We start from the raw sequence: 115,343 nt of genomic DNA on the forward strand, positions 1-115,343 counted from the left end.
GCCATACGCGTGACTGGAACCCGGTCGGTGAGGTGTGGTTAAACCCGCCGAAGGAACATGCCGCAGCGCCTCAAGAATTGAATCACGCGGCATGAAGAAAACGGACATCATTGTTGACAAACACCGGTTCAGACGAAGAGCGAATTCTAACTGATTAGGATATGCGCACTGGCTGGAACACCTGGGCCTGGGTGCCACACCAGCGGAAAATTCTAACTGATTAGGATATGCGCACTGGCTGGAACAGCGGCGGTTGCGCGTTGAATGGAGGCAATATTCTAACTGATTAGGATATGCGCACTGGCTGGAACGGCCTTGGCCTGTAGCTCAGACTTCAGAACATTCTAACTGATTAGGATATGCGCACTGGCTGGAACCTGGATGGTGATTGCGATATGCGCTCCCAGATTCTAACTGATTAGGATATGCGCACTGGCTGGAACTATGGACGCACGGCCCCGCGCCAAGGGGGGATTCTAACTGATTAGGATATGCGCACTGGCTGGAACCGCCGGTCAGCCGAACGCCTGGCCTGGTGCATTCTAACTGATTAGGATATGCGCACTGGCTGGAACTGCACCACGAAGCCATTGCCGATCTGGACAATTCTAACTGATTAGGATATGCGCACTGGCTGGAACTTCCACAAACAACTCAATTGGCCGCTCTTTATTCTAACTGATTAGGATATGCGCACTGGCTGGAACAATGGTGTAGAAGGCACGCTTGCGCAGATCATTCTAACTGATTAGGATATGCGCACTGGCTGGAACTTGATGGCTGGCCTAGAGTGCTACGCGAATATTCTAACTGATTAGGATATGCGCACTGGCTGGAACTTGGGCGGCGTATTCAGGTCAGTGATGTACATTCTAACTGATTAGGATATGCGCACTGGCTGGAACCTGAATGGCATACTGCCGTTCTCGGGCCTGATTCTAACTGATTAGGATATGCGCACTGGCTGGAACCGGCGGCCTACCCTGGCATTAGCGACCCGAATTCTAACTGATTAGGATATGCGCACTGGCTGGAACTTCCAGCTTCCCGTTCTTCGCGGATCTACGATTCTAACTGATTAGGATATGCGCACTGGCTGGAACGGGCGGGGCCAGCGCCTTTTTACGGCCAAAATTCTAACTGATTAGGATATGCGCACTGGCTGGAACCACCGTTTTGTGTGCATCACGGACATGGATATTCTAACTGATTAGGATATGCGCACTGGCTGGAACCCGCGCGAAGTGCGCCCTAGCTGCCGATAGATTCTAACTGATTAGGATATGCGCACTGGCTGGAACTAGAAATCGACATGCCAGAGGCCGTTACGTATTCTAACTGATTAGGATATGCGCACTGGCTGGAACGAACCACGCCGTTGGCCGACTTAATCCCATATTCTAACTGATTAGGATATGCGCACTGGCTGGAACCAGATTGGACTCGCCGTCGATCAGGTATGTATTCTAACTGATTAGGATATGCGCACTGGCTGGAACACGGATGGCAAGCGCAAAAAAGCCCGCTCGATTCTAACTGATTAGGATATGCGCACTGGCTGGAACGTCTCCGGTGCGCTCCATTTCGGCCGTAAGATTCTAACTGATTAGGATATGCGCACTGGCTGGAACTAGCGTCTTGCATTCTTTTGCAACTACTACATTCTAACTGATTAGGATATGCGCACTGGCTGGAACATTACGAGTGGTGTAGATCAGTTCCATGAGATTCTAACTGATTAGGATATGCGCACTGGCTGGAACGGCAATAACATGCGGGTAATCGCCAGCGTTATTCTAACTGATTAGGATATGCGCACTGGCTGGAACTGTTGCGCCACTCGGTCAACGAACGGCATAATTCTAACTGATTAGGATATGCGCACTGGCTGGAACTGATCCAGCAATTCATCATCGGTCGGTCGTATTCTAACTGATTAGGATATGCGCACTGGCTGGAACTACAGTGTCCACATCACCATTGGCTGTGAAATTCTAACTGATTAGGATATGCGCACTGGCTGGAACTACGCTTAGGGTGTTGCGACCACGGTCCTTATTCTAACTGATTAGGATATGCGCACTGGCTGGAACTCTGCTGCGCGCCATCCGGCTGATGCAAAAATTCTAACTGATTAGGATATGCGCACTGGCTGGAACTTCGTCATCAATCGAGACGGTGACCGTGGAATTCTAACTGATTAGGATATGCGCACTGGCTGGAACCTGAAAGGAGTGCTGTCATGAGCGAAGTCAATTCTAACTGATTAGGATATGCGCACTGGCTGGAACTCAGGCCGTAGGCGGCGCCACCGGTGAAGGATTCTAACTGATTAGGATATGCGCACTGGCTGGAACTAAGCTATCCATCTGGCATGAGGAGAGGTTATTCTAACTGATTAGGATATGCGCACTGGCTGGAACGTAGGACACCCACGGTGCACCGTCAGCGGTATTCTAACTGATTAGGATATGCGCACTGGCTGGAACAACAAAGCTGATCAAGCACAAGAAATCATGATTCTAACTGATTAGGATATGCGCACTGGCTGGAACACGCCCGATACCGTAAGCTCCCCCGTCAAGTAGACATTGGCTGATAGAGATTCGGAGCATAGGTTGGCCGAGGCATGAACTGCACCGGCGGGACGCCGCCCAACGATTCGTGCGGACGGTATTCGTTGTAATCAACTAGCCACTGATTGGTGATTGCCTGTACCTGTTCCAGGTTTGCAAACAAATGAGCATCGAGCACTTCGGTTCGGTAAGTTCGATTGAAGCGCTCGATAAAAGCATTCTGGTTGGGTTTTCCGGGCTGGATATAGCGTATTGCAATGCCTTTGCGCGCAGCCCATTCTGTGAATGCCTCAGAAATTAGTTTCGGCCCATTGTCCAGGCGTATGGCATCTGGCGCGCCGTAATACTCAACTAAGCGACTCAGAACCCGGATCAGCCGTGCTGATGGAATCGATGTACCGATTCCGATGGCCAGACATTCTCGGTTCGCTTCGTCAATCACGTTCAGCGTGCGGAACCGGCGACCACAGTAAAGCGCATCGTGCATAAAGTCCAATGCCCAGCAACGGTTAGGTTCGGTCGCCAGATCCAATGGCTGGCGCGGCCGATCCGGCAAACGTTTCCTAGTTCGTCGAGGCAAGTTCAAACCCATGTCGCAATACACCCGATGGACGCGTTTCTTGTTCCAGCCGCGGCCATCAAGCCGTAGCCGGGTATAGCACTTCCAGAACCCCCAGCGCCCGTGCTTCGCCACGATCGCGTTGAGTTCATCAATGACCTCAGCATCCCGTTCAGATGCCGGTATTGGCCTTTTGTAGTACGCCGCCCGCGACAGGCCAGCAATCCGACAGGCGCGTGTAATCGAGAGTTTGGACTGCACCAACTGTTCGACCACGTCGCGCCTGGCTGACGGCGTCAGGATTTTCGATTTAGAACATCCTTGATCGCTGCGTTTTCTAGTGCCAGATCGGCATACATGCGTTTGAGACGGGCATTTTCGGCCTCCAGCTCACGCAATCTCTGCAGCTCCGAGACCTCGACGCCGGAATACTTGCTCTTCCAGTTGTAATACGTCGCTGCACTGATGCCGTGTTTGCGGCACAGTTCGGCAACCGGCAAACCGGCTTCGCCTTCCTTTAACACCGCCACAATCTGGCTTTCTGTAAATCTGCTCTTCTTCAAGGGAGTCTCCATATCCGGGAGGCTCCGAAATTCTACCGACTAACGTCTACTCACAGGGGGAGCTTACGCTACCATACCCGATTGACATACTTGGCAGATCACCCGCATAGTATGCATACATACAATATTCAAACGGGTATTTATGTCATTGCATCTTTACCCATAACATCAGGAGACAAATATGTTGAACAAGTTCAGGCCCCGTCGTTCGGTTTTAATGGCGATGGGGGCACTGGCGCTGTCCGCCGCTTTGCCGCTGCAGGCGCAGGATGTCGGCGACTGGCCGAACAAACCCATACATCTCATCGTGCCTTATGCTCCGGGTGGGGCAACGGATGTCACGGCACGCATTGTTTCGCACCGGTTGGGCGAAAGGCTGGGGCAATCTGTGGTGGTGGAGAACCGCGGTGGGGCAAACGGTACGATCGGCACATCGGCCGTCGCGCGTGCCAAGCCTGATGGCTATACGCTGCTGTTAAATACCGCAGGCGCTCAAACGCTGAGCCCTTTGTTGTATGACACGGCAGATTACGATGGGCTGGATAGCTTTGAGCCCGTCAGCCTGATCGCTCGCCTAAGTTTTGTGTTGGTCACTCACCCCTCCGTGCCAGCGAATACCGTGCAGGAACTCGTGAGCCTGATCAAGAAGACTCCGAACGATTTTTCGATTTCGTCAGGCAGCGCCATCATGGGCCTGATGAACGAGCATTTCAAAAGCATTATCGGTGCGCCGGAAGTGGTCAATGCGCAATACCGGGGCACGGGTCCACAGCTCACAGCGGTAGTGAGTGGCGAGGTTCAAATGACATTCGACCCGTTTCATGGCATGGCCATGATTGAAGCGGGCCGTGTAAAGCCGTTGGCGGTGTTGTCCGACAAGCGCTCTTCAGTACTGCCCGATGTTCCCACGATGAAGGAAGCCGGTATTGAAGGCATGGACTTCACTTCCTGGGCCGCATTGCTGGCGCCCAAGGGCACGCCGCAGCCCATCGTTGATAAACTGTACACTGAACTGAAGGCTGTTCTGGAAATGCCCGAAGTGCGGGAGCAACTGGAAAATATCGACTACGAAGTGGTGGGCAGCACCCCGCAGGAATTGGCCGAAACAATTAAAAATGACACCGCGCGGTGGGCGGAAATTATCAAGACCAGCCCATACAAGCCGTCCTGATCTGACATACCGTCGCGACGGCAGGTGTTTTACCGCTTACGGCAGTGGCAGGCGCTTTTTAAACGCCAGCAACTGCCGTTTTCTGTATGCGCCAGGAGCGCTACCCGTCCATTGGCGAAAGGCCCGGTTGAAGGCAGCAGGGTCTTCAAACCCTAGCTTGCTGCCAATCTGCGCCACGGGTTGTGAGGTCTTATTCAGCAGCTCAATGGCCAGGTCGCGCCTGAGCTTGTCCTTGGTCTGTTGAAAGGTTGTTCCTTCTTCCGACAAGCGTCGCGCCAGTGTGCGCGGCGAGGTATGCAGAGCATGGGCGACTTCGGTAACAGTTAGGGGTTGATCCAGCCGGTCTTTCAGAAAATCCCGGAGCTGGTGCGTATGGGGCCGGTTGGTATCGGAGAAATAGAACCAGTCCATCGGGGCATTGCGTATGAACAGCCCAAGAGAGGTCTGATCCTGCCGAATGGGTTCGCTCAGGTAGGCCGGGTCCATATATAAGGCGGTGACGGGTTCGTTGAAATAAACGGGCCCCGGGTAAAGGTGCTCGTATTCGGCCGCATGGGCGGGCTCGGCGAACGTGAAACCAATCCGCACAAAGGGGATTTTTCTTGCGATCAGCCACGATGTGACCCCCTGCATCAGCATGAGCATGAGTTCCAGTGCCAGAACACGTGTTTCCCCCAGATTTTTCTTTTCGTGCAAGGCGATGCGTACCAGCCCTTCCGCTGTACGGCTGATCTCAAACTGCACGTCGTCGTTCACCAGCCGGAAAAAATTGCGAAACCGGTTCAGAGCAATGCTGAGCTGCGATGCGTCGAGCATAATCATGCACAAATACTTTAGCGTGCCGTTGCGCAAAGGCCGTGAAAACAGGCCCACGGTTTCATCATCCATTCTGATGGCAATCAGGCGGTACAGCAGCGCAAAGCTTTCCATGGTGGTGCGGGACCCTTCAAGCTGAAGCAACTGGGGTGATAGGCCGGCCTGGGGGATGCTGCGCGGGTCAAAACCGGGCGATTTTGAGGCGCTGGCCAGCAGTGCGTTAGCGAAGCGCGCTGAGATGCTTTGGGCTTGATGAGACATGGCGGGCTTGTATGGATGGTGATGACGGGTGAGGTGGTTTAGTCTTTTTGATTGCTTAGGAAAGGAGTTGATTGAAGTTTAAGAAGAATGGCAGGATCTGCATATTTTTAGTCGCAGTCTGTCATTTTTGATCTTGGTCTCTTATCCTAGAATGATATTCAAATATAGATTCGGCCAAGCCTGATAGGTACTTTCACTAGTGGTAATGTATCTTGTTTATCGGGTACTGGTTGGCATAGAAAGCAAAATAATAGCGGGCAGGTCGTAGAGGCCTTATGCACCGAGGAGACAAACATGGACTCACCCAAACCTGAGCCCATACTGGCGCTTAGCGACATTACGCTGGCATTTGGCGGCGTGCGTGCTTTGAACTCAGTGGGGTTCGAGGTCGCGCCCAATACGATTACTACCGTAATCGGCCCGAATGGCGCCGGTAAAACATCACTTTTCAATACGATTTCCGGTTTCTATACCCCGCAATCGGGTTCGATCCGCTTTGAAGGGCAGGACATCACGCGGGTCGCGCCTCCAGAGCGTGCCAGGCTGGGCCTAGCGCGCAGCTTTCAGAATATTGCGTTATTCCGCGGTATGACTGTTCTGGACAACATCAAGCTGGGGCGTCATGCGCATTTGCGTACCAACGTGCTGGATGCTCTGTTCTACATGGGGCGGGCGCGGCGTGAAGAGCTCGAACTGCGTCGTGAAGTCGAAGAGCGCATCATCGACCTGCTGGAAATCGACCATATCCGTCACCATCCGGTAGCCGCCTTGCCCTATGGCTTGCAGAAGCGGGTGGAAATGGCACGCGCGCTGGCCATCCAGCCCAAGGTTCTGATGCTTGACGAACCCGTGGCGGGCATGAACCGTGAAGAAACCGAAGACATGGCGCGTTTTATTCTGGATGTCCGGGAAGAATGGGGCATCACAGTGCTGATGGTCGAGCACGACATGGGCATGGTGATGGATCTCTCCGATCACGTGGTGGTACTGAACTTTGGCCAAGTCATTGCCAGTGGCACCGCCAGCGAAGTGCAGGCCAACCCTGAAGTCATACGCGCTTACCTGGGGTCTGGCGACATCTCTGATTTACGCAAGAAATTGCGTCATGAAGCCGTTGCGGGAGTGTGATCGGCATGGATATGGATTGGTTGTTTTTTGCGGAAATCACCCTGGCAGGGCTGGGCGCGGGTGGTTTGTATGCGCTCACTGGGCTGGCCTTTGTCATCATTTACAAAAGCACCGGGGTCGTAAACCTCGCCATTGGCGAAATGTTAATGCTGGGCGCCTACTTGTGCTTCGGCTTGGCCACGGGAATGGGCTTACCAATCTGGGTGGCCATTGCATTGGCGATTGTTGGTAGCGGCCTGGCCGGTGGGGTGATCGAACGCATTGCGATTCGTCCCATGTTGGGCGAATCGCCGATCTCTGTGTTCATGGTCACCGTGGGCCTGGCTTCTGTGTTGATCGGCGTGGTCGAGCTGATCTGGACGGCTGACCCTCGGCGCATGCCCAACATCGTTCCAGACACAGCCATTTTTATTGGTGAAGCCTTTGTTTCATCCAAAGTCTTTTACGGCTTCATCGTTACTGTTGTTCTGATCAGCATTGTGTTGCTTGTGTTCCGTTACTGGCGCGGCGGCGTGGCTTTGCGTGCTACTGCCTCCGATCAGCCCGCCGCCTATTCCATGGGGATAAACGTGCCCCGTGTGTTTTCGCTGTCGTGGGTGGTGGCGGCCATGATTGCCGCGGTTGCGGGGGTGATTGTCGGCTCCATCGGTGGCATATCTCCGGCCATGGGTATTTTCGGGTTGTCCGTGCTGGTGGTGGTCATTGTCGGCGGGCTCGATAGCGTGCTTGGGGCCTTGGTGGCCGGCATGGCCATCGGGCTGATCGAAGCCTGGGCCAGTGGTTTTCTGGGAGGCGAATACAAAATTGTCGCCACATTCATTGTTCTGATCGTGGTACTGATGATCCGTCCCTACGGGTTGTTTGGCACACGCGAAATCGAGAGGCTGTAATGCGCATCGGTACGGCTAAATATACCTATCAGCATGACGAGGCACTGTTCGACAGTCGTACGCAGTACGCCTGGCTGGCAATCCTGGCGTGTGCGTTGGTGGCGTTTCCTTTCCTAGCCAATGAATACTGGCTTTATCTGGCCTGCTTGGTCGCCATCAATATTGGCAGTGCAACCGGGCTCAACATTCTTACCGGCTACACCGGGTTGGTCAGCCTTGGGCAGGCGGCGTTCATGGGGCTGGGGGCGTATACCGTAGCCGTTCTTGAGGGTTCGCTGGGCTTGCCGGTGCTGGTCAATCTGCTGGCGGGCGGTGCGGTGGCCATGTTGGGCGGCTTCATCGTGGGGATTCCTTCCTTGCGGGTCAAGGGGCTGTATCTGGCTATTGCCACCATTGCCGCGTCCATGATTCTGCATTTTGTATTTTCTAACTGGACATCGGTAACCGGCGGCACTGCGGGCCTCACCGTGGCGCCCGCGCGCTTTTTCGGCATTGACCTTGACACTGCGTTCCGCTTTTACTGGATGGTGGTTCCCATCACCATTCTGATGCTTCTGGGGGCTGCCAATCTGTTCCGCACCCGCATTGGCAGGGCGTTCATCGCCATTCGCGACCGCGATATTTCTGCCGAGGTGCTTGGCATTCCTTTGCTGCGTTACAAGCTGCTGTCCTTTGGTATTTCCTCGTTTTACGCCGGGGTGGCGGGCGGCTTGTGGGCGTACTTCTTCCGCAGCATCACACCGGAAAGCTTTCCGCTCACCATGTCCATCTTCTTCCTCACGGCCATTATCGTGGGCGGAATGGGTACCTTGTTGGGCAGCATCCTTGGGGCTACGTTCATCACCATGGTGCCCGAAGCATTGAAACTCATAGTGGGCTGGCTGCCGATTTCGGCTGATGCCACCCTGATTCTTTCACCCGTGCGAACCATTGTGTTTGGTTTGCTGATTATCGGGTTTCTGATTTTTGAACCGTTGGGTCTGCAGGAAATCTGGCGTCGAACGCAGCGGTTCTTCCATTTGTGGCCATTCAGGTCATAAATATAAAAACCAGGAGACAACATGAAACTGAAAACGATGAAGCATTGGCTGGCGGGTACGGTCATGGCAGGTTTGCTGGGTACTGCCGCCATGACCCATGCCGCCGAAAAAGAAATTGTGATTGGCGGCTCGATCCCCATGAGCGGTGTGTTTGCCTTTGCAGGCATTGGTATCCACGCAGGCATTCAGGATTACGTGAAAATTGTGAATGACGCTGGTGGGATAGAAGGGCATATGCTGCGCTATGTGCCCGAAGACAGTGGCTACAAGGTGGACGTTTCCGTTGCCGCTTTTAAGAAGATCACTAGCCAAAACGATGTCAATTTTTACTATGGGGATTCCACCGGTTTCAGCAAGACGATCAACCCGGAGTTGAATCGGGCTAATAGTATTTTGATGTCGGGAGCTTCCTTCGCCACCGAGCTTAACGACCCTGAGAAATTCCCCTTCCAGTTCATTCCCGGCCCTGACTACACCGAGATGTTCGGCATCATGCTGCGCTACATCGCTCAAGAAAAGCCGGGCGCAAAGGTTGCGTTCATTTACTCCGATACGGAATTCGGCCGTGACCCGATCGACGAAAGCCGCAAGGTTGCGGAAGATCTTGGCCTGAGTGTGCCGCTGGAAATCATGACGCCGCCGGGTAGCGTTGATGTCTCTACAGAAATCGCCAAGCTGCGCCGCGCACGCCCTGATTACGCCATTTTCCATGGCTACATCCTTGGCCCCATTCCAGAGTTCATCGGTCAGGCCCGCACCATGGGCATGGACACTCAGTTCATGGGCACCTTCTGGACAATGGACAACTCCACCGTCATGCAAATGAAGGACGTCGCAGATGGCTTCATGGGCGTCATGCCTTATCGCTACTACTACGATGATTCTGCTCCCGCGCCCATGCTGGAGAAAATCCGCGAAATGCGTCCTGAGTATCAGAACGTTCCGTATATCCAGGGCTTTTTGTCCGCCATGCTGTATGCCGAAACCGCGCGCCGCACTCTGGCAGCTGGCAAGCCTCTGACGGCAGAAAATATGAAGGCCGCCCTGAACACCATCGAAAACTTTGATACAGGCGGCCTGATTGGCGTGCCAATCACGATTCGCGGCAACTCCATTCCGGTGGGCCGTATCTATCGGGCAGATGTAAGTGCCGGAAAAATGGTGCCTGCGTCTGATTGGATCGTTCTGGAGTAAAGCATGACAGCGGCCGCCACAGTTCTCGAACTGAACAATATCGAGGTTTTCTATAACAAGAGCGTCCAGGTGCTGCGCGGCCTGTCGTTAAAGGTGCAGCAGGGTCAGATCGTGGCCCTGCTGGGCTCCAACGGCGCAGGCAAAAGCACAACCCTGAAAGCCATTTCCGCATTGCTGGAACTTGAAGACGGCGAACTCACCGATGGCGTGATCAGCTTTGAAAGCCGGGATATCAAGGCGCACAAGCCTCATGATCTCGTGCGAGCCGGGCTGTTCCACATTATGGAAGGGCGTCGTGTCTTTGAAGACCTCACTGTCGAGGAAAACTTGGTGGCCGCGACATACGCGTTGAGCGGACGCTCGGGCGTAAAGCCGGATTTCGATCTCGTGTATGAGTATTTTCCGCGTCTGCATGAACGGCGCGGCAGTTTGGCCGGTTATCTGTCTGGCGGCGAACAGCAGATGCTGGCCATTGGGCGAGCTTTGATCGCCCGACCCAAACTGATTCTGCTCGATGAGCCCTCCCTTGGGCTGGCACCTTTACTGGTCGAGGATATTTTCCAGATCATTGCCCGCATCAATGCCGAACAAGGCGTGTCCATGCTGTTGGTGGAACAGAATGCCTCGGTTGCTCTGGCTGTCGCGCATTATGGCTACATCATGGAAATGGGAAAAATCGTTACCGATGGGCCTGCGGACTATTTGGCTGAAGACCCGGATGTGCGGGAGTTCTACCTCGGCGTAGGGGGAAGCGGCGAGACCAAGAGTTTCCGTCAAATCAAACATTACAAGCGTCGTAAGCGGTGGCTGTCCTGATATGAGCAACTTTTCGATTTCTGATCTGACCTTGCCGCAGATGTTGCGCGAGCGCGCACGCATGCACCCGCAGAAGGTGGCTTTGCACCAGAAAGACTATGGCATCTGGCAGCCGATTACCTGGCAGGATTATTTTCAACGCTCGGGTTGGTTTGGTCTGGGCCTGCGTTCACTGGGAATGGAACCCGGCGCTCATGTGGGCATTATTTCCGAGAACCGCGCTGAGTGGGTGTTGGCCCAGATGGGCTGCGGCCTTGTAGGCGCGGTGGCCGTGGGGGTGTATCCAACTAGCCCGGCGCCCGAAGTCTCTTACGTGCTGGCTCACGCCGATGTGGAAATCGTTGTGTGTGAAGACCAGGAACAAGCGGACAAGGTTGCCGAATCCCTGGATGAGCTGCCTCGGGTCAAGCATATTGTCATCATTGAAAAAGATGGTTTTCGCAATACCGACCCGCGGATTGCTGACCGTGCTATGACCTTCGATGAAGTGGAAGCAGCGGGGCGCGAATACGAAGCACAGCATAGCGGGCTGATTGAGGGCGTGCTGTCGCAACAAACCATGGATGACATCGCCCTGATGATCTACACGTCGGGATCCACGGGCAAGCCCAAGGGGGCGATGATCAGCTATCGCAATATCCATGGGGTATCTCCGGGGATTATCGACAGGTTGGAACTCACCGAAAACTCCAGCCACCTCTCTTACTTGCCGCTGTGTCACGTAGCGGAGCAAATGCTGACGACTTTCGCCCCCATCTATTTAGGGTCGGTGGTGAACTTTGGCGAATCCATACGCACGGTGCAGGAAGACTTGCGCGAAATCGCACCTTCATTATTTCTGGGCGTGCCGCGTATTTGGGAAAAACTACATTCTTCCATCATGATTAAGATCAGCGAAACGGGGCCATTCCGCCGTTGGCTGTTTAACCGTGCATTGGCTGCGTGCGAGCCTTTTGCTTACAAGCCCAAGGAAAAACGTAGTTTTACAGAATCCCTGACTTTCACTTTTTGGTATTGGGTGATTCTGCGTGCTTTGCACAATTACACAGGCTTGCGTCGCTGCCATGTGGCGCTGACTGGCGCCGCGCCGGTGCCGCCTGCCGTGGTGAGGTTTTTTCGTGTCATTGGTGTGCCGCTTGTAGAGGTTTACGGGCTGACCGAATCCACCGGCATGATTACCGGGCAGTCCCTGGACGACCCGCATCCCACATCAGTCGGTACTGTCACGAAAGGGGTGGAGTACCAAGTGGATGCCAACACGGGAGAACTACTTATACGCGGGCCCATGGTCTTTGCCGGTTACTACAAAAACCCCGAGGCCACTGCAGAAACTATCCGGGACGGCTGGCTTTACACGGGTGACGTTGTGGCCGAGCGCAATGGCCAGCTCTACATTGTTGACCGCATGAAAGACATCATGATTACGGCGGGGGGCAAAAATATTACGCCGTCTGAGATCGAGAACATCATGAAGGGCAGCCCCTACATCAAGGAATGCATTGTGGTGGCCGACGGGCGTCGCTTTGTCTCCGCCTTGATTCAGATTGATTTCGAAACCGTAGGCAAATGGGCGGAAAGCAAACGCATTGCGTTCACACATTTCCGTTCGCTTGTGGAAAATCCCGCCGTCAATGAGCTGATTCAGAACGAGGTGGCTGCCGGTAATGCTGCACTTGCACCGGTGGCCAACATCAGGCGCTTTCATCTCCTGACCAAGGAGCTGGACCACGACGACGGCGAAGTTACCGCAACCATGAAAGTAAAGCGCAGCAGTATTTATAAAACCTATGCGGTTGAAATTGATGCGCTCTATGCCTGAGTGAACACACTATGACAAACCAGAAAACGGGCGAACCGGTGCTGCTAAGTATCAAGGACGGTGTCGCCATCCTGACCTTGAATAACGCTTCACAACGGAACAGTGTTAATGCACCTATGGCGGCGGCACTGAACCAGCGACTTGATGAGGTTGAAGCGGCTCGCGCCACGCTGAAGGGGTTGCTACTGGTCGCGGAAGGGGAGCACTTCTGTGTGGGCGGGGATATTCGTTACTTTGAAGCACTGCTGGGTCAGCCCGAGGCTATGCGGTCGGGGTTGGGTGCATTGATTTCCGACCTCAATCGGGCTGTGGCGCGTATTGATGCGCTCCCGTTTCCTGTGATTGCGCTGGTGCAGGGCGCGGCAGCCGGTGCGGGCTTATCACTGGCGCTGGCCAGCGATATTGTCATCGCCACGGATGATGCGCGCTTTGTCATGGCCTATAGCGGCTTAGGGGCGACGCCTGATGGCGGCGGCTCTTGGAGTCTGCCGCGTCGCGTCGGCCAACAATTGGCTTTGTATATGTATTTATTCAATGATCCTCTGGATGCGGAGCAAGCGCGGGCCGCCGGCCTGGTGGCTAAGGTTGTGAGTCGTTCCGCGTTGCAGGAAACCACGCAGACATTGGCGCAACGCCTTGCCCAGGGCTCGCGCCCCGCACAGAACGCGGGTAAAGCGCTGATACGCCGTGGCATGCAGACAAGCCTTGAGTCTGCGTTGCAGAACGAAAAATCACAGTTTCTAGAGCTCGCCACGCAGAGTGATTTCGACGAGGGAGTGAAAGCCTTCGGGCAAAAGCGTCCGCCTCATTTCACACTGTAAGCAAAACTGAACCATTTTATTTTTATGTGTGCTGAGTGCTCAGGCATTCGGCAGGGACGGCTGCCGCCCTGAACAAAGGCCAAGCCAAGAAAGGAAGAGCTATGCAGTTTCAATTGAATGAAGAGCAGCGCCAGATTCAGGCTCTGGCCGAGCAGTTCTCCAGAAATGAAATTCAGCCACGCGCTGCGGCGGCAGATCGCGCGGCTGCGTTTCCCATGGAGGTACAAGAGCAAGCCGTAGCATTGGGGCTGGTGAATACCACATTGCCCGAATCGCTGGGCGGCCAGGGCTTGGGCAGCCTGGAGTTAGTGTTGATTACCGAGGCTTTGTGCCGCGGGTGTCTGGGCATTGGTACGGCACTGTGTATTAATGCCCTGGCATCTGAGCCCATTCTGATTGCGGGCAATGATGCGCAGAAAGAAGAGTATTTGGGGCGTATTGCTCAGGGCGCGCTGGCCAGTTTTGCCCTGACCGAGCCTGCTGCAGGGTCGGACGTGGCAGGCATCCGCACCCGCGCCGAACGAGTGGCCGGAGGTTATCGCTTGTCGGGCGGGAAAATCTGGATTTCCAACGCCACGCTGGCGGAATTTTTTGTGGTGTTCGCCAAGACCGACCCGGATCTTGGCTACAAAGGCATGACAGCCTTTATCGTGCCGGCGGACAGCCCGGGTCTGACTGTGGGCGAACCCCTGTCCAAGCTAGGCCAGAAAGCAGCCCCTACGGCAGAGGTGTTCTTTGACCAAGTCTTTGTGCCGGATTCACTGCGACTGGGGGAAGAGGGCAGCGGTTTTACCTTGGCCATGAAGGTGTTCGACCGCTCCCGCCCCATGGTGGCGGCGTTTGGTGTGGGGTTGATCCAGCGCTGCATGGATGAGGCGCTGGCTTATGCCAGCCAGCGTGAATCCATGGGCAAGACCTTGATGGGGCATCAGGCCATCGCTCACCGTTTGGCAGATATGCGGGTACGGCTGGAAGCCGCTCGCCTGCTGGCCTATCAGGCAGCTTGGCGCCTCGACAACGGCCAGACCAACACCATTGAGGCCTCGATGGCAAAACTGTATGCCGCGGATGCCGCCATGTGGGCGGCAACCGAAACCGTACAGATATTCGGCGGCATGGGCTATTCCACAGAATACCCGGCTGAAAAACTGTTTCGTGATGCAAAGGTACTACAGATCTACGAAGGCACATCGGAAATCCAGCGCAATATCATTGCGCGCGAACTGAGCATATAAGGAAGAGACATGGTTACGCTTGCCTTGAATCAGCCCGTCATCATTGACGCCATTCGTACCCCTTTTGGCCGTCGCGGCGGCGTTTTGCGGGAATATCGTCCGGATGCCTTACTAGCAACCGTGTTACAGCAACTCATGCAGCGTAACCCTGTGGCGGGGGAACGTGTGGGTGACGTTCTGGCAGGTTGTGTCAGCCAGGCAGGCGAACAGGGCGCCAACATCAGTCGTCAGGCCTTGCTGCTGGCGGGCCTGCCGGAAACGGTTCCCGGCGTCACCATGAACCGTATGTGCGGCTCCAGCCAGCATGCGGTACACACGGCGTCCCAGGCAGTGGGGGTGGGGGATATGGATTTCGCCATTGCCTGCGGGGTGGAAAGCATGAGTCGCGTCCCCATGTTTCTCGACCTCACTCTAGGCAAACATGATTTCACCGGTTTCGATAATCTGCATCCCGACCTGGTGCGTCGCTTCGATATTCCTCACCAGGTGGAAAGTGCTGAGCGCATTGCAGAGCACTGGAAGCTGAGTCGTTCCGAGCTGGATGATTACGCAGTAGAAAGCCACCGGCGTGCCGAGGCCGCGCGCGCAGCAGGGCTGCATACAGAAATTATTCCCGTGGACGGTGTCAATAAAGAGGGCGGGCCGGTCAGCGTAACGGCTGACGAAGGTATTCGGGCCGTGATTGACCGCGAACGCATGGAACAGATGGCCCCGGTTTTCAGGCCGGCATCGGAAGGCGTGGTGACAGCGGCGAATGCCAGCCAGATGTCTGATGGCGCGGCGGCTGTATTGGTAGGGAACTACGGCCAGGTGCGTGATTCAGGCATGAATGCCCAAGCGTATTTCCGTTCTCGCGTGGTGACGGGGTCTGACCCCATTATGCAATTGACGGGAATTATTCCCGCCGCGCGGCTTGCTCTGCAGAAAGCCGGCTTGTCGATTCAGGACATGGACTGGATCGAGGTCAACGAAGCTTTTGCTAGTGTCGCATTGTGCTTTCAGCGTGAGTTCGACCCTGATATGGAAAAGTTCAACCCCTGGGGTGGGGCGATTGCGCATGGCCACCCGCTGGGCGCAACCGGTGCAGGTTTAATGGCGAAAATGCTGGCTGGCCTGCGTCAGGTGGATGGCCAGTTCGGCTTGCAGGTGATGTGCATTGGCCATGGCATGGCAACAGCAACTGTCATTGAAAGGTTGTAAAAACCGCTTCAGTTAATCTATAGGCTTGTTTCACTCTGCCGACAGGCAGTTAACCAAGCCTATATTTCATGCTCCCTATCAATACCTTTAAAAAGGCCCTGCAGGCGGGCCAACCTCAGATCGGTGTCTGGTCCACCATTCCCTCCCCTTATGTTTCCGAGCTTGTCGGTGGGGCAGGGTTTGACTGGGTGCTGCTGGACACCGAACATACCCCAACCGATGTGCCTTTGGTGATGTCGCAGCTACAAGCACTGGCCGCGGCACAACCTGCGCCGGGGCGGCCGGCTTCCCATGCGGTGGTTCGACCCGCCTGGAACGATATCGTGCTGATCAAGCGCTATCTCGATCTGGGTGTACAGACCTTGTTGCTGCCTTTTGTACAGAACGCCCAAGAGGCGACCGAGGCGGTGCGTGCCATCCGCTATGCACCACAAGGCTTGCGCGGCATGGGGGGCTCAACGCGTGCCTCCAACTTTGGGCGCACACACGACTACGTCCAGCGCGCGGCTGATGAACTTTGCCTTTTGGTGCAAGTGGAGACCGCTGAGGCCTTGGATAACTTGGAAGCGATTGCTGCAGTAGATGGCGTGGATGGCATTTTCATCGGCCCGGCCGACCTTTCCGCCAGCTTAGGCTATCCCGGCCAGCCCGGTCATCCCACCGTGACACAGGTCATCAACGACACGATTGGCCGCATCCGCGCGTGCGGTAAAGCGCCGGGTATTCTCATGCTGAATGAATCGCGGGCGCGGGAATGCCTGGAGCTGGGGGCGCAGTTTGTCGCAGTCGCTTTGGATACGGTGTTGTTGCGCGACAGCGTGGATGCCATCGCTGCCCGTTTCTGCGGCAGCCACCAAGAGTCTGGCGCCCCCAGTACATACTGAAATCGCTGCGGTTTCTTTAACCGCGAAGTCACAGGAGCAAGATGATGAAAAGAGCATTGGGTCGTTCAGGGCTGAGTATTGCGCCTCTGGTGTTCGGGGCGAATGTTTTCGGTTGGACGGCGGACAAGCAGCGTTCTTTTGAGCTGCTGGATCGTTTCGTCGAGGCGGGCTTCGATGCCATTGATACGGCCGATATGTATTCAACCTGGGTGCCGGGCAATCAAGGCGGCGAATCTGAAACCATTATTGGTGAATGGATGAAGAATCGTGACTGCCGCAACCGTATTGTTTTGATCACCAAGGTTGGAATGGAAATGCCCGCCGGAAAAGGGCTTTCTGCCGCCTGGATAGAGCGAGCAGTGGAAGATTCCCTACGTCGTTTGCAGACGGATCGGATCGACCTGTATTTTTCCCACCTCTTCGATGCCGATGTGCCGGTGGAAGAAACCCTGCAGGCATATGATCGTTTGATCGCTGCCGGCAAGGTACGCGCCATCGGGGCATCCAACCACACCGCTGAGCAACTGGAAAGAGCGTTGAATGCTGCCCAGACCGAGGGTTTGCCTCGCTATGAAGTGTTGCAGCCTGAATACAATCTGTACGATCGTGACAGCTATGAAGGGCCTTTGCGCGAGCTGGCAATCCAAAAAGGCCTGGGAGTCATTACCTACTACAGTTTGGCCAGCGGCTTCTTGAGTGGCAAGTATCGTAGCAAGGCGGATCTGGATAAAAGCCCTCGCGGGGCGAGCATTGCGAAGTATTTCGATGCACGTGGCGAGCGTGTGCTGGCGGTGCTGGATGATGTCGCAGCCGCGCACCGGGCGACGCCGGCAGAAGTGGCGTTGGCGTGGTTGATGGCCCGTGAAGGCGTCACGGCGCCGATTGCCAGTGCCACTCAACTCGACCAGCTAGAAAGCCTGATTCGCTCGACTCAACTCGTTTTGTCGGACGATGAAATGCAAGCCCTGCACGAGGTGGGCGCAGCCTAGCAGGCGTATCAGGTTTCTACCCGCCTCCTGGCGCATGGCCGTCAGAAGCGTGTTTTTTCAAAAGCTTCCGCCAAGTAGTCGATCATGACCCGGACTTTGGCGGGAGGCCGCCGGTCGGGCGGGTAGAGGACATGAATACCGCCCAACTCCATGGGTGGGTGGTCGAGTTCCAGTTCGGTGAGCAGCCCGGCTTTTAATGCCTCGTCGACAATGAAGCGCGGCTGGTAAATAATGCCTTGCCCTTGAATGGCAGCAGCCAGCAGGGCATCGCCATTATTTGCGATGAAATTACCTTCTACCGCGACGGAATGTTCTCCGTGTACGCCGAAGTGCCATTTCTTCGAACTCTGCATGTTCGATAAGGTGTAGCTCAGGCAGTTGTGCTGGGTGAGGTCGGCGATGCGGCGCGGCATGCCACGCTCGTCCAGGTACTGCGGGGCGGCACAGACCAGCATGCTGCAGTTTCCCAGTCGCCGCGCTTGCAGGGGGCTGTCCGCCAGTCGACCCACACGGATGGCGAGGTCCCAGTTCCCAGCGACAAGGTCGACCGAGATGTCGCTTAAGCCCAATTCTGTAATGACTTCGGGATGCCGTCGGCTGAACTCTGGAATCAGGGGTGCAATGTGACGGGCGCCGAAAGACAGCGGCACACTCATACGCAGCAACCCTGACGCTTTGACGCGTTGCGAGGCGGCAGCGGCTTCTGCCTCGTCGATATCGGCGAGGATACGCTGACAAGCGTCCAGGTAATTGTTACCTATTTCCGTGAGAGTCAGGCGGCGAGTGCTGCGATGAAATAGCTTGACGCCAAGCCGGGCTTCCAGCGCATTCACATGTTTGGTCGCCATAGCGGGTGACATGCCCAGCTGGCGTGCAGCGCCCGACAGGCTGCCTGCAACAGCGGCGCGTACAAACACGCGCATACTGGTCACTCTATCCATGCTGATTTACTACTATTAGTACGAAGTGTGTAACGATTTTAAGGGGTTCACTATCTAATAGCATTGACTCATACTTTAAACATCAAGATTTAAGGAGTCTAGTGATGACCACCTTTACACCTGACACAGCTGGAACCGGTAAGGGCCGCATGCCCACTTTATACATTCCCCACGGCGCCGGCCCGTGCTTTTTCATGGACTGGAACCCAGCGCATGCCTGGGACAATATGGCGGCTTTTTTGAAAGGAATAGAAGCCTCCTTGCCGCAAAAGCCGAAAGCCATTGTGCTGGTGTCCGGGCATTGGCTGGAGCCGCATTTCAGTGTGACTGGCCACCCACGGCCCGAGCTGATTTATGACTACTACGGCTTCCCTGCTCACACTTATGAGCTTAAGTATCCGGCGCCGGGAGCGCCCGACCTAGCAGCTGAACTTGTCGATTTGCTGGGGCAGCAGAAGCTGTCGGCTGCCGTGGATGAAGCGCGCGGTTTTGACCACGGCGTGTTCATTCCCATGAAACTGATGTTTCCTGCTGCGGACATCCCGGTGATTCAACTGTCACTGCGTAACGATCTTGACCCAGGTGCGCATCTGGACGCAGGGCGCGCCATCGCCGCGTTGCGAGATCAGGGCGTGCTCATTGTTGGCAGTGGCATGAGTTTCCACAATATGCGTGGCTATGGGGATACAAGGTATACACCTTTATCAGCAGAGTTTGACGCTTGGCTGACCACGGCGGTGGAAAGTGAACCTGAGCAAAGGTACGCCTTGCTGCAGAACTGGACGCAAGCGCCTCATGCGCGTGATTGTCATCCGCCTCGTGCAGAAGAGCATCTGCTGCCGCTGATGGTGGTCGCAGGCGCGGCCGGCGCAGACTCAGGCCGCAAAGTGTATTCAGAAGAAATCATGAAAACCACGATCTCGGCGTTTCGCTTTGAGTGAAGTGGGCTTCACATTTCAATAAGGATAGGAATTTAACCGATGAAAATTGATCTTTCTGGGAAAAACGCCATTGTTACCGGTTCGACGGGTGGTATCGGCTTAGCGATTGCGAGCGGCTTGGCCAACGCGGGGGCGACGGTCACACTGGTGGGGCGCCAACAGCGCAGCGTGGATGCCGCACTAGCCAAGCTACGTGAAGCAACAGGCAGCGGTGCCGCTCACGGCGTGGTGGCCGATGTTGGGACTATGGAAGGCTGTCAGGCGTTGATTGCTGCGCAACCTCAAGCGGACATTCTTATCAACAACCTTGGGATCTACGGCGCGCGCGAGTTTTTCGATATCGACGATGCGTTGTGGGAAGAATTCTTTCAGGTCAACATCATGAGCGGGGTGCGTCTGGCCCGCCATTATGCGCAAGGCATGCGTGAGCGTGGCTGGGGCCGGATTCAATTCATTTCAAGTGAATCGGCGTTGAATATTCCCACCGAAATGGTGCACTACGGGGTCAGTAAATCGGCGCTGCAAGGGCTGTCTCGTGGGCTGGCCAAGGTACTGGCCGGCACAGGCGTAACAGTCAACTCCATTCTTCCCGGCCCCACTCGCACAGAAGGCGCGGTGCAAATGATGAGTGACTTAGCCGCCGAAAGAGGCGTTACCCAGCAAGAAATGGAAGCGCTATTCCTGAAGGAAAATCGCCCCTCCACGCTGCTAGGCCGTTTTGCCAGCCCGGAAGAAGTGGCGAATTTGTGTGTCTATGCAGCCTCTGCACAAGCGAGCGCGACGACGGGCGCCGCCCTGAGAGTCGAAGGCGGCATTGTAGAAAGCATTATGTGACGCGATTTTGGTTATATTTCGGCAGCGATGCTGAAATTATTCGCCGAGGTCTCATTTAGAACTCTCGGCGGATGGCTCAGGTGAGGCTTGCCATCCAATGGCAATAATGATGTCTTAAAATGAAATATTAAGTTACTGGAGCTAAGCATGACCAACGACTCGCCCGAACGTTACGGCAGTATTTCTAGAATTTTCCACTGGGGTATGGCCATACTGCTAGTGTGGCAAGGGATGAAGTTCTTCGACCGCATCAACGATGGCGAACACTGGGTGGGCCAGACGCTGGTGCCGTTCCATGGGGGTATTGGTTCGGTGCTGCTTCTGCTGGTGGTGCTGCGCATCCTCTGGGCTCTGTCGCAACGGCGTAACCGGCCCGTGCAAGACCCAGCGACAGCGTTTCTCGTCAAGGTGGCACGTCCTGCTTTACGCAGGCATGCTGCTGATGCCGCTCACTGGGGTTATGTACCTGGTGGGCAGAGGCTTTGGCTGGAAGCCCTTTGGTATTGAATTGATTGCTGGCGGCCCGGAAATCCCCTGGATGGCCAGTGTAGGCGGCACCTTGCATTCACCCATCGCTTGGTTGCTGCTTATTATGGTGGTGGGCCACGTGGGCATTGCCTTGTTTCACAAGTTCGTGAAAAAGGACGATGTCCTGAGTCGCATGCTGTAATGCCACTCGGTCCTTGCCAGCGAGTCAGCCTGGCAAGGGCCTAAGATGTGCATCCCCCACCCATTTGGCCGGCCAAGCGCCGGATTCCACCATTTCCTGGATCACTTCCAGTATCAGTTGGACGACTGCAGAGCTAGCCACAGAACTGGGTCGGGTTGTATTAATGGCGCAGACTACGCGGCGCGACATGCGCCGATCGTCGATTTCGGTAGTGCGCAAACGGCCTTGAGCGACTTCTTCGGCTACCGATCCCAAGGGCAGAATGGTGTGGCCAATACCGGCTTCCACCGCCCGCTTCACGCTATTGAGCGATTCGATTTCCGCCACCACATTCAATTCCAGATTTTGCAGGGCGCAAGCGTCTTCAATGATGCGCCGCAGCCCGTGTTCCAGCCCCGGAAGCACTAATGGCGAGCGGGCGAGTTCCTGCATGGAAACGTTTTGCGGCAAGTCGTGCCGGGCGCTGGAGACAAGCACCAGTTGGTCGTCCAGCAAAGGTTGCTTGGAAAGCCCCGGTTCACTGGCATCATCGTAAAGCAGCGCCAAGTCTAGCCTGCCGGACTGCAGGCGTTCCCGTAGAAACCCGCTATAGGCTTCCACCACTTTTAGTTTGACTTGCGGCAACTGTTTCCGGCAGGCGCTGAGAATGGGCATGGTGGCCGCCAGCGCTACGGTGGTGGTCAGCCCCAGGGCGACCTCGCCGCTAGGGACTGTTGTGGATTGGCGCACGGCTTGGCGTGCGCGTTCGGCATCGGCCAGTACAACGCGGGCGTGCTCCAAGAACACCTTGCCGGCTTCGGTAGGGGTGACGCCGCGACTGGAGCGATCGAGCAGGCGCGCACCCAAGTCGTGTTCCAGTGCGGCAATCTGCTGGCCCAGCGCAGGTTGGGCCACATGCATGCGGCCAGAGGCCTTGAGCAGGCTTCCTGCTTCGCAAGCGGCGACAAAATAACGAAGTTGCCGAAGTTCCATGGTGGGTTGCTATATGTTTTATATCTAACGGATAGGTTGAATAAGTATTTCACAAATATCAAAGGAGTTTGCACAATAACGCCATCAAGGAGAACACCATGTACAACCAAACAGACGAATTTCAGGATATCCGTGACGCAGTGCGTCAGCTTTGCAGCCATTACCCCGATGAGTATTTCCGTAAGAAGGGTGAAGAGAGAGCCTATCCCGAGGAATTCGTAGACGCTTTGATGGAAGCCGGCTGGTTGTCCGCCATGATTCCTGAAGAGTATGGCGGCACGGGCCTGGGTCTGACTGCGGCTTCCGTCATCATGGAAGAGATTAACCGCTCCGGCGGTGATGCCAGTGCCGTGCATGGCCAGATGTACAACATGGGCACCCTGCTGCGTAGCGGCAGCAAAGAGCAGAAGGACAAATATCTTCCTGCTATTGCCGCCGGTAAATTGCGTATTCAGTCCATGGCGGTTACCGAGCCTACCACGGGTACCGACACTACCAAACTGAAAACCACCGCTGTTAAGAAAGGCGACCGTTACGTGGTGAACGGCCAGAAGGTCTGGATTTCGCGTGTGCAGCATTCCGACCTGATGATTCTGCTGGCTCGCACCACCCCGTTGGCCGAGGTCAAGAAGAAGTCCGAAGGCATGTCGATCTTTATCGTTGACCTGCACGAAGCCATTGGCAACGGCCTGACCGTCCGCCCGATTCCCAACCTCGTGAATCAGGAAACCAACGAGCTGTTCTTCGAAAACCTGGAAATCCCGGAAGAGAACCTGATTGGCGAAGAAGGCAGGGGCTTCAAATACATTCTGGAAGGCCTGAACGCTGAGCGTACGCTGATTGCTGCCGAATGTATTGGCGACGGCTACTGGTTTATCGACCGCGCCACCAAGTACGCCAACGAGCGTGTGGTGTTTGATCGCCCCATCGGCAAGAACCAGGGCGTGCAGTTCCCCATCGCGGATGCTTTCATCGAAGTCGAAGCTGCCAACCTCATGCGTTTTGAAGCCGCCCGCCGCTTTGATGCGCACGAAAACTGCGGTGCGCAAGCCAACATGGCTAAGTACCTGGCAGCCAAGGCCAGCTGGGAAGCGGCTAACGTCTGCTTGCAGACACACGGCGGTTTCGGCTTTGCCAACGAGTACGACGTCGAGCGCAAGTTCCGCGAAACGCGTCTGTATCAGGTTGCGCCGATTTCCACTAACCTGATCTACTCCTACATCGCCGAGCACGTGCTTGGCCTGCCACGTTCATTCTAAGAAATACGCTATGTCTCGTCCTCTCGACGGCATTACCGTCATTACGCTTGAGCATGCTATTGCAGCGCCATTCTGCACCCGCCAGCTGGCGGATCTCGGTGCGCGGGTGATCAAGGTTGAGCGTCCGGGTACAGGCGACTTTGCCCGGGGCTACGATGAGCGGGTGCAAGGGATGTCCTCGCACTTTGTCTGGACCAACCGATCTAAGGAAAGCCTGACGCTCGACGTCAAAAACCCGGAAGCCAAAAAGGTGCTGGCCAAGTTGCTTGAAGAAGCGGATGTGCTGGTGCAAAACCTGGCTCCCGGCGCGGCTGCGCGGCTGGGCTTGTCTTTTGAAGAGTTGCACCCCAAGCACCCGGGCCTCATCGTGTGCGATATTTCCGGCTATGGCGACGATGGCCCCTACCGCGATAAAAAAGCTTACGACCTGCTGATTCAAAGCGAATCAGGCTTTCTATCGGTGACGGGCACCAAGGATGAACCCGCCAAGGCGGGTTGCTCGATTGCCGATATCTCGGCGGGCATGTATGCCTACAGCAGCATTCTTGCCGCACTGGTGAAACGCGGCAAGACCGGTAAAGGCACACGTATTGATGTGTCTATGCTGGAAAGCATGGTGGAATGGATGGGGTTCCCGATGTACTACGCTTTCGAAGGGGCGACACCGCCTCCGCGAGCGGGTGCGGCTCACGCCACCATTTACCCCTATGGCCCGTTCCCTGCAGGCGATGGCGCTTCCATCATGCTGGGCCTGCAAAACGAGCGCGAGTGGGCATCGTTCTGCAAAAGCGTGTTGCAACGCCCTGAGCTGTTGGAGGATGAACGCTTCACCTCCAACTCGCGCAGGGTGGAGAACCGCGAAGCCTTACGCGCCATCATCGTGGAATCGTTTGCTGATCTGACTGCCGATCAAGTCTTGCAGCGGCTTGATGATGCGCCTATCGCTAATGCGCGAGTCAACGACATGCACGATGTCTGGAATCACCCGCAACTGAAGGCACGCAACCGTTGGACGGAAATCACCACCCCCAGCGGCACGGTTCCTGCACTGCTGCCTCCGGGCACCAGCAACGACTTTACCCCGCGCATGGACGGTGTGCCGGGGCTGGGTCAGCACACCGAGGCCATTTTGCAAGAACTGGGTTGGTCGCCCGATGCCATCGCTGCCTTGCGTAGCGAAGGCGCAATCTAAGCACGCGCTCAGCTTTCTTGCTGCACAGCACTTTCGGGGACGCCGCCGCAGGCGTTACCTGAAAGTGCTGTTTTTCGTTTAAGGGTGCTGGGCTCTTGACCTTCCCATCATGGAAAGGTTTATTCTCAAGGCTCGCTGACAACTCGACCCACTTCCAGGAGCCGACCATGACGTCCGGGCAAAGCGCCACCCCCGCTCACTTCGCTGAGTCTGTATCCATTCCCATAGAAGGCATGACCTGCGCTTCTTGCGTGGGCCGTGTCGAAGCCGCTTTGCGTAAAGTGGAAGGCGTGGGGGAAGTGGTGGTCAACCTCGCCACAGAACGGGCCGATTTGCAGGTTGCCCCCGGCACCCGCCGTCAGCTGCTGATTGATGCCATAGAGAAAACAGGCTTTGATGTGCCCGCCAGTACGGTGGAGCTGGATATTGAGGGCATGACTTGCGCTTCTTGCGTTGGCAGAGTGGAAGCCGCCCTGCGCAAGGTAGAAGGGGTAAGCGATGTCACAGTCAACCTCACTACGGAACGAGCAACCGTTCATGGTGTAGCGGATTCCGCCACGCTCGTGGCTGCGGTGGAGAAGACAGGGTTCGACGCTAAGCCGGTCGATGCCACGGCGAGCACGGATATGCTCGATGTTGTGGCTAAGAAGGATGTCGAGCGGGGGGAGCTGAAACGCGATTTCTTTCTGGCGCTGGCGTTGGCCTTGCCGGTGTTTATTCTGGAAATGGGTTCCCATATGGTGCCGGGCGTTCACGCTCTCATTGAGCGCACCATCGGCGTGCAAACCAGTTGGCTGCTGCAGTTCGTCCTCACCACCTTGGTGTTGATATTCCCAGGGCGCCGTTTCTACCAGAAGGGGTTGCCCGCCTTGTTCCGCCTGGCACCGGATATGAACTCCCTGGTGGCCGTGGGTACGCTGGCGGCCTATGGCTATTCTTTGGTCGCCACCTTTGCACCCGGTTTATTGCCGGCCGGCACGGTGAATGTCTACTACGAGGCCGCTGCCGTCATCGTCGCCCTGATTCTACTTGGCCGGTTTCTTGAAGCGCGCGCCAAGGGCCGCACCTCAGCCGCGATTCAGCGTCTGGTGGGTTTGCAGGCCAAGACAGCCCGGGTCAGGCGTGATGGCGCTGTCGTGGAAATTCCTATCGCGGATGTTGTGGCGGGCGATCTGATCGATGTGCGGCCAGGGGAGCGTGTACCCGTCGATGGCGAAGTCACGGAAGGCGAAAGCTATGTCGATGAATCCATGATTTCGGGTGAACCGGTGCCGGTGGCCAAGGCGGCAGGGGCCGAAGTGGTGGGAGGCACGGTGAATCAGACGGGTGCTTTTACCTTCCGTGCGACGGCGGTCGGCGGCCAGACGGTGCTGGCGCAGATCATCCGCATGGTGGAACAGGCGCAAGGTTCCAAGCTGCCGATTCAGGCCATGGTGGACAAGGTCACCATGTGGTTTGTGCCGGCCGTGATGCTGGCCGCTTTGCTGACATTTCTGGTGTGGCTGATATGGGGCCCCAGCCCGGCGCTGACATTTGCGCTGGTGAACGCGGTATCGGTGTTAATTATCGCCTGCCCATGCGCCATGGGGCTGGCCACGCCGACATCCATTATGGTGGGTACGGGGCGCGCTGCGGAAATGGGCGTATTGTTTCGTAAGGGCGAAGCGCTGCAACGTTTGCGTGACGCACAAGTGGTGGCGGTGGACAAAACCGGTACGCTGACTGAAGGCCGCCCTGAGCTCACCGATCTCGACGTAACGCAAGGGTTTGAACGTGCCGAAGTTCTAGCACGTATTGCTGCGGTAGAAGCGCGTTCCGAGCACCCCATTGCCCGTGCGATTGTGCAGGCCGCCCAGTCCGAAGGCTTGGAAATCCCTGAAGTCATCGACTTCGAATCCATCACGGGTTTTGGCGTACGGGCGCAGGTGCAGGGTGAACGCATTGAAGTCGGCGCTGACCGCTATATGCGAGAACTGGGGCTGGATGTCTCGCCTTTTGCTTCAACGGCGCACCGCTTGGGTGAGGAAGGGAAGTCGCCGTTGTATGCTGCCATTGGCGGGCGGTTGGCGGCTATCGTGGCAGTGGCAGACCCCATCAAGGAAAGCACGCCGGCTGCCATCGCTGCCTTGCACGCTCTTGGCCTGAAGGTAGCCATGATTACCGGCGATAACCAGCGCACGGCGCAGGCCATCGCCAAGCGGCTGGGCATTGACGAAGTCGTGGCAGAAGTTTTGCCAGGCGGCAAGGTGGATGCGGTGCGCCGATTGCGGGGTGAGCATGGTGCAGTGGCCTTTGTGGGTGATGGCATTAACGATGCGCCCGCCCTGGCAGAATCCGACGTAGGGTTGGCCATTGGAACCGGAACGGATATCGCCATCGAGGCTGCCGATGTGGTGCTGATGTCCGGCAACCTGCAAGGTGTGCCCAACGCCATCGCGCTGTCGCGTGCCACCATTGGTAATATCCGCCAGAACCTGTTTTGGGCCTTTGTGTACAACACAGCGCTGATTCCAGTGGCAGCAGGGGTGCTTTATCCAGCGTGGGGCGTGCTGCTTTCACCTATTTTTGCGGCCGGTGCCATGGCGCTTTCCAGCGTATTTGTACTGGGCAATGCATTACGGCTGCGTCGCTTTGAAACGCAAGGGGCAGCATGATGAATATTGGGCAAGCCGCCAAGGCTACCGGCGTTTCGGCCAAGATGATCCGCTATTACGAGGATATTGGCCTGATCCCGCCTGTTGCGCGCACCTCGTCGGGCTATCGCACCTATTCCAATAGTGATTTGCATCGGCTGAATTTTGTGCGCCAGGCGCGTGACCTGGGGTTCTCAGTCAAGGAAATTGGCGATCTGCTGAGTTTGTGGAGCGATCGTTCGCGCCATAGCGCTGATGTGAAGCGCATTGCGCAAAAACATATCAGTGAACTGCGCCAAAAAATTGCGGAACTTAATGAGATGGTAGAGAGCCTGCAAACGCTGGTGGATTGCTGCGCGGGCGATGACAGGCCTGAGTGCCCAATTCTAGAGCGGTTGGAGCGACCAGACGGCGGGGAGGCCGCGCCACACCATTGTGCGGGTGGCTGAGTCGCGTTGGTAGGTGGTTTACTTATTTTGTAGCCACCAAGCAATAAAAAATGCCGCTCATTCAAACCGATGAGCGGCATTGGCAATTTTTAGGTGAGGCGCCTGCTGGGTAGCTTAGGCCGCCTTGGGTGGGAAACCCGCCTCGGTCAGCGCTGCTTCGATCTGTTCGCGGCTTGCGCTGGTGTTGACTTCTACCTTGCGGGAAGGTGGGTCAGCGTTAATTTCCGCCTGAGGGTCAACTGACTGAATGGCCTTAGTGACGCCGCGAACGCAGCCGCCGCAAACCATGTCTTCAAGGTGAAACTGCATGTTGTGCTCCTGAGAGAGGGAAATGCCCACAGAATAAACCTTCCTACTATGGCAAGGTCAAGTTATTGCTGGGGCGCTGGCGCGGGCCGGGCCAGGCGGGCAATCAGGGCGGTGACGACGATGGCGAAGATGAGCCGCGCCCAGAGTATCGCGCCTAAATCGGCGCCCATTAGCAGGATGAGCAAGGTGTCTTCAATCACACTGTGGCACAGGCCTAAAAATGCCATGGTCAGGAAGATGTCACGGCGTGAAAGCTGGCCTGTGCGCGCTTCACGAATCAGCAGCCCCGCGCCGATACTGATGCCAAGTGTGAAGCCAATAATGGTGACATTGCTGGCTTCACGACCGATGCCTATAAAACGCAGCAGGGGCGACAGCAATCGGTGCATCAGCCGCTCGATTCCGAGTGCTTTGAGCACACGTAACAACGCCATAAGCGCCAGAATAATAAAGAAGATCGTAACCAGCGCTTTGAGCTGGCTGATGGCCCAGGCTGCGAGCGAAGGGTCGGAGGCATCAGGGCGCCACAACATGATGGCGGGTTCCTGCAGGCTGTGGGTGGTGGAATAATAAAAATGTAGCAGGCTGCCTAGCGTGAGTGCGCCGCCCAGTCGGATGAGCAAAGTGGCTGCCCAGGGGACGCCGGTGGCCTTGGCCACGGCCCCTTCCACGGGGAGAGAGTGGGCGACAAGAATCATGGTGCCCAATACGCTTACCTGTGCAACTGAGAGGGGCGCGTTAAGGCTCAGGTCTGCAAAAATGGCCAGCCCGGTGTAGATGCTGGTCAGCATGGCGGCAGCCCAAACGATGCCCACTTCGGCCGGCAACCCCACCAGACGCATGACGGGTTCCAGAACCCCGGCTAGTAGCTGGGTGCCTCCCACCATGTCCAGCCCTTTCACAATAATCAGGGCGGGCACCATCAGCCGAATCAGCATGAAGTAGGCCGAAAAGGCATCATGAAAGAACCGCTTGATGGGGGCGGCTGTTATAGCGAAACGGGACACAGGCGTGGGGGAGCAGAAAGCATTCAGTGGCAGCGCGACAGGCAGGCTGCCGCGCCGGCTGGGTTTTCAGCGTTCAGCTTCTGTGGGAACGCTTAGATTGAAGTATAGCTGCGATCCCCGAATATGGCGGAACCGATGCGTACTTCGGTCGACCCTTCGGCAATGGCAAGATCATAGTCACCGCTCATGCCCATGGAGAGGCGCTCAAGGCTGATGCCTGGCAGGGCTTTCTCGCGCATGGTATCGCGCAGTTCGCGCAGGCGTCGGAAGCAGGCGCGTACCGCATCGCGGTCGGGGTCGTTCACGGCCATAGTCATCAAACCTTGCACGCGCAGGCTGGGCGCTTCGCGGGCAAGGAACGCCAGAAAATCTTCCAGTTCAACGGGGTCCAGGCCAAACTTGCTGGGTTCGGTGGATGTTTTGACCTGTACTAATGCATCTAGGCTGCGGCCTTCCAACTGTAGCCGCCGCTCCAGAGCCTGGGCGAGTTCGGGGCGATCCAGAGACTGAATTTCATGCGCGTAGCGAGCAATGTCGCGTGCCTTGTTGGTTTGCAGGTGCCCAATCATCACCCATTGGGCGCCAGAGCCAGCCAGTTCCTTGGATTTATCCCGAATATCCTGAGCTTTGTTTTCGCCAAAACGCTGCATTCCTGCTGCCATGGCTTCCTGCACTGCGTCGGTGCCAAAGGTTTTGCTGACAGGCAAAAGTGTCACGCTGCCTGCGGGCCGGCCGGCAGCAAGGGTCAGCGCTTCAATGCGTTCTTTTACCTGAGCAAGGCGGGTGGAAATCGAGCTGGGTGAAGTCATGATGCAGTTTCGGCGCCTTGTGCGCCCGAGGGTGTGTTCAGGGTGTCCTTAATGCTGGCGACGATTTCATAAGAACGCAGCCGGGCCTGATGTTCAAACATATTAGTGGTGATGATGAGCTCATCGGCGCCGGTGCGAGCAATGAACTGGCGCATTGTGTGGCTGACGGTCGTCGCATTGCCAATGGCGGTGCACGACAATACGGTGTCAAGCATGGCGCGCGCGGAGGGGCTCAGAGAGGCAGTGTAGTCGGGCACGGGCGGCGGCAGTTGGATCGGCTGGCCGGTGCGCAGGCTGACAAACGATTGTTGCCACGAAGAAGCCAGAAAATGGGCGTCGTCATCGGAGTCTGCGGCAAAAACGTTGTAGCCCAGCATGACGTAGGGCTCTGCCAAGTGTTCGGAAGGGCGGAAGTTGTTGCGGTAGGTCTCGATGGCTTGCATCAACATTTGCGGGGCAAAATGCGAAGCAAAGGAATAGGGCAGGCCCAGGTAGGCTGCCAGTTGTGCGCCGAACAAGCTGGAACCCAGTATCCAGAATTCCGGGGACAAGCCCTTGCCGGGCACTGCCGTAACGGGCAGACGTGAATTCGGCGAGAAATACTCCATCAGCTCAAGTACGTCTTGAGGGAAGGCTTCTGGATCGGTGTCCAGGTGGCGACGCAAGGCTCGCGCGACCACTTGGTCGGAACCAGGGGCACGGCCCAGGCCCAAATCGATGCGCCCTGGGTAAAGAGATTCCAGCGTCCCGAATTGCTCGGCGATGATGAGAGGCGAATGGTTGGGCAGCATAATGCCGCCCGCGCCGACTCGTATGGTCGATGTACCACCGGCAATATGGCCGATCAGCACCGACGTGGCCGCGCTGGCAATGCCGGGCATGCCGTGATGTTCCGCCAGCCAGAAGCGCTTAAAGCCCAAGGCCTCCACGTGGCGAGCTAATGACAGGCTGTTGCGAAAGGAAGTCGCCGCATCGCTGCCTTGTGCGATGGGCGCAAGGTCGAGAACAGAAAGTGTAGTCATGCCAAGATAGTACAACGCGGGCCGCGATTCGCGAACGAGGATTGGTGCTTCCCAGGAAGGGGGCCGGAGTCACTGGAAGTTGCGGTAGGTGCGTCCCACCCGTGCGCCCACCACCATCTCCGTCACCCAGCTCACAAGTATCGAGGTGTAGGCCTGTTGGCAGGCTTTATCGGTCAGGCCGTGGTCGGCATTGTCAATCACGCGATGCGTAAGAGAATGCGAATTCTGGAAGGCCGCGCGATAACTCATGATGGTGGCATGCGGCACCAAGTGGTCGTTTTCCGATTCCACCAAAAGCACATCGCCACGAAACTGCAGGCAGGCCCTGAGCGCCCGGTTACTGGTGGCCGGCACAAAACGGCTGCGGTACTGCGCTAGGTCTTTGCGGTCCAGCCGGCGTTTGGGTGTGTCCCATTGTTCGTCCCGGTAGAGGGACGGCACCCTTAACGACAGCCACTGTACGGGGCGCAAAGTGGTGAGAATGGTTGAAAGGTAAGCGCCGTAACTGGTGCCGACGACGGCGATCGCGCGGGTGTCGATGGCGGGATGGCGGTGGAGGCAATCGTAAGCACTCAGTAAATCTCTGAGGTTATCTTCTCTGGTAACAGTCTGCTGACGTTCTGAGTTTTTAATATGGCCTCTCAGGTCGAAGGTCAGGCAGACACAACCCAAGCCGGCGATCCCGCGGGCGCGGTCCAGGTCACGTTCCTGGCTGCCGCCCCAACCGTGGACGAAGAGGACGCCCGGCACTTTATGGCCTGGCGCCAGAAAAGTGCCCGCCATACGCTCTTCATCAACAAGAATTTCAACCCGGTCACTGCTGGTTCCCATAAGCTTCCACCAATACGTATTTTCTGATCAAGCCAAGATCAGGGTCTTCTCCTGCATAGGTCTCAATGGCGTGCGCTGGAATGACGGCATCCGGGCCGAAAACCTCCAGTGTTTCCGCCCACAGGCTTTGGCATTGTGGGTCGGCTGAAAAAACTTCCAAGGCGGCAATTTCCGCCCGGCTGGCGCCGCCAATCCGCCAGGATTGCTCTAGCACCCCCATGCGCTGGACGCCTTCGGTGTCCACCCCCGCAGCCACGTCATAGTTGCGGCGTGAGGCAAAAAATTCAGGAAAACATTCGTCAGCTGCCGCATCGTAGTGGGCGGCAAGAGCGGCGGCTCGGCGGCAGATATCGTCTAGCGGCAGGTCGTGCAATGCAGCGAACCCGCCTCGCGTGCAGTGCAGGCGCGAGCCGCCGTAAACCGCTTCGCCTGAATTGTCCTGAGTCAGGCGCTGGGTGCCCACGTAGCTGACTGTCAGGCCCGGCAGGCGTACTTGGCCAACGCTGTAAGTGGTCACGTCGTTTAAGTGAGTTTCTAAAACCAGGCCACAGCTTTTCAGGGTGGCCTCATTGTGTTGAGCCAATGCCTCAGTCAGTTGGCTGGCATTACTGACCACTAGTTGGCCGCGCCCCGCCTTGGCGTGCACAGGCTTTATGCGAATGGCGCCGTTAAGTCGCAACAGGTTTTCAGCGGCTTGACGCGCATCGTCATGAGAAAACACCGTGAAACCCGGCAGCGTAACGGCATCGACATGTTTGCTAAAGGTGTTCGACCAACCTTCGGGGCGCATGGCATTCGGGCTAACCAAGCCATGAGTAATTGCTTTCGTCGCGATAAAGGTGTGGGGTGTGTAGCCCCCGAACAGATCCATGTCACTGGCAATGCTCAGCGCGTTTTTCAGCGCGGGCGCCATGATGGTACAGGAAGGCACAACGTAGCAACGTGTGCCGGCATGGCGAGCGTTGTCGAAGGTGCCATCAAAAGGTATGTCCATCATATCGGCTAGCCGCAGCGCGATATCGCGCTGAATCAGCGCTTCGTGTTCGGGGAGATCGCTTCGCGCATCAAATAAAACGACTGCATCGTGTTGGCGAAGTGCAGGGAGGCCGTTCATTATGGTCGGTACCTTCGATTTGATAGTCGTCGGAGCTCGCCCCGCAAGCGGGGGGAGCTCCGTGGCTGAGGTCAAATTAGCGGTCGGTCTTGACTTCTGGCAGAGCTTTCAGCTGTTCCTTGGTGTAGCCGGACAGCAGAATTCGGTCATCACGGCGCTCGAACCTGTCGTAAGGCACGGCGACATCTTTGCTACCCATGCCAAGAAAGCCACCAGCGCCAACCAATAAGTACATGGTCTGACCATCAGACGTGATTACGAGGTCATTGACATCGCCGATTTTTTCGTCGTTTTCATTGAAGACGCTTTTACCAATCAGGTCGTCCTTGGCGCTCCAACCAGTAATGGCTTCGGTAGTGGCTGTAGACGAGTCGGTTCGGGTCTCCATGCCGGGCGCATTCGCGCCGGTTGTCGTGCTGCTGGTTGCTCCGGTAGCCGAGCTTCCCGTTGTGCCAGTCGTAGAACTACCTGTTGCTCCAGTCGTGGAATGGCCTGTCGCTCCAGTTGTAGAACTACCCGTGGCGCCCTGATTGGCGGTCGCAGCGGTACCCGAGCCTGCTGCGTTGGTGCCGTCTGGGCCGACGCCGGTTCCGGGTTCAGGCACTGGGTTTGTCGTCGGTGCGTTGCCATCGGCTGCACGGTTGTTGCCGCTTTCCGCGGTCGTGGAAGTCTGTGCATAAGCACCGCCAAACATCAGAGGCAGGCTGACAGTGAGAGCTGTTACAAGCGTTTTCGTCTTCATCATTAAAACTCCTCATGTAGTTGCATAGGCGAAAACGTCCAAGCAACTGCTGTGCCCAAATGGGGTCTGTCCCGCTTTCAGCTAAATGTCAGAATGGGGTCTGTCCCGGTTTCAGGTGGTTGTCAGAAATGGCGGGCATGGTGATTGCTACGAAAGGCCACGCAACTATCAGGAGCGATGTATGAAAACGGGAAAACGAATTGCTGCAGGTGCTGTGACGGTTGTCCTGCTTGCCAGCCTGACTGCTTGTGGCGGTATGTCGAAGCAAGGGCGTAATACGGCTATAGGTGCAGGGGCGGGCGCAGTCGGTGGGGCAGTCCTGACTGGCGGCAGTACCGCCGGTACGTTGGGTGGGGCTGCAATCGGCGGCATTGTGGGCCATGAGGCCAGCAAATAATTAATCTTCTGGGCATGTGCGGGGGGAGCACAGCATGTTTTGTGCATACCGCATAGCCCTCCAGGTTTATAAGAAAGGAGTAATAATGCTATATACGATTGCCATTATTCTGATTGTCCTGTGGTTGTTGGGGCTGGTGTCTTCCTACACGATCGGCGGGCTTATTCATATCTTGCTGGTGGTTGCCATCATTGTGCTGCTGGTTCGCGTCATCAGTGGCCGCGCGCCATAGCAAATCGCTTTACCGCTTAGCGCCCTGCTCGGGGCGCTACCCGTCGGGCGGCGGTCGGATAGGCGTATGATTCAAAAATTCGTTGTGTTTTGAATCAACGGGAGCTCATCGCCTATGTGGGATTTCCTGCGTCAAGCTTGGGACACACACCCTGTTATCCAGGCTTTCCTCGTCAATTTTCTGGCTGCCATCGTCATTCTGATCGTAGGGTGGGGCGTCTCCGGTTATCTGGGGCGTGTCATCAGGCGTTTGGCAGCAAGCTATCCGCGCATCGACCCGACCATTGTGCCCATGCTGCATATCTCTGCAGTGTGGGCTTTTCGCATTATTGTGATCATTGCCGTCCTGGCGCGTTTTGGTGTCCAGACGGCCAGCCTCATTGCTGTGCTGGGCGCTGCGGGCGTGGCTGTCGGTCTGGCATTGCAAGGCACTTTGCAGAATATTGCAGCGGGCATCATGCTGCTGGCTTTACGCCCACTGCGGGCGGGTGAATATGTGTCGGTGGTGGGAAGAGGGGAAGGCACCGTGGAGGAGGTCAGCCTTTTCATGACACGTTTGCGTCAGGCGGACGGCATTATTGTGCACATGCCAAACAACTTGATCTGGGGAAACACCATTATCAATTTCAGCCGGAATGCCACGCGCCGGTTGGAGATTGCCGTTCAGGTGCCGATGGCCCATAGCCTAGATGCCGCGATAACTGTTTTGCAAAAAATGATAGACGAGCATGCTGATATCCTGAAGCACCCGGCTCCAAGCGTGGCGGTGAAGGCGTTCCATGAAACCTATATCGCAGTTACGATTCAAGTATGGGTGAAGGCCGAGCAGTTTACGGATCTCAAGCTTGATTTGTATCGCAAAGCGCTCAATGCCTTGCGTGAAGCGCAGACCAAAGCCGCGCCAAACCCAGCCTCGACTGAAGCACCGTAGGTTCACCCCATTTGTGTGGGGTTACGTTTTGAATCACTCGTGTTAAAAGATAGAAATAATTAAACCAAGGAGCTGGAAAAAGATGAAAAAACTTAATAAAACAAGCGTTCGCAGCCTCGCAGCGAGCGTGGTGACTGCGGTTTCGTTGCTTGCCGCGCCCGCTGCTTTCGCCGCTTACCCCGATAAACCTATTCGTCTGATTGTGGGCTTTTCAGCAGGAGGCACCACAGACGTGGTGGCCCGTATCGTTGGCAAAGAAGTTGGCGATGCACTGGGCCAACCTGTAGTCGTCGAGAACCGCCCCGGCGCTGGCAGCAATATTGCGGCTGAGATGGTGGCACGCGCCGACCCAGACGGCTACACGCTGCTGATGGTTGCCGTTACTAGCGCAATCAACCACACCCTTTACAAGAATCTGAAGTTCGATCTTGTTGAAGATTTCGACCCCGTGGCTCTGGCGGTGCGTGTGCCTAATGTCCTTGTCGTTCACCCAGACGTCAAAGCCAATAGCGTTAGCGAGTTGGTTGACCTGCTTAAAGCGAATCCCGGTACGCTCAACTTTGCTTCCTCGGGCAGCGGGACATCGATTCACATGGCGGGTGAGCTGTTCAAACTGCGGGCCGGCGTCGATGTTGCCCACATTCCTTACAAGGGCAGTGCCAACGCCGTGACCGATCTTATCGGCGGGCAGGTTGATTACATGTTCGACAACATGCCGTCCGCCTGGCCGCATGTGGAAACGGGTAAGTTGCGCGCACTGGCTGTCACCACGGCTGACCGCTCCAAAACCGCTCCCAACCTGCCCACCATGCAGGAAGAAGGTTTCAGCGATTTCGACGTTTCCTCCTGGTTCGGCGTGATCGGCCCCAAGGGGTTGCCTGAGGATGTCGTAGCCAAGCTCAATAAGGCGATTCGCGACGGCTTAGCCAAGCCGGAAGTGCGTGAACGCCTAGAGGGCCTGGGCGCTGTTCCGGCTGACACCACGCCAGAACAGTTCGGTCAGTTCATCAAGACAGAAGTCGAAACCTGGGGCCCGGTTGTAGAAGCCTCGGGCGCGCAGGTCGATTAAAGCAGGCGCGGTGGGTTTGCTGCGTAGGCGATACGTCCAGCCTTGATCATGGCTGTGCACACGCCTCGCAGCATATCGACTTCATCATTGGTCAGCGCATTACGCGCAAACAGGTGCCGCATTCGCGGCACCAATTTTTTGGGGTGCTTCGGGTCAAGAAATTTCACCCAGGTCAGGGCCTCTTCCCAATGCTCCATCAGCGCGAGTACTCGAGCGCTATCAGCAAGCTCAGCCCCAACATCGCGTTTACCTTCCGTCATGGGAACGGTGGGTGCTCCGGTCGCTGCCAGCAGCGCATAGCGCAACTCCCAGGCGGCCAGTTGTAAGGCCTGAGCGACGTTTAAAGAGCTGTATTCAGGGTTAGCTGGAATGTGACACAGTCGTTGGCACAATGCGATGTCTTCATTGGTCAGCCCGGCGCGTTCCGTGCCCAGCACGATGGCCACACGGCCCTGCGCTCTTTCGCTTAGATGGTCGCGTGCCAGTTCCGCCGTCATGCGGATATCGCAGGCGGGTGGGCCCAGAAAACGCGGCCTGGCGGTGAGGGCGAAGGCCAGCGTCACAGGAGCCAATGCGTCAGCCAAGGTCGGCACGACGCTTGCCGCATCCAGTACATCAGTGGCGCCGCTGGCCATGGAAACGGCCTCGGGTTGTTGCGTGGCGGCAGCGACTTTTGGTGCAACAAGGCAGAGCTCGCCAAAGCCCATGGTCTTGATCGCGCGAGCGGCTGCGCCGATGTTGCCGGGGTGCGATGGGTGCACCATAATGAAGCGGACACGGCTGAAGCTGGTGTCCTGATCGGACTGAGACAGTGAAGTCATCTAAAATACGCGGTTTGCGCTCTAAAAAAACGGATATCTATGCACCCGATGCTTAACACCGCCATTAAGGCGGCACGCCGTGCCGGCACGATTATTAATCGAGCCAGCCTCGATCTCGAACGTCTGCAGGTGGCACGCAAAGGGCCGAAGGATTATGTCACGGAAGTGGACCGCACTGCGGAAGAATCCATTATTGAAGTCCTCAGCACCGCCTACCCCACCCACGCATTTTTAGGGGAAGAAAGCGGCCATGTGGCCGCAGCGGAAGGCCCTGATGTTGAATCACCCGAATACCAGTGGGTGATCGACCCCATCGACGGCACCACCAATTTTATCCATGGTCTGCCTCTTTACGCGATTTCTATTGCCTTGCTGCATCGCGGCCAAGTGGCACATGCCGTGGTCTATGACCCTTCCAGTAACGAGCTCTTCACGGCCAGTCGTGGCAGCGGTGCTTTCTTGAACGATCGCCGCATCCGCGTCAGCGGCCAGCGTCGCTATCACGATGCATTGCTGGGCGCTCACTTGGGCAAATCCACGCCAAGCAGCGACTCTCCATTTTCTAACATGCTCGACGAAGGCGCAGCGGTGCGTCGCCTGGGCAGTACCGTGCTGGCTCTGGCTTATGTGGCTGCCGGCCGCCTGGACGGCTTCTGCGGCGTGAAATTGCAGCCTTGGGATCTCGCCGCAGGCGGCTTGCTGGTGCTTGAGGCAGGCGGCCTGATTTCCGACTTTGAAGGGGAGCAGCTTTGGATGAAAACCGGCAATGTGGTGGCGGCCACGCCGAAAATCTTCCCGCAGATGTTGGGTTATCTGCAAAGCTGAGTCGGAACAATGTTCTTTGAATGGATGGCAGAGCCGTCAGCGTGGGCCGGTTTGCTCACGTTGGTGGTACTGGAGATCGTTCTTGGTATCGATAACCTGATCTTCATCGCCATCCTGGTTGATAAGCTGCCGCCCCATCAGCGGGATCGCGCCCGCGTGCTGGGTTTGTCCTTGGCGCTGTTCATGCGCCTGGCGCTGCTTTCCATCATTTCGTGGCTGGTCACCCTGACCGAGCCCTGGTTCTCCATTGGTCCACTGGCATTCTCCCAGCGCGACGTCATTTTGATTGTGGGAGGCTTGTTCCTGCTTTTGAAGGGTACGGTCGAGCTGCACGAGCGCGTGGAGGGTAAGGCCGAGCATTCTGCCGGCCCGCGCCTGCATGCGGGCTTTGGCGTCATCGTGCTGCAAATCGTGGTGCTGGATGCCGTGTTTTCGCTGGACGCAGTCATTACCGCAGTGGGCATGGTGGATCATTTGTCCATCATGATGATAGCCGTCACGATTGCCATCATGTTGATGCTGGTGGCATCCAAACCCCTGACCCGCTTTGTGAATTCCCACCCCACTGTGGTCATTCTGTGCCTATGCTTTCTCCTGATGATCGGTTTTACGCTGATCGTGGAAGGCTTTGGCTTCGCCGTGCCCAAGGGGTACTTGTACGCCGCCATCGCATTTTCCGTTGTTATCGAAACGCTCAACCAGCTTGCGCGGCGTAATCTGCGTCGCCAGGTGGCGAGTCGGCCTTTGCGCGAGCGTACGGCGGAAGGCGTGATGCGTATGCTGGGGATGAGGCCGGTCTCCGAAGACGACGAAGCGCTGGTTGTTGCAACGGCGGAGGCTGGGTTGTCCGCCCAGGTGTTCGAAGATGAAGAGCGCTACATGGTCAGTGGTGTGCTGACCTTAGCCGATCGCTCCATTCATTCGGTGATGACCCCGCGCACCGAAGTGTCTTGGTTGAACCTTGACGACCCGCCCCAGGTTCTGCGTGAAAAGGTGTTGCGCTCGCCACACAGCTTTTTTCCGGTGTGTCGGGGAAAGCTGGATGACATTGTTGGCATTGGCCGGGCCAAGGACATCGTGGCCGATCTGGCAGAACATGGCAAAATCCGTGTTTCGCATTTGCGCGAGCCGGTTATCGTGCACGAATCGATCAGCATGCTGAACCTCATGGAAACGCTCAAGCACGCCCGGGGCCAACTGGCGATGGTGACCGATGAGTTCGGCGCTATCGAGGGTTTGGTGACGCCCATGGATATGTTTGAAGCCATTGCCGGGGAGTTCCCGGACGAAGACGAGCTACCGGATATTGAAGAACTGGGGGAAGGGCGCTGGCGGGTGGACGGCGGAGCCGATCTGTTGCATCTGGAACTGATGCTGAAAACAGAAGGCTTGGTGGACGACAATGATGACTACACAACAGTCGCCGGTTTTATGCTGGCGCGCTTTGGCCATTTGCCTGAGGTCGGCGACCGTTGCGCATTGGAGCATTCGCACGTTACTTTCGAGTTCACCGTCGAACGCATGGAGGGGCGGCGCATCGCTTCGGTGTTAATCGAACGGCAGCCGTCTGATACAGAAGATATTGCAGGAATGAAAGAGGAATGACCGAATCCGCTTGGTTTATGTTGAAAGCGCTGTTTCTTGGCGTAATAGAAGGTTTGACGGAGTTCATTCCGGTTTCAAGTACCGCGCATCTGCTTATCATCGGCTCGTGGCTGGATTTTTCCTCCAGCGATGACAAAGTCTTTGAGGTGGTGATTCAGTTCGGCTCGATTCTGGCCGTCATGTGGATCTTCCGGGCGCGTTTGTATCAGCTTTTCAGCGGCGCACTGAAGCAAGACCCGGTAGAACTGGCGTTTATGCGCAATTTGTTCATTGCCTTCCTTCCGGCAGCCGTGATCGGTGCGCTGGCCATTAAGTACATCAAAATGCTGTTTCACAGCCCAGCTGTATTTGTCTTTACGCTGGTTGTGGGCGGGTTCATTATGCTATGGGTGGAGCGCAAGCCCCAATATGCCAAGTTTGGGGCGGCGCAGGCAGGCACTGCCGAAGCGGCTACTGCACCCTCGGGGGCAGCTGAAACTGAGACCAGTCGTCGCGCAACCGCCCATGCGCTGGAACAAATCTCCTGGAAGCAGGCTTTAGTCGTGGGTTTTGCCCAGTGCCTGGCGATGGTTCCGGGTACATCGCGCTCGGGAGCGACCATCATTAGCGGCATGATTGCAGGTATTGATCGCCGCACAGCGACTGAGTTTTCTTTCTTCTTGGCCATGCCCACCATGCTGGCGGCGACGGTGTACGACCTCTACCGAAACGCCTCGGTACTCGACAGCACCGAGGTATCCGCCATTGCCATTGGTTTTGTTGCGGCGTTTTTCAGTGCGTTGGTGGTCGTGCGTGCAGTACTGAGTTTTGTGTCGCGTCACACGTATCGTCCGTTTGCCTGGTACCGGATTGGTCTTGGGGCCGTCGTAGCGGTGTGGCTGCTGTTGTCTTGAAAATAGTGCTGTCCCTGACATCGGGCTCCCGTATAATTCGGCCCTGAATCTTTAAGATAAAGGCTATTGAATATGGGTGACGGATGCTGCGGGCATACGCTCAGAGATATTTCTCACTTTAAGACCGCGATCAAGAACTTCCGAACCGAGTACTACGAACGACATCCGGAATTGATGAAGCGCCTGAATACAGAAGGTCAGGCGCCTGCCACGCTTATCATCGCCTGTTGTGATTCGCGGGTGGAAACCGGCTTGCTCATGCAGGCCCAGCCCGGTGAGCTGTTTACGGTGCGCAACGTGGCCAATCTGGTGCCACCGTACGAGCCCGACGAAGAACTGCACGGCACATCGGCCGCCATCGAATATGCGGTGCGAGATCTTCAGGTCGATCATATTATTGTTCTCGGACATGCCCAGTGCGGGGGTATACGTGCCATGATCACCAAGGCCATGGGAAAAGAAATAGAGCGCGACTTCATCGGCCCCTGGGTGAGTCTGGCGCACCGGGCCACCGAGCTCTATGTGAATGGCCCTGATGGGTATCGCGAACCCATATCGCTTGAGTTGCTGGAACAGCACCCCAGCTTGGTCGAGCGTGCGGCCATATCGGGGTCCTTGAATAACTTGCTGACTTATCCCTGGATCAAGAGTGAGGTTGATGCCGGCAGGCTGGCCTTGCATGGCTGGTGGTTTGATATTGAGTCCGGCGATCTCTGGACAGCCCAGTATCCCGAGGTTTACCTGCGGCGTGTGCCTGATGATGCTGAAGCGCCCACCGACTGACCCGACAAGCCGCTAGTATTGCTGCAGGCGCGCGCCGTCTGCATTAATGGCTATCCATCCGCCGCGTGCTGTGTCGGCATGGTCAAAATCCCAATCGGGCAGCACCAGGCGTTCGTACTTGCAGCCTTCCATTGTCCACTCATGGCGAGCCGGGCGGTGCGTGTGACCATGTATCAGCATACAGACGCCCGCTGTGCGTAGGGCGTGCGCAATAGCTGACTGCTCCACGTCCATGATGACGGCGGATTTATATTGGTTGGAATGACGGCTGCGGGAACGTGCCCAGTTGGCAATGCCACGGCGCAGCCGCAAAGGCAAGGCAAGATAGCTGCGTTGCACCACCCGGTTGCGCACAATGCGGCGAAAGCGCTGATAGGCCTGGTCGGCCGTGCAGTATTCATCGCCGTGCGCCAGCAGAATTTGCCCTGCATCAGTTGCAAGCACAACCGGCTCGGGCAGGGCGTGTGCGCCTATCTGTCTTAACAGGCTTTTACCGATAAGAAAGTCGCGATTGCCACGCCCTAACCATACTGGGATGCGGGCGGCAGTGGTTTTCATGGCATCCATCGCCTGTTGCAACCAAGGCTCGGGTTGAAGTGCGGCATCGTCGCCGATCCAGGCGTCGAAGATGTCGCCTGCGAGAATTAGCGCATCGGCCTGTAGCCGCGCCTGTTCCAGAAAATCGAAAAATGCGGCGGCTGTGGCCGGAGAGTCCGGGCCCAAATGGATGTCGGATGCCACCCAGATGCGGCCCGGTATGTGAAGCTTATTCAACGACCGAGGCTTTCTCGATGATGACGTCTTCGACGGGGACGTCTTGATGGAAGCCGCGGCTGCCGGTTTTCACGCCTTTGATTTTGTCAACGGTTTCTGTGCCTTCTACCACTTTAGCGAATACGGCATAGCCCCAACCGTTGGTGGTGGGGGCGGTATGGTTCAGAAAGTCGTTGTCGGCGACGTTAATGAAGAACTGTGCTGTAGCCGAGTGAGGGTCGGAAGTGCGGGCCATGGCGACGGTGTAGCGGTCGTTTTTCAGGCCGTTATTGGCTTCATTTTCTACAGGCTCGCCGGTTTTCTTTTGCTTCATGCCGGGTTCAAAACCACCGCCTTGAATCATGAAGTTGTTGATGACGCGGTGGAATACCGTGCCGTCGTAGAAGCCATCGCGCACGTAGCTCAGGAAGTTTTCGCTTGTTTTAGGCGCTTTTTCAGCATCCAAAGCAATAATGATGTCGCCGTGATTGGTCTGAAGCTTGACGCGGGTTTCAGTTGTCATGGGGGAATTCCCTTCATTAGTGGAGGAGTTGTCGGCTGCTGCGCTCGTGCCTGCTGCAAGCAGGGCGGAGGCAAACAGGGCGGCGCCAAACCGTTTGAGGCTCGGCCGGTTGAATTTCAAGCGTGTATCAGCCATGGATGTTTACAGTTTCTGAAAAAGTGGAGGAGATCAGCGGCTGGCTTGTTCAGCGGCGCGGAATGAGGCTTCGGCCTGCAGCAGTTGCACTCGGCCCAGATTGGCTCGCGCATCCCGATATTCAGGGTTTGCATGAAGTGCCATATTCAGTGATTGCTCCGCCATATCCAGCCTGCCGGTTTTGACATATTCCGCTGCCAGATTGTTCCAGGGTTCAGGGAGTTCTGGATATTTCTGCGTCATCTCGCGGTAGATGGCAATGGCTTCTTCATGCCGCCCCAAAGTAGCGAGTGCTCGAGCGTTGAGGAACATAAGCTGCACATCGTTGCCGAGAGGGTCTGGGGTTTCGGCGTACTGGGCTTTGCGCTTCTCGATGGTTTCCAGGGCGGCGGCGGCCTGACCCTGATCCAGCATTTGAGCGATGCGGTCGGTGATTTCCGAAGGCGTCAGTGGAATGCTGGTATCTACGTTTGGTTCGAGGGCTTCGAGCAGGCGGGCCAAACCCTTCCAGCCAGAGTCTTCAGGCTTTTCGCCAGGAAATAGGTATTGATCGCTCTGGCTGAGCGTCGCAGGCGCGCCTTGCGCCGAAACGACAGGCGCACAGAGCAGGAGTGCCGCAGTGGAGGCACCGGCGGACAAGGCTTGGAGAAAGGGCGATGAGCTCACGAGCACGTTTCCTGGAGTCGTCTTGCTATACTTAAAGACCTCCATTTTAGCCGTGCTTTCATCAGATGGCCCGTTTTAGCGGGCCTTTCGTGCCTTGGCCGTATGGCCGGGGCCTGAAAAGAGAGCATTGCTTGCGATATTCGACACAAGAACGGCAGATGCTGCAAATTCATAATACCCTCACGCGCAACAAGGAAGCGCTGCGCCCCGTTGAGCCTGGACACGTCCGCATGTATGTATGTGGCATGACGGTGTACGACTTCTGTCACCTGGGCCACGCGCGCATGTTGGTGGGCTTCGACATTGTTCAGCGTTGGTTGCGGGCGTCAGGGTATCGCGTCACCTACGTACGCAATATTACCGATATCGATGACAAAATCATTCGGCGTGCGGTTGAAACCGGCCGACGTCTGGGTGAAGTGACATCGTTTTTTATTGATGCCATGCACGCCGATGAGCGGGCGCTGGGCGTGCAGTCGCCCGACCATGAGCCGCGCGCCACGGAACACGTGGGCGACATGCTGGACATTATTTCGCGCCTGGAAGAAAAAGATCTGGCCTATCGCACTGAAGACGGCGATGTTAACTATTCCGTGCGCGGTTTCCCGGGCTATGGAAAGCTGTCGGGCAAATCGCTTGACGATCTGCGCGCAGGCGAACGCGTCGCCGTTACTTCCGGCAAGCGCGACCCCCTGGATTTCGTGCTGTGGAAGGCTGCCAAAGACGAAGAACCCGAAGAGTCTAAGTGGGATTCTGACTACGGGCGGGGCCGACCTGGCTGGCATATTGAATGCTCGGCCATGAGTAAAGCCTTGTTGGGGTTGCCGCTGGATATCCATGGCGGCGGCCCGGATTTGAAATTTCCTCACCACGAGAACGAAATCGCCCAAACCGAGGGTGCGTTTGGCGGCAGCCTGGCTTCCATTTGGATGCATTGCGGCCCCTTGATGGTGGACGCAGACAAAATGTCTAAGTCGCTGGGCAACTTCCTGCGAATCCGGTCGGCGATTGCAGCCGAGGGCGAGCCCTCCGATAGCGTGGCGGATTACGCGGTGAACCCGCGCGAAGCCGAAATGCTGCGCTTCTTCATTGTGCGCAACCATTACCGCAGCGTGCAGAACTACGCCGCAGATAACCTGATCGATGCTCAGCATGCGCTGGATCGCCTCTACCAAGCGCTGGCTAATGTGCCGCCGCAAGAGGTGGAAATCGACTGGGAGGCGCCATATTGCCGCGAGTTTCGCGATGCCATGAACGATGACTTCAATTCCGCAGGGGCGGTGGCCGTGCTCTTTGAGCTGGCCGGCGAAGCCAACCGCACGAAGTCCAGTCAGGTATCCGGCCTACTCAAGGCGTTGGGAGGCGTGCTTGGCCTGTTGCAAAACGATCCGCTGGTATATTTGCGCTCGCCCACCCGTTATCTGGGGCAGGGCGCGGCCGAAACTGAACTTAGCGCTGAGCAGATCGAGGCCCTGATACAAGCGCGCAGCGACGCTAAGCAGCAACGTGATTTCGCCGAGGCCGACCGTATTCGCGATACCTTGCAAGCGGCAGGCGTGGAGCTCGAAGATCGCCCTGGCGGCGTGACACAATGGCGTCGCGCCTGATGGGAACCGGCATGCACAATATTGCACGTCAGTCTGACAAGCCCGCATACTGGGATGAAGCCGTCGCTGCGCTTGTAGAGCGCGACCGCATCCTGCGCCGCATCATTCCTCAGTACGAGGGTGACTGGCTGGCAACCCCCCAGGAGCCCTTCGTCACATTGGCGCGCGCCCTTATTGGTCAACAAAGTTCAGCCAAGGCCGCCGACGCAGCCTGGAAACGCTTCACTGCTGGGTGCGGCGGAAAGCCCACCCCGTCTAAGGTGTTGCGCCTGGCAGCTGAAGACCCAACACTTGCAGCCTTGCCCAAACGCAAGGCGGATTACATTACCGATCTCGCTACCCATTTTGCTGAGAAGAAAGTCCGGCCGGCGCGCTGGGGCGAAATGGACGATGAAGCCGTTGTGGCCGAACTATGCGCGATTCGCGGCATAGGGCGCTGGACGGCCGAGATGTTCCTGATTTTTCATCTGCAGCGTTCCGATGTGCTTCCGCTAGACGATTCGCGCCTGATCAAGGCAATTTCGTTACACTACTTCAGCGGGGAACCCGTCTCGCGATTCGAGGCGCGTGAAGTGGCCCAAGCCTGGGCGCCGTGGCGCACGGTAGCCACCTGGTTCTTGTGGCGCAGCCTGGATCCTGCCGCAGCGCAGTACTGATCACTAGGATTTCACAACCCATGCGTAATACATACCTGGATTTCGAACAGCCTCTGGCCGAGCTTGAAAGCAAAATAGAGCAGCTCCGGTTCGTGCAGTCCGACTCTGCCGTCGATATTTCCGACGAAATCAGCCGGTTGCAACAAAAGAACACGGCATTGGCCAAAAACATCTACGCCAAACTCACCCCTTGGCAGACGGCGCTGGTGGCGCGGCATCCGCAACGCCCCTATACACTCGATTACGTACGGGAAATCTTCACTGATTTCCACGAAATGCACGGCGATCGTATGTATGCAGACGACCGCTCCATCGTTGGCGGCCTGGCGCGCTTCAATGGCACGCCATGCATGGTGATCGGGCATCAGAAGGGCCGTGATACCAAGGAGCGCGCCATGCGCAACTTCGGCATGCCGCGCCCCGAAGGCTATCGCAAGGCCTTGCGCCTGATGCGTTTGGCCGAAAAATTCCAACTGCCCATTTTCACGTTTGTCGATACACCGGGTGCTTACCCGGGCATTGGGGCGGAAGAACGTGGCCAGTCGGAAGCCATTGGCCACAATCTGTATGCGATGGCCGAACTCAAAGTACCCATCATCACCACCATTATTGGTGAAGGCGGGTCGGGCGGTGCGCTGGCTATTGCGGTGGGCGACGTGGTGATGATGCTGCAGTATTCCACCTACGCAGTCATCTCCCCCGAAGGCTGTGCTTCTATCTTGTGGCGTAGCCCGGATAAAGCCTCTACGGCAGCCGAAGCGCTGGCTATCACCGCTCCCCGGTTGAAGGATCTCGGCCTGATCGATCGCATCGTCAACGAGCCTATCGGCGGAGCACACCGCGACCCAGTCACCATGGCTCGCCAGTTGAACCGCGCCTTGGCAGATTCCCTGCGCCAAGTGTCGGGTATGACGCCCGAAGAGCTCGTTGAACAACGTCTGCAGCGCCTGATGTCCTACGGGCGGTTCAACGAAGTCAATAACTGAAGTCGCCATGGCGCATCGCTACCTGCCGCGGGGTTTTGGCGAACCCCGCTTGCTGGCGCCTGTGCGGCAAGTGTTCGATACGCTCGAGCCTGAGCCTTCGCAGCCGCTGCGCGTCGCGGTGGCTCTAAGTGGCGGCGCAGATTCCGCCATGCTGGCCGTGCATGCCGCCTTGGCTGCCCGGCAACGTGCGGGTGTTGAGCTGCATTGCTTTCATATTCATCATGGCCTGCAACAGGCGGCTGACGGCTGGCTGGAGCATGTGCACGCTTTGGCTGCAGGGTTGGCCCTGCCATGTCATAGCTTGCGGGTCGATGTGGCGGCTGCCTCGGGCAAAGGCATTGAAGCGGCGGCCCGTGACGCACGCTATGCTGGGCTGAAACGGCTGGCGGAATCGACCGGGGTGTCACATGTCTTGCTGGCTCATCATCGCGATGACCAGACCGAAACCGTCTTGATGCGCCTGTTGCGCGGTACAGGGCCAGTGGGTCTGGCGGCCATGGCAGCGATATCGGAACGCGGCGGCCTCACCTACCTGCGCCCCTGGCTGGAAGTCGATCGGGCGCTTATTGTGGCGTGTGCCCGCGAATATGCCGAGCTCAGTGGCTGGGCCGCTGTCGACGACCCGACTAATCTAGATGACGCCTACACCCGGGGGGCCGTACGGCGCCGCCTGGCGCCGGTGTTGGATGAGCGCTGGCCTGCTTGGCGCTCAATCTTGTTGCGCCATGCCCGCCAAGCGCGGGAGTTGGCGGGGCTGCTTGAGGAAGTGGCTAGCGAGGATTTTTCTCGCCTGGATGCCGGCCCCGATTTAACTGATTTTTCGCTCGCGGCCTGGCGGGAGCTTGGCCCCGCACGCCAAACATTGGTTTTGCGCCATTGGTTAAGCCTGCATGGCCTGAGGGCGCCAACCGACGCCCGCATGCGCGAATTGTGCCGCCAGCTAAGGGGTTTGCATGCCCTGGGGCACGATCGCAGCATGCGCTTACGCCATGAAGAACACTGGATTGTTTGCGTAAGAGGCCGCGTCAGTTTGTTGCCTTCAAACGACACATTGGAAAAACTGTAAAATAAGCCAGTTTTTCTATCCGACCTATGATACCTGCGGCGCAGGCTCTTGCGCTTAATCCGGTGTCCCCACTTCAGAGTAGAAGATGTCCCTGATCGTTCAAAAATATGGCGGCACGTCCATGGGCTCCGTCGAGCGCATACAAAACGTGGCGCGCCGCGTGGCCAAATGGCATGCCGCCGGTCATCAGGTGGTGGTAGTGCCTTCGGCCATGGCTGGGGAAACCAACCGCCTGCTTGGCCTTGCCAAGGAACTCAGCGCACAGCCTGATGGCCGCGAGCTGGATCAACTGGCCGCAACCGGCGAACAGGCCAGCAGCGCTTTGCTGGCCATGGCACTGCAAGCCCTTGGCACGCCGGCGCGTAGCTACACCGGCTGGCAGGTTCCCGTGCGTACCGACTCCTCTTACACGCGTGCACGCATTAATTCCATCGACGGTACCCGCATCCAGAATGACCTTGATGCGGGCCGAGTGGTTATCGTTACCGGCTTTCAGGGCATTGACGACGAAGGCAATATCACCACTTTAGGGCGCGGAGGTTCCGATACCTCTGCCGTGGCGGTGGCCGCCGCGTTGAAGGCGGATGAATGCCTGATTTTCACCGATGTCGATGGTGTATATACAACAGATCCACGCATTGTTCCGGAAGCACGCCGCATGAACGTCATTTCCTTCGAGGAAATGCTGGAAATGGCGTCGCTCGGTTCAAAGGTGCTGCAAATCCGCTCAGTAGAGTTCGCGGGTAAGTACCAGGTTCCCGTGCGTGTGCTGTCCTCTCTTACCGACCCCCAGATTTCGCTCGAAGAAGAAATGTCCTCGGGCACACTCATTACTTTCGAGGAAGACCAGAAAATGGAACATGCCGTAGTCTCGGGCATTGCCTTCAGCCGCGATGAAGCAAAGTTCACCTTGCTTTCCGTTCCCGACAAGCCCGGCGTGGCTTACTCCATTCTGGGGCCGGTCGCCGCCGCCAACATCGACGTAGACATGATTCTGCAGAATCAATCGGTGGAAGGCACAACAGACTTCTCCTTCACCGTAAACCGCAACGACTTCGCCCGCACACTGGAGCTGCTTAAGAACCAGGTCGGCCCCGCAGTCGGTGCGAAAGAAATTGTGGCGGACGATAAAGTCTGCAAGGTTTCCATCGTCGGCATCGGCATGCGCAGCCACGTTGGTGTCGCCAGCCGCATGTTCCGCACCTTGTCGGAAGAAGGCATCAATATTCAGATGATCAGCACCAGCGAAATTAAAACTTCGGTGATCATCGACGACAAATACATGGAACTTGCCGTGCGTGCACTGCACCGGGCGTTCGAGCTCGACAAGGCCCCTTCCGACGCAATTAGCGAAGACTGATAAAAAATCGTTGGTTGCTACAAAAGTTGGAAATATCGTGCTAGAATCACGGTTTCCTCAGGAGATGTGGCCGAGAGGTTGAAGGTACTCCCCTGCTAAGGGAGCATGCGGCTTATACCCGCATCGAGGGTTCGAATCCCTCCATCTCCGCCAGTTAGCTGTCCACAATAGCTAACTACCGTAATAAAAACCCGCGTGTGCAAACATGGCGGGTTTTTTTACGTCTGTGCTCATCGAGATTCGCTCTGCGCACATCGGCATTCGCTAAATGCTGATAACGAAGTTAGCGAGCCCCATTAGCGTGACGTTGCTGATGTGGCAGCTTTAGGCGTTGCTGAAATATGTGCTCAGTACGTTGATGGCGGCCCGATGAGGCGTGAAGTAGGTGTATTGCTTACGCTCGTGTCGTCATGACAATGAACGCCATGATAGTCAGAAGAAAATCAAATAGTCACGCATGCAGACTCTCGTATATAAGACGCGTGAAGAGTTGCACGTTAACAATCATTAGCACTAGAAACTTGCGCCTGACGCTCAATTACCCTAATAATCACATGTTTGATGATGAATGCCATATATTCCATTTATCGCATTCAATATGTTAATCTTGCACCCTTAAATCCACCTTCTTAGGAAACATAATGGCTACTTACCTTGAATTGAAAGCCCAAGCAGAAGCATTGATGCAACAGGCTGAACAAGTCAGGAAAAAAGAAATCGCAGAAATCGTAGCTGAGATCAAGGCGAAAATGGCCCAGTATGAAATCACTGCGGCTGATCTCGGCTTTGCCGTGGCAGGTGCCAAAAGGGCAAGCAAACGTGGCGGACCTTCTGTCGTTCGTTACAGGGGCCCTAACGGCGAAGAATGGTCGGGTATGGGCCGCCAACCTGCATGGATGAAGAACGCGCTGGAAGCGGGTAAAAGCAAAGAAGATTTCGCTGTATAAAACTTGATCTTCCTGCTTCTCTGTTACAGATCCGATACGTTCTGTAATGAGTTCTTGCTATTAAGCTCTGGCTCATGGTTTACGCCGGGGTCTAGAGATACCCTGTAATAGCCTGCCTATGTGTGGGCGGGAATTGAGTTTAACGGCTGCCATCAGCTTGGGTAATGTGAATACGGAAATGTATTTACCTATTTGCTAAGGAAGGCAGTCTGCTCGCTTGAATGAATGTGCTGGGTGATGTTTGTCTATTGCTGCAGGTGTTCAGAAAAGTAATCGGGGCTGGCAAGTTCCATGAGAAGTAAGGTGCGCATGGTTTATTGCAAGAAATCTGTGCACTCGACTTTCGTCTTTAGAAGGAGCCACTATTTATTGGAGGCTCCTTCTATTTTTTTATGCCGGTGCGAGTCATGATGACAACGACTCCCCCTAGCGCAGCACCCACTCAAGGGTAGAACAGCAGCAGGCCGAATACGGCAAACAGGGTGAGGTGCATAAACCCTTGAATGGGTGAAGTGCGCTGGCCGCTGAAGGTCAACATGCTCAAAGCGGCGGTTATGACGAAAAGAACAATATCCGCATTGGACAAACCCATGATTACTTGTTTGCCCGTTATCAAGCCTGTGATTAAAACCGCTGGAACCGTCAAACCCACTGTAGAGACGAAAGCGCCCAGGCAGAGATTGACGGCGCGTTGCATTTCGTTATTCATGGCTGCTTTGACTGCCGTGATAGATTCCGGCGTAAATACGATAATGGCAATGAGAACGCCGCTGACAGCAGCCGGGGCGCCGGATGCTGCAATACCAAAATCTGTGACAATCGCCAGGTGGCTGGATAACAGGACAATGGGGAGAATCAAGGCCAGCAGAATGCCGAAACGCATAACCACTTCGCCCTTAACGTAGGGGGCGGGTGCGGAGCCGTTGGAATGATGTCTCGGCCCGCCTGTACAGGGAGCAGCCTGAATCGTCATTAAGCCTTTTGGTGGCTGGACAAAGTACCGCCGGTGGCTATGCATTTGCAGCCACAAAAAACCCCCATACAACAATGTGATCAGTATCGAGACGCCAACTGCCTGCGTTGCTGAAAATGCTCCGGACATATGGGTGTAGTTGGGAAGCACCAGTGCAATGCTGGTGAGAAGAAAAATCATTGAAAGGTAGGCGCTCGCGCCTTGGGCGTTGTATTCCTGGTCACCATGGCGTATTGACCCGGCTATCAGGCAGACCCCCATTACCAGGTTCAGAATAATCATCATGACGGCGAAAATAGAGTCGCGGCCGATAGTCGGAAATTCGCCCGGGCCAAGCAGTACGGAAGCAATCAGAATCACTTCAATCACGACGATAGACAGCGTAAGAATCAGGGTGCCATAAGGTTCGCCCAATTGATGCGCCAGGTGATCGGCTTCGTGCACCACCCCAAAAGATGCTGTGAGAATGGTTGTAAACAGCACCAGAAAGATAATGCCTGCCGTGATCGCGCTAAGAGGCTCTCCAAGCCATTGCCCGCCATACGCAGAGAAAAGCCCGACGATCAGCCACGAACTCAACAGCCGGAGCCAGGTGATTCGGGGGAAATTGGAAAGGATGCGTGTCAGCGCAGGGAAGGGGGCAGGACGGTTGGCCATGAGGTACTCCGGTAGAAGAGCAGGGCCGTCCCTTGTTGCTGATGCCGTGCCGAGGTCGTCCTCGGTCAGGTTTGACTAGATGCGTTCAAACGCAATGATTTTATCATGTGGGCCTGCTTACCCGAAGACGGGGCTTCACCCTTTTGCCCGCATGCCACCCCAAATGAGAAAAATGCCCGCCACCCAGGCCAGCCAGAAGAAAATTCCTTCGTTGGCGATCATGAGGGCGGAAATAAGATCGACCATGCTTTCTTCGCAGCCGGAAGGGCCGGCCTGCGAGCATTTGATGGATATCTGGTAGAAACCGGCGGCTATTGAACCGATGATTAGCAATGCGCCTGCAATGATCATGAGGTTTCCGGGCATGGTTGCTCCTTCGATAGGGGTGAAAACTCAGGCCGTAAAGGCGGGTTAGCGTATAGCCGCATGGTCAGCATCTGGTTTTATACCAAAGTTGCATTTCCACGAGTTGCTGTTGCCTGAAAAGGGGGGCAAGGGGTGTGGCCTACAATGAGAGGCCCGGCGCCTTAAGCTGTTGCGCCCAACCCCCTGCAGTATGGCCCGCAATAAAAAACCTGTTCACCGACCCAAACGTCGTACCGCTTCTCGACGCAGCACTCGCTCCCGCAGCAATCTGGCTCGTTTCCTGAAGGCATTCAGCAGCTCAGCGCTATTAGCGTTTGGCTTAGCGAGTGCCGTTCTGCACCCTCAATGGCGCGATCAGGTCTCTCTGGCGCCGCTATTGGAACAGTGGGGGTGGCCGCAGCAGACCGTCGCTGCTTTGCCGCCGTCTGCTGGCGCCTATGCCCAGACCCGATTTACGCAGTGCCGACAGTTCTTCCCTGCGCAAGGCACGCCATTGGTGCCGTCGGGACGGGGTTTGCGCGAGCTGTGTTTTGATGCTTTCGCTATTTTGCACAATGGCGGCACGAAAACCCCAGTGTTTGTAGCTCAGCGCCTGAACCGGCGGATGATTCAGCAGGCTCGGGGCGTAGAGCGCCGCGACCGTTTTTATGCTGAAGCGCGCCTGCCGGCCGCTGAGCGCGCTGTGCTGGCGGATTATCGCAATTCAGGTTATTCGCGCGGCCACATGGCGCCAGCGGGCGATATGCACACGCCACAAGCCATGGAGCAGAGTTTTTCGCTGGCTAATATGGTGCCGCAGAACCAGGTGCAGAATGCCGGGGCCTGGAACCGCATTGAGCAAGATACCCGTAAATACATTATGCGGGCTCAGGGCGATGTGTATGTGTTTACCGGGCCCGTTTACAGCGGCGAACCTGCCCGCATTGGACAGGGCAGGGTGGCTGTTCCCGCTTACCTTTACAAGGTGGTGCACGATGCCCGTACAGGCAGAACCTGGGTGCACTGGCAACCCAACAGCGAGTTGGCGGCAGCAGGGCGGCCTATTAGCTATGAGTCGTTTGTACAGCGCACCGGGCTGTATCTGCTGGGAAGGCCCTGATGTCCGGCGCCTGATTCCGAGCTCAGGGCCGATCCCAACGTCGATCCCGAACCCGCACGCGAACCCGAACACCAACTTCAACCCATAAATAAAAAAGCGCCTCGCCGCTGTATTGCGGCCAAGGCGCCCTTTTTTCTAGTTAAGACTTAGGCGATTTCTTTCAGCGTTTCGCCCACAGCATTGAACAAGCTGTCGAGTTCTTGCGGGCTGCTGGTGAAAGTGGGGCCAAACTGCAGCGTGTCGCCGCCAAAGCGCACGTAAAAGCCTTTTTCCCACAATTTGAGGCCGGCTTCGTAAGGGCGAATGGCTGGGTCGCCGTCGCGTGCAGCGATTTGGATCGCGCCGCCCAGGCCGCAGTTACGAATGTCGATAACGTTGGGACTGCAGCCTTTCAGGCCATGCAGGGCGTTCTCGAAATGAGGGATGAGTTCCGCAGAACGCTGGATCAGGCCATCGCGGTCGAGCAGGTCGAGCGCAGCAATGCCCGCTGCGCAGGCCACCGGGTGAGCCGAATACGTGTACCCGTGAGGAAATTCGACCATGTGCTCGGGCAAGGACTGATTCATGAACGTATCGTAGATCTCGCTGGTAGCCACGACGCCGCCCAGGGGGATGGCGCCGTTGGTGACCTGCTTAGCAATATTCATGATGTCAGGTGTGACACCGAAGTACTCGGAGCCGGTCGTGGTGCCCATGCGGCCAAATGCTGTAATGACTTCGTCGAAGATCAGCAAAATGCCGTGCTGATCGCAGATTTCGCGCAGGCGTTGCAGATAGCCTTTGGGGGGAACCAGCACGCCGGCAGAACCGGACATGGGTTCGACAATGACAGCGGCGATGTTGGAGGCATCGTGCAGTTCAATTAATTTGAGCAGTTCGTTAGCCAGTTCAACGCCGCCTGTTTCGGCTTGCCCCCGTGTAAAAGCCAGTTCCGGTTGCAGTGTGTGGGGCAGGTGGTCGACATCCATGAGCGAACCGAACATCTTGCGGTTGCCGCCAATACCACCCAGGCTGGTGCCGGCGATATTCACACCATGGTAGCCGCGGGCGCGGCCAATGAGCTTGGTCTTGGCGGGCTGGCCCTTCAGGCGCCAGTAGGCGCGCGCCATTTTCACGGCGGTATCGGCGGCTTCCGAACCGGAATCCGTGAAGAAGACATGGTTCAGATTGCCCGGCATGAGCGCTGCGATTTTTTCGGCCAACTGGAAAGACAAGGGGTGGCCGAATTGGAAGGCGGGTGAATAGTCGAGCGTGCCAAGCTGCTTGGACACCGCTTGCTGGATTTCTTCGCGACCGTGGCCGGCGCCACAAGTCCACAGGCCCGAGAGGCTGTCGAAGACCCGGCGGCCCTTGTCGTCGTACAGCCAGTTGCCTTGGGCACCAACAATAATCCGAGGGTCTTTTTGGAAGGCGCGGTTGGCGCTGAAGGGCATCCAGTGTGAACGAAGATTGAGCGACTCGACCAGGCCCGCGGGTTGATAAGCAGGAAAGTTCATGAGTGTCTCCGAAAGGCGGTGAATGGGGAGGCAGTGGGGCCGTATGCGGCCACTTGTGGAAGGCAGTTTCCTTTATAGGCTTTTCATTATGCAAAATATTATGCGTAAGTAAAATAGCTATTTATTCAAGCATGCTTATGGGAAAACTCACCTATGAGAAAAAACCTGCTCGCCCAAGTCACCGACTTCGACCTGCGTTTGCTGCGGGTGTTTCGCACGGTGGCCGAATATGGCAGTTTTGCGGCGGCCGAAAGCGCACTGGGAATCACCCGCTCGGCCATCAGCCTGCATATGAGCGACCTTGAAAAACGCCTGGGCATGCGTTTATGCCAGCGTGGCAGGGCGGGGTTCGCGCTAACCGATCAGGGGCGTGAGGTGCTGAGGGCCAGTGCTGCTGTGATGGGGGCGATTGAGGATTTCCGCAGCGAAATCAACTTGATGCACCAGCGCTTGCGAGGTGAACTGAACATCGGCCTGATGAACAACCTTGTCACCCAACCGCGCATGCGCATTACCTCGGCCTTGCGTGAACTGCGGCGCCAAAGCCAGGAGGTGCAAATCCACATCAGCATGAGCACGCCAGGGGAAATCGAGCGAGGGCTTTTTGACGGTCGCCTGCATGTGGGGGCCTTGCCTCTGACCAACCGGCTCAGCGGCCTGGACTACCACCCGCTGTATGACGAACGTTCCCTGCTTTACTGCAGCCGCGACCACCCCCTGTTTAGTCAGGTGGCCGAAGTCGACGCCAACCAGGTGGCAGGCACGCCGGCTGTCGTGCCGACCTACCGCCTGAGTGCGGAAGCGCTGGATTTACACCGGAGCCTGTCGTGCGTTGCCAAGGCAACTGACCGCGAGGCCATTGCCTTTTTGATTCTGACGGGGGAATACATTGGTTTTCTACCCGACCATTATGCGGCCGGCTGGGTTGAAAAAGGCATGATGGCGGCCATCATGCCTGAACAAATGAATTTTCTTGTGGCGATTGCCGCCGTCACGCGAACGGGGCGACGGCAGAATCTTGTGGTGGATCGGTTTCTTGAGGAACTGCTAGAGCAAACTCAGGCTTGAGCGCTAGCAAATTCATTAAACGCTTCCATGGCGTTGGCGGCATACATCACGGAAGGACCGCCGCCCATATACATGGCCACACCCAGCATTTCCTGAATTTCTTCCTGGGTGGCGCCCAAACGCACGAGCTCTTTGGCATGGAAACCGATGCACGGGTCGCAGCGAATGGCGACACCGATAGCCAGCGCAATAAGCTCTTTGGTTTTTGTGTCCAGAGCGCCTTCTGCGTTTGCGGCCTTACTCATGGCGCCAAACGCCTGCATGACTTCAGGCACGCCCTTGCGTACGGGAGCAAGGTTGGTTTTGATGTTCTCGGTCAATTCAGTGTAGCGGGACATGTTTCTTCCAGGTTAAGTGAAAAACATCATTATATTAGAACCGACTAATTAATTGGTTGATGTTTAAGGTGTGCAAGGTGAGTAAGCGTGGTACACCAGCAGCGGTGATACCGCCGGAGTGTCTTGATACTTGCGTATGAGCCAGGTGGGACACCGGAAATGTTGTGCTTAAAATGGCGCATAATAAATAAGAATGTGTGCTGTGCCGGAGGTGGCGTGCGGCGCAGTTTTTCGACCATGAGAATAAGAACAGTGTGGGGAATGCCGTGAATCTGGCGCGGATCGCTCTCTACTAGGGAAGGAGGGGCCCATGATAGGGGGCTTGATCAAGCTTCTGGCATTTCAGGTTGCCGGTGAAGCCTTTGTGTTTGCCTTGTCTTTGCCAATTCCCGGCGCAGTGGTCGGCATGGCTCTGCTGTTTTTCTACTTAGTGATCAGGGGCCGAGAAGACGCCGAACTCGATACCTTCACCGCCGCCTTCCTTAAGCACCTCAGCCTGCTTTTCATTCCCGCTGCTGTAGGCATTGTGGCGCACCTGGATCGCATCGTCGACGAATGGCTGGCAATTGCTATCGCCTTGGTGGTTGCTACAGCCGCAGCCATCGCCGCTACAGCGGCGACAGTCAAGTTTCTGAAACGGTAAGGAGGGCGCCTTGGAACTCCTTCAGCATATTGCCGGCTTGCCGATTACCTGGCTGCTGGCTACCTTGGTGGCTTACCGGCTGGCGCTTGCCGTGCATCAACGTTCCGGCCACAGCGCCTGGCTGCATCCGGTGGCTGTAGCAACGCTGCTTCTGGTGGTGGTGCTGTTGGTGGGCGGCATTGATTACGACACTTATTTTTCAGGTGGGCGTTACATACATATTTTGCTTGGGCCTGCCACCGTCGCCTTGGCCGTCCCCCTTTACCATCAACTGGCACGTTTACAGCGTGATTGGCCGGCATTGCTGGCCGGGGCGCTTGTCGGTTCCGCCGTGGCGGTAGCGGCCGCCATGGCTCTGGCCGGGTGGTTCGGGGCATCACAAGCCACCGTGATTTCCATGGCGGCCAAATCCGTTACCATGCCAATAGCTATTGGCCTGACCGAAAAACTCGGCGGCGTGGTATCGCTGACTTCCGCCATGGTGATGCTGACCGGTATTCTGGGCGGGGCCATCACCCAACCCCTGCTTGCGCTCATGCGTATTCGCGAGGCTCATGTGGTCGGCTTCACCCTGGGGGTGGTAGCCCATGGCATTGGTACGGCGCGGGCCATGCAGGGCGGGCAGGAAATGGGCGCTTTCGCCGGGCTGGCCATGGGTTTGGCGGGGTTGCTGACCGCTGTTCTCGTTCCCTTATGCCTGCGCCTGGTTGGGTTTATTTAGAGATTCTGGAGGCGGGGCATGCAATTCATTGACTTACGTAAGGCAGAGCTTGGAGCTGGGTTTACTGTTGGGCGAGCCTTGCCCACGCGTGAACGCCGCCTGATTGGTGCCTGGTGCTTTCTCGATCACTTGGGGCCGGTAGAGTTACGCGGCAATGCCGGCATGCATGTCGAAGCCCACCCGCACACCTGTTTGCAGACCTTCACCTGGATGATGGAAGGCGAGATCCTGCATCGTGACAGCCTGGGTTCCGAACAAGTCGTGCGCCCCGGTGAGGTCAACCTCATGACAGCGGGGCGGGGCATTGCCCACACCGAGGACTCATTACAGGGCGAGCGCCTGCACGCGGCACAGCTTTGGATTGCGCTGCCCGAGGAACACGCCGATATTGAGCCGGCTTTCAACCACTACCCCGAACTGCCCAGATGGTCGCACCAAAATATTGAATGCACGCTGCTGGTAGGCGAGTTTGAAGGGAAGCAGGCGCCTGCCCGCGTCTATACGCCGCTGGTGGGGTTAGATTTGCATGCGCATAAAGAAGGCCGCATGGAGCTGCCGTTGCGCCCTGATTTCGAATACGGGCTCTTACCATTGCAAGGCAATGTAAGTATCAATAATGTAGACATTAATGATGGCAAGTTTGTGTATCTGGAGCCCGGTGGCGCTACCTTGGATCTCTCCTTCTCAGTTGATACCCGCTGTCTGCTGATCGGAGGCGAACCGTTTCCCGCCACTATTAGTATGTGGTGGAACTTTGTCGCCCACAGCCGCGAATACATTAATCAGGCTTACCAAGATTGGCAGTCGGGTTCAAACCGTTTTCCGCCAGTGCCGGGAGCGACACACCGCCTTGATTCTCCGCGCCCGGCATGGCTGCCCGCCACACCTTAATACCTATATAACTGGAGACATTTTCATGCTGAAGGTCTATGCCATAGATGGCATTACACCGGTGGTTGATCCCACTGCTTTTGTGCATCCCACTGCGGTGCTGATCGGCGATGTCATTATCGGGCCGGGCGTATACGTGGGCCCATTGGCATCACTGCGTGGCGATTTTGGCCGCATCATCATGAAGGCGGGCAGCAACATTCAGGATTCCTGCGTCATTCATGGCACGCACCGACAAGATACCGTGGTCGAAGAAGATGGCCATATCGGCCACGCAGCAGTGCTTCACGGTTGCCACATCGGCCGTAATGTTCTGGTCGGTATGAATGCCGTGGTGATGGATGGTGCAGTGGTGGGCGAAGGCAGCATTATTGGGGCCATGGCTTTTGTGAAAGTGGGCATGGATATTCCGCCCCGTAGTTTGGTAACGGGGGCTCCTGCCACCATACGGGGGGAAGTTAGCGACGAACGCATCGCCCGCAAACATTACGGCACCCGGATGTATCAGCGTTTAGCCCAGCGTTGCTTAAGCACCATGCAGGCCGTTGAGCCGCTACGAGAAGTCGAGCCGGACCGCGCCCACCTGACGCGGGAGCTGATCCAGCCGCTGGATTAACCTTGGGTGCGCCTGCGACCATGGCAGGCGGCGCCATTACACTGCCGCGGCCGCAGCTCGAACTCAGTCAAAGATATCGCCATTTAACAAAATGGAGCGATCCACCTGTTGAATGTCAGTGCGGCCGCAGAACGCCATGGTGACGTCCAGTTCCTTGGCGATAATTTCCAGGCAGCGCAGCACGCCGGCTTCGCCCATTGCACCCAGGGCATACAAGAACGCACGGCCTATCATGGTGCCTTTCGCTCCAAGGGCGGTGGCGCGCAGGACATCCTGGCCCGAACGGATGCCGCCATCCACCCAGACTTCGATGTCCTTGCCCACGGCGTGTACGACTCGGGGCAAGGCCGAGATGGAAGAGGGGGCCCCATCTAACTGACGGCCGCCGTGGTTGGAAATAATAATGGCGTCAGCGCCAGACTCCACCGCCAGGCGGGCGTCTTCCGGTTCCATAATGCCCTTGAGCACCAGCTTGCCGCCCCAGCGTTTTTTAATCCATTCCAGGTCGGCCCAGTTCAGGCTGGGGTCGAATTGTTCGGCTGTCCAGGAAGCCAGCGACGAGACATCTGTGACGTTTTTAGCGTGACCAACGATGTTGCCGAAGCTGCGGCGGTGTGTGCCCCACATGTTCAGGCACCACCGTGGTTTGGTGGCCAGATTAATCAGGTTGGCTAGAGTGGGTTTCGGAGGCGTGGTCAGGCCGTTCTTGATGTCCTTATGGCGTTGCCCCAACACTTGCAGGTCGAGCGTAAGCACTAGCGCTGAACAGTTGGCCGCCTTGGCACGGTCGATCAGGCGTTCCATGAAGTCGCGGTCGCGCATCACGTAAAGCTGAAACCAAAAAGGTTTGTGGGTGTGAGCCGCAATGTCTTCAATCGAGCAGATGCTCATGGTGGACAAGGTGAAAGGCACACCGAATTTTTCAGCGGCGCGCGCCGCCAAAATTTCCCCATCTGCGTGTTGCATGCCCGTCAGGCCGGTGGGTGCCAGTGCGACCGGCATGGCCACGTGCTCACCCACCATGGTGGTGCGCAGGTTACGCTGTGCAATGTCTACCGCCACCCGCTGGCGGAACTTCAGCTTGTGGAAATCTTCTTCATTCGACCTGTACGTGCCTTCCGTCCACGAGCCCGAATCGGCGTAGTCGTAGAACATACGGGGTACGCGTCGCACGGCCAGCTTGCGGAAATCCTCTACGCAGGTGATCTGTTGGGGTTTAGGCAAAGGAAGTCTCCTGTATATTTTGCGGGAGCGACTATGCACCCGATTTTCAATGTGCCAGATTATGACCGAAGAAGGCACACGAAGAAACCTTTGCCGATTGCGGCAAGCGCTGCGAACCATATCGCAGGCCTGCCTGAAACCCGTCTGAGGCTTAACGCAGGGTGATAAAGAGCGAAGAAAAACCGCTGCCCGGGTAGATGGCCTTGGTGGGGGCTGAGTCATCGCTCAGCGCCCACCACTGGGTTCCCGACAGTAAAGCGTTCATAACTGCCAGAAGTTCCAGCCGGGCCAAGGGAGCGCCGGGGCAAACATGTACGCCTGCGCCATACAGCAGGTTGAGCGCCGGGTCGCGGTCGAGACGGAATTCATCAGGGTCGCCAAAGACGGCCTCATCGCGGTTGGCCGAAGCCCACAACACAGCTAAGCGGGTGCCCGCAGGAAGCGTGTGGCCTGCCAGCTCGATTTCGCGGGTGGTGATGCGGCGATTCATGATGAGGGGCGCATGAATGCGCAGGATTTCATCAATCGCCGCCGGGAGATCGGCCGGGTTGTCACGCAGGTGCTGCTGGATAGCGGGGTGATCTGCAAGGTAATGCACCAAAATGCCCACCGATGCTGCAATGGTGCCCAGCTCGCCCACCGTCCAGTTGCGCAGGATGCTGGTGATTTCTTCGTCCGTCAGCAGGCGGCCCAAGGAATCGTTGCGTAACAGATGGGTGGTGATGTCGTCGGGGGCGGCAGCGCCCGCTTCACGCCGTGCAGCGAGAAGATCTTTTATATATTGGTCGAACTCCTGAGCCACGCTTTCCTGAGCCTCGCGGTCGCGAGACATGGTGGCTGCCTGGTTTTTCAATGTCCACAGGCGCAAAGGTTCATGCAGCGCCGCCGGCCAGCCCAGCCAGGCGCACTGAATGCGCAGAGCAAAGATCTGCGCGAATTCGCTAATCAGCTCGATGTCGGCCTGGCGGGGTAATTGAGCAACCAGTTCAGCCGCAATTCCGCGGCATTCTGGTTCAAAAGCCTCCATATGAGCTTGATCGAAATACGGCTCTATCAGTCGGCGGAAAGGCGTGTGTTCGGGCGGATCCATGCCGTTGGGCACAGAAGGGTAACGGGAAACCGCACTACTGAAGGTTTCATGGTCTTCAACCACGCGCAGAACGTCTGCATGCCGAAACACCGTGGTGTAGCCATACGGGCTTTGCGCCAACGGGCAAGATTGCCGCATTGCATCGTAAGAGGCGATTTGATCGCGCTGTACGGATTCCGAACGCGGATCCCATTGAGGAATTCCCGCACCGTTACTGGATGTCGTTTCGATGGGACAGGGTGCCGGCCTGCTTGAAGGTGAATCCGCAACATCGTGAGCGGTTGAGGAATCCTGGTCAAGGTGAGGGGGCTGACTCATGACTGCTTCTCCGTGGGTAATGTCATATGCCGACCGGCATGGGGAGACACAGCATTTCAGTGTAGAGCGGTAAGCAGCGCACACCCCTTAAAACCATGGCGGACATGTGCTTATTGATGTTTTGGGAATCGGTTTGGGCAGTCTTAATTAGCTCATAAAACTAGTGAGTTTTGGCGCGGCCGGCAGGATTCGAACCCACGACTCCTTGGTTCGTAGCGAAGTGCTTCAAAAATGAAGATAGGCTTTCATTTCGATTACCCTAATTGCGGTTTCGCATCGCTACGGGTTGTCTGGTAAGGCGGCTAGCGCTATTCGTTCTGGTTTGCTGGACAGAGGGATGGGTTGCGATCCGCTCAATGGCAAGCTGATTTGGACCCGGAACCCTGGAACTCCAGGAATTTCTTTGTCATAGTAGGAATGAACGGCGTTGGCACACGGTCAGGAGAATTGACACGAAGGCGTAACCACCCCCGCCAAGTAGACATTGGCTGATAGGGATTCGACGCTTAGGCTATACCGAGGTATGAATTTCACTGGCGGGACGCAGCCTAGCGATTCGTGTGGGCGGTATTCAGCGTAATCGATCAGCTATGAGAAGGCCGCACAAAAGCACAAGGGGTTAGCCCGTTTGTGAGCTAACCCCTTGATTTGTATGGCGCGGCTGGCAGGATTCGAACCCACGACCCCTTGGTTCGTAGCCAAGTACTCTATCCAACTGAGCTACAGCCGCTGAGAAATGAACTATAACATGATTTTTAAAAGCGGTGCAAGTCGTTTGCGCTGTGGCGGTAAAACAAGTTGCTTTGCTCATTTCCGAAGTGCGTTAGCGCCTCAGAAAAACCATGAGTTCACATGGCGTGTTAGCCATGAAAGACGCGAATTCTACACTGAATTTGAAACTTGTGCAGGCGATTGAGAAAAATTCTTATTTTTGACTCGCGGCTTCGGCACACGCGAGACCCATGCGGAGCCTTCTACATAATAGCGAAGCGGCTTGTCCGCCCAAGCGCCGGCGTAGTGCACGCCTATGCGTGGTGATGTCAGAACGGATGTTGGCGTGTAGCCATCATCCGCCAGAAACAAGGGGCTGTCAGGTTGGCAAAGGTCGGCGCCATAAAGGCTTTTGTCTATTCCCATGGCCTTGGTGAGCCGCCCGGGGCCGCTGGTGTTGGATTCCAGCCCTTGTACGGGTTCCAGTGCACGGAGCAAGACGGCGGAGCCGCTGGCCGCAGGGCCGGTCACCACATTCATGCAGTGATGCATGCCATAGATTAAGTAGACATAGGCGTGCCCGGCTTCGCCAAACATGACTTGGGTACGAGGGGTGACTCCTTTGGAGGAATGCGCGGCAAGATCCTGGCGCCCCAGGTAGGCCTCCACTTCGACGATGCGGCCCATGCACAAGCCCAGATCTGTGCGGTGTACCAGCAACTTGCCAAGGAGGTCGCGCGCTACTTCAGTGGCAGGCCGCTGATAGAAGCGGCGAGGCAGGGGCAGCATCATGTTAGACCGCCCTGCGGTACCAGGTGGGCGGCGGCTCCCACCAGGCCGGGGTAAGGGCTGCGGATGACATGTACAGGAATGGCGGCGAGGTAGTCGCCGAACCGGCCTTTGTCGCGGAAGCGGGCATGGAACGGCGAACGGGAAAAGTATTCGCCCAGTTTGGGCACAATGCCGCCACCCAGGAAGATGCCGCCGCGAGCACCCAGAGTCAGTGCCAGGTTGGCCGCCGCCGTGCCCAGAATGGCGCAAAAAATATCGAGGGTGCGCAGGCTGAGCGAGCAGGATTGCTCCAGTGCTCGGGCGGTGATGTCCCAGGGGGCGAGGTCTTCCTGCGGCTGGCCCTCTTGCCGTGTAAGGCATTGGTAGATCAGTTGCAGCCCGGCGCCGGATAAAAACCGTTCTGTGGAAACATGGCCGTAAATCTCGCGTGCCTGTTCCCATAGCCAAGTTTCGGTTTCGTCGCAGGGCGAAAAGCTCGTGTGGCCGCCTTCACCGGCCAGTGCCACCCATTTGCCTTCGCTGGTGGGGATCAGGCCCGAAACACCCAACCCGGTGCCCGGGCCCAGCAGCCCTATGGGGGTGCCACGCACGGGCTGGCCGCTACCGATGAGTTCGAGTTCATCGGAAGGCAAGTGGGGCAGGGCGAGCGCCAGGGCGGAAAAATCGTTTAGCAGAACCAGGCGTTCTAGCTTAAGCGCCTTGCGAGTGGCTTCTGTAGAAAAAGACCATTGCGCGTTGGTCATGCTGATGTGGTCGCCCGAAACAGGGTTGGCGATGCCGATTACGGCGGTCTTGATGCCCTCCAGCCCTTCTTGAGAAAGGAATTCGCGCAGCGGGGTTTCGAGGTCGTGGTAATCAACCGTACGTTTGACCCATATGCGGCTGATATCTTGTACGCCCCGACTCACGGCGAAGCGGATGTGTGTGCCGCCGATATCGCCAACAACTCTGACTGTGTGCTCATGGGTGCCAATAGACATGGAAGGACGCTCTCTGTTCTGCGGCAAGAAAACTGATAGGAAGGCGCCGGTCGATTTGACGTTGGGCTTCTAGCAGAATGTCTCGTTTCTTGATTCCAGTAATGTGGAGAATGGTGTGCCGGCAGGCGCGCAGGGCCGCTAGGCTGAGAGAAATACGCTCGTGCGACGCCTGCGTAGGCGTGACATGCAAATAGCAGGCCGCATCGGCGGCCAGCGCAGCATCAAGTTGTGGCGCGTCGGGGAAAATCGACGCCATGTGGCCGTCTTCGCCCATACCCAACAAGGCTAAGTCGATGGGCTGAGCGTCGGCGTTGGCAGCCGCCACCGCGGTTTCAATTGTGGCGCCGGCCTGGTGAAGGCCCTGGAATTCAGCCTTGCTGGCAGCACCGGTTAGCAGGTGTTGGCGAACTAAGCTTTCATTGCTGTCAGGATGGGAGGCCGGGACGTAACGTTCGTCTACCAAACGCACTCGCACCCGATGCCATTCCAGTTCGATTTCCGCCAGCCTGTCGAACACAGGGATGGGGGTGCGCCCCCCGGAAACCGCCAGGGTGAAGGATTCAGCAGTGTGCAGGCCTTGCCGGATACGCTGGGCGATGTCTTCAACCAAGGCATCTATGCAGGACGATGGGTCAGGATACTCATGCCACATGGTGTCTCCCAACAAGAAAAAGCGGCGGGCTGAGCCGCTTTTGGCAACTTAGCTGACAGTATCCCACTGGCCGCGTGCTGCCGCCAGTGCCAGTAGCAGCCACCCGATCATAAAGCTTACGCCGCCAATGGGCGTGATTGCCCCTACCATGCGTATGCCGCTTAACACCAGTGTATACAAGCTGCCACTGAAGATCAGGATGCCAAGCAGTAAAAACACGACGGCCGCCGACGCCAGCTTGCCATGCAAGCGTGGACGCAGTGCCGCCAGGCCTAGAAGCCCTAGGGCATGAAACATCTGATAAAGCACGGCGGTTTGCCAAACGGCTAGCATATTGGGACCGACATGGGCCCGCAAGCCATGGGCGCCAAATGCGCCGGTGCCGACGCCCAGCATAAGTAACAACGACGCGGCGATGACGATAGTACGGGTTTTCAAGCGGGTTTTCCTTCAGTTAGTATGAAGTACGGACACGAGGTATGCCATGGGATGGAATACTCACGAAGTCACCAACCAGGTTCCCGACCTGGTCGATTACAACTTGTACGCCGTTGACACCGTGCTGCAGGAAGCGGTTGTGCGTGAAGGCGCAGGCAAGTCCGCTCAGACATTGTCGGCGTATGGCGGCGAATTAGGCCAAGCGCCTATTATCGCACTGGCGGCCCGAGCGGATCGCTACCCACCGCAGGCCCGGCCTTTCGATCGTCAGGGCCACCGCATCGATAGCGTAGATTTTGACCCTGGTTGGCATGCCTTCCTGGCCTTTGGCGTCGGGCAGGGCCTGCATCAGCCTGCTTCGGTGGCGCGGGCGGCGGCCTTTCTACTGCACGGCCAAATTGAAATGGGCACGCTGTGCCCGCTGACCATGACGTCGGCGGCCATTCCAATCCTGTCGCGCCAGCCATGGTTCAGTGAGCTGAGCCCCCTGCTGTTTTCACACACCTACGACGAACGCGATACGCCTTTGGCCGATAAGCGGGGTATGTTGGTCGGCATGGGCCTGACAGAAAAACAGGGCGGTTCCGATCTGCGGCGTGCGACGACTCTGGCTACGCCTGTGCAAGGTGAGGAAGGTGTGTTCCGGCTGGTTGGGCACAAATGGTTTTTTTCTGTACCGACTGCGGACGCCCACCTGGTACTGGCTTTGCTTGAAGGCGAACCCACATGCTTTTATGTGCCCCGCTGGTTGCCGGATGGGCGCCGCAATGCGGTGTGGCTCATGCAACTGAAGGACAAGCTTGGTAATCGCTCCAACGCCAGTGCTGAAGTGGAGTTTCAGGATGCCGAGGGCGTGCTGGTGGGCGAACCGGGGCGAGGCATTGCCACCCTGGTGGAGATGGCGGGCTACACCCGCCTTGATTGCGTGTTGGGCAGCACGGCTTTGATGCGAGCCGCCTTAGTGCAGGCCATGCACCATGCGCAGCACCGGGTGGCATTCGGGCGGCCCTTGCTGCAGCAGCCTCTGATGCGGGCGGTGCTCATGGATCTTGCACTGGAAGTCGAGGCGGCGGTGGCGCTGGCCATGCGTTTGGCGCGAGCGGTGGCTGCCAGAACGGGGCCGCTGGATGATGCCCTGGCCCGAATCGTGACGCCTGCTGCCAAGTTCTGGGTGTGTAAAAGGGCCATTCCAGTCGTGGCCGAAGCGCTGGAAGCCTTAGGTGGAAATGGCTATATAGAAAGCCATATCTTGCCCAGGCTGTATCGTGAAGCGCCCGTGAACTCCTTGTGGGAAGGGTCGGGCAATGTGATGTGCCTGGATGTGTTGCGGGCCGTTCAGCGGCACCCTGATTGGTGGGAGGCTTTGTTGGGCTGGCTGCGCGACAGCCTGCAAGGTGAGGCTCTGGCGGATTCTCGGTTGCAGGCGCTGGTTGAACACCTGTCGCGCCCTGCGCCGGAGCGGGAAGCGGTGGCTCGCAATGTGGCCGGCACGTTGGTTTTGCTGGTTCAAGCGGCTTTGTTGCGCGGCCACGCGCCGCAACCCGTGGCCGATACGTTTATCGCGTCGCGCCTGGGGGGCGATAATCTTTCGGTGCCGGGCATGATGGCTTCGCCTGCGGCGCTCGATAGCGTGCTGCAACGGGCCTGGGCGCCCGCCTTTTCGTAAGGCAAACAAGCGCATGCATTATCATGCTGCGGGCAGACAAATAAAAAATGTTGATACAGGGCCGAAAGCAGGCATGAACCGGGTAATGATGCTCAGAAAAGGGATGGTTAAGTCGGGCGGCAATCGGGCAGGTGTGGCGCGAGGGCTGATGAGGCTATTGGCTGTCAGCTTGGTGCTGTGGGTTGCGGCATGTAGTAACGAACCCGTGAATAGCCCTTACCCCCGCGAGGATGCAGCGCGTAACGTGTTGCATACCGCTTTCACTCAACGTTCGCCTAAGTATCTAGACCCGGCCAGTTCGTATTCCACGGATGAAACGCCTTTTACCTATTCCATTTACGAGCCGCTGTACGCCTACGACTACCTGAAGCGGCCATATCAGCTGATACCCAAGGCCGCGGTCGAAGTCGCGCAGCCTGTTTATTACGACAAGGATGGCCGTGAGCTGCCCCCCGATGTAGCGGGTGAGGAGGTGGCGGTCAGCGTATACGATGTGCCGATCCGGCCCGGCATCATGTATCAGCCGCACCCGGCTTTCGCTCAAGATGCCGAAGGCCGTGCGTTGTACTGGCCACTACAGCCTGAAGAGATCAAAGGGCGATATGCCATTACCGACTTTCCTGAAACAGGTACCCGCGAGTTGGTGGCCGACGATTATGTGTATGCGTTCCGGCGTCTGGCCAGCCCACGCGTGGTGTCGCCGATTTTCGGGGTGATGGCCGAACACGTAGTGGGCATGCGTGAATATGGCGAGCGCCTTAAAGCGCTTGATGCCGCCGACCCGGACACGCCGGCCGGCCAGCGACTCTGGCTCGATTTGCGCGAGCACGGCTTTGAAGGCGTGGAAGCGATTGACCCGCATACCTTGCGCATACGGGTGATCGGCAAGTACCCACAGTTCCGCTATTGGCTGGCCATGACGTTCACGGCGCCGATTCCCTGGGAGGCCGACCGTTTTTACAGCCAACCCGGCATGGCCGAACATGGGTTGTCGTTAAACACGTGGCCGGTAGGCACAGGGCCCTACATGATGGTCGAATCCATTATTAACCGTCGCCATGTTTTGGAGCGCAACCCGAATTTCCGCGGAGAGCCTTACCCATGCGAAGGTGAGCCTGGTGACAAAGAGGCCGGGCTGCTGGCCGATTGCGGGCAAATGACGCCGTTCGTGGATAGAGTGGTGTTCCACCTGGAAAAAGAAAGCGTGCCGCTGATGGGTAAATTCATTCAGGGCTATTACGATATCCCGGAAGTCGGGCGCGGCGATTATGGCGCCGCCATGCAGGTGGCAGCATCCGACTCAGCGGAAAAAGCCGCGCTCTATGCCGATCACGGCATTCAGATTCACACCACCACCGAAGCGCAAGTGTTCTACTTGGGGTTCAATTGGATGGACCCGGTTGTGGGGCAGGGCGATACACCTGAGCAGCAGGAACGCAACCGCAAACTGCGCCAGGCGCTAAGTATTGCCTTTGACTGGGAACAGTTCATCGCCATATTTCTGAACGACCAGGGCACGCCTGCCCACGGGCCGGTGCCGCCTGGAGTTTTGGGGCATCAACCCCTGCCCGAAGGTGTGAACACCCAGGTCTATACCATGGAAGATGGCAGGCCCAAACGTCGTTCGCTGGACGACGCCCGGCAACTGCTGGCCGAAGCAGGCTACCCGGGTGGGCGCGATGCGGAAACAGGCCGCCCTCTGATCTTGCACTTTGATTCCGCCGGGGGCATGGGTTCCAGCCCCATGCTGGACTGGATGCGCCGCCAACTGGCTGCACTCAACATCCAGTTGGAAGTACGGGCCACCGATTACAACCGGTTCCAGGACAAAATGCGCAACGGCAGTGCCCAGATGTTTATGTGGGGCTGGGTGGCCGATTACCCGGACGCTGAGAACTTCCTCTTTCTGCTTTACGGGCCGAATGCCAAAGCGCAGGGAGGGGGAGAAAACGCCTCCAACTATCGCAATGAGGAATTCGACCGTTTGTTTGAGGAAATGCGTTTCCTGGACGATGGCCCGCAGAAAGAAGCGTTGGTGCACCGCATGGTAGAAATTGTGCAGCATGACGCGCCCTGGATGTTTGGCTATTACCCCGCCTCCGGGGGCGCCTACCAAGCTTGGGTGGGTAACGCCAAGCCGTCACAAATGGTGCGCAATACCCTGCAGTATTACCGCCTCGATCCGGCCTTGCGGGCAGAAAACGTGCAGAAATGGAACCGGCCCGTGTGGTGGCCGTTGCTGCTGGTTTTAGCTGGCGTGCTGGCGGGCGTGTGGCTGGCTTGGCGCCAGGTGCGCCGCCGTGAGGCGGCGGTCGTGGCGGACGAACCGGCTCGCAGTACGGAGATTCCCCTCACATGATTGCCTATATTTTCCGGCGCCTGCTCTACGGTGCGCTCATTCTGCTTGGCGTCAATCTTCTGACGTTTGTACTGTTTTTTGCTGTGAATACCCCGGATGACATGGCGCGGCTGGCCATTGGTGGGCAGCGGGTGAGTCAGGAAGCCATTGATCGGTGGAAAGTACAGCGTGGCTACGACAAACCGCTGTTTTACAACCAGGCAGCCGACGGTGCGGATCGGTTCAAGGAAACGATTTTCTACGACCGTTCTGTGCCGTTGCTGCGCTTTGATTTTGGCTTTTCAGATGGGGGGCGGGACATCGGCCAGGAAATACGCAGCCGCATGATGCCCAGCCTGATGCTGGCGCTGCCCACCTTCGCGCTGGGGTTGTTGGTCAGTGTTTCGTTTTCACTGCTGTTGGTGTATTTCAAGGGAACCCGGCTGGACTTCGCAGGGGTAGTGCTGTGTGTGGTGTTGCTATCGATTTCCAGCCTGTTCTACATCATTGCAGGCCAATGGTTGTTTGCAAAAATTCTGAAGTGGGTGCCGTATTCCGGCTATGTGGAAGGTTGGGGCAGCTTACGGTTTCTGGCTTTGCCTGTGCTGATAGGGGTGATTTCCGGGCTGGGGGCGGAAGCCCGCTTCTATCGCAGCCTGTTCCTTGAAGAAAGCGGCAAGGACTACGTGCGCACGGCGCGCGCCAAGGGGCTGGCAGAGAGAGTGGTGCTGTTTCGCCATGTGTTGCGTAATGCCATGCTGCCCATTCTGACGGGAACGGTTTCGGCGATACCTTTGCTGTTTATGGGCAGCCTGATCGCGGAATCGTTCTTCGGGATTCCCGGCTTGGGCAGCTACACCATCGACGCGATCAACGCTCAGGACTTCTCCATCGTGCGGGCCATGGTTTTCTTGGGTTCCGCCCTGTATATCGTTGGGCTGATTCTGGCTGATGTGTCGTACACGTTGGCCGACCCACGCATCCGATTCGAGTGACACCATGCCTAAATTCGTGCTTCTCTGGACCGATGCCTTTGTTTTTTTGACTGTATTGGGCGTGTTTTTCCAGGTGTGGCGCCTGCGTTCGCAACCGACGATGGCGGCGGGGTGGCGGCAAGTGTTCCGGCGACCATCGGCCATGGCTGCGGGAGTGGTGCTGGCCTGCTTTGCGCTGATTGGCCTACTGGATTCCATCCACTATCGGCCTGTGCTGCCGCCGGCACCAGGGGCGAGCGAACAGGAAGTGGTGCACTCGCCCATCACCCGTTCAGCCCTGGATGCTCTGCTTGACCTGACTCAGCTACCCAAGCGGGAACGCACTTATTCCGCACCCTTAGCCTTGCATCAGTTCACCAAGGAGTCTTGGCTGGTGGACGGTGAAGTGGTGCGAGACTACCCGCGCCTGCAGTATGCGGGCGTACAGTTGGCCGACGACAGCCACCGGGGTGCCGACATTGTGCGGCGGGTTCTGCTGGGGTTGGCGGCGGGTGCCGTTGCCGGCTTGGTGCTTGGAGCCGTGCTAAGTGGGTGGCATGGGCGCCGGCGCGGTGGCTGGGTGGCGGGCCGGCAGTGGTGGTGGCGAGAGTCTGACATCCCCTGGCGGGCGTTCTGGCTGACGGCAAGCTGCATTTTTATGCTGGCCGGCGTCATGTTGAGTTTGGCCGCAGACTACCATGTGCTGGGCACCGATCGCACCGGCAACGATGTGTTGTGGTTGTCTATCAAAAGCGTGCGCACCGCACTGGTTATCGGTCTGCTGACAGTGTTCGCCATGCTGCCGCCCGCCATCCTGTTCGGCATTACTGCCGGGTATTTCAAGGGCAAGGTCGATGACATCGTGCAGTATATCTACACCACGCTTACCTCTATTCCGGGTGTGCTGCTGGTGGCGGCGTGCGTGCTGATGATGCAGGTCTATATCGACAACAACCCCGAATTATTCGATACGGTGGCTGCACGCGCCGATTTGCGCCTGTTCCTGTTGTGTCTGATTCTTGGGCTGACAGGCTGGGCCGGGCTGTGCCGTCTGTTGCGAGCGGAAACTCTCAAGTTGCGTGAACTGGAGTACGTGCAGGCGGCGCGCGCATTTGGTGTCAGCCACTGGACCATCATGCGCCGCCACTTGCTGCCTAATGTGATGCATATCGTGCTGATTACGATGGTGTTGCAGTTTTCTGGGTTGGTGCTTTATGAAGCGGTGCTTTCCTACCTTGGCATTGGGGTGGACCCCAGCACACCCTCCTACGGCACCATGATCGACGCAGCACGCACCGAAATGTCCCGCGACCCCATGATCTGGTGGAACCTTTCTGCCGCGTTTATCTTTCTGCTGACACTGGTGCTGTCGGCCAACATCTTTGCAGATGCGGTGCAAGATGCGTTCGATCCGCGCATGCGCCATGTCAGGCCGCGGCGTTTGGGCCGGTCACGCCTGGTGGCTGCGGATGCGGGTGGCAGTGCAACCGTTGCAGCGACGGTTGAACAGGGTAAAGGGAGGGCGCAATGACGGTGGGCCACGATACGGAAGCGGCATTGCGCGATGACGCAGGTCGGGCCGGGAATACGGTCTTGGACATCGATGGTCTGAGCGTAGGAGTTGAGTCGGAAGAGGGGCTGAAGCTAGCGGTTTCCGCACTGAGTCTCGCGATAACTGCCGGAGAGACATTCGCCTTGGTTGGCGAGTCGGGCAGCGGCAAAAGCATGACAGCCCTGGCGCTGCTGCGCTTATTGCCCGACGCGGCTGGAATGAAGGCCGGCCATGTCAGGCTGGGTGAGGTTGACCTGACCCGCTTGCCCGAGCGCGATATGCGGCGCATACGTGGCGGTCAGGTGGGCATGATTTTCCAGGAGCCGTCGACCTGTCTCAACCCGGTGCTCACCATTGGCAAGCAGTTGGAAGAAATCCTGCGACTGCACACGGATTACCGGGGCGCCGCCTTGCGCGCGCGAGCCGTCCAATGGTTGGACAGAGTGGGCATTCCTGAGCCTGAGCGTCGGTTGGATGACTACCCCTTTCAGTTCTCGGGCGGGCAGAAGCAGCGCATCATGATTGCCATGGCTTTAGCTGCTGAGCCGCGTCTGTTGATTGCCGACGAGCCCACCACGGCATTGGATGTCACCGTCCAGAACCAGATTCTTGAGCTGCTGGCCGATATTCAGGGCGAGCTTGGGCTGGCGATTCTGCTCATCACTCACGATCTGGCGGTGGTGAAGAAGGTCGCGCGGCATGTGGCGCTGATGCGCTATGGCCAGATTGTGGAAGTGCGCGATGCCAAGGGTTTTTTCAGTGATCCGCGTCATCCCTATGCGCGTGAGCTGCTGGCGGCGATCCCATCAATGGAGCGGCGCAAGCGGCCAATTGTGAAGGCAGAAGGCGAACCCGTGCTACAGGTCAACGATTTGACTGTGCGCTATGTAAAACGACGTTCGCTTTTGCGCGGCGCCCAAGGCGTGGAAGTGCTTAAAGGCATTAGCTTTTCCTTGCGGGCCGGAGAGACGCTGGCTTTGCTGGGCGGCTCGGGGTGTGGCAAGACGACTGCGGCCAAGGCGCTATTAGGGTTGCTGCAAGGGCAGGCGGCTGTTGGCGGGCAGGCCTTGTTGCACGGCGAGAATCTTCTAGGCGCACGCGGCGGTACTTTGAAGCGCATGCGACGCCATGTGCAGATCGTCTTTCAAGACCCTTACGCATCGCTGGATCCGCGCATGCCCATTGGTGAAATCCTGGGCGAAGGCATGGCGGCGCTGCGTTCTGAATGGTCGCGCGCTGACCGAGAGGAACGTGCGGCGCTTTTGCTGGAACAGGTGGGGTTACCCGCCGATGCCATACGGCGATACCCGCATGAGTTTTCCGGCGGACAGCGCCAGCGAATTGCCATCGCACGGGCCTTGGCAGTCGAACCGACGGTACTAATCTGCGATGAGCCGACCTCGGCTTTGGATGTGTCCGTTCAGGCGCAAATTCTCGATCTTCTGCACGCCTTGCAAGATTCCCTTAAACTGGCCTGCCTGTTCATCACCCATAATTTCGGTGTGGTGGAGTATATGGCCGACCGCATTGCCATCATGCATGAAGGCCGCATTGTTGAAGAGGGGGGCGCGCGTGAGGTGCTGAGTTCTCCCAAGCACCCACAGACCCAAGCGCTGCTTGCCGCCGTGCCCCGCCTGTAGGAGAATGGTTGCAGGGCTTGCATCGGGCGGGCCCGGCCCCATCTATAAGTCATGTCACTGAAAGTATTCGATCTTCAATGCGAACATAGCCACGTTTTTGAAGGCTGGTTCGCGTCGGCAGATGCTTATGAATCCCAGAAAAGCAGGGGGTTGCTGTCTTGCCCTGTCTGCAGTTCTACTAATGTGAACCGCAAGGTTTCGGCTGCTCGCTTGAATGTCGGGCATCTGAAGCGCGAACGGCTGGAAGGGCCGGTTAATGGGGCTGCCACCCAACAGGTGAAAGGGGCGTCAGGCAACAGTGCGGCATTGCAGGAACCCTCCGGCGCCGACTTGGCGCGCGTGCAGGCTGAAGTCATTCGTCATCTGCGCAAGGTGCTGAGCGAAACCGAAAATGTTGGCAGCAGTTTTGCGCAGGAATCCCGCCGGATTCATTATGGCGACGCCGAGGCGCGCCCCATTCGCGGGACAGCCACCTTAGAGGAACGTGCGGAACTGGCCGATGAAGGCATTGCCGTCTCGGTGATCCCCGATTTTCTTGATGATGACCGTCTGCAATAACATTGCCCGCGTTAAGCGCTCTATCGGAAACTGAAGAACCATAAAAAAACACCCCAATGTTGGGTATCCAACTTTTGGGGTGTGAAGCAGCCAGCAGGCTGCTTTTCTATTGCTAAAACCTGAGTGGTATGTGTGCTCAGGAAGCGCGGCTACGGTATTCGCCTGTGCGCGTGTCGATTTCGATTTTGTCGCCAATGTTGCAGAACAGGGGTACAGCGACTTCAAAGCCGCTGGCCAATTTGGCGGGCTTCAGAACTTTGCCGGAGGTATCACCCTTAACTGCGGGTTCAGTGTAGTCGATCTCACGGATCACCGTGTTGGGCAGCTCGACGGAAATGGCGCGGTCGTCGTAGAAAACTACTTCTACAGCCATGCCTTCTTCCAGATAGTTCAGGGCGTCGCCCATGTTGTCGGACTCGACTTCGTACTGGTTGTATTCTTCATCCATGAAGACGTACATAGGGTCGGCAAAGTAGGAATAGGTGCATTCCTTGCGATCCAACAGCACGACTTCGAATTTTTCATCTGCCTTGTAGACGGATTCGCTGGCCGAACCCGTAAGCAGGTTTTTAAATTTCAGCTTGCTGACTGCCGCGTTACGGCCCGACTTGTTGTATTCGTTCTTTTGAACAACCAGTGGGTCGCTGCCGACCATGACGACGTTGCCTACGCGCAATTCCTGTGCGGTTTTCATAAACTTCGGTGACTCCGGGTTTGACTGCTCCGTCAGAAATATGCGACTTCAAAAGCCGGAGCAAGGACTTGAAAAACCACACATTTTAACGTGTTTGGTGGTTGTTTGCGTAGAAGTGAAGCAGGTGATCGACGAGGTCGTCTGACCGGGCGAGTTTTGAGCTCCAGTCAAGGCTCTGCATGCTCCATTCTTTCAAGGAAGCCGGTGCTAGAAGGGGTTGCAAAGCTTGGGTGACAGCTTGCAAATCGCTATTGTCGTTCCAGGCGCGCATGGCTTGCTGAATAGGCGTGGAGTAAGGAGTGCGGGCCAGCCATGCGTCGAGTTTTTCCAGGTGGGCGCCGTCTTCCTGGATATAAGGCTGCCACATCATGGCGCGGCCTGCCCAAATGGCGCGCACCAGCGAATCTTCACCGCGCACGATATTCAGGTCACTGCTCCAAAGCAGTTGGTCAAAGTGGCTTTGATCGACAAAATCGTGGCGATGAATCGCGACCTGACGGGCGCCGCAATCAGCGCTAGACGCGCTATGCGACCAGACACCTTTTGGCATTAACACCAATGCGTCACGATCTTGGCGGCCTAATGCCTCCAACAGGGCAGGTAAGGGGGCTTGCGGGTAACAAAACACGTAGACCAGCGCTGCGCCGCCCGCTGCTAAACGTTCCAACCACTCGGGCTGTACGCCGAGTTCTGCTAACAATGTCAGGCGGGCTTGTGGGTCGGCCTGAAAGGCGTCGCGCCGCGTCAGTAGATCTGGTTCGCGTATCAGGCCGCCGGTGGCCGGCGTGAAACCGGGGAAGAAAAAGAATTTGCGTAAGCCGTTGGGCTGCAAAGAGGGCAACCCGTGGCAGGATTCCACCCAATCTTCGGCGCTGAGATATTCAAGATTGATCCAGAGCTGGCGGGCTGACATGTTCTGGATGTAATGCTCTGGTGGTGAACAGGCAAAGGCTTCTATCACGATGTCGGCTGGCTGTACGGCTGCCGTGGGCGCCTCGCCTTCATTCCAGCGCACAATGGTGACGTCTGCAACAGTTTGCACAGCGACATCGGGCCGGATTTCAGGCGCGATGCGTGCGAAGCTGGCCAGGTCGTCGACCCACAGGCGGATAGCGGCGCTGCCGGGGCGCGCTGCCAGCCTGCGCGCCAGGCGCCAGCACACCCCAATGTCGCCGTAGTTGTCAACGACTTTGCAGAAAATATCGAACGATGGCGACATGAAAGGTGTGCCTGGCTGCAGCATCAATGGAAGTGCACCGGCTCCATATCGGTTTCTTCCGGCAGCTCGGGGTGCATCATTTCGCCCAGGAAGTTGGGGAAGAACGGGGCGCCGCAGTCTTCGCAGTATTCTGGGGCATGGATGCCCGGCAGACGGCGAACTTCGGCTACACCAAGTTCCTTAAGTAAGGCTGCCAGCGATTCGGGCACATCGACGTGTGTGCTTTCTACGGCGTCGATCATGGCTTCTTCTTTGCTCAGAACCGGCCAAACGCAGCCGTAAATGACATCGTGACTGGTACGCGGCGTGAAACCAATGCGGAATTCTTCTACACCCATTTCGCCGCAGGCGACGATGGCGGCTCGCAGATCGCTGCCGGGCAGATTGGCCGCTGTTTGCAGCCAGGTGACGGCAGCCCGCAGCGCCATGGGGCGGATGCGGCGATCGGCCTCGCGATTCGTGGTGTAGTAGGCGTCGGGCAAAATGACTTCGATCTGACAGCCCGTAAACAGCGTTCCAAGCAGGGTGTTGATTCGTTCCGCCCAGGCTAGGCCGGCCTGTTCGCGTAGTTCTAGTGCAGGGGTGTCAGGTGTCTGCCAGCGGAACACTGGCTGGCCGCGTGGTACGGCAATGGCCGCGACAGCGAAGCGCGCGTCGGCCAACATACCTTCGGTATCGACCGGGTCGCGTACGGGCACGGTGTCGCTTGCACTGCCCACTGCGAGAGCGCCGAGTCGCTGTGTCCACAGGCGGGTTTCCTGGAAGCTTTGGGGCATTTGGTCGAACGTGACCAGGCCGGGCAACATGACAACCCGCGCGCCTTCGGCTGCGATGAGGCTGCTCAGGGCTTCTTGCAGGCCTTGTTGCTGAGCAGCAGTCAACTGCCCCGCAGGCAGACGATAGCGGGTCCAGGCCACAATGGGGGCGGACACCATCAGTACGTCGTAATCGGTGCCTTGGTGGCTGATGGACACGGATTCCGAGCAGGTTTCCGCATGTTCTACCAGAATTTCATAAACGCTGAGATCACTGTTGGCGCTATTGGCCTGGAAGTCCAAAACACTTTCCAGCGTTTTGTTTTTTCTGCCTCCAAGAATTTTTGTGATGAGCGCGGTGAGCTGATCTTCCCAGTAAATGTCTTCTAGACGGCTGCCGGAGCGCGCAAGCGCCTGGCCAATCGTGATCAGGCGCTTGGCGTCGCGCGTCAGGCGGATGGAGGGGGTGTCGGACATACCTGAAACTGAAACCTCATACCTTATGCAGGCCGGAAATCGGCCCTTATCCTCTAGTTTAACCTGCCTGTCTATTTAAATTGGAGCTGACACCTTCCAGGTAATGGGCGTCCTAAAAGTGTGCGGTATAGACATAAAAAAAGCCCCGGTCGTTAAACCGGGGCTTGGTGGCGTCCGTAACCGGCGAATCAGGCGCCGGTTCGTACTCCGTACTTACACACCGACGGAATCGGCAATTTCCTTGTACTCTTCGATCTGATCGAAGTTCAGGTACTGGTAGATTTCATCGCCGCTTTCGTTGATGACACCCATATCGGCCATGTATTCCTCGCGAGTCGGAATGCGACCCAGACGCGAGCAAATGGCAGCCAGTTCAGCCGAGCCCAGATACACGTTGGTGTTCTTACCCAGACGGTTGGGGAAGTTGCGTGTGCTGGTGGACATCACCGTTGCGCCTTCACGAACCTGCGCCTGGTTACCCATGCACAGCGAGCAGCCGGGCATTTCCGTGCGGGCGCCTGCTGTTCCGAACACGCCGTAGTGACCTTCTTCGGTCAGTTGCTGAGCGTCCATCTTGGTGGGCGGGGCCACCCACAGCTTGGTGGGGATGTCACGCTTGCCTTCCAGCAGCTTGGAGGCGGCTCGGAAGTGACCGATGTTGGTCATGCAGCTACCGATGAACACTTCGTCGATTTTCGCACCGGCGACATCAGACAGGGTCTTGACGTCGTCAGGGTCGTTGGGGCAAGCAACGATGGGTTCGATGATTTCGTTCATGTCGATCTCGATGATTTCCGCGTATTCGGCGTCAGCATCGGGTTCGAGCAGTTGCGGGTCAGCCAGCCAGGCTTCCATAGCCTTAATACGGCGTGCCAGCGAGCGTTCGTCTTCGTAGCCGTTGGCAATCATCCACTTGAGCATCACGATGTTGCTGTTGATGTACTCAATAATGGGCTCTTTGTTCAGCCGCACAGTGCAACCGGCTGCCGAGCGTTCTGCCGAAGCGTCGGACAATTCGAATGCCTGTTCGACCTTGAGATCGGGCAGACCTTCGATTTCCAGAATGCGGCCGGAGAAGACGTTCTTTTTGCCTTGCTTGGCGACAGTCAGCAGGCCCTTCTTGATAGCGTAGTAGGGAATGGCATTGACCAGGTCGCGCAGGGTAACGCCGGGTTGCAACTCGCCTTTGAAACGCACCAGCACAGATTCGGGCATGTCCAGCGGCATGACGCCTGTGGCGGCGGCAAAAGCCACCAGGCCGGAACCTGCGGGGAAGCTGATACCAATGGGGAAGCGGGTATGCGAGTCGCCACCGGTACCGACGGTGTCAGGCAGCAGCATGCGGTTCAGCCAGCTGTGAATCACGCCGTCGCCTGGACGCAGTGAGATACCGCCACGGGTGCTGATGAAATCAGGCAGGGTGTGGTGGGTTTTAACGTCAACAGGCTTGGGGTAGGCGGCAGTGTGGCAGAAGGACTGCATCACCAGATCGGCCGAGAAGCCCAGGCAAGCGAGGTCTTTGAGCTCGTCGCGGGTCATGGGGCCGGTGGTGTCCTGGCTGCCTACGGAAGTCATGCGTGGTTCGCAGTAGGTGCCGGGGCGCACGCCTTGGCCTTCCGGCAGACCGCAGGCGCGGCCGACCATTTTCTGTGCCAGGGTGAAGCCCTTGCCGGAGTCTTCCGGGTTCTTGGGCAGACGGAACAGGGTGGAAGGGGGCAGGCCCAGTGCTTCGCGTGCCTTGGCCGTCAGGCCACGACCAATAATGAGCGGAATCCGGCCGCCGGCGCGGACTTCGTCGAACAGGACTTCCGACTTCACTGTGAATTCGGCAATGACTTCACCGTTCTTGAGCGCCTTGCCTTCGTACGGGCGCAGTTCAATCACATCGCCCATTTCCATTTGGGAGACGTCCAGTTCGATGGGCAGAGCGCCCGCGTCTTCCATGGTGTTGTAGAAAATGGGGGCGATTTTGCCGCCCAGGCAAACGCCGCCGAAACGCTTGTTCGGCACGTAGGGGATGTCTTGGCCGGTGAACCACAGCACCGAGTTGGTGGCCGACTTACGGCTGGAACCCGTGCCGACCACGTCGCCAACATAGGCGACCAGATGGCCTTTTTCCTTCAGTGATTCGATAAACGCGACCGGGCCGCGCTTGCCGTCTTCCTCAGGCTCGAACGCAGCGCCTTCACGCTTGTTCTTGAGCATGGCCAGCGCGTGCAGCGGGATATCGGGGCGGGTGGTGGCGTCGGGAGCGGGCGAGAGATCGTCCGTGTTGGTTTCGCCAGGCACCTTGAAAACGGTGATGGTGAGGCTTTCGGGCAGCTCGGGGCGCGAAGTAAACCATTCGGCGTCAGCCCAGCTTTGCAGAACGGCCTGCGCATTGGCGTTGCCGGCGTCAGCTTTTTCCTTGACGTCGTGGAAAGCGTCAAACATCAGCAAAGTGTGTTTGAGGCCTTCGGCGGCTACGGGACCCAACTCGGGGTTGTCCAGCAATTCAATGAGGGCGCTGATGTTGTAGCCGCCCAGCATGGTGCCCAGCAGTTCTGTGGCACGGCGAGCGTCGATCAGCGCACAGGTTTCCTTGCCCAGCGCCAGTGCAGCCAGGTAGGAAGCCTTGACCATGGCTGCTTCGTCCACGCCGGCGGGAACGCGGTGGGTGATGAGGTCGACCAGGAATTGCTCTTCGCCGGCAGGCGGGTTCTTCAGCAATTCGATGACGTCAGCAGTCTGCTGGGGGGACAGCGGCAGGGGTGGGATGCCCAACGCGGCGCGTTCGGCAACGTGTTCACGATATTGTTCCAGCATGTGCTTGTCCTATGTGCGAAGTTTATAGAAAGGTTGCCTAGATTGTACGGGCAAACCCCCACTCTAGGCAAACGTCTTATATCTTATATAAGACTCAAAAGACACACTTTAAATGCTCGGCCCAGCATGGGCCTGAAAAGCATTTTTAGCGGGATATTCAGGCGGCCAGCAGGTCGTCGTACTGGCCTTTTTGGCGGCGCATCCAGGCTTCCACGTAGGAGCACAGTGGGCGGACTTTCCAGCCCTGCTCCCGCGCGGCTTCCATAGCAGCTTTGGCCAGATCGGCGGCAATGCCCCGCCCACCTACGGCGGCCGGAACGCCTGTGTGCGTGACGACCATTACGCCATCGTGCAGTTCATAATCCAGCACGCATAGTTGGCCGTCTTCCAGCCACTGGAAACGCTTTTCGGCAGGGTTGTGCTTGATGTCACGGCTCATGATGATTCCTTGTAGTGCCTGCTTATGCGGCGAGCAGCAGCATCGCCCACAAAACCAGCATGGCGACGATGCCAATGAAAACACCGCCCCAGAAACCGACAACCGGCCAGCGCAAGCGCATGGAGATTTCGGTGGGCTCGACCTCCGCCAACAGCTTGTTGGCCTCGCCAAACACCCACCACTTAGCGCGGGGGAAAGTCAGGCGCAGAAAGTAGTCGAGGGTAATGGTGAGTTTCATGGTGGCTGGCAGTTGCTCCCAGCGGTATTTGTTGAGATACGGGTGGCGCATGACTTGGTTAATGCGGCGTATGTTCAGGTACAGGAACAGGCCGGACGCCAGAAACGCCATGATGCAGGCCACGAGAATCGTGAACGAAAAAGAGAGGATATAAGGGATTAAGGATTCCATGATGCGCAATTAAAACATAAGCTTGGGCGGCTGCCACCCCTGGCGCTGCTCGGCAGCCTTGGTCAGGCGCTGCTGATGCCTGCGCTCAAGGGGTTGGCAGCGTAGTGTACAGATCCATATATTCGCGCACCGGCATGTTGTCCAGGCGGGCGGGGTCTGCGCAAGCCTGCAGTATGCGTTCTTGCTGGGATTCATTAAAACGGCGAGCCAAATGGTTGCGGAACTTGGCCTCCAGCAAGGGCAGGCCTTCAGCGCGGCGCCGCCGGTGGCCCAGGGGGTACTCGCACACGACTTCCGGCAACCGGGTCCCGTCGTGCAGTTCTACGCTGAGCGCATTGGCTATGGAACGCTTTTCGGGGTCAAGGTAATCGGCGGTGAAGGTGGCATCCTCCACGCAGGTGATGCGGGCGCGCAGGGCGTCAATGCGCGGGTCGGCGGCAACGTCGTCTTCGTAATCTTCGGCAGTGAGGCGGCCGAATAGCAGGGGCACGGCCACCATGTACTGAACGCAGTGGTCGCGATCGGCGGGGTTAGTTAGCGGCCCTTGCTTGTCAATGATGCGCAGGCAGGCTTCGTGGGTGCGCAAAGTGATGCGCGCAATGTCGGCTGCGCTGCGACCCATGTCGCGCAACTGGTCGTGGATAGCCATCGCGCACTCGACCGCAGTTTGAGCGTGAAATTCAGCAGGCCACGATATTTTGAACAGAATATTCTCCATAACGTAACTGCCGTAGGGACGTTGGAAGCGCAGCCGTTGCCCGCGAAAATGCACATCATAGAAACCCCAGGTTGGCGCGGTCAGCGCCCGGGGGTATCCCATTTCCCCCTTGGAAGCCATGAGGGCGAATTGCACCGCACGGCTGGTGGCGTCGCCCGCTGCCCAGCTTTTGCGGCTGCCGGTATCGGGCGCATGGCGGTAGGTGCGCAGGCTCTGGCCATCGACCCAGGCCAGCGACAGTGCATTGAGCAGCTGGCTGCGATCCAGCCCCAGCAAGCGTGAAACGACAGCAGTCGAAGCGATTTTCACCAGTATGACGTGATCCAGCCCGACGCGGTTGAAGGCGTTCTCCAGGGCCAGACAACCTTGTATCTCGTGGGCCTGAATCATCGCGGTGAGGACTTCGCGCATCAGGGGGCCGGGTCGCCCGTGCTCACCTGCCTGGCGCGACAGCCAGTCGGTAACAGCCAGTATGCCGCCCAGATTGTCCGAAGGGTGGCCCCATTCAGCGGCCAGCCAAGTGTCGTTGAAGTCCAGCCAGCGTACCGTCGCGCCGATGTCGAAAGCGGCTTTGACAGGGTCAAGCTGGTAGTCGGTGCCGGGCACGCGCGCCCCATTCGGCACAGTGGTGCCCGGCACGATAGGGCCAAGCAGCTTGGTGCAGGCGGGAAAGTCGAGTGCGGCCAGCCCGCAGCCCAGGGTGTCGAACAGGCAGTAGCGGGCCGTTTCGTAGGCTAGCTCGGAATCAATCGGGGTGTGAAGGACGTAATCCGCGATATCGACCATGACTTGGTCCCACTGCGGATGTTCTGTTTGCGCCATGACTGCCTCCTTTAATTAAATAAGAAGGGCGGCGCGCTGTGTTGGCAGGCTTGCCACCCCATGGGTGGGGCAGCAAGTGCCGGGCCTTTTCCACAAGGGTAAACGGCCCGGGGGGCAAGATCAGCGCTTAGAACGCGTCTGCAGGAACCCTTACCCAACCTTCCATCAACACACGGGCACTGCGGCTCATGACGGCTTTGGTGATGGACCATTGGCCGTCTTGCTGATGGGCTTCGGCGCCTACCCGCAATGTGCCGGATGGGTGACCGAAGCGCACGGCCTTGAGGTCGCCGCCACCGGCTGCCTGGTTGACCAGGGTGCCGGGAATGGCCGCCGCGGCGCCAATTGCCACAGCCGCCGTTCCCATCATGGCATGGTGCAGCTTGCCCATGGACAATGCCCGCACCAGCAGGTCAATTTCTTGGCTGCTAACGGTTTTCCCGCTGGACGCCGTGTACTCGGCTGGCGGGGCGACGAATGCGATCTTGGGCGTGTGCTGGCGCTGAGCGGCTTCCTCGAGATTGGAAATTAAGCCCATACGCAGTGAGGCATGCGCACGTACCGTTTCGAACATGGCCAGCGCTTTCGGGTCGCCGTTGATGTCGTCTTGCAATTCTGTGCCCTTGTAGCCTAGAGCGGCCGCTTCCAAAAACACCGTGGGGATGCCGGCGTTAATCATGGTGGCCTTGAAGATGCCCACGCCGGGCACGTCGAGCTCGTCCACCACCTGGCCGGTGGGGAACAGTGCGCCGCCGTCTTCATCGTCTGCTGCTGGGTCGACAAACGCAACCTCGATTTCGGCAGCCGGGAATGTCACGCCATCCAGCTCGAAATCGCCCGTTTCCTGAACGGAGCCTCCCGTCATGGGGACTTTGTTGACAATGCTCTTGCCGATATTGGCTTGCCAGATGGTAACGGTGGCGTGGCCGTCAGCCGGCAGCTTCGCGGCGTCAATCAAGCCCATTTGAATGGCGCAGGGGCCGACCGCTGCCGATAGGTTGCCGCAGTTTCCGCTCCAGTCGATAAAGGGCTGATCAATGGAAACCTGGCCGAAGAGGTAATCGACATCGTGGCCCGGGCGCGTGCTGGGCGAGAGAATCACCACTTTGCTGGTGCTGGAGGTTGCGCCGCCCATGCCATCGGTATGTTTGCCGTAAGGGTCTGGGCTGCCGATCACGCGCATCAGCAGGGCATCGCGGGCCGGGCCGGGCGTCTGGGCCGAAGCGGGCAGGTCTTGCAGGTTGAAAAAGACCCCTTTACTTGTGCCGCCACGCATATAAATGGCGGGAATTTTCACCTGAGGTGCAAAAGTCATATTGTTTCCTTTTCAGGCGTTTGGGGGAAGCGGCGTATTGCTGGCTTCCCCCTTGCGCTTATGCGTTGGCTTCGAGGAAATCCTGGGCGAAGCGCTGCAGCACGCCGCCCGCCTCGTAGATCGACACCTCCTCGGCGGTATCCAGGCGGCAGGTGACGGGCACTTCCACCCGCTCACCATTGCGGCGGTGGATCACTAAGGTCAGCGTGGCGCGGGGCTCGCGTTCGCCGATAACGTCATAGGTTTCCGTGCCGTCCAGGCCTAGCGTCTTGCGAGTCGTGCCGCCTTGGAATTCCAGCGGCAATACGCCCATGCCCACCAGGTTTGTGCGGTGAATTCGCTCAAACCCTTCGGCGACAATGGCTTGCACGCCGGCCAGCCGCACGCCCTTGGCGGCCCAGTCGCGCGAAGAACCCTGGCCGTAATCCGCCCCAGCGACGATGATTAGCGGCTGGTCGCGTTCCATGTAGGTTTCAATCGCTTCCCACATGCGCATGACTTTGCCTTCGGGTTCCAGACGGGTGAGCGAGCCCTGCTTGACCTCGCCGTCGACCACGGCCATCTCGTTGATGAGCTTGGGGTTGGCGAAGGTGGCTCGCTGCGCGGTCAGGTGGTCGCCGCGGTGCGTGGCGTAGGAGTTGAAGTCTTCTTCCGGCAAGCCCATTTTTGCCAGATACTCGCCGGCGGCGCTATCGGGAAGGATGGCGTTGGACGGCGAGAGGTGGTCAGTGGTGATGTTGTCACCCAGCACTGCAAGCGGGCGCATGCCTTTGAGGCTGCGTTCGCCTGCCAGTGCGCCTTCCCAATAAGGGGGGCGACGAATATACGTGCTTTGCGGGCGCCAGTTGTAGAGCGGCGAAATTTTCACGCCCGGCGCTGTGCTGGAGGCGAACATGGGCTCGTAAACCTGGCGGAAGTGTTCCGGCTTGACGCTGGATGCCACCAGGGCGTCGATTTCTTCGTCGGAAGGCCAGATGTCTTTCAACGTAACAGGGTTGCCTTCGGAATCGTGGCCCAACACATCTTTTTCGATATCGAAGCGGATAGTGCCTGCAATGGCGTAAGCCACCACCAGCGGCGGCGATGCCAGGAAAGCCTGCTTGGCGTAGGGGTGGATTCGGCCGTCGAAGTTACGGTTGCCCGACAACACTGCCGTGGCATAGAGGTCGCGGTCTATGATTTCTTGCTGGATCTTGGGGTCAAGCGCACCGCTCATGCCGTTACATGTTGTGCAGGCGAAGCCGACAATACCAAAGCCCAGTTTTTCAAGCTCTGGCAGCAGGTTGGCTTCTTCCAAGTACAGCTGCACGGCTTTGGAGCCGGGCGCCAGCGAGGTCTTGACCCAGGGCTTACGTACCAGGCCGCGCTGGTTGGCGTTGCGGGCAATCAGGCCCGCAGCAATCACGTTGCGCGGGTTGCTGGTATTGGTACAGCTTGTAATGGCGGCGATGATGACGGCGCCATCCGGCATCAGGCCCGGCTCATCTTCCACTTTGCCTGTGATTCCGTGGTCGGCCAGCTCGGTGGTGGCTACGCGGCGGTGCGGGTTAGAAGGGCCGGCAATATTGCGTACCACGGTGGAAAGGTCAAAGCGCAGCACGCGCTCGTATTGCGCGGTCGCCAGGCTATCGGCCCACAAGCCAGCTTCCTTGGCATAGGTTTCAACCAAGCGAACCTGCTCTTCGTCGCGGCCGGTCAGGCGCAGATAGTCGATGGTTTGCTGGTCGATATAGAACATGGCGGCGGTGGCGCCATACTCGGGTGTCATATTGGAAATGGTTGCCCGGTCGCCCAGAGTGAGGCTGGGCACACCGTCGCCGAAGAATTCCAGGTAGCTGGATACGACTTTGGCGTTGCGCAGGAATTCCGTCAGGGCCAGCACCAGGTCGGTGGCCGTCGTCCCAGGAGCCAGTTCGCCGGTCAGTTCAACGCCCACGATATTCGGCAGGCGCATCCACGATGCGCGGCCCAGCATGACGCTTTCCGCTTCCAAGCCGCCCACGCCGATGGCGATTACGCCCAGCGCATCCACGTGCGGCGTGTGACTGTCCGTCCCAACCAAGGTGTCGGGGAAGGCCACGCCGTCGGTGGCGTGGATCACAGGCGACATGCGTTCCAGATTGATCTGGTGCATGATGCCATTGCCTGGAGGAATGACATCAACGTTCTTGAAAGCCAGCTTCGTCCAGTTGATGAAGTGGAAACGGTCGTCGTTGCGGCGGTCTTCAATCGCGCGGTTTTTCTCGAATGCATCCTTCTCGAAACCCGCATGCTCCACAGCCAGCGAGTGGTCGACAATGAGCTGCGTCGGTACGACGGGGTTGACCAGCGATGGGTCGCCACCCTTCGCGGCAATGGCGTCGCGCAAACCGGCCAAATCGACCAGAGCGGTTTGGCCGAGAATGTCGTGACACACCACACGGGCAGGATACCAGGGGAAGTCAAGATCGCGGCGGCGCTCGATCAACTGAGTCAAAGACGCAGTCAGAATCTCTGGGTCGCAGCGGCGTACCAGGTTCTCAGCGTGTACACGCGAGGTATAGGGCAGGGTGTCGTAAGCGCCGGGTTTGATTGCATCGACCGCCGCGCGCGCATCGAAGTAATCCAGCCCAGTGCCCGGCAAAGGTTTACGGTAGGCGGTATTCATGTTTCAGCTTTCTAAAAATGGGGACAGACCCCATTTAAGGGGTCTGTAAGGAAATGATCAGCGCTCGTCGATGGGGACGAATTTTTGGTCTTCCGGCCCGATGTAGTTGGCGGTGGGGCGGATGATTTTGTTGTCGATGCGCTGCTCAATGATGTGCGCAGCCCAGCCGGCGGTTCGCGCGATGACGAACAGCGGTGTGAACATGGCGGTAGGCACGCCCATCATGTGGTAGGAAACGGCGGAGAACCAGTCCAGGTTCGGGAACATTTTCTTGGCGTCCCACATAACAGTTTCCAGGCGCTCGGCGATGTCGTACATCTTGGTGTTGCCGGCGCTGACGGACAGTTGGCGGGCGACTTCCTTGATGACTTTGTTACGTGGGTCGGAAACGGTGTAAACAGGGTGGCCAAAGCCAATGATGACTTCCTTGTTCTCGACGCGACGACGGATGTCGGCCTCGGCCTCGTCGGGAGTCTCGTAGCGCTTCTGCACTTCGAATGCGACTTCGTTGGCGCCGCCATGCTTGGGGCCGCGCAGCGCACCAATAGCTCCGGCTACCGCCGAATACATGTCGGAACCGGTGCCCGCGATCACACGGCTGGTGAAGGTGGAGGCGTTGAATTCGTGCTCGGCGTACAGAATCAGCGATACATGCATGGCCTTGACCCACTCATCGCTAGGCTCATCGCCATGCAGCAAGCGCAGGAAGTTGCCGCCGATGGAGTCGTCGTCAGTTTCCACGTCAATCATGCGGCCATTGTGGCTGAAGTGATACCAGTACAGCAGAGCCGGGCCGAGGCAGGCCATCAGGCGGTCGGCGATGTCGCGCGCGTCCGGGATGTTGTGGTCGTCTTTCTCAGGCAGCAAGCAGCCCAGAACGGATACGGCGGTGCGCATGACGTCCATAGGGTGGCTGGCGGGCGGCAGGGCTTCCAGTGCAGCTTGCAGCTGGATGGGCAGGCCGCGCAGGCGGCGCAGTTTCTCTTTGTAGGCGGTGAGTTCGGCACGGTTGGGGAATTTGCCGTGGATCAGCAAGTGTGCGACTTCTTCGAATTCGCAGGTGTCGGCGATATCCAGAATGTCGTAGCCGCGGTAGTGCAAGTCGTTGCCGGAACGGCCGACCGTGCATAGCGCGGTGTTACCGGCGACGACGCCGGACAGCGCGACCGATTTCTTGCCCTTGGGTTTGGTTTCTGTGGAGGTTTCCGTTGTCATTCCTCGCTCCTATTTTCAATGTGCAGAAGGGGCGGCAAGCCCCTTGAGGGTCTTGTGATGAATACTTACTTCGTTTTGCTTTGCTGGAATAGTGCGTCCAGCCGGGCTTCGTACTCGTGGTAGCCGATGCGGTCGTAGAGCTCTTCACGCGTTTGCATCATGTCAACGACATTGCGCTGGTGGCCGTCGCGGCGAATAGCTTGGTAGACAGTTTCCGCAGCACGGTTCATGGCACGGAAGGCAGACAGCGGATACAGTACCATGCCGACTCCGGCGTTGCCGAGTTCGGAAACGCTGAATAGCGGGGTCTGGCCGAACTCAGTGATATTCGCCAGTACAGGTACGGAAACAGCTTGGCTGAAGCGCTGGAAGGTATCCAGGTCGTAGGCGGCTTCAGCGAAGATGGCGTCGGCGCCGGCTTCCACGCAGGCGTTAGCGCGGTCAATGGCGGCGTCCACCCCCTCAACGGCGATGGCGTCGGTGCGGGCAATCAGGTAGAACTGGTCATCAGTACGGGCATCTGCGGCAGCCTTGACGCGGTCGGCCATTTCCTGGGTGCTCACGATTTCCTTGCCGGGGCGATGGCCGCAGCGCTTGGCGCCGACCTGATCTTCAATATGGCAGCCGGCAGCGCCGAACTTGGTCAGGCTCTGGATGGTGCGGGCAATATTGAAGGCGGACGGCCCGAAGCCGGTGTCAATATCAACAATGAGCGGCACATCGCAGACATCGGTAATGCGCCGTACATCGGTCAGCACGTCATCCAATGTATTGATGCCCAGATCAGGCAGGCCTAGTGAGCCTGCCGCTACGCCGCCGCCGGACAGATAAATGGCGCGGTAGCCGGCGCGTTTGGCCAGCAATGCGTGGTTGGCATTGATGGCGCCAATGATCTGCAAGGGTTGTTCTTCTTTAAGAGCCTGGCGGAAACGTGCGCCGGCGGATGTGATTAAGTTCTGGGTCACGACGGGTCCTCTTTAAACAGGGCGTCTGATAAGCAAGACGCCAGTGCGGTTGTATTGATAATAGAGATTAAGCACGAATCGTGCCAACTTATTCTGGCGAGAAAATATTCAGCAAGTTCTGCGAGCCTGTCGGATGAACGCCGTACGCTCGTGGGGGATAGTAGAGGCTGAAGGAGGTTTATGAGGTGCGTATGGCAAGCCTGCCCGACACGCGGTGTTTCATGTTATGTTTCATGGCTGATCGCAGTTTGTTTCAGTTATGAAACGCACTTATATCAAATCAAGGCCTTTTCCATGAGCTCCTTTCCCGCTCGTTCATCCGGTCGTCTTAACATCGCTGCCGTAGGCTTTCACGGCCTGCGTAATCTTCTGGAAGCCGCGGCCCCCGCATACGCCGGGGTGGCCGAAGTCGCGGTACTGGACAAAATCTACGATGATGCGGTGCGCGGCATTACCGAACTGAGGGCGGCCAACGGGGTTGATGCGGTCGTCGCGGCGGGTTCGAACGGCCAGTTTCTGCGCGAGCGGCTGGATATCCCTGTTGTGCTCATCAAACCCGATGGCTTCGACCTGATGCAAAGTCTGGCGGGTGCCGCCGCCCGCTCGCGTCGAATTGCGCTGGTGACGTATGGCGCGCCGCCGCCCGAACTCCTGCTTTTCAATGAGCGCTTCTCTTTGCAATTGGAGGTCCGCTCCTATGCGAACGAGGCCGAAGCGCAGGAGTGTGTGGATACCTTGGCCGGCATGGGTGTGAACACCATCGTTGCGCCAGGGTTGGTCGTAGATCTGGCGCGCGCCAGAGGGCTGGAGGGTTTGCTGCTGTACTCACAAGGGGCGGTGCGCGAAGCAATGAGTGCAGCCATTGATATTGCGCGAGTCGCACGCCAGGAAACCGCCCGCCGCGAAAAGCTCAACATCATATTGGGGCAACTGAAAGACGGTGTCGTGGCGGTGGGGCAGGACGAAACCATCGAAGCGGTGAACCCAGCGATGGAGGCATTTATCGGCCTGCCGGCGGAACAACTGCTGGGTCGGCGCCTGAGCGCAGTGCAGGGTGAGCTCAGCTTGGCGCACACGCTGCGCACCGGCAAAGCGGAAGTCGAAAAGGTGCAGCAGGTGGGCGGGCGAACCTCGGTCGTAACACGCCTGCCTATTCTGGAACAAGGGCGCCGCACCGGTGCTGTATTGGTGTGCCAAGACCCCGTGGTCATTCAGCGCTTGGACCGTTCTTTACGCACGCGCCAGCGCCCCGCTCAGCACCACGCCAAATACAGTTTGGCGAGTTTGGTGGGAGAAAGCCAGGCCTTGCAGCGCGCCAAACGCCGGGCCCAGCGCTGTGCGCAAAGTGCCGCCACCGTGTTGGTGGTGGGTGAAAGCGGCACCGGTAAAGAATTGCTTGCACAAGGCATTCATAACGCCAGCGAACGCCGGGCCCAGCCCTTTGTAGCCATCAACTGCGCCGCCTTTCCCGAATCTCTGCTCGAAAGCGAGCTCTTCGGTTATGTGGAAGGGGCGTTTACCGGTTCCAGCAGAGGCGGCAAAATGGGGCTGTTTGAAGCCGCCCATACCGGTACGATTTTCCTGGATGAAATCGGCGAAATGCCGCTATCCCTGCAAACTCGCCTGCTGCGAGTCTTGCAGGAACGCGAAGTCCTGCGTATTGGCGCCACCGTTCCCACCCCAGTCGATTTACGCGTCATTGCAGCCACACACCGCGACCTCGCTGAACAAGTTCGCAAAGGCCTGTTCCGCCAAGACCTCTACTACAGGCTGAACATCCTCGGCCTGCATCTGCCACCCCTTCGTGAACGCCACGGCGACCTTCCACTACTGGTCAGGCATCTGGCCGAAAAAATCGCTCTGAGCCTGAACGAACCAAAGCTGGCGGATGAATCACTAGTTGAGGCCGTAGCCCAGGCTGGGCAACACTACACGTGGCCCGGGAATATCCGAGAACTGGAAAACCTCATCGAACGCATCATGGTCTTTCGCGAACCCCGTGCCGAGCTTAGCCCCATGACTCAAGAGGAACTCCGTGAAATCGCACCAGAACTTTTCTCCGGGCGAGCCGCCGAGGGCGGGGCACACTCCCTGGTAGAAGGCCGATACGTTATCGACCCCATCGAGCCGGAGCGTCTAGACGAGCAGCCCAACACCTTACCCGTAGAAATGGATCTCCAAGCAGTCGAGCGGCGGCATATCTTGACCGCACTAGAGCAGGCGCGAGGAAATCGAGACGAGGCCGCACACATACTTGGCGTGAGCCGCACCACACTCTGGCGCAAAATGAAAAAGCTAGGACTATGAGGGGGGGCTGAAAAATTCAGCCTCTCTTTGGCGCCCTTACTTCTTTCTCCCACACTCTTCAGTCTCCCCATCCCATAACAGGCACCCCAAGCCCCACAAAATCTATTCACCATCACCCCGGCCCCTGAGTCTAATCTCGGCACCCCAGTCCTGTCCCATCACCCCAAGTCTGGTCCCAGCATCCCAAAAAACCTCGGCATGATCACCACCCCAGGTGTGGTTGAGCCCCTGAAGAAATTCGCCTCTGAGCCGCCGAGCCGCAGGTGATGGACAGAGGAAAAGGCCGCTGCTGTTTGAGCCCGATAGCAGTCTGGGGGACTGCTATCGGGCGAGTTCAGCGGCCGCTCTGTCCAGCGCCGGAGGTGAGGGCAGCCCGAAGGGCCGGTGAGGGGCACATTTCTTCAGGGGCTCAACCACGCTGCGAGTAAAAGACCAAGCCGCGCACCAAAGACTCACCTCGCGCCAACAATCCACCCACTCCAGCCACCCACAAAAAAAGCGCGCCAACCAAAGTTGACGCGCTTTCCAAAAAGCAAATAGACGATCCGAAGCTTACTTCAGCAGATCCTTCACGCCATCACGCTCTTCCAACAGTTCATTCAGCGTGAAATCCATGCGCTCACGCGAGAACTCGTCGATCTCCAGATCACGCACCATCGTATATTCACCGTTTTCGGTGGTCACCGGGAAACCATAGATGATGCCCTCAGGAATACCATAGGAGCCGTCAGACGGAATACCCATGGTGACCCACTTGCCATTCGAGCCCAGTACCCAGTCGCGTACATGGTCGATTGCAGCATTCGCAGCAGAAGCAGCAGACGACAGGCCGCGCGCGTCAATAATCGCCGCGCCACGTTTGCCCACGGTAGGAATGAAAGTATCGCGGTTCCAGGCGTCGTCATTGATCAACTGCGCCAGGCTCTCGCCCCCAACGGTCGCGAAGCGGATATCCGGGTACATGGTGGGCGAGTGGTTGCCCCACACAATCAGCTTCTCAATATCGGCCACCGGCTTGCCGGACTTGGCCGACAACTGCGACAGAGCGCGGTTGTGGTCCAGGCGCAGCATAGCGGTGAAGTTCTTCGCAGGCAGATCAGGTGCCGACTTCATGGCGATGTAGGCGTTGGTATTGGCAGGGTTGCCCACCACCAGAACCTTGACATCGCGGCTGGCGACTTCATTCAGGGCGCGGCCCTGGGCGGTGAAGATCTGGGCGTTGACTTGCAGAAGATCCTTGCGTTCCATGCCGGGGCCGCGCGGACGGGCGCCCACCAGCAGGGCGACGTCGGCGTCCTTGAATGCTTCACGCGGATCGCTGTGTGCGGTCATTCCCTGCAGCAGAGGGAAAGCGCAATCATCCAGCTCCATCATCACGCCTTGCAGTGCCTTCTGAGCCTTTTCGTCCGGAATTTCGAGCAGCTGCAGGATGACGGGCTGATCTTTGCCAAGCATTTCGCCGGAGGCGATGCGAAACAGCAAGGCGTAGCCGATCTGGCCGGCGGCGCCGGTGACGGCGACGCGCATGGCGGGTTTGGACATGAACAAATCTCCGATAGATGGTAGGGGTAAAAAAGAGTTCCAGTGCGCCACAGTGTAAAACTTTTGACAAGGGCGCGTGGCGCTTTGTCGGCCTGGAAATCTTGCGCGGCGGAATAAAAGGTCTGCCGTGAAGGGCGGCCAGCGCCGGGCATGACAACGCCCGGAGGAAAACGGCTTAGAGTAGCGAATTGCGCAGACCGCGTCAATGCTCTTATATCTTATATAAGATAGAGGATTATTAGACAGAAGTTGTCAGGCATGCGACAATTCTGCGGTTATTCAGATTCAACTTTTCAGGGTCTGAGCGCGTCATCAAACGGCCGCTTGCGCGAGCCCGGCATGCTCTGGTCCTTACGTACTCACACATGTCCGATCAACCCATCGTCGAACGCAATACCGATACTGAGCGTGTTGGTGGAAGCGCGGCATTCAGCCCCTTGTATCAGCAGATCAAAGCCCTGCTGCTACAAGGGCTTGACCGTGGCGAATGGAAACCGGGTGAAGCGATCCCCAGCGAACTCGAGCTCGCTGCGCGCTTCCAGGTGAGTCAGGGCACGGTGCGTAAAGCCATTGATGAACTGGCGGCAGAAAATCTGCTGCTCAGGCGCCAGGGCAAGGGTACGTTTGTCGCCACGCATAGCGAAGCAAAAGTGCGCTTTCGTTTTTTGCGCCTCACGCCGGACGACGCTGAGCCTTCTGCGTCGGGCAGCCGGATTCTCGATTGCCGCCGCCTGCGGGCACCCGCCGATGTCGCTGCCGCACTTGATTTGCGTAGCGGCGACAGTGTGCTCAACTTGCGGCGAGTGCTGTCTTTCAATGATTCACCCACTATTCTCGACGATATCTGGCTGCCCGGCGCTTCTTTCAAAGGCCTGACGGCAGATCTGCTCGCGAGCAATCGCAGCCCGCTCTATGCCTTGTTCGAATCTGAATACGGGGTGAGCATGGTGCGTGCTGAAGAGAAGATCAAAGCCGTTGCAGCAGATAGTCAGCAGGCGGAACTACTCGAAGTCGCGGTAGGGCACCCGCTGCTGCAGGTTGAAAGGGTGTCGTTTACGTATGGTGACAGGCCCATGGAATTGCGAAGGGGGGCATACCTGACAGAAAGGTTCCATTACAGAAACAGCTTGAATTAACGCAACTTTCCACCCGATTTGATACCTGCGGGACAAATCGGCGAAAATGCCAGTTGCGCTTTGCAATAAATTGAATTTCAGCAATCACTTCGAGGCCATTATGTCCGAAACAGCTTCAAAGAAGCGACCACAGTACCGCAACGTCACTGTGCCGCAGATCCTGAGCTACCGTCTGCCCCTTGCGGGCAAGACGTCGATTCTTCACCGCGTCAGCGGCGCGCTCCTGTTCCTCTGTCTTCCTTTGGTCATCGTGCCCCTCTTCGGGCGCAGCGTGACGTCGCCGGAGACTTTCGCGAGTCTGACGCAATGGACCTCCAACCCGCTATTCAAGCTGGTGCTGCTGGCCATCATCTGGGGCTATTTGCATCACTTCTGTGCCGGCATCCGCTATCTGACCCTTGATCTCCACATGGGTAACGACAAGCATACCGCGCAGAAGACCGCAGCAGCCGTACTGGTGATCAGTCTCGCGCTCACCGTTGTCCTTGGTCTCAAACTGTTCGGGGTGTGGTAATGGATCAGCAAGGTTATGGCTATAAGCGGCGTGTCGTCGGTGCCCATTACGGCACTATGGACTTCATCGCCCAACGCGTCACAGGCGTCATCATGGCGGTATACACCGTTGTGTTGCTTGTCGGTTTCCTGTTCATGGGCGAACTGAACTACGAAAACTGGCGTAATCTGTTTGCTTTCACCTGTCTGGGCTTGCCCGTCGGGCAGATGCTCGCAACCGTCGCCTTCCTGTCAGTCATCTGGCATGCCTGGGTCGGTGTTCGCGATATCTGGATGGACTACGTCCGTGCAGACGGTTTGCGTCTGTTCCTTCAAGTGCTGACTCTGCTCTGGCTATTGGGCACTGTCGCCTTTTTTGCAAAAATTCTCTGGAGTCTGTAAGCCGTGGCTGCTGTCAAAAAATCTTTACCACGCCGCCGCTTCGATGTGGTGGTCGTAGGAGCCGGTGGTGCCGGCATGCGCTGTTCCCTGCAACTGGCTGAAGCCGGCTTGTCGGTGGCAGTCCTCTCCAAGGTCTTCCCGACCCGTTCACACACTGTCGCCGCTCAAGGTGGCGTTAGCGCTTCGCTGGGCAATATGAGCGAAGACGATTGGTACTGGCACATGTACGATACCGTCAAGGGTTCCGACTGGCTCGGCGACCAAGACGCGATCGAATTCATGTGCCGTGAAGCGCCCAACGCCGTTTACGAGCTTGAGCACTTCGGCATGCCGTTCGACCGTAACCCCGACGGCACCATTTATCAGCGTCCCTTCGGCGGCCATACCGCCAACTTCGGTGAGAAGCCTGTGCAGCGCGCCTGTGCAGCAGCCGACCGTACCGGCCACGCCATGTTGCACACGCTTTACCAGCGCAACGTAGCCGCACGCACCCAGTTCTTTGTTGAATGGATGGCGCTCGACCTGCTGCGCAACGAGGCAGGCGACGTGCTGGGCGTGACCGCTCTCGAAATGGAAACCGGCGAAATCTACATCCTCGAAGGTAAGAAGGTCGTCCTGGCTACAGGCGGTGCCGGCCGTATCTGGGCAGCCTCCACCAACGCCTTCATCAACACCGGCGACGGCATGGGTATGGCTGCGCGCGCAGGCATCCCGCTGCAAGACCTCGAATTCTGGCAGTTCCACCCCACGGGTGTCGCCGGTGCAGGCGTGTTGATTACCGAAGGTGTGCGGGGCGAAGGCGGCATCCTGCTTAATAAGGATGGCGAACGCTTCATGGAGCGCTACGCGCCCACCCTGAAAGACCTCGCGCCGCGCGACTTTGTTTCTCGCTCCATGGACCAAGAAATCAAAGAAGGCCGCGGTTGTGGCGATGGCAGCTATGTGGTGCTGAAGCTCGACCACCTGGGTGCGGAAACCATTCAGAAGCGCCTGCCCTCCATTCGCGAAATCGCCATTAAGTTCGGTAACGTGGATCCCATCAAAGACCCGATCCCGGTGGTGCCTACCATTCACTACCAGATGGGCGGTATTCCTACCAACATCTACGGCCAGGTCATGACCTGGGAAAATGGCGAATCTCGGGTGGTCAACGGTTTGTACGCCATTGGCGAATGTGCAGCCACCTCGGTGCACGGCGCCAACCGTCTGGGTACAAACTCGCTACTCGACCTCATTGTCTTTGGTCGTTCGGCCGGTAATCACATTGTTGATTCGCATCCTGAAAGGGAACACTCGCACCAGCCGATTCCAGAATCGGCTATCGACTTCTCTCTCGATCGCGTCAACCGCCTCGAATCGCGCACATCCGGCGAAAAAGCTCAGGATGTCGGCAACAAGATTCGTGTCGCCATGCAGCATCACTGCGGCGTTTTCCGCACGCTCGACTTACTGCAAAAGGGTGTGGAAGTCATCGAAAGCCTGGTGCCTGAAGTCGAGAATATCTACTTCAAGGACAAGTCCAAGGTCTTCAATACCGCCCGTGTTGAAGCGCTGGAGCTGGCCAACATGATTGAAGTAGCGCGCGCTACCACCAAATCGGCCGCTAACCGCACGGAAAGCCGTGGTGCTCATGCCCTGAGCGATCACCCCGAACGTGACGACGAGAACTGGCTGCGCCACACCATGTGGTTCTCTGAGGGCAGCCGTCTTGAGTACAAGCCGGTCACCATGAAGCCCCTGACTGTGGAAAGCTTCCCGCCCATGGCGCGCACGTTCTAAGCAGGAAACGAGATGACTCAAAAACGCACTGTCAAGTTTGAAATCTATCGCTACGATCCGGACAAGGACGAGCGCCCGTACATGCAAAAGCTCGAGGTCGAGCTGGAGCCCACCGACAAAATGCTGCTGGACGCCATCGTTCGCATCAAAAATGATGTCGATGACAGCCTTTCGATCCGACGCTCGTGTCGCGAAGGTGTGTGTGGTTCCGACGCCATGAACGTTAATGGCAAGAACCGCCTGGCTTGTACGACCAACATGAATGAGCTTACTGAGCCGGTTGTGCTGCGTCCGTTGCCGGGCTTGCCCGTCGTGCGCGACCTCATCGTCGATATGACGCACTTCTTCAATCAGTACCATTCGATCAAGCCGTACCTCATCAACGACCAGCCGCCGCCCGAGCGCGAGCGCCTGCAGTCGCCCGAGGCGCGTGCCCACCTCGATGGTCTGTACGAATGTATTCTGTGCGCCTGCTGTTCGACGGCATGTCCCTCTTTCTGGTGGAACCCCGATAAATTCGTGGGGCCTGCCGGTTTGCTGCAAGCCTACCGCTTCATCGCCGATTCCCGCGACGAAGCAACGGGCGAGCGGCTCGACAATCTGGAAGACCCTTACCGCCTCTTCCGGTGCCACACCATCATGAACTGTGCCGACGTCTGTCCGAAGGGCCTCAACCCTTCAGCGGCCATCGGCAAAATCAAGGAAATGTTGGTGCGTCGCACCATCTAACTCGTTAGCTCAATTATTTTTTGGATCTCTGATGAGAAAGTTGTCAGACCTGGACCGTAGGCGCTTGCGTTGGCGGGCGCGCCGCGGATTGCTGGAAAACGACCTGATCATCACGCGATTTCTGGATCAGTACGAAGCTGAGTTGACGGATGCGGACGTTGCTGCGCTCACTCTCATGTTTGAGATGAGCGACAACGATCTGCTTGATGTATTGCTTGGCCGCCACGAGCCATCGGGCGTGTACGACACGCCCGATATCCGCCGCTTGGTCGCCGTCATGCAAAAGCTATAAATATCTAGAGGAAACTGTGATGCAACTGTCTGACAAAAAGGCAACGCTGTCGTTCTCCGACGGCACTCCTTCCGTCGAATTCCCCGTTTACCAGGGGACCGTAGGCCCGGATGTTATTGATATCCGCAAGCTTTACGGCGAAACCAATATGTTCACTTACGATCCGGGCTTCATGGCCACGGCATCGTGCGAATCCGGCATTACCTACATTGATGGCGACAAAGGTCAGCTGTTGTACCGCGGTTATCCCATTGACCAGCTTGCGGTTAACTGCGATTTCCTTGACGTCTGCTACCTCATTCTGAACGGCGAACTGCCTAATGCCGAACAGAAGACGGAGTTCGATGGTCTGATCACGCACCACACCATGGTGCATGAGCAGATGCAGTATTTCCTGCGTGGTTTCCGTCGCGATGCTCACCCCATGGCCGTCCTGACGGGTTTGATCGGCGCCATGTCCGCCTTCTATCATGACTCGACGGACATCACCAACCCGCATCATCGCCATGTGTCGGCTATCCGCCTGATCTCCAAAATGCCCACTCTGGTGGCTATGGCGTACAAGTATTCCAAGGGCGAGCCCTTTGTCTACCCACGCAACGATCTCTCCTACACCGGCAATTTCCTGCGCATGATGTTCGCGACACCGTGCGAAGATTACGTGGTGAACGAAGTGGTTGAGCGTGCACTCGACCGCATCTTCATTCTGCATGCCGATCACGAGCAGAACGCCTCGACTTCTACCGTACGTCTGTGCGGTTCGTCTGGCACCAACCCGTTCGCGGCCATTGCTGCGGGCGTAGGCTGCTTGTGGGGCCCGGCTCATGGCGGCGCCAACGAAGCTTGCTTGACCATGCTTGAAGAAATTCAGGCTAACGGCGGCTTGGAATACGTGGGCGAGTTCATGGAAAAGGTCAAGGACAAGAGCTCGGGCGTACGCCTGATGGGCTTTGGCCACCGCGTCTACAAGAACTATGACCCCCGCGCCAAGCTGATGCAGGAAACCTGCAAAGAAGTGCTGGGAGCCCTGGGCCTTGAGAACGACCCGCTGTTCAAGCTGGCCATGGAACTTGAGCGCATCGCCCTGGAAGATCCGTACTTCGTAGAGCGCAAGCTGTACCCGAATGTGGACTTCTACTCCGGCATCGTTCAACGCGCCATCGGCATTCCTACCTCGCTGTTTACCGCCATCTTCGCGCTGGCGCGCACAGTGGGCTGGATCGCTCAGTGGAACGAAATGCTGTCCGATCCTAACTACAAGATCGGCCGCCCGCGTCAGCTTTACACGGGTGAAACCGAACGCAACGTTCCTGCTAACAGGTAAGGCTCTGCACCGCCCGCGGCTCCCGGCATACTTGCCGGAAGTCGCGGGCGGTTTTCTTTTGATTTTCAGGGGCCCGGGGCTTTGATGGCGGCCAGGCCGGGCAGTGGGGCAACATGGCGCGCCAACTCAGTCTCTCTCTTGACCGCTGGCCGGTTCCTTTGGATAACGGTTTGTATGACCGAGCGGTCGCTCATCGCCAAGCGTTCGAACAACGTTGCGCCGGCGGCACTGTTTCTATCACATTGTGGGTGCTGGAAGTCGTGCCCGATCTTTATATCCAGGCCTGTGAAGTGGTTCTTGGGGGTATTCGTCGCGAGACGCCTTTGCGGCTGTCGCCACGTAACCGCTACGACAGCCCCGAAGCCGCTTTACGGGCGGCAGCGCAGAAAGCAGCGCGGGAGCTGAAAAACCACCGTCGCTCTTCCGGTTTGTATCCGGATCATCAATCAACACTCTTGCGTGCGACCAACTGGCTTGAAGACATGCTGCAGCAATGTGATTATTTATTGGACCGCCAAGTGAATCTTTTTGGCTGAGCTTCTACAGCCTTTTCTTTCCTGAAATCTTCCTGCCTGAAAAATGGCCTCCAGTCCGTTAGGAAAGGAGGCCATTGATACCTACTGAAGGCGGAACATTTACAGTTTGCCTTCCGCTTTTTCCTGTTGCGCATCAACGGCGGCGAGAGCCGTCATGTTGACAATGCGCCGCACCGTGGAGCTGGTGGTGAGGATATGCACAGGCCGCGCCGCCCCCAACAAGATGGGGCCCATGGCTACGCCGTTGGCGCCTGTCATCTTCAGCATGTTGTACGTGATATTGCCCGCATCCAGATTGGGCAAAATCAGTAGGTTGGCCGGCCCCTTGAGAGTCGAGTCTGGGAAAGCGCGCAGGCGGATGCTTTCCGATAAAGCCGCGTCGGCATGCATTTCGCCATCGACTTCCAAATGGGGTGCGCGTTCGGCAACCAGGCGGCGTGCTTCGGCCATCTTGATAGACGAAGCGGTCGGACGGCTACCGAAATTGGAATGCGACAGTAAGGCGATTTTCGGCACCACCCCGAAACGCTGGACTTCTTCAGCCGCTTGTATGGTCATTTCAGCGACTTCTTCTGCGGTCGGGTCTTCATTCACGTGAGTGTCGCAGACGAAGATGGAATGCGTCGGCAGGGTCAGCACGTTCATCGCCGCAAACGTACGGGCGCCTGGCTTCAGGCCGATGACTTCTTTAACGTAGCGCAACTGGTTATCGAACTTGGTGGAGACCCCGCAAATCATGGCGTCGACGTCGCCGCGCTGCAGCAACATGGCGCCAATTAGCGTGTTGTGCTTGCGGATCATGGATTTCGCCAACTCGGGTGTCACCCCTGCACGGCCGCGCAGCTGGTAATAGGCTTGCCAAGTTTCATTGAAGCGGTCGTCGGATTCGGGGTTAATGATCTCGAAATCAACCCCAGGCACAATACGCAGCGCGAATTTCTTGATGCGCATCTCGATGACGGAAGGCCGACCGATCAGCACCGGGAAAGCCAACCGTTCGTCGATGATGATCTGAGCCGCTCGCAGTACGCGCTCATCTTCACCGTCGGCGTAGATCACACGCTTGAGATCAGACTTGGCTTCCATGAACAGGGGCCGCATCAACTGACCCGTACGGTAGACTAGGCCCAGCAGTTTTTGCCGGTAGCCTTCCATGTCTTCAATGGGGCGGCGGGCGACGCCGGAATCCATGGCGGCCTGTGCGACAGCTGGGGCCAACTTAATGATTAAGCGTGGGTCGAAGGGCTTTGGAATAATGTATTCCGGCCCGAAGCTCAACTCTTCGCCAGCATAGGCGGTGGCGACCTCGTCATTGGGCTCGGCTTGCGCGAGCTCGGCGATGGCCCGCACGCAGGCCAGCTTCATTTCCTCGTTAATGACGGTGGCGCCGACATCCATGGCGCCGCGGAAAATGAAGGGGAAGCACAGAACGTTGTTGACTTGGTTGGGGTAATCGGAACGGCCGGTGGCAATCACGCAGTCGGGCCGGGCTTCCTTGGCGACTTCAGGGCGAATCTCAGGGTTGGGGTTGGCCAGCGCCAGAATCAGAGGGCTGGGCGCCATGGTTTTCAGCATTTCCGCTGTTAGCACGCCCGGGGCTGAACAGCCCAGGAATACGTCGGCATCAACGCAGACATCAGCCAGCGTGCGCGCTTCTGTGCGTTGCGCATAACGAGCCTTGTTGGGCTCCATATTGGCTTCCCGGCCTTCATAGATGACGCCGCGAGAGTCGACGACATAGATGTTCTGGCGTTGAACGCCTAATTGAACCAGCAGATCCAGGCAGGCGATAGCGGCCGCGCCGGCGCCCGAACACACCAGCTTCACTTCGCTGATATTCTTGCCAACCACTTTCAGCCCATTCAGAATGGCGGCCGAAGAAATAATGGCTGTGCCGTGCTGATCGTCGTGGAAAACCGGAATCTTCATGCGCTCGCGCAATTTCTTTTCAATATAAAAGCATTCCGGTGCTTTGATATCTTCGAGATTCACGCCGCCCAGTGTGGGTTCCAGGGCCGCAATAATGTCCACCAGTTTGTCGGGGTCGTTTTCGGCCAGTTCAATATCGAATACATCAATGCCGGCAAATTTCTTGAACAAGCAGCCTTTGCCTTCCATTACGGGCTTTGCCGCCAGCGGCCCAATATTGCCCAGACCAAGAACAGCCGTGCCATTGGTAATGACGCCCACAAGATTGGAGCGTGAAGTGTATTTGGCGGCTGCGTCTTCGCCACCAGCATGAATGTTCATGCAGGCAAACGCTACGCCAGGCGAATAGGCCAATGAAAGATCATCCTGATTGGCCAGCGGTTTGGTGGGCGTAACTGAAATCTTGCCCGGAGTCGGCGACGCGTGATAATCAAGCGCGAGCTTCTCCAGATCGTCGTTGGCGTGCATGGTGGATACTCCAAAATATCAAACAAAAAACCGAGGAATGAGCAAGAATATCATCCACAGGAAATGCGGCAATGCAGCAATTTCGGTGGTGCGATGCAGCAATTGGGCATAGTGTTTGCTTATTCCAACGATTCCATTCATGAAACAGCGTATTGCATGGTCGAGAATGACGGATGCTAAGATCAGGAGGTTATACTAAGTCCACTATATGGCTTGTAGCGCCGCCGTATACCCGTTACCTTCTGTCCTCCGCTATCCGCTATCCGGTTTGGCCGTGTCGCGGAAGGTTGTCCTGCACATAAACGAGCGAGACGCTCGGCTAGGTGAAGCGAATATATGTCATCTGAAAAAGAGCTTTTGTCCACCTCCTATTTATTTGGGAGCAACGCGCCGTACGTTGAGGAGTTGTACGAATCCTATCTGGATAATCCAGGCTCCATTCCTGAAGAATGGCGCGATTATTTTGATCAGCTGCAAAACCAACCCGCGCCTGGCGGGACTGAGCAGACACGCGATCAGGCCCATGCGCCTATCGTGCAATCGTTCGCCGAGCGTGCCAAGGCTAATGCCTTTGTTGCACATGTTCCCGAGCCCGATCTCTCCGTAGCCAGCAAACAGGTTTCCGTGCAGTCGCTCATTGCGGCTTACCGTTCCCTTGGCGTGCGCTTCGCTGACCTCGACCCGCTGAAGCGCCACGAGCGTCCCACGATTCCCGAGCTCGATCCTGCGTTCTACGGCCTCACCGAAGCCGACCTGGATCGCGTCTACGCTGCAACTAATACCTATTTCACCAAGGCTGATTCCATGACCTTGCGTGATCTGCTCAATGCGCTGCGCGACACCTATTGCCGCAGCATTGGCGCAGAATTCATGCACATCTCCGACCCTAGCGCCAAGCGCTGGATTCAAGAACGCCTGGAATCCACCTACGGTACGCCCTCGTTTACGCCCGAAGAGAAGCGCAATGTTCTGCAGCAGCTCACGGAAGCCGAAGGCCTGGAGCGCTACCTGCATACCAAGTACGTCGGTCAAAAGCGCTTCTCACTCGAAGGCGGCGAAAGCTTTATTGCCTGCATGGACGAAGTCGTTAATCATGGCGGCGAGAACGGCGTGCAAGAAATCATTGTCGGCATGGCTCACCGTGGCCGTCTGAACATGCTCGTCAACATCATGGGCAAAATGCCGGGTGAGCTCTTCGCAGAATTTGAAGGCAAGCACGCAGAAGGCCTGACCGACGGCGACGTTAAATACCACAACGGTTTCTCCAGCGACCTTTCCACGCGTGGCGGCCCCGTACACCTGTCGCTGGCGTTTAACCCCTCCCACCTCGAAATCGTTAACCCGGTGGTCGAGGGCAGCACACGCGCCCGCCAAGATCGTCGTGGTGATGAACTAGGCACGCAAGTTCTGCCGGTTCTGGTGCACGGCGACGCGGCTTTCGCAGGGCAGGGCGTGGTTATGGAAACCCTTAACCTGGCCCAGACGCGTGGCTATGGCACGGGTGGCACGCTGCACATCGTTATCAATAACCAAATCGGTTTCACCACATCCGACCCGCGCGATACACGTTCCACGCTGTATTGCACCGACGTGGTGAAAATGATCGAAGCACCGGTCTTCCACGTCAATGGCGACGACCCAGAAGCCGTGGTCTTTGTCACGCAGTTGGCACTGGAATACCGCATGAAGTTCCGCCACGACGTCGTGGTGGATATCGTTTGCTTCCGTAAGCTGGGCCACAATGAGCAAGACACGCCTTCGCTCACCCAGCCGCTCATGTACAAAAGCATCAGCAAGCATCCGGGCACTCGCAAGCTCTACGCTGACAAACTCGTTGCGCAAGGCGTACTGCAAGCAGAAGAGCCGGATGAAATGGTTAAGGCCTATCGTCAGATTCTCGACGATGGCCAGCGTACCATTGAGCCCGTGCTGACCGATTACAAGAACAAGTACGCCACCGATTGGTCTCCGTTCCTCACAGCTAAATGGACCGATCACGCCGACACCGCTGTGCCGCTGTCGGAACTCACCCGCATCGGTGAAAAGCTCACCACGGTGCCGGAGGGCTTTACGGTTCACCCGCTGGTCAAGCGCCTGCTGAATGACCGGCGCGCCATGGCGCGTGGTGAAGCGCGTGTAGACTGGGGCATGGCCGAGCACCTAGCTTTCGCCACCTTGGTTGCCAGTGGCTATCCCATCCGCATTACGGGTCAGGATTCCGGCCGTGGCACGTTTACCCACCGTCACGCGGTATTGCACGATCAGAACCGTGAACGCTGGAACGACGGCACGTATATCCCGCTGCAAAACGTCACGGAGAATCAGGCTTCATTCACGGTGATCGACTCTGTGTTGTCTGAGGAAGCAGTACTGGCATTTGAGTACGGTTATGCTGCTGCTGAGCCCAACACCCTCACCATTTGGGAGGCCCAGTTCGGCGACTTCGTCAACGGCGCCCAGGTTGTGATCGACCAGTTCATTACCTCCGGCGAAGCTAAGTGGGGCCGTCATTGCGGTCTAACCCTCATGTTGCCGCACGGCTACGAAGGGCAGGGTCCGGAACACTCCTCGGCACGTATCGAGCGTTTCTTGCAGCTGTGCGCCGACAACAACATCCAGGTCGTCCAGCCCACCAATGGTGCGCAGATCTTCCACTTGTTGCGTCGCCAGATGATTCGCCAGTTCCGTAAGCCGCTCGTCATCCTGACGCCCAAGTCGCTGCTGCGCAACAAAGACGCTACGTCGCCGCTTGAAGACTTGGCTAACGGCCAGTTCCTGCCTGTTATTGGCGAAGCCGATGCCAGCATCGATCCAGCAGGCGTACAGCGCGTCATCGTGTGTTCCGGCAAGGTCTACTATGACCTCGTCAACGCCCGCCGCGAAGGCGAGCGCAACGATGTCGCCATCTTGCGTGTGGAACAGCTGTATCCCTTTGCGCACAAAGCCTTCCAGGCCGAATTCAGCAAGTATCCGAATGCCACGGAAGTCGTATGGGTACAGGACGAGCCCAAGAATCAAGGGCCGTGGTTCTATATTCAGCACCACTTGTATGAGAACATGACGGAAGGCCAGAAGCTCGGCTACGCAGGCCGTGCTGCATCGGCTTCCCCGGCTGTGGGTTACCTGGCCAAGCATATCGAGCAGCAACGCGCCTTGCTCGAAGCCGCGCTGGCGCCCAAGTTCAAGGGCTTCATGCTGACCAAGTAATCAACATTCACAGAAACTTAAAACACCAGAAACGGATACCAATATGGCAATTACTGATGTGCTCGTTCCCCAGCTTTCGGAGTCGATTTCGGAAGCCACTTTGCTCGAATGGAAGAAGCAGCCCGGTGAAGCAGTGGAACTCGACGAAATTCTGATCGAAGTCGAAACCGACAAGGTCGTGCTGGAAGTGCCCGCACCGGCCGCTGGGGTTCTGAAGGAAATCGTCAAGGGTGACGGCGCGACCGTGACCGCAGGCGAAGTCCTGGCTCGCATCGATACCGAAGGCAAGGCCACCGCTGCAGCAGCGCCTGCGGCTGAAGCGCCTGCCGAAGCGGCGCCCGCTGCGGCTGCCGCGCCTGCTGCCACCGCTACCGCTATCACCTCGCCCGCTGCCGGCAAAATCCTCGCTGAAAAGGGTGTTGACCCGGCCAGCATCGAGGGCACAGGCCGTGGTGGTCGCATTACCAAGGGCGACGCGCTTGGCGCCAGCGCTGCTGCCGCGCCGGCACAGAAGCCTGCCGCACCCGTGGCTCCGCCCACGCTGTCGCTCGACGGCCGCCCGGAACAGCGTGTTCCCATGAGCCGCCTGCGTGCTCGCGTGGCCGAGCGTCTGCTGCAGTCCCAGCAAGAAAACGCCATCCTGACGACTTTCAACGAAGTCAATATGCAGGCCGTGATGGATCTGCGCCGCAAGTACAAGGACAGCTTCGAGAAAGAGCACGGCGTGAAGCTGGGCTTTACCTCCTTCTTCGTGAAGGCCGCAGTGGCTGCACTCAAGAAATACCCGATTGTTAACGCTTCGGTTGACGGTAAGGACATCATCTACCACGGCTACTTCGACATCGGTATCGCTGTCGGTAGCCCGCGTGGCCTGGTTGTGCCCATTCTGCGTAACGCCGACCAAATGTCCATCGCTGAAATCGAAAAGACCATCGCCGACTTCGGCAACCGTGCTCGCGACGGCAAGCTGACGCTTGATGAGCTGACCGGCGGTACCTTCTCGATCTCCAACGGCGGCGTGTTCGGTTCCATGTTGTCCACCCCCATCATCAACCCGCCTCAGTCGGCCATCTTGGGCATTCATGCCACCAAGGAACGCCCGGTTGTGGAAAACGGCCAAATCGTCATCCGCCCGATGAACTATCTGGCACTGTCCTATGACCACCGCATCATCGACGGCCGCGAAGCCGTGCTGTCGCTGGTGGCCATGAAGGAAGCACTGGAAGACCCGCAGCGTCTGCTGCTGGACGTCTAATGCTCCAGGGCGCCTGATCTGCCCCGGCAAGGCTGAATCCAGTGTTTTCTGAGTTCGGCCCGCCGGGGTTTTTCCTTGGCGTCATCGTGAGCGTTTCCCTCCAATAATTTCAAAGACAGAGAAAGAACATGGCAAAACAATTTGATCTCGTGGTGATTGGTGCAGGCCCCGGCGGCTACATCGCAGCCATTCGCGCAGCACAACTGGGCATGACAGTCGCCTGCGTTGACGCAGCCAGCACCGCCGATGGCAAGCCCGCACCCGGTGGCACCTGCACCAACGTAGGTTGCATTCCTTCCAAAGCCTTGCTGCAGTCGTCTGAGCACTACGAGCAGGCCAAAGAGCACTTTGAAGACCACGGCATCGAAGTTAAGGGCGTCAGCCTTAAGCTCGATAAGCTGCTGGCTCGCAAAAATACCGTCGTCAAGCAGAACAACGACGGCATTCTGTATTTGTTCAAGAAGAACAAGATCAGCTTCTTCCACGGTACCGGCGCATTCTCCAGCAAGGTTGATGGCGGCTGGAGCATCAAGGTAGAAGGCAAGGACGAAGAAGAACTCGTCGCCAAGCACGTTGTCGTAGCGACTGGCTCGACCCCCCGTCAGCTGCCCGGCCTGGAATTTGACGAAACCACGGTGCTGTCCAATGACGGCGCCCTGAGCATTCCTTCGGTTCCCAAAAAGCTGGGCGTCATTGGTGCTGGCGTAATCGGCCTGGAACTGGGCAGCGTGTGGCGTCGTCTGGGTGCGGAAGTCACCGTGCTCGAAGCCATGCCTGACTTCCTGGCAGTGGCCGATCAGCAGGTTGCCAAAGAGGCCCTCAAGGCATTTACCAAGCAAGGCCTGAAGATCGAAACCGGCGTCAAGATCGACGAAGTTAAAACATCGTCCAAGGGTGTATCTCTTGAATACACCGATGCCAAGGGCGAAGAGCACAAGCTCTCCGTTGATAAGCTCATCGTTTCGATTGGCCGTGTGCCCAATGTACAGGGTCTGAATGGCGAAGCCGTGGGCCTCAAGCTTGATGAGCGTGGCTTTATTGCAGTGGACGACGAGTGCCGCACCAACCTGCCCAACGTCTGGGCCGTTGGCGACGTGGTGCGCGGCCCCATGCTGGCGCATAAGGCAGAGTCCGAAGGTGTGGCAGTGGCTGAGCGCATTGCCGGCCAGTACGGTGATGTTAACTTCGACACGATTCCGTCGGTAATTTACACCTCGCCTGAAATTGCCTGGGTGGGCCGCAATGAACAGCAGCTCAAGAAGGATGGCGTAGCCTACAAGGCCGGCAGCTTCCCCTTCATGGCCAATGGTCGCGCGCGTGCACTGGGTGACACAACCGGCTTCGTGAAGATCCTGGCCGACGCCAAGACGGACGAAGTTCTGGGTGTGCACATCATTGGGCCGACTGCTTCCGAACTCATCGCTGAAGCCGTCACCATTATGGAATTCCGTGGCGCAGCCGAAGACATCGCACGCATCTGCCATGCTCACCCGACGCTGTCCGAAGCAGTCAAGGAAGCAGCACTGGCTGTAGACAAGCGCACGCTGAATTTTTAAGCGATTGGGCATCTTGTGATGATTCCCGAGTTTTTCGGGAAGTGCCGTCGCCAGGCAGCAACCTCCGTTTACGGGGGGCTCCTGGCCCGGCATAGTTCAAAAAGGGCGGCCGCAGTTCCGCCCTTTTTTCTTTCAAGTTTGGCATTTCATGAACGTACGCGAGTATTACCGCAAGGCGCTTGCCGAGCGCGGGTATCAGCCTGATGCCGCTCAAGAAGCGGCCATTGATCGTCTCCAGCGTTATTACGACGAATGGATCAGTTTCAAGAAAGCGCGGTCTTCACGCATCAAAAAACTGCTCAAACGGCCCGCCGTGCCGCGCGGCGTTTACTTATGGGGCGGGGTGGGGCGAGGCAAGAGCTTCATCATGGATGCCTTCTATCTAACGGTGCCGGTCAAGCGCAAAACCCGTTTGCATTTTCACGAGTTCATGCGCGGTGTACATGCCGAACTTAAAAAAGTGCGCGGCCAACAAGACCCGCTAGAGGAAGTGGCGCGCCGCATCGCCAAGCGCTATCGGCTGATCTGCTTCGATGAATTCCATGTGTCGGATGTCGCCGACGCTATGATTCTTCACAAGCTGCTGCTGCATTTGTTCGAGCATGGTACGTCCTTCATCATGACTTCCAACTACGAGCCCGACACCCTGTACCCGGACGGCCTGCATCGCGACCGTATCCTGCCTGCTATTCGTCTGATTAAGAATCAGATGGATATACTCAATGTAGATACGGGGGTGGATTACCGGCGCCGCAGCCTGGAGCAGGTTCGGGCTTACCTCACACCGCTTGGCGAGGAAACTACAGCCCAATTGCGTGCCGACTTTGAGCGCCTGTCTGATACGGCGCCGATGGAGCCGGTGCTGGAAATTGAAAACCGCGAGCTGACTGCCATTGCGCTGGCTGGCAGCATTGTTTGGTTTGACTTCGATACGCTATGCGGTACGCCCCGTTCGCAGAACGATTATCTGGAACTTGCAACCCGTTTTGAAGCGGTGATTTTGTCCGATGTGCCTCGTATGACGGCGCGTCAGGCTTCAGAAGCACGGCGTTTCACCTGGCTGATTGATGTGTTTTACGACCACAAGGTCAAGCTCATCATGTCGGCCGAATGTCCGCCGGAAGAGCTCTATACTGACGGGCCTATGTCCAATGAGTTCCACCGCACTGTGTCGCGCATTGTCGAGATGCAGTCACGTGAATACCTGGAATCCGAACGTCGGGCCGCCGTCGCTTTATAGGCGCGGCCCCTTACTGCCCATTCACAGTCGAACAATATGAATACGCGAGTCCTCACCGGCATTACGACCACCGGCACTCCTCACCTGGGTAACTACGCTGGTGCGATCCGGCCTTCCATTCAAGCCAGTACCCGCCCAGACGTCGATGCTTTCTACTTCATGGCGGATTACCACGCACTCATTAAGTGCGACGAGCCTGCCCGCATAGCCCGTTCACGCCTTGAGATTGCAGCGACCTGGCTGGCGGCAGGGCTGGACCCTGAACGCGTGACCTTTTATCGTCAATCAGACATTCCAGAAATTCCCGAACTCTGCTGGATGTTGACCTGCGTAACAGCCAAGGGCCTGATGAACCGGGCCCATGCATACAAAGCTGCGGTTGATCAAAACGTGGCACGCAATGTTGATGAAGATGACGGCGTGACCATGGGGCTGTTTTCCTACCCGGTTCTCATGGCGGCCGATATCCTGATGTTCAATGCGAACAAGGTGCCGGTCGGCCGCGACCAGATCCAGCACCTGGAAATGGCTCGCGATATTGCCCAGCGTTTCAACCACCTGTATGGCCAGGGCGAAGACCTTTTCGTGCTGCCTGAAGTGCAGGTAGATGATGATGTCGCCACGCTGCCGGGCCTGGATGGGCGCAAGATGTCCAAGAGCTACGACAACACGATTCCGCTGTTTGAAGGCGGCAGCAAAGCCATGCGTGCGGCGGTCATGCGTATCGTCACCGATTCGCGTGGGCCAGGCGAACCCAAGGATGCGGAAAGCTCACACCTGTTTACCTTGTACCGGGCTTTTTCCTCGCGCGAACAGGCAGCGACATTTAAGCAGGCGCTGGAAGACGGGCTGGCTTGGGGTGAAGCTAAAACACAGCTTTGTGAATTGCTGGATGCCGAGCTTGGCCCTATGCGTGAACGCTATGCCGATCTGATTTCTCGCCCTGACCGTCTTGAAGACATTCTGCAAGCCGGGGCTGTCAAAGCGCGTAAGCTGTCCGTCCCGTTTATTGAGCGCCTGCGCGAGGCCGTCGGCTTGTGCCGCAGTATTTCCGTGAGTGCGGCAGCGGCTCCGTCCACGACCAAGTCCAAAGGTAAGGCGGCCCGCTTTGTGAGTTTTCGTGATGAAGGCGGCAAGTTCCGCTTCCGCCTGATTGGCGCGGATGGCGTCGAGCTTCTGCTTTCGGAACCCTTTGATGATCCGAAAGCAGCGGGAGCGGCGATCAAGGCATTGCAACAGCCACAGGCTTTGCAAAGTATGGCTGCGCAAGAGGGCGGCATGGTCAGTGTCAGATTGGATGGCCGCGTGGTGTGTCAGTACGCCGAAGAGGTGGCTGCCGATGTCGAAGCCGCACTGGCTTCTATGGGCGATTAAGCCTGCAGCATTCCCACCTGCCGGTTTTGCCCGGCAGGCGGGTGCTTTCAGCGTTCTTTCTGAACGTTATTCTGATGTCGCGGGTCGGGTGGCGCGGGCCTGAGCGCGGCCACGCAGCCATTCCAGAGTGAGCAACAAAGTAGTGGACAGAATAATTAACACGGTTGCCACTGCGGCGATGATGGGGCTGATGTTTTCGCGTATGCCGGTAAACATCTGGCGTGGCAATGTCACCTGTTGAGGGCCAGCTAAGAACAGCGTGACCACGACTTCATCGAATGATGTGGCAAATGCGAATAAGGCTCCCGCGATCACACCTGGCGCAATCAAGGGCAGCGACACCGTAAAGAAGCTGTAGATGGCATTGGCGCCCAGGCTGTTAGCGGCCCGCACCAGGTTGTGATCGAACCCTTGTAAGGTGGCGCTGACTGTGGTGAGCACAAACGGCGCACCCAGAGCGGCATGAGAAAGAATCAGCCCGGTATAGCTATTAGCCAGCCCATAAGGGGCGTAGAACAGATAAATCCCTACCCCCACCACCACTAAGGGCACAATCATCGGGGAAATGAGTACCGCCATTAGCAGGCCCTTGCCCGGGAATTTCGCTTGGTTCAGGCCAATGGCCGCCATGGTGCCTAGCACCGTGGCAATCAAGGTGGCGGCGGGCGCCACAATGAAGCTGTTGCGGGTGGCACGCATCCAATCTTCTGATTGCAGCAGCGCCTGGTACCACTTGAGAGAAAACTCCGGTATGGGGTAGAGCAACAGGCTGCCGCTGCTGAACGACAGCGGGATGATGACCAGCACCGGCAGCAGCAGGAACACCAGGGTAAGCAGACACAGCCCACGCAGTACCTGCCGCCAGATTCGCTCTACCAAGGAAGTGTAGGGAGGAAGGGCATGTGTTTTCATGATTATCCCAGTCCAAGTTCGCGGCCCGACAGGCGGCGGTACAGTGAATAGAGCAGTAAGGTGCCAACCAGTAGCAGAAAGCCCAACGCGCTTGCCATACCCCAGTTGATGGTCTGGTTAGTGAAGTAAGCAACGTAATAGCTGATCATCTGGTCGCCCGGGCCGCCCAGCAATGCAGGCGTAATGTAATAACCGACGCTGATAATGAACACTAACAGTGCGCCCGCCGCGACGCCCGGATACGTCTGTGGGACATACACCCGCCAGAAAGCGGCGAAGGGGTGACTGCCCAACGACACAGCGGCGCGCTGATAAGTGGGTGGAATGGATTGCATGCTGCTGTAGATGGGTAGAACCATGAAGGGCAGCAGAATGTGCGTCATGGCGATATAAACACCCAAGCGATTGAACAGCAGTTCAATGGGTTCGTCGGTCAGCCCGATATTCATCAATGCGCTGTTGATCAGACCCTGACGCTGCAACAGCACGACCCAGGCGGCGATGCGCACCAGCACCGATGTCCAGAAAGGGATCAGTACGCAGATCATGACCAGATTGGCCTTGCGAGTCGGAAGTTGGCTGATCCAGTATGCCAGCGGAAAGCCCAGCGCCAGCGTTAGCAGGGTGACCACGCCACTGATGACAAAGGTACGCTTGAAAATATCCAGGAAAACGGAAGTGCTAGGATCTACTTTGGAGATACTTCCATCGGGTTCCTGTTTGAGGTCGAGGGCTGCCAGCAGGTAGTAAGGAGACCACCGGCTGTCGTTGCGTGCGATGGACTGCCAGTACGGCGGTTCGCCCCAGCGCTTATCGATGGCTAGGAAACGTTCACGCACACGGGCGGCGTCGGACGCGATGGCATCATCAAACGGCACGTTGCGAATGGTCTTGAACAATAAAGAGCGGTAGCCGCTGATTTCGTGGTTGAGACGCCGGGCCAGCCCGCCTGCCGCCGGGGTGTCCTTGGTAGCCTGCAAATCTTGCAGCAATGCCATATAGGCGGCGTCCGGCGGCGTGGAATAGCCGTCCCAATCAACCAGAGCCTCAATGGTGCGCGGCAATGCATCCACCACCTCCGGGTTGTCCACTGCCCGCAATAGCAAGGTGGCAATGGGCACAACAAAGATGGCCAACAGGAAGACCGCGAGCGGTGCGATGAGGGCGACAGCCCGCAGTTTGCGGCGGTTCCCGGCTTTGGCGCCGGAACGCCGCAGCTTAGCTGCGGGCGTTGTTCCTAGGGTGGTGGTTGCCATGGCGTTTAGCGGGCGCTCCAGGCCGAGAAGCGCTGGTCGAGTTCTTCGCCGTGATCCACCCAGAACTCATAGCCGGACAATAAGGCGTTCTTGATGTTCTCAGGCGCATTGGGGCGGTTGGCCAGCAGTTTGGGGTCGAGTTCAGCAATCGCCTGTTTATTGATCGGCCCATAGGCGATTTCAGCGGCAAAGGCTTTCTGTGCATCGACCGAAGAAGCGTGGCGAATAAATTCGTAAGCCTGCTCCTTATTGGGGGAACCCGTAGGAATCACCCAGTAATCAAGGTCGTAGATACTTTCGTTCCATACGATGCTGAGATCCTGACCCTCATTGTTAGCGGCTTCGATGCGGCCGTTATAGGCGCTAGACATGGTCACGTCGCCCGCAGCCAACATTTGAATCGGCTGGGCGCCGGCTTCCCACCACTGGATGTGCGGCTTGAGCTGGTCGAGTTTGGCAAAGGCGCGGTCTACACCTTCGGGCGTGCTCAGTACGTCATAGACTTCAGACGGTGGCACGCCGTCGGCCATGAGTGCGAATTCCATGTTGTAGCGTGCGCCTTTACGCAGAGCACGCTTGCCGGGGAAGGTTTCAACATCCCAGAAATCCGCCCAGCTGGAAGGGGTTTTCGGCAGGTTTTTAGCGTTGTAGGCCAGAACCGTGGACCAGACAAAGGTGCCAACGCCGCAAGCATGGACGGCTTCGGGCATGATTTCGTCCTTGGGCAGCTTGCTCCAGTCCAGTTGTTCGTAGTAGCCCTCGTCACAGCCGCGCCCGATGTCAGCGGTTTCGACTTCAACAACATCCCATACAACGTTGTTCGTTTCGACCATGGCTTTCACCCTGGCCTGCTCACCGTTGTAGGCCACGTTGAGGATGTTGATGCCAAGTTTTTCCTTCAAGGGGTCAATAAAGGCGATTTGCTGGGCTTCGCCGCTTGCGCCACCGAAGTTGACGATGGTGAGGTCATGGGCGAGGGCGGAATGGCTCAGCAGAGCCGTACCCAGGCCGATGGCAAGAAGTGAGGTTTTGAATTTCATGGTCGTTGCATCCTTTTGTCTCAGTAGTTTTGTCGTTGAAGGAAGTGAAGCGACTTAGGGCGCAAAAGCGCGTATATGCTCTGGCTGAGCCTGCAGGTATACAGGCGCTCCAGGGGCTAGCCCATTCAGGCCGGCGTGGTCTCCAAGTGCCAGCTTGACGGAAAGGGGAGGAGAGCCGGCCGCCTCGCAGCGCAGCCGGATATGGTCTCCGAAGTACACGGTGTCGAGCGTGCGGGCGCTCACCGCGTTGTCGGTGGCCTGGTGGGCCAGTTTGATGCGTTCGGGGCGGACCGCCAGAATGCAAGGGGCGCCCGCGTGCAGATTTTGCACATTGAGCGCCTGTATGGCCGAGCCGTCGTTCAGGCGTACTGTGCAAAGTTCGCCAGAGGCTTGTTCAACGGTGCCGGGCAACTGGTTGCAGTCGCCCACAAACCCGGCCACGAAGCGGTTGGCCGGCAGTTCATACAGCGTGTCGGCGCTGGATACTTGCTGAATCACGCCTTGATCGAATACTGCCACACGGTCGGACATGGTCAGGGCTTCGCTCTGGTCGTGCGTCACATAGACAAAAGTAATGCCCAGCGAACGGTGTAGGGCTTTGAGTTCCAACTGCATGTGTTCGCGCAGTTGTTTATCCAGAGCGCCCAGTGGTTCGTCCATCAACACCAGCTTTGGGTCGAACACCAAGGCGCGGGCCAGGGCAATACGCTGCTGCTGACCGCCTGAAAGCTGGCGTGGGTAACGCTTGCCGAACGCGCCCATTTGCACCATTTCTAAAGCGGCTGCAACCCGTTTGCGACGCTCGTCGGCACTGACGCGCCGCACCTTCAGGGGGTATTCCACGTTGCGTTCCACCGTAAGGTGGGGGAATAGGGCATAGTTCTGGAACACCATGCCGATATCGCGTTTATGCGGCGGAACTCTGTTCAGGTTCTGGCCGTCCAGAACAATGTCACCGGCAGAAGGGAATTCAAAACCGGCCAGCATCATCAGACAAGTCGTCTTGCCCGAACCTGAAGGCCCCAGCAGCGAGAGGAATTCTCCACTGTGGATATCCAGGTTCAGATTCTTGACGACCAGAGTTTCGCCGTCGTATGACTTCTGGACATTGCGAAAACTGACAAGTGGCTGGTCGTCTTTTTTTGGGACGAAAGTATTCATCGTGTCGCCTTGCTCAAGGCCGCGGCGCCACCCTTAGCGGGAAGCTGCTGCCGCGGCAAAGGGTCAGCCACGCAGGGCTTTGGCCAGAATGTGCAGGCCTTCGTCCAGCACAGCGTCTTCGATTGTCAGCGGGAAGAGGAAGCGGATGACATTGCCATGACTGCCGCAGCTCAAGAGAATGAGCCCATTTTCCATGGCGCGTTGCTGCACCTGACGTGTGAAGTCGGCGTCGGGTTGCTTGCTGTCCGGCTTCTGGAACTCCACGGCAACCATGGCGCCCAGGCCGCGTATGTCGGCAATCTGAGGCACCGCCACACGCAGGGATTCCAACGTGTTGCGCAAGCGTTCGCCAAGGTCGTTGGCGCGCGAGACCAGCGATTCATCTTCGATGATATCCAGCACTGCCAAGGCCGAAGCCAGGGCCAGCGGGTTGCCCGCATAGGTGCCGCCCAAGCCGCCAATGGGAGCGGCGTCCATGACTTCCGCGCGCCCGCACACGGCTGACAATGGCATGCCGCCGGCCAGGCTCTTGGCCATGGTGATGAGGTCGGGGACGACCCCGGCGTGCTCGACGGCAAACATGCGTCCGGTGCGTGCAAAGCCCGTCTGAACTTCGTCGGCGATCAGCAAAATGCCGTGTTCGTCGCAGATGCGGCGCAGGGCTTGCAGGAATTCGGCTGGTGCGACATTGAAGCCGCCTTCGCCTTGCACAGGCTCGATGATGATGGCCGCAACACGCGCCGGATCAATGTCGTTCTGGAACAGGAAGTCCAGCCCGGCAAGGGCGTCTTCCACACTGATGCCATGCAAGGCGTTGGGGAAGGGCGCATGGTGGATTTCGGCGGGGAAGGGGCCGAAGCCGGCCTTGTAGGGATGGACCTTGCCCGTTAAAGCCATGCCCAGCAGGGTGCGGCCATGGAACGCCCCTGAAAAAGCAATGACGCCGCTGCGGCCCGTTGCAGCGCGGGCGATTTTCACCGCGTTCTCAACCGCTTCGGCGCCGGTAGTGAAGAAGCCTGTTTTCTTGGCGTGGTCGCCCGGGGTGAGCGCATTGATTTTTTCTGCGAGCTCGATGTAAGCGTGGTAGGGCGCAACCTGGAAGGCAGTGTGGGTGAAACGTTCGAGCTGTTTGCTGATGGCTTCAATGATGCGAGGGTGGCGATGCCCCGTATTATTGACAGCGA

The 115,343-nt window shown here is 57.5% G+C and carries 101 protein-coding genes, 2 tRNA genes, 1 pseudogene and 1 CRISPR repeat array (1 of these 105 running past the window's edge); of the genes and pseudogenes, 60 read left to right on the forward strand and 44 right to left on the reverse strand.

Annotated elements, in window-relative coordinates:
* Positions 1-143 precede the first annotated feature (143 nt).
* Positions 144-2,555: direct repeats of the CRISPR family, unit length 36 nt; unit sequence ATTCTAACTGATTAGGATATGCGCACTGGCTGGAAC.
* Between the two features lie 25 nt (positions 2,556-2,580).
* Positions 2,581-3,698, reverse strand: a protein-coding gene (locus tag VRY85_RS08125) for an IS3 family transposase (protein ID WP_414598089.1) whose coding sequence is annotated in 2 segments (ribosomal slippage) — positions 2,581-3,437 and positions 3,437-3,698 — 1,119 coding nt in all. Because the reading frame shifts where the segments join, the coding sequence is not laid out codon by codon here.
* A gap of 181 nt (positions 3,699-3,879) precedes the next feature.
* Between VRY85_RS08125 and VRY85_RS08130 the strand changes: the two genes are divergently transcribed.
* The gene (locus tag VRY85_RS08130; RefSeq protein WP_414598090.1) at positions 3,880-4,869 is read left to right on the forward strand and encodes a Bug family tripartite tricarboxylate transporter substrate binding protein; all 990 of its coding nucleotides are present in this window, start codon (positions 3,880-3,882) and stop codon (positions 4,867-4,869) included.
* A gap of 36 nt (positions 4,870-4,905) precedes the next feature.
* On the opposite strand, the gene VRY85_RS08135 is transcribed toward VRY85_RS08130, so the two are convergent.
* Positions 4,906-5,946: an AraC family transcriptional regulator ligand-binding domain-containing protein gene (locus VRY85_RS08135; RefSeq protein WP_414598091.1), complete on the reverse strand. Its 1,041-nt coding sequence runs from the start codon at positions 5,944-5,946 to the stop codon at positions 4,906-4,908.
* Between the two features lie 294 nt (positions 5,947-6,240).
* Here VRY85_RS08135 and VRY85_RS08140 point away from each other — a divergent pair, with 294 nt between their 5' ends.
* The 11 genes from VRY85_RS08140 (at position 6,241) to VRY85_RS08190 (ending at position 17,962) form a co-directional block, all read left to right on the forward strand.
* Positions 6,241-7,074 carry an ABC transporter ATP-binding protein gene (locus VRY85_RS08140; RefSeq protein ID WP_414598092.1) on the forward strand — a complete coding sequence of 278 codons (834 nt, stop codon included), beginning with the start codon at positions 6,241-6,243 and terminating at the stop codon, positions 7,072-7,074.
* A gap of 11 nt (positions 7,075-7,085) precedes the next feature.
* The gene (locus VRY85_RS08145; protein WP_414598247.1) at positions 7,086-7,964 is read left to right on the forward strand and encodes a branched-chain amino acid ABC transporter permease; all 879 of its coding nucleotides are present in this window, start codon (positions 7,086-7,088) and stop codon (positions 7,962-7,964) included.
* The gene (locus tag VRY85_RS08150; RefSeq protein WP_414598093.1) at positions 7,964-9,004 is read left to right on the forward strand and encodes a branched-chain amino acid ABC transporter permease; all 1,041 of its coding nucleotides are present in this window, start codon (positions 7,964-7,966) and stop codon (positions 9,002-9,004) included. The genes VRY85_RS08145 and VRY85_RS08150 overlap by 1 nt, the downstream gene beginning before the upstream one ends.
* 63 nt (positions 9,005-9,067) lie before the next feature.
* Positions 9,068-10,198 (forward strand): ABC transporter substrate-binding protein, encoded by a 1,131-nt coding sequence (locus tag VRY85_RS08155; RefSeq protein WP_414598248.1) that lies wholly within the window; start codon positions 9,068-9,070, stop codon positions 10,196-10,198.
* A gap of 3 nt (positions 10,199-10,201) precedes the next feature.
* Positions 10,202-11,014 (forward strand): ABC transporter ATP-binding protein, encoded by an 813-nt coding sequence (locus tag VRY85_RS08160; RefSeq protein WP_414598094.1) that lies wholly within the window; start codon positions 10,202-10,204, stop codon positions 11,012-11,014.
* A 1-nt stretch (position 11,015) separates the two neighbouring features.
* A complete protein-coding gene (locus tag VRY85_RS08165) occupies positions 11,016-12,833 on the forward strand; it encodes an AMP-dependent synthetase/ligase (RefSeq protein WP_414598095.1) in 1,818 nt (605 codons plus the stop codon).
* An 11-nt stretch (positions 12,834-12,844) separates the two neighbouring features.
* A complete protein-coding gene (locus VRY85_RS08170; RefSeq protein ID WP_414598096.1) occupies positions 12,845-13,654 on the forward strand; it encodes an enoyl-CoA hydratase/isomerase family protein in 810 nt (269 codons plus the stop codon).
* A 101-nt stretch (positions 13,655-13,755) separates the two neighbouring features.
* Positions 13,756-14,889 carry an acyl-CoA dehydrogenase family protein gene (locus tag VRY85_RS08175; RefSeq protein ID WP_414598097.1) on the forward strand — a complete coding sequence of 378 codons (1,134 nt, stop codon included), beginning with the start codon at positions 13,756-13,758 and terminating at the stop codon, positions 14,887-14,889.
* A 9-nt stretch (positions 14,890-14,898) separates the two neighbouring features.
* Positions 14,899-16,089 (forward strand): thiolase family protein, encoded by a 1,191-nt coding sequence (locus VRY85_RS08180; RefSeq protein ID WP_414598098.1) that lies wholly within the window; start codon positions 14,899-14,901, stop codon positions 16,087-16,089.
* A 68-nt stretch (positions 16,090-16,157) separates the two neighbouring features.
* Positions 16,158-16,973, forward strand: coding sequence for an aldolase/citrate lyase family protein (locus VRY85_RS08185; RefSeq protein ID WP_414598099.1), 816 nt, complete (start codon positions 16,158-16,160; stop codon positions 16,971-16,973).
* A 41-nt stretch (positions 16,974-17,014) separates the two neighbouring features.
* Complete coding sequence (locus tag VRY85_RS08190) at positions 17,015-17,962, forward strand: aldo/keto reductase (RefSeq protein WP_414598100.1); 948 nt, start codon at positions 17,015-17,017, stop codon at positions 17,960-17,962.
* A gap of 41 nt (positions 17,963-18,003) precedes the next feature.
* On the opposite strand, the gene VRY85_RS08195 is transcribed toward VRY85_RS08190, so the two are convergent.
* Entirely contained in the window at positions 18,004-18,903 is a 900-nt protein-coding gene (locus VRY85_RS08195; RefSeq protein WP_414598101.1) for a LysR family transcriptional regulator, read from the reverse strand.
* Between the two features lie 104 nt (positions 18,904-19,007).
* Here VRY85_RS08195 and VRY85_RS08200 point away from each other — a divergent pair, with 104 nt between their 5' ends.
* From VRY85_RS08200 to VRY85_RS08210, 3 genes and pseudogenes are all read left to right on the forward strand, one after another.
* Complete coding sequence (locus VRY85_RS08200) at positions 19,008-19,844, forward strand: DODA-type extradiol aromatic ring-opening family dioxygenase (RefSeq protein WP_414598102.1); 837 nt, start codon at positions 19,008-19,010, stop codon at positions 19,842-19,844.
* A 39-nt stretch (positions 19,845-19,883) separates the two neighbouring features.
* Positions 19,884-20,678, forward strand: a complete 795-nt coding sequence (locus VRY85_RS08205; RefSeq protein ID WP_414598103.1) for an SDR family NAD(P)-dependent oxidoreductase — start codon at positions 19,884-19,886, stop codon at positions 20,676-20,678.
* A gap of 204 nt (positions 20,679-20,882) precedes the next feature.
* Positions 20,883-21,348: pseudogene (locus VRY85_RS08210) on the forward strand (cytochrome b).
* A 24-nt stretch (positions 21,349-21,372) separates the two neighbouring features.
* On the opposite strand, the gene VRY85_RS08215 reads toward VRY85_RS08210, so the two are convergent.
* Positions 21,373-22,320 carry a LysR substrate-binding domain-containing protein gene (locus tag VRY85_RS08215; RefSeq protein ID WP_414598104.1) on the reverse strand — a complete coding sequence of 316 codons (948 nt, stop codon included), beginning with the start codon at positions 22,318-22,320 and terminating at the stop codon, positions 21,373-21,375.
* 98 nt (positions 22,321-22,418) lie between these two features.
* Between VRY85_RS08215 and VRY85_RS08220 the strand changes: the two genes are divergently transcribed.
* From VRY85_RS08220 to cueR, 4 genes are all read left to right on the forward strand, one after another.
* A complete protein-coding gene (locus VRY85_RS08220; protein ID WP_414598105.1) occupies positions 22,419-23,579 on the forward strand; it encodes an acyl-CoA dehydrogenase family protein in 1,161 nt (386 codons plus the stop codon).
* Between the two features lie 10 nt (positions 23,580-23,589).
* On the forward strand, positions 23,590-24,771 hold the full coding sequence (locus tag VRY85_RS08225; protein WP_414598106.1) for a CaiB/BaiF CoA transferase family protein: 1,182 nt from the start codon (positions 23,590-23,592) through the stop codon (positions 24,769-24,771).
* 167 nt (positions 24,772-24,938) lie between these two features.
* The gene (locus VRY85_RS08230) at positions 24,939-27,425 is read left to right on the forward strand and encodes a heavy metal translocating P-type ATPase (RefSeq protein WP_414598107.1); all 2,487 of its coding nucleotides are present in this window, start codon (positions 24,939-24,941) and stop codon (positions 27,423-27,425) included.
* Positions 27,425-27,853: a Cu(I)-responsive transcriptional regulator gene (gene cueR, locus VRY85_RS08235; protein ID WP_414598249.1), complete on the forward strand. Its 429-nt coding sequence runs from the start codon at positions 27,425-27,427 to the stop codon at positions 27,851-27,853. The genes VRY85_RS08230 and cueR overlap by 1 nt, the downstream gene beginning before the upstream one ends.
* Positions 27,854-27,967: 114 nt before the next feature.
* On the opposite strand, the gene VRY85_RS08240 is transcribed toward cueR, so the two are convergent.
* From VRY85_RS08240 to VRY85_RS08270, 7 genes are all read right to left on the reverse strand, one after another.
* Positions 27,968-28,162 carry a heavy-metal-associated domain-containing protein gene (locus tag VRY85_RS08240; RefSeq protein WP_414598108.1) on the reverse strand — a complete coding sequence of 65 codons (195 nt, stop codon included), beginning with the start codon at positions 28,160-28,162 and terminating at the stop codon, positions 27,968-27,970.
* A 62-nt stretch (positions 28,163-28,224) separates the two neighbouring features.
* Positions 28,225-29,100 (reverse strand): nucleoside recognition domain-containing protein, encoded by an 876-nt coding sequence (locus VRY85_RS08245; protein WP_414598109.1) that lies wholly within the window; start codon positions 29,098-29,100, stop codon positions 28,225-28,227.
* A 161-nt stretch (positions 29,101-29,261) separates the two neighbouring features.
* Positions 29,262-29,978 (reverse strand): YggS family pyridoxal phosphate-dependent enzyme, encoded by a 717-nt coding sequence (locus VRY85_RS08250; protein WP_414598110.1) that lies wholly within the window; start codon positions 29,976-29,978, stop codon positions 29,262-29,264.
* On the reverse strand, positions 29,975-31,000 hold the full coding sequence (locus VRY85_RS08255; RefSeq protein WP_414598111.1) for an LLM class flavin-dependent oxidoreductase: 1,026 nt from the start codon (positions 30,998-31,000) through the stop codon (positions 29,975-29,977). Before VRY85_RS08255 ends, VRY85_RS08250 begins: the two co-directional genes overlap by 4 nt.
* A 69-nt stretch (positions 31,001-31,069) precedes the next feature.
* The gene (locus VRY85_RS08260) at positions 31,070-31,831 is read right to left on the reverse strand and encodes an alpha/beta hydrolase family protein (RefSeq protein WP_414598112.1); all 762 of its coding nucleotides are present in this window, start codon (positions 31,829-31,831) and stop codon (positions 31,070-31,072) included.
* Complete coding sequence (locus tag VRY85_RS08265; RefSeq protein ID WP_414598113.1) at positions 31,815-32,945, reverse strand: DUF3182 family protein; 1,131 nt, start codon at positions 32,943-32,945, stop codon at positions 31,815-31,817. The genes VRY85_RS08260 and VRY85_RS08265 overlap by 17 nt, the downstream gene beginning before the upstream one ends.
* Before the next feature lie 76 nt (positions 32,946-33,021).
* A complete protein-coding gene (locus VRY85_RS08270) occupies positions 33,022-33,690 on the reverse strand; it encodes a PRC-barrel domain-containing protein (RefSeq protein WP_414598114.1) in 669 nt (222 codons plus the stop codon).
* 178 nt (positions 33,691-33,868) lie between these two features.
* On the opposite strand from VRY85_RS08270, the gene VRY85_RS08275 reads away from it, so the two are divergent.
* The 4 genes from VRY85_RS08275 to VRY85_RS08290 all read left to right on the forward strand — a co-directional run bounded on the left by VRY85_RS08275 (position 33,869) and on the right by VRY85_RS08290 (position 36,315).
* On the forward strand, positions 33,869-34,084 hold the full coding sequence (locus tag VRY85_RS08275; RefSeq protein ID WP_414598115.1) for a glycine zipper 2TM domain-containing protein: 216 nt from the start codon (positions 33,869-33,871) through the stop codon (positions 34,082-34,084).
* Between the two features lie 85 nt (positions 34,085-34,169).
* Positions 34,170-34,316, forward strand: a complete 147-nt coding sequence (locus VRY85_RS08280; RefSeq protein ID WP_414598116.1) for a lmo0937 family membrane protein — start codon at positions 34,170-34,172, stop codon at positions 34,314-34,316.
* Between the two features lie 114 nt (positions 34,317-34,430).
* On the forward strand, positions 34,431-35,246 hold the full coding sequence (locus tag VRY85_RS08285; RefSeq protein WP_414598117.1) for a mechanosensitive ion channel family protein: 816 nt from the start codon (positions 34,431-34,433) through the stop codon (positions 35,244-35,246).
* 82 nt (positions 35,247-35,328) lie between these two features.
* The gene (locus tag VRY85_RS08290) at positions 35,329-36,315 is read left to right on the forward strand and encodes a Bug family tripartite tricarboxylate transporter substrate binding protein (protein ID WP_414598118.1); all 987 of its coding nucleotides are present in this window, start codon (positions 35,329-35,331) and stop codon (positions 36,313-36,315) included.
* Here VRY85_RS08290 and VRY85_RS08295 read toward each other — a convergent pair.
* On the reverse strand, positions 36,312-37,136 hold the full coding sequence (locus tag VRY85_RS08295; RefSeq protein WP_414598119.1) for an RNA methyltransferase: 825 nt from the start codon (positions 37,134-37,136) through the stop codon (positions 36,312-36,314). The genes VRY85_RS08290 and VRY85_RS08295 overlap by 4 nt on opposite strands.
* 39 nt (positions 37,137-37,175) lie before the next feature.
* On the opposite strand from VRY85_RS08295, the gene VRY85_RS08300 reads away from it, so the two are divergent.
* From VRY85_RS08300 to VRY85_RS08315, 4 genes are all read left to right on the forward strand, one after another.
* A complete protein-coding gene (locus tag VRY85_RS08300; protein WP_414598120.1) occupies positions 37,176-37,961 on the forward strand; it encodes an inositol monophosphatase family protein in 786 nt (261 codons plus the stop codon).
* Positions 37,962-37,970: 9 nt separating this feature from the next.
* Positions 37,971-39,566 carry a TerC family protein gene (locus VRY85_RS08305; protein ID WP_414598121.1) on the forward strand — a complete coding sequence of 532 codons (1,596 nt, stop codon included), beginning with the start codon at positions 37,971-37,973 and terminating at the stop codon, positions 39,564-39,566.
* A complete protein-coding gene (locus VRY85_RS08310; RefSeq protein WP_414598122.1) occupies positions 39,563-40,459 on the forward strand; it encodes an undecaprenyl-diphosphate phosphatase in 897 nt (298 codons plus the stop codon). The genes VRY85_RS08305 and VRY85_RS08310 overlap by 4 nt, the downstream gene beginning before the upstream one ends.
* Positions 40,460-40,633: 174 nt before the next feature.
* Positions 40,634-41,242: a carbonic anhydrase gene (locus tag VRY85_RS08315; protein ID WP_414598123.1), complete on the forward strand. Its 609-nt coding sequence runs from the start codon at positions 40,634-40,636 to the stop codon at positions 41,240-41,242.
* Between the two features lie 12 nt (positions 41,243-41,254).
* On the opposite strand, the gene VRY85_RS08320 is transcribed toward VRY85_RS08315, so the two are convergent.
* The 3 genes from VRY85_RS08320 to VRY85_RS08330 all read right to left on the reverse strand — a co-directional run bounded on the left by VRY85_RS08320 (position 41,255) and on the right by VRY85_RS08330 (position 43,319).
* Complete coding sequence (locus tag VRY85_RS08320; RefSeq protein WP_414598124.1) at positions 41,255-42,016, reverse strand: UDP-2,3-diacylglucosamine diphosphatase; 762 nt, start codon at positions 42,014-42,016, stop codon at positions 41,255-41,257.
* The gene (locus tag VRY85_RS08325) at positions 42,009-42,518 is read right to left on the reverse strand and encodes a peptidylprolyl isomerase (protein ID WP_414598250.1); all 510 of its coding nucleotides are present in this window, start codon (positions 42,516-42,518) and stop codon (positions 42,009-42,011) included. Before VRY85_RS08325 ends, VRY85_RS08320 begins: the two co-directional genes overlap by 8 nt.
* A gap of 168 nt (positions 42,519-42,686) precedes the next feature.
* On the reverse strand, positions 42,687-43,319 hold the full coding sequence (locus tag VRY85_RS08330; protein ID WP_414598125.1) for a tetratricopeptide repeat protein: 633 nt from the start codon (positions 43,317-43,319) through the stop codon (positions 42,687-42,689).
* Positions 43,320-43,477: 158 nt separating this feature from the next.
* Here VRY85_RS08330 and cysS point away from each other — a divergent pair, with 158 nt between their 5' ends.
* The 7 genes from cysS (at position 43,478) to VRY85_RS08365 (ending at position 49,941) form a co-directional block, all read left to right on the forward strand.
* Entirely contained in the window at positions 43,478-44,926 is a 1,449-nt protein-coding gene (gene cysS, locus VRY85_RS08335) for a cysteine--tRNA ligase (RefSeq protein WP_414598126.1), read from the forward strand.
* A complete protein-coding gene (locus tag VRY85_RS08340; protein ID WP_414598127.1) occupies positions 44,911-45,582 on the forward strand; it encodes a DNA-3-methyladenine glycosylase family protein in 672 nt (223 codons plus the stop codon). The genes cysS and VRY85_RS08340 overlap by 16 nt, the downstream gene beginning before the upstream one ends.
* 20 nt (positions 45,583-45,602) lie before the next feature.
* Complete coding sequence (locus tag VRY85_RS08345; protein ID WP_414598128.1) at positions 45,603-46,568, forward strand: acetyl-CoA carboxylase carboxyltransferase subunit alpha; 966 nt, start codon at positions 45,603-45,605, stop codon at positions 46,566-46,568.
* 7 nt (positions 46,569-46,575) lie between these two features.
* Positions 46,576-47,634 carry a tRNA lysidine(34) synthetase TilS gene (gene tilS, locus VRY85_RS08350; RefSeq protein WP_414598129.1) on the forward strand — a complete coding sequence of 353 codons (1,059 nt, stop codon included), beginning with the start codon at positions 46,576-46,578 and terminating at the stop codon, positions 47,632-47,634.
* 85 nt (positions 47,635-47,719) lie between these two features.
* The gene (locus VRY85_RS08355) at positions 47,720-48,994 is read left to right on the forward strand and encodes an aspartate kinase (protein WP_414598130.1); all 1,275 of its coding nucleotides are present in this window, start codon (positions 47,720-47,722) and stop codon (positions 48,992-48,994) included.
* Positions 48,995-49,054: 60 nt separating this feature from the next.
* Positions 49,055-49,147: transfer RNA gene (locus VRY85_RS08360), tRNA-Ser, on the forward strand.
* 506 nt (positions 49,148-49,653) lie between these two features.
* On the forward strand, positions 49,654-49,941 hold the full coding sequence (locus VRY85_RS08365; protein ID WP_414598131.1) for an H-NS family nucleoid-associated regulatory protein: 288 nt from the start codon (positions 49,654-49,656) through the stop codon (positions 49,939-49,941).
* Positions 49,942-50,383: 442 nt separating this feature from the next.
* On the opposite strand, the gene VRY85_RS08370 is transcribed toward VRY85_RS08365, so the two are convergent.
* Positions 50,384-51,571, reverse strand: a complete 1,188-nt coding sequence (locus VRY85_RS08370) for a calcium:proton antiporter (RefSeq protein WP_414598132.1) — start codon at positions 51,569-51,571, stop codon at positions 50,384-50,386.
* Positions 51,572-51,706: 135 nt separating this feature from the next.
* Positions 51,707-51,937, reverse strand: coding sequence for a hypothetical protein (locus VRY85_RS08375; RefSeq protein WP_414598133.1), 231 nt, complete (start codon positions 51,935-51,937; stop codon positions 51,707-51,709).
* Positions 51,938-52,127: 190 nt separating this feature from the next.
* On the opposite strand from VRY85_RS08375, the gene VRY85_RS08380 reads away from it, so the two are divergent.
* On the forward strand, positions 52,128-53,036 hold the full coding sequence (locus tag VRY85_RS08380; RefSeq protein ID WP_414598134.1) for a DNA/RNA non-specific endonuclease: 909 nt from the start codon (positions 52,128-52,130) through the stop codon (positions 53,034-53,036).
* Between the two features lie 146 nt (positions 53,037-53,182).
* Here VRY85_RS08380 and VRY85_RS08385 read toward each other — a convergent pair whose 3' ends face one another.
* On the reverse strand, positions 53,183-54,532 hold the full coding sequence (locus tag VRY85_RS08385; protein WP_414598135.1) for an aspartate aminotransferase family protein: 1,350 nt from the start codon (positions 54,530-54,532) through the stop codon (positions 53,183-53,185).
* A 153-nt stretch (positions 54,533-54,685) separates the two neighbouring features.
* Here VRY85_RS08385 and VRY85_RS08390 point away from each other — a divergent pair, with 153 nt between their 5' ends.
* The gene (locus VRY85_RS08390; RefSeq protein ID WP_414598136.1) at positions 54,686-55,600 is read left to right on the forward strand and encodes a LysR family transcriptional regulator; all 915 of its coding nucleotides are present in this window, start codon (positions 54,686-54,688) and stop codon (positions 55,598-55,600) included.
* Here VRY85_RS08390 and VRY85_RS08395 read toward each other — a convergent pair.
* On the reverse strand, positions 55,591-55,938 hold the full coding sequence (locus VRY85_RS08395; RefSeq protein WP_414598137.1) for a carboxymuconolactone decarboxylase family protein: 348 nt from the start codon (positions 55,936-55,938) through the stop codon (positions 55,591-55,593). The two genes, VRY85_RS08390 and VRY85_RS08395, sit on opposite strands and share 10 nt — an antisense overlap.
* A 310-nt stretch (positions 55,939-56,248) precedes the next feature.
* Here VRY85_RS08395 and VRY85_RS08400 point away from each other — a divergent pair, with 310 nt between their 5' ends.
* The 4 genes from VRY85_RS08400 to VRY85_RS08415 are packed head-to-tail and all read left to right on the forward strand — an operon-like array spanning position 56,249 to position 58,809.
* Positions 56,249-56,581: a CidA/LrgA family protein gene (locus VRY85_RS08400; protein WP_414598138.1), complete on the forward strand. Its 333-nt coding sequence runs from the start codon at positions 56,249-56,251 to the stop codon at positions 56,579-56,581.
* A gap of 10 nt (positions 56,582-56,591) precedes the next feature.
* Positions 56,592-57,302 carry an LrgB family protein gene (locus VRY85_RS08405; RefSeq protein WP_414598139.1) on the forward strand — a complete coding sequence of 237 codons (711 nt, stop codon included), beginning with the start codon at positions 56,592-56,594 and terminating at the stop codon, positions 57,300-57,302.
* Between the two features lie 18 nt (positions 57,303-57,320).
* Entirely contained in the window at positions 57,321-58,193 is an 873-nt protein-coding gene (locus VRY85_RS08410; RefSeq protein ID WP_414598140.1) for a pirin family protein, read from the forward strand.
* Between the two features lie 25 nt (positions 58,194-58,218).
* Complete coding sequence (locus VRY85_RS08415) at positions 58,219-58,809, forward strand: phenylacetic acid degradation protein PaaY (protein WP_414598141.1); 591 nt, start codon at positions 58,219-58,221, stop codon at positions 58,807-58,809.
* 63 nt (positions 58,810-58,872) lie between these two features.
* On the opposite strand, the gene VRY85_RS08420 is transcribed toward VRY85_RS08415, so the two are convergent.
* From VRY85_RS08420 to VRY85_RS08450, 7 genes are all read right to left on the reverse strand, one after another.
* The gene (locus VRY85_RS08420; protein WP_414598142.1) at positions 58,873-60,033 is read right to left on the reverse strand and encodes an L-lactate dehydrogenase; all 1,161 of its coding nucleotides are present in this window, start codon (positions 60,031-60,033) and stop codon (positions 58,873-58,875) included.
* 151 nt (positions 60,034-60,184) lie between these two features.
* Positions 60,185-61,441, reverse strand: a complete 1,257-nt coding sequence (locus tag VRY85_RS08425; RefSeq protein ID WP_414598143.1) for a cytochrome P450 — start codon at positions 61,439-61,441, stop codon at positions 60,185-60,187.
* Positions 61,442-62,094: 653 nt separating this feature from the next.
* Positions 62,095-62,171: transfer RNA gene (locus VRY85_RS08430), tRNA-Arg, on the reverse strand.
* Positions 62,172-62,323: 152 nt separating this feature from the next.
* A complete protein-coding gene (locus VRY85_RS08435) occupies positions 62,324-62,941 on the reverse strand; it encodes a DNA-3-methyladenine glycosylase (protein WP_414598251.1) in 618 nt (205 codons plus the stop codon).
* The gene (locus VRY85_RS08440; RefSeq protein WP_414598144.1) at positions 62,941-63,924 is read right to left on the reverse strand and encodes a glucokinase; all 984 of its coding nucleotides are present in this window, start codon (positions 63,922-63,924) and stop codon (positions 62,941-62,943) included. Before VRY85_RS08440 ends, VRY85_RS08435 begins: the two co-directional genes overlap by 1 nt.
* Positions 63,905-64,576, reverse strand: a complete 672-nt coding sequence (pgl, locus tag VRY85_RS08445) for a 6-phosphogluconolactonase (protein ID WP_414598145.1) — start codon at positions 64,574-64,576, stop codon at positions 63,905-63,907. The genes VRY85_RS08440 and pgl overlap by 20 nt, the downstream gene beginning before the upstream one ends.
* Before the next feature lie 48 nt (positions 64,577-64,624).
* Entirely contained in the window at positions 64,625-65,014 is a 390-nt protein-coding gene (locus VRY85_RS08450) for a DUF423 domain-containing protein (RefSeq protein ID WP_414598146.1), read from the reverse strand.
* Between the two features lie 46 nt (positions 65,015-65,060).
* Between VRY85_RS08450 and VRY85_RS08455 the strand changes: the two genes are divergently transcribed.
* From VRY85_RS08455 to VRY85_RS08480, 6 genes are all read left to right on the forward strand, one after another.
* Positions 65,061-66,680, forward strand: coding sequence for an acyl-CoA dehydrogenase family protein (locus tag VRY85_RS08455; protein WP_414598147.1), 1,620 nt, complete (start codon positions 65,061-65,063; stop codon positions 66,678-66,680).
* A gap of 88 nt (positions 66,681-66,768) precedes the next feature.
* Positions 66,769-69,039, forward strand: a complete 2,271-nt coding sequence (locus VRY85_RS08460) for an ABC transporter substrate-binding protein (RefSeq protein ID WP_414598252.1) — start codon at positions 66,769-66,771, stop codon at positions 69,037-69,039.
* Complete coding sequence (locus VRY85_RS08465) at positions 69,036-70,013, forward strand: ABC transporter permease (protein WP_414598148.1); 978 nt, start codon at positions 69,036-69,038, stop codon at positions 70,011-70,013. The genes VRY85_RS08460 and VRY85_RS08465 overlap by 4 nt, the downstream gene beginning before the upstream one ends.
* Before the next feature lie 4 nt (positions 70,014-70,017).
* The gene (locus VRY85_RS08470; RefSeq protein WP_414598149.1) at positions 70,018-71,523 is read left to right on the forward strand and encodes an ABC transporter permease; all 1,506 of its coding nucleotides are present in this window, start codon (positions 70,018-70,020) and stop codon (positions 71,521-71,523) included.
* Positions 71,520-73,184, forward strand: a complete 1,665-nt coding sequence (locus VRY85_RS08475) for an ABC transporter ATP-binding protein (RefSeq protein ID WP_414598150.1) — start codon at positions 71,520-71,522, stop codon at positions 73,182-73,184. Before VRY85_RS08470 ends, VRY85_RS08475 begins: the two co-directional genes overlap by 4 nt.
* A gap of 51 nt (positions 73,185-73,235) precedes the next feature.
* On the forward strand, positions 73,236-73,742 hold the full coding sequence (locus tag VRY85_RS08480; RefSeq protein WP_414598151.1) for a DUF1178 family protein: 507 nt from the start codon (positions 73,236-73,238) through the stop codon (positions 73,740-73,742).
* A 136-nt stretch (positions 73,743-73,878) separates the two neighbouring features.
* On the opposite strand, the gene efp is transcribed toward VRY85_RS08480, so the two are convergent.
* The 11 genes from efp to prpB all read right to left on the reverse strand — a co-directional run bounded on the left by efp (position 73,879) and on the right by prpB (position 88,222).
* Positions 73,879-74,436, reverse strand: a complete 558-nt coding sequence (gene efp, locus VRY85_RS08485) for an elongation factor P (RefSeq protein ID WP_414598152.1) — start codon at positions 74,434-74,436, stop codon at positions 73,879-73,881.
* Positions 74,437-74,521: 85 nt separating this feature from the next.
* A complete protein-coding gene (gene earP / locus VRY85_RS08490) occupies positions 74,522-75,655 on the reverse strand; it encodes an elongation factor P maturation arginine rhamnosyltransferase EarP (RefSeq protein WP_414598153.1) in 1,134 nt (377 codons plus the stop codon).
* A gap of 23 nt (positions 75,656-75,678) precedes the next feature.
* Complete coding sequence (locus VRY85_RS08495) at positions 75,679-76,887, reverse strand: DUF2863 family protein (RefSeq protein WP_414598154.1); 1,209 nt, start codon at positions 76,885-76,887, stop codon at positions 75,679-75,681.
* Between the two features lie 213 nt (positions 76,888-77,100).
* The gene (gene acnB / locus VRY85_RS08500; protein ID WP_414598155.1) at positions 77,101-79,692 is read right to left on the reverse strand and encodes a bifunctional aconitate hydratase 2/2-methylisocitrate dehydratase; all 2,592 of its coding nucleotides are present in this window, start codon (positions 79,690-79,692) and stop codon (positions 77,101-77,103) included.
* Positions 79,693-79,849: 157 nt separating this feature from the next.
* The gene (locus VRY85_RS08505; RefSeq protein ID WP_414598156.1) at positions 79,850-80,131 is read right to left on the reverse strand and encodes a GNAT family N-acetyltransferase; all 282 of its coding nucleotides are present in this window, start codon (positions 80,129-80,131) and stop codon (positions 79,850-79,852) included.
* Positions 80,132-80,153: 22 nt separating this feature from the next.
* On the reverse strand, positions 80,154-80,540 hold the full coding sequence (locus VRY85_RS08510; RefSeq protein WP_414598157.1) for a hypothetical protein: 387 nt from the start codon (positions 80,538-80,540) through the stop codon (positions 80,154-80,156).
* An 85-nt stretch (positions 80,541-80,625) separates the two neighbouring features.
* Positions 80,626-82,080, reverse strand: coding sequence for a bifunctional 2-methylcitrate dehydratase/aconitate hydratase (locus VRY85_RS08515; RefSeq protein ID WP_414598158.1), 1,455 nt, complete (start codon positions 82,078-82,080; stop codon positions 80,626-80,628).
* Positions 82,081-82,207: 127 nt separating this feature from the next.
* A complete protein-coding gene (prpF, locus tag VRY85_RS08520; protein WP_414598159.1) occupies positions 82,208-83,395 on the reverse strand; it encodes a 2-methylaconitate cis-trans isomerase PrpF in 1,188 nt (395 codons plus the stop codon).
* Positions 83,396-83,453: 58 nt separating this feature from the next.
* A complete protein-coding gene (gene acnD / locus VRY85_RS08525; RefSeq protein WP_414598160.1) occupies positions 83,454-86,042 on the reverse strand; it encodes a Fe/S-dependent 2-methylisocitrate dehydratase AcnD in 2,589 nt (862 codons plus the stop codon).
* A gap of 57 nt (positions 86,043-86,099) precedes the next feature.
* Entirely contained in the window at positions 86,100-87,257 is a 1,158-nt protein-coding gene (gene prpC, locus VRY85_RS08530; RefSeq protein WP_414598161.1) for a 2-methylcitrate synthase, read from the reverse strand.
* 65 nt (positions 87,258-87,322) lie between these two features.
* The gene (gene prpB, locus VRY85_RS08535; RefSeq protein WP_414598162.1) at positions 87,323-88,222 is read right to left on the reverse strand and encodes a methylisocitrate lyase; all 900 of its coding nucleotides are present in this window, start codon (positions 88,220-88,222) and stop codon (positions 87,323-87,325) included.
* A gap of 294 nt (positions 88,223-88,516) precedes the next feature.
* On the opposite strand from prpB, the gene prpR reads away from it, so the two are divergent.
* Entirely contained in the window at positions 88,517-90,529 is a 2,013-nt protein-coding gene (prpR, locus tag VRY85_RS08540) for a propionate catabolism operon regulatory protein PrpR (protein ID WP_414598163.1), read from the forward strand.
* Positions 90,530-91,081: 552 nt separating this feature from the next.
* Here prpR and VRY85_RS08545 read toward each other — a convergent pair.
* Positions 91,082-92,071, reverse strand: coding sequence for a malate dehydrogenase (locus VRY85_RS08545; protein WP_414598164.1), 990 nt, complete (start codon positions 92,069-92,071; stop codon positions 91,082-91,084).
* Positions 92,072-92,436: 365 nt separating this feature from the next.
* Between VRY85_RS08545 and VRY85_RS08550 the strand changes: the two genes are divergently transcribed.
* From VRY85_RS08550 to VRY85_RS08585, 8 genes are all read left to right on the forward strand, one after another.
* Positions 92,437-93,207: a GntR family transcriptional regulator gene (locus tag VRY85_RS08550; RefSeq protein WP_414598165.1), complete on the forward strand. Its 771-nt coding sequence runs from the start codon at positions 92,437-92,439 to the stop codon at positions 93,205-93,207.
* Between the two features lie 100 nt (positions 93,208-93,307).
* A complete protein-coding gene (gene sdhC / locus VRY85_RS08555) occupies positions 93,308-93,721 on the forward strand; it encodes a succinate dehydrogenase, cytochrome b556 subunit (RefSeq protein WP_414598166.1) in 414 nt (137 codons plus the stop codon).
* Positions 93,721-94,101 carry a succinate dehydrogenase, hydrophobic membrane anchor protein gene (gene sdhD, locus VRY85_RS08560; protein ID WP_414598167.1) on the forward strand — a complete coding sequence of 127 codons (381 nt, stop codon included), beginning with the start codon at positions 93,721-93,723 and terminating at the stop codon, positions 94,099-94,101. Before sdhC ends, sdhD begins: the two co-directional genes overlap by 1 nt.
* 3 nt (positions 94,102-94,104) lie before the next feature.
* The gene (sdhA, locus tag VRY85_RS08565) at positions 94,105-95,880 is read left to right on the forward strand and encodes a succinate dehydrogenase flavoprotein subunit (RefSeq protein ID WP_414598168.1); all 1,776 of its coding nucleotides are present in this window, start codon (positions 94,105-94,107) and stop codon (positions 95,878-95,880) included.
* A gap of 12 nt (positions 95,881-95,892) precedes the next feature.
* The gene (locus VRY85_RS08570) at positions 95,893-96,609 is read left to right on the forward strand and encodes a succinate dehydrogenase iron-sulfur subunit (protein WP_414598169.1); all 717 of its coding nucleotides are present in this window, start codon (positions 95,893-95,895) and stop codon (positions 96,607-96,609) included.
* A gap of 31 nt (positions 96,610-96,640) precedes the next feature.
* Positions 96,641-96,901, forward strand: a complete 261-nt coding sequence (locus tag VRY85_RS08575; protein WP_414598170.1) for a succinate dehydrogenase assembly factor 2 — start codon at positions 96,641-96,643, stop codon at positions 96,899-96,901.
* A gap of 19 nt (positions 96,902-96,920) precedes the next feature.
* Entirely contained in the window at positions 96,921-98,225 is a 1,305-nt protein-coding gene (locus tag VRY85_RS08580; protein ID WP_414598171.1) for a citrate synthase, read from the forward strand.
* 113 nt (positions 98,226-98,338) lie between these two features.
* A complete protein-coding gene (locus VRY85_RS08585) occupies positions 98,339-98,761 on the forward strand; it encodes a hypothetical protein (RefSeq protein ID WP_414598172.1) in 423 nt (140 codons plus the stop codon).
* A gap of 99 nt (positions 98,762-98,860) precedes the next feature.
* Here the strand turns inward: VRY85_RS08585 and VRY85_RS08590 are convergent, their stop codons facing one another.
* The gene (locus tag VRY85_RS08590; protein ID WP_414598173.1) at positions 98,861-101,158 is read right to left on the reverse strand and encodes an NADP-dependent malic enzyme; all 2,298 of its coding nucleotides are present in this window, start codon (positions 101,156-101,158) and stop codon (positions 98,861-98,863) included.
* Positions 101,159-101,494: 336 nt separating this feature from the next.
* Here VRY85_RS08590 and VRY85_RS08595 point away from each other — a divergent pair, with 336 nt between their 5' ends.
* The 5 genes from VRY85_RS08595 (at position 101,495) to VRY85_RS08615 (ending at position 109,790) form a co-directional block, all read left to right on the forward strand.
* A complete protein-coding gene (locus VRY85_RS08595) occupies positions 101,495-104,365 on the forward strand; it encodes a 2-oxoglutarate dehydrogenase E1 component (RefSeq protein WP_414598174.1) in 2,871 nt (956 codons plus the stop codon).
* A gap of 43 nt (positions 104,366-104,408) precedes the next feature.
* Positions 104,409-105,620 (forward strand): 2-oxoglutarate dehydrogenase complex dihydrolipoyllysine-residue succinyltransferase, encoded by a 1,212-nt coding sequence (odhB, locus tag VRY85_RS08600; protein ID WP_414598175.1) that lies wholly within the window; start codon positions 104,409-104,411, stop codon positions 105,618-105,620.
* Between the two features lie 128 nt (positions 105,621-105,748).
* Positions 105,749-107,176: a dihydrolipoyl dehydrogenase gene (gene lpdA / locus VRY85_RS08605; RefSeq protein ID WP_414598176.1), complete on the forward strand. Its 1,428-nt coding sequence runs from the start codon at positions 105,749-105,751 to the stop codon at positions 107,174-107,176.
* Positions 107,177-107,324: 148 nt separating this feature from the next.
* Complete coding sequence (zapE, locus tag VRY85_RS08610; protein ID WP_414598177.1) at positions 107,325-108,416, forward strand: cell division protein ZapE; 1,092 nt, start codon at positions 107,325-107,327, stop codon at positions 108,414-108,416.
* Positions 108,417-108,452: 36 nt separating this feature from the next.
* Complete coding sequence (locus tag VRY85_RS08615) at positions 108,453-109,790, forward strand: tryptophan--tRNA ligase (protein ID WP_414598178.1); 1,338 nt, start codon at positions 108,453-108,455, stop codon at positions 109,788-109,790.
* Between the two features lie 66 nt (positions 109,791-109,856).
* Here VRY85_RS08615 and VRY85_RS08620 read toward each other — a convergent pair whose 3' ends face one another.
* From VRY85_RS08620 to gabT, 5 genes are all read right to left on the reverse strand, one after another.
* Positions 109,857-110,702, reverse strand: coding sequence for an ABC transporter permease (locus tag VRY85_RS08620; protein WP_414598179.1), 846 nt, complete (start codon positions 110,700-110,702; stop codon positions 109,857-109,859).
* Between the two features lie 2 nt (positions 110,703-110,704).
* On the reverse strand, positions 110,705-111,958 hold the full coding sequence (locus VRY85_RS08625) for an ABC transporter permease (protein ID WP_414598180.1): 1,254 nt from the start codon (positions 111,956-111,958) through the stop codon (positions 110,705-110,707).
* Positions 111,959-111,963: 5 nt separating this feature from the next.
* The gene (locus VRY85_RS08630) at positions 111,964-112,998 is read right to left on the reverse strand and encodes an ABC transporter substrate-binding protein (protein WP_414598181.1); all 1,035 of its coding nucleotides are present in this window, start codon (positions 112,996-112,998) and stop codon (positions 111,964-111,966) included.
* Positions 112,999-113,052: 54 nt separating this feature from the next.
* The gene (locus VRY85_RS08635) at positions 113,053-114,159 is read right to left on the reverse strand and encodes an ABC transporter ATP-binding protein (RefSeq protein WP_414598182.1); all 1,107 of its coding nucleotides are present in this window, start codon (positions 114,157-114,159) and stop codon (positions 113,053-113,055) included.
* Between the two features lie 63 nt (positions 114,160-114,222).
* Positions 114,223-115,343 carry the 3' portion of a 4-aminobutyrate--2-oxoglutarate transaminase gene (gene gabT / locus VRY85_RS08640; RefSeq protein ID WP_414598183.1) on the reverse strand. Its footprint extends 145 nt past the window's final position, so the window shows 1,121 of its 1,266 coding nt (coding positions 146-1,266); its start codon lies off the right edge, out of view; it ends in the stop codon at positions 114,223-114,225.

It is taken from the genome of Achromobacter sp. F4_2707 (assembly GCF_047501535.1).
Lineage (GTDB): Bacteria > Pseudomonadota > Gammaproteobacteria > Burkholderiales > Burkholderiaceae_B > Yanghanlia.

Coding starts and splice junctions, on each gene's coding strand:
- VRY85_RS08130 (WP_414598090.1), top strand. CDS start 3,880: ATGTTGAACAAGTTCAGGCCCCGTCGTTCGGTTTTAATGGCGATGGGG.
- VRY85_RS08135 (WP_414598091.1), bottom strand. CDS start 5,946: ATGTCTCATCAAGCCCAAAGCATCTCAGCGCGCTTCGCTAACGCACTG.
- VRY85_RS08140 (WP_414598092.1), top strand. CDS start 6,241: ATGGACTCACCCAAACCTGAGCCCATACTGGCGCTTAGCGACATTACG.
- VRY85_RS08145 (WP_414598247.1), top strand. CDS start 7,086: ATGGATTGGTTGTTTTTTGCGGAAATCACCCTGGCAGGGCTGGGCGCG.
- VRY85_RS08150 (WP_414598093.1), top strand. CDS start 7,964: ATGCGCATCGGTACGGCTAAATATACCTATCAGCATGACGAGGCACTG.
- VRY85_RS08155 (WP_414598248.1), top strand. CDS start 9,068: ATGGCAGGTTTGCTGGGTACTGCCGCCATGACCCATGCCGCCGAAAAA.
- VRY85_RS08160 (WP_414598094.1), top strand. CDS start 10,202: ATGACAGCGGCCGCCACAGTTCTCGAACTGAACAATATCGAGGTTTTC.
- VRY85_RS08165 (WP_414598095.1), top strand. CDS start 11,016: ATGAGCAACTTTTCGATTTCTGATCTGACCTTGCCGCAGATGTTGCGC.
- VRY85_RS08170 (WP_414598096.1), top strand. CDS start 12,845: ATGACAAACCAGAAAACGGGCGAACCGGTGCTGCTAAGTATCAAGGAC.
- VRY85_RS08175 (WP_414598097.1), top strand. CDS start 13,756: ATGCAGTTTCAATTGAATGAAGAGCAGCGCCAGATTCAGGCTCTGGCC.
- VRY85_RS08180 (WP_414598098.1), top strand. CDS start 14,899: ATGGTTACGCTTGCCTTGAATCAGCCCGTCATCATTGACGCCATTCGT.
- VRY85_RS08185 (WP_414598099.1), top strand. CDS start 16,158: ATGCTCCCTATCAATACCTTTAAAAAGGCCCTGCAGGCGGGCCAACCT.
- VRY85_RS08190 (WP_414598100.1), top strand. CDS start 17,015: ATGATGAAAAGAGCATTGGGTCGTTCAGGGCTGAGTATTGCGCCTCTG.
- VRY85_RS08195 (WP_414598101.1), bottom strand. CDS start 18,903: ATGGATAGAGTGACCAGTATGCGCGTGTTTGTACGCGCCGCTGTTGCA.
- VRY85_RS08200 (WP_414598102.1), top strand. CDS start 19,008: ATGACCACCTTTACACCTGACACAGCTGGAACCGGTAAGGGCCGCATG.
- VRY85_RS08205 (WP_414598103.1), top strand. CDS start 19,884: ATGAAAATTGATCTTTCTGGGAAAAACGCCATTGTTACCGGTTCGACG.
- VRY85_RS08215 (WP_414598104.1), bottom strand. CDS start 22,320: ATGGAACTTCGGCAACTTCGTTATTTTGTCGCCGCTTGCGAAGCAGGA.
- VRY85_RS08220 (WP_414598105.1), top strand. CDS start 22,419: ATGTACAACCAAACAGACGAATTTCAGGATATCCGTGACGCAGTGCGT.
- VRY85_RS08225 (WP_414598106.1), top strand. CDS start 23,590: ATGTCTCGTCCTCTCGACGGCATTACCGTCATTACGCTTGAGCATGCT.
- VRY85_RS08230 (WP_414598107.1), top strand. CDS start 24,939: ATGACGTCCGGGCAAAGCGCCACCCCCGCTCACTTCGCTGAGTCTGTA.
- cueR (WP_414598249.1), top strand. CDS start 27,425: ATGAATATTGGGCAAGCCGCCAAGGCTACCGGCGTTTCGGCCAAGATG.
- VRY85_RS08240 (WP_414598108.1), bottom strand. CDS start 28,162: ATGCAGTTTCACCTTGAAGACATGGTTTGCGGCGGCTGCGTTCGCGGC.
- VRY85_RS08245 (WP_414598109.1), bottom strand. CDS start 29,100: ATGCTGATTCGGCTGATGGTGCCCGCCCTGATTATTGTGAAAGGGCTG.
- VRY85_RS08250 (WP_414598110.1), bottom strand. CDS start 29,978: ATGACTTCACCCAGCTCGATTTCCACCCGCCTTGCTCAGGTAAAAGAA.
- VRY85_RS08255 (WP_414598111.1), bottom strand. CDS start 31,000: ATGACTACACTTTCTGTTCTCGACCTTGCGCCCATCGCACAAGGCAGC.
- VRY85_RS08260 (WP_414598112.1), bottom strand. CDS start 31,831: ATGGGAACCAGCAGTGACCGGGTTGAAATTCTTGTTGATGAAGAGCGT.
- VRY85_RS08265 (WP_414598113.1), bottom strand. CDS start 32,945: ATGAACGGCCTCCCTGCACTTCGCCAACACGATGCAGTCGTTTTATTT.
- VRY85_RS08270 (WP_414598114.1), bottom strand. CDS start 33,690: ATGATGAAGACGAAAACGCTTGTAACAGCTCTCACTGTCAGCCTGCCT.
- VRY85_RS08275 (WP_414598115.1), top strand. CDS start 33,869: ATGAAAACGGGAAAACGAATTGCTGCAGGTGCTGTGACGGTTGTCCTG.
- VRY85_RS08280 (WP_414598116.1), top strand. CDS start 34,170: ATGCTATATACGATTGCCATTATTCTGATTGTCCTGTGGTTGTTGGGG.
- VRY85_RS08285 (WP_414598117.1), top strand. CDS start 34,431: ATGTGGGATTTCCTGCGTCAAGCTTGGGACACACACCCTGTTATCCAG.
- VRY85_RS08290 (WP_414598118.1), top strand. CDS start 35,329: ATGAAAAAACTTAATAAAACAAGCGTTCGCAGCCTCGCAGCGAGCGTG.
- VRY85_RS08295 (WP_414598119.1), bottom strand. CDS start 37,136: ATGACTTCACTGTCTCAGTCCGATCAGGACACCAGCTTCAGCCGTGTC.
- VRY85_RS08300 (WP_414598120.1), top strand. CDS start 37,176: ATGCACCCGATGCTTAACACCGCCATTAAGGCGGCACGCCGTGCCGGC.
- VRY85_RS08305 (WP_414598121.1), top strand. CDS start 37,971: ATGTTCTTTGAATGGATGGCAGAGCCGTCAGCGTGGGCCGGTTTGCTC.
- VRY85_RS08310 (WP_414598122.1), top strand. CDS start 39,563: ATGACCGAATCCGCTTGGTTTATGTTGAAAGCGCTGTTTCTTGGCGTA.
- VRY85_RS08315 (WP_414598123.1), top strand. CDS start 40,634: ATGAAGCGCCTGAATACAGAAGGTCAGGCGCCTGCCACGCTTATCATC.
- VRY85_RS08325 (WP_414598250.1), bottom strand. CDS start 42,518: ATGACAACTGAAACCCGCGTCAAGCTTCAGACCAATCACGGCGACATC.
- cysS (WP_414598126.1), top strand. CDS start 43,478: ATGCTGCAAATTCATAATACCCTCACGCGCAACAAGGAAGCGCTGCGC.
- VRY85_RS08340 (WP_414598127.1), top strand. CDS start 44,911: ATGGCGTCGCGCCTGATGGGAACCGGCATGCACAATATTGCACGTCAG.
- VRY85_RS08345 (WP_414598128.1), top strand. CDS start 45,603: ATGCGTAATACATACCTGGATTTCGAACAGCCTCTGGCCGAGCTTGAA.
- tilS (WP_414598129.1), top strand. CDS start 46,576: ATGGCGCATCGCTACCTGCCGCGGGGTTTTGGCGAACCCCGCTTGCTG.
- VRY85_RS08355 (WP_414598130.1), top strand. CDS start 47,720: ATGTCCCTGATCGTTCAAAAATATGGCGGCACGTCCATGGGCTCCGTC.
- VRY85_RS08370 (WP_414598132.1), bottom strand. CDS start 51,571: ATGGCCAACCGTCCTGCCCCCTTCCCTGCGCTGACACGCATCCTTTCC.
- VRY85_RS08375 (WP_414598133.1), bottom strand. CDS start 51,937: ATGCCCGGAAACCTCATGATCATTGCAGGCGCATTGCTAATCATCGGT.
- VRY85_RS08380 (WP_414598134.1), top strand. CDS start 52,128: ATGGCCCGCAATAAAAAACCTGTTCACCGACCCAAACGTCGTACCGCT.
- VRY85_RS08385 (WP_414598135.1), bottom strand. CDS start 54,532: ATGAACTTTCCTGCTTATCAACCCGCGGGCCTGGTCGAGTCGCTCAAT.
- VRY85_RS08390 (WP_414598136.1), top strand. CDS start 54,686: ATGAGAAAAAACCTGCTCGCCCAAGTCACCGACTTCGACCTGCGTTTG.
- VRY85_RS08395 (WP_414598137.1), bottom strand. CDS start 55,938: ATGTCCCGCTACACTGAATTGACCGAGAACATCAAAACCAACCTTGCT.
- VRY85_RS08400 (WP_414598138.1), top strand. CDS start 56,249: ATGATAGGGGGCTTGATCAAGCTTCTGGCATTTCAGGTTGCCGGTGAA.
- VRY85_RS08410 (WP_414598140.1), top strand. CDS start 57,321: ATGCAATTCATTGACTTACGTAAGGCAGAGCTTGGAGCTGGGTTTACT.
- VRY85_RS08415 (WP_414598141.1), top strand. CDS start 58,219: ATGCTGAAGGTCTATGCCATAGATGGCATTACACCGGTGGTTGATCCC.
- VRY85_RS08425 (WP_414598143.1), bottom strand. CDS start 61,441: ATGAGTCAGCCCCCTCACCTTGACCAGGATTCCTCAACCGCTCACGAT.
- VRY85_RS08435 (WP_414598251.1), bottom strand. CDS start 62,941: ATGCTGCCCCTGCCTCGCCGCTTCTATCAGCGGCCTGCCACTGAAGTA.
- VRY85_RS08440 (WP_414598144.1), bottom strand. CDS start 63,924: ATGTCTATTGGCACCCATGAGCACACAGTCAGAGTTGTTGGCGATATC.
- pgl (WP_414598145.1), bottom strand. CDS start 64,576: ATGTGGCATGAGTATCCTGACCCATCGTCCTGCATAGATGCCTTGGTT.
- VRY85_RS08455 (WP_414598147.1), top strand. CDS start 65,061: ATGGGATGGAATACTCACGAAGTCACCAACCAGGTTCCCGACCTGGTC.
- VRY85_RS08460 (WP_414598252.1), top strand. CDS start 66,769: ATGCTCAGAAAAGGGATGGTTAAGTCGGGCGGCAATCGGGCAGGTGTG.
- VRY85_RS08465 (WP_414598148.1), top strand. CDS start 69,036: ATGATTGCCTATATTTTCCGGCGCCTGCTCTACGGTGCGCTCATTCTG.
- VRY85_RS08470 (WP_414598149.1), top strand. CDS start 70,018: ATGCCTAAATTCGTGCTTCTCTGGACCGATGCCTTTGTTTTTTTGACT.
- VRY85_RS08475 (WP_414598150.1), top strand. CDS start 71,520: ATGACGGTGGGCCACGATACGGAAGCGGCATTGCGCGATGACGCAGGT.
- VRY85_RS08480 (WP_414598151.1), top strand. CDS start 73,236: ATGTCACTGAAAGTATTCGATCTTCAATGCGAACATAGCCACGTTTTT.
- efp (WP_414598152.1), bottom strand. CDS start 74,436: ATGAAAACCGCACAGGAATTGCGCGTAGGCAACGTCGTCATGGTCGGC.
- earP (WP_414598153.1), bottom strand. CDS start 75,655: ATGTCGCCATCGTTCGATATTTTCTGCAAAGTCGTTGACAACTACGGC.
- VRY85_RS08495 (WP_414598154.1), bottom strand. CDS start 76,887: ATGTCCGACACCCCCTCCATCCGCCTGACGCGCGACGCCAAGCGCCTG.
- acnB (WP_414598155.1), bottom strand. CDS start 79,692: ATGCTGGAACAATATCGTGAACACGTTGCCGAACGCGCCGCGTTGGGC.
- VRY85_RS08505 (WP_414598156.1), bottom strand. CDS start 80,131: ATGAGCCGTGACATCAAGCACAACCCTGCCGAAAAGCGTTTCCAGTGG.
- VRY85_RS08510 (WP_414598157.1), bottom strand. CDS start 80,540: ATGGAATCCTTAATCCCTTATATCCTCTCTTTTTCGTTCACGATTCTC.
- VRY85_RS08515 (WP_414598158.1), bottom strand. CDS start 82,080: ATGGCGCAAACAGAACATCCGCAGTGGGACCAAGTCATGGTCGATATC.
- prpF (WP_414598159.1), bottom strand. CDS start 83,395: ATGACTTTTGCACCTCAGGTGAAAATTCCCGCCATTTATATGCGTGGC.
- acnD (WP_414598160.1), bottom strand. CDS start 86,042: ATGAATACCGCCTACCGTAAACCTTTGCCGGGCACTGGGCTGGATTAC.
- prpC (WP_414598161.1), bottom strand. CDS start 87,257: ATGACAACGGAAACCTCCACAGAAACCAAACCCAAGGGCAAGAAATCG.
- prpR (WP_414598163.1), top strand. CDS start 88,517: ATGAGCTCCTTTCCCGCTCGTTCATCCGGTCGTCTTAACATCGCTGCC.
- VRY85_RS08545 (WP_414598164.1), bottom strand. CDS start 92,071: ATGTCCAAACCCGCCATGCGCGTCGCCGTCACCGGCGCCGCCGGCCAG.
- VRY85_RS08550 (WP_414598165.1), top strand. CDS start 92,437: ATGTCCGATCAACCCATCGTCGAACGCAATACCGATACTGAGCGTGTT.
- sdhC (WP_414598166.1), top strand. CDS start 93,308: ATGTCCGAAACAGCTTCAAAGAAGCGACCACAGTACCGCAACGTCACT.
- sdhD (WP_414598167.1), top strand. CDS start 93,721: ATGGATCAGCAAGGTTATGGCTATAAGCGGCGTGTCGTCGGTGCCCAT.
- VRY85_RS08570 (WP_414598169.1), top strand. CDS start 95,893: ATGACTCAAAAACGCACTGTCAAGTTTGAAATCTATCGCTACGATCCG.
- VRY85_RS08575 (WP_414598170.1), top strand. CDS start 96,641: ATGAGAAAGTTGTCAGACCTGGACCGTAGGCGCTTGCGTTGGCGGGCG.
- VRY85_RS08580 (WP_414598171.1), top strand. CDS start 96,921: ATGCAACTGTCTGACAAAAAGGCAACGCTGTCGTTCTCCGACGGCACT.
- VRY85_RS08585 (WP_414598172.1), top strand. CDS start 98,339: ATGGCGCGCCAACTCAGTCTCTCTCTTGACCGCTGGCCGGTTCCTTTG.
- VRY85_RS08590 (WP_414598173.1), bottom strand. CDS start 101,158: ATGCACGCCAACGACGATCTGGAGAAGCTCGCGCTTGATTATCACGCG.
- VRY85_RS08595 (WP_414598174.1), top strand. CDS start 101,495: ATGTCATCTGAAAAAGAGCTTTTGTCCACCTCCTATTTATTTGGGAGC.
- odhB (WP_414598175.1), top strand. CDS start 104,409: ATGGCAATTACTGATGTGCTCGTTCCCCAGCTTTCGGAGTCGATTTCG.
- lpdA (WP_414598176.1), top strand. CDS start 105,749: ATGGCAAAACAATTTGATCTCGTGGTGATTGGTGCAGGCCCCGGCGGC.
- zapE (WP_414598177.1), top strand. CDS start 107,325: ATGAACGTACGCGAGTATTACCGCAAGGCGCTTGCCGAGCGCGGGTAT.
- VRY85_RS08615 (WP_414598178.1), top strand. CDS start 108,453: ATGAATACGCGAGTCCTCACCGGCATTACGACCACCGGCACTCCTCAC.
- VRY85_RS08620 (WP_414598179.1), bottom strand. CDS start 110,702: ATGAAAACACATGCCCTTCCTCCCTACACTTCCTTGGTAGAGCGAATC.
- VRY85_RS08625 (WP_414598180.1), bottom strand. CDS start 111,958: ATGGCAACCACCACCCTAGGAACAACGCCCGCAGCTAAGCTGCGGCGT.
- VRY85_RS08630 (WP_414598181.1), bottom strand. CDS start 112,998: ATGAAATTCAAAACCTCACTTCTTGCCATCGGCCTGGGTACGGCTCTG.
- VRY85_RS08635 (WP_414598182.1), bottom strand. CDS start 114,159: ATGAATACTTTCGTCCCAAAAAAAGACGACCAGCCACTTGTCAGTTTT.